The organism is Actinoplanes sp. NPDC049548 (assembly GCF_040676695.1).
Taxonomy (GTDB): domain Bacteria; phylum Actinomycetota; class Actinomycetes; order Mycobacteriales; family Micromonosporaceae; genus Actinoplanes.
This window is the reverse complement of record NZ_JBFAPM010000003.1, coordinates 342,461-455,095: the sequence shown is the minus strand read 5'-3', so window position 1 is coordinate 455,095 and position 112,635 is coordinate 342,461. Positions and strand designations below refer to the sequence as shown.

Below are 112,635 nucleotides of genomic sequence, written 5' to 3'. Positions count from 1 at the left end.
CCATGTGGGGAATCTTCGCGGCTCTCACGTCACCGCTGGTCGTCACCGGGGTCGGCCTCCTCGTTCCCGCGGCGCTGGCAGCAGTCGGCGCCATCATCGGCGCGGTCGTGTGGTTCGCGGACAAGATCTATGAGGATTCCTGCTCGCGGCGTAAGGGCTTCTGGACCCAGTCGCGTGTCTGGAAGAACCGCGGCTGGTTCAAGCGGGCGCACTGGAGCGTAAGAATGGGATGCAACTGATGACGTCGGAGCCCTCTGGGCAGCACCGGAACTCCGTCGACGTGCGGATCAGCCTGACGGACCTGGCCGCCGTGCAGTGGCCGGCCCGGCCGCTGGTCGGCGGCGGTGAGCCCGCGCCGGTTGAGGTGCCGTTGCCTCGGCTGGCATGGACGCGGGCGACGACGGTGCGGGTGCCGGTCGGGACAGGCGTCGCCGAACGGATCGCCACCGTCACGCGGCTGCAGAAGCTGTACGAATACGTCGTCATTCCGGTGATCGCGCTGCTGTTCGTCCTGGCGCTGCTGTTCCTGGTGCTGGACTGGTCGGACACGGTGTCCAACGGACGGACCGTCGGCGGGGTCCTCGGACTCGCAGCCTTCGTCCTGGTCCTGCTGGGTTACGGGCCGCGCGTCGTGGCGGCCGTGCGGAAGGCGCCTCGCGTCGCCGGGGGTGAGCTGCTGCTTCCCTCCGCCCACGAGGATGTCGCTCGTGAGGCGGTCGCCCTGAACCCGTCAGGCATCGTGCACGTTCACAGCATCTGACGACGCACCGCCGGCGCGTTTCCTAGGGAACGCGCCGGCGGTGTACTGCTCTTCAGGTTCTGGTTTCCTGAGCGACCGCCGCGCGAACCGCGGGGGCGATCTCGTTGGCCCATCGCCCCAGCGTCCCGCTGTCCGGCGTGCCGCCGCCGGGGGAGAACAGCATGAAGCCGGCGGCCCCATGCTCCAGCACCGCGCCGGTCAACTCCTCCACCCACACGGCCGCCGGTCCGCCGATCCAGCGCCCGTCGGCATTGCGCGCCGCCGGCAACGCCCGGTCGGTGATGCGGCCGGGAAGGTGGTAGATCGTACGAATGTCCCGCGGGTCGCGCCCCGCGGACGCCGCCGCCTCGTCGATGATCGGGCGGGACTCGCGGTAGCGGGTGCTGAGCCAGTCCGCCGCGTGCCCGGGGATCCAGCCGTCGGCCACGCGCCCGGTCGCCGCGAGTGACTTGGCCCCGACGGAGCCGGTCCAGACCGGGGGCGGCGGCACCGGTGCCGGTTCGAGCTCGTGCACCCGGTAGTGCTTGCCTCCGAAGGTGACCGGTGAGCCACCGCCGCAGAGCTTCCTGATGAGGGTGATCGCCTCCTCGAACGCCTCGACAGCGGCGCCGGGTGACAGTCCCGGTACGCCCATGTCAGCGATGCGGTCCCACAGGCCGCCGGCGCCCATTCCCAGCACCACGCGCCCGTCCGTGAGCGCGGACAGCGTGCTCACCGTGCGGGCCAGCATCGCGGGCGGACGGGTCGGCAGATTGGTGACGTTGGCGAAGCCGGCGATCCGCGGGTCCGGCCGAGCACGAGCCCGATCGCGGCGTAGGCGTCCAGCCGCCCTGGTCGACCGAACCGAGCGCAACGGCCTGGTCCGCCGGGAGCCCGACCTGCGCGACACCCGCGGCGTTCGGGTCGCCCTGACGCCGCGCGGGAGCGTGGTGGCCCGGAAGTTCTACGACGAGACCTGCCGGCGCATCGAGACGCTGGCCGTGGGGCTGAGCGACGCCGAGCGGGAGATGCTGGCGTCGCTGCTCGGCCGGGTCGTGCTCGACAACGAGGTGCCCGTCGTCTTCCTCGAGTCCGACTGACGGCAATCTCACAGCCAGCTCCCAGCCGGTTCCTCCTTTCCCGACAGCCGCGACATATGGCAGGTTTGTGGCAGGGTCAGGCAGGGGGGACTGAACATGGCAGGTGGTCGGGTAGGGCGGACTCTCATCCTGGCCGCCTCGCTTGCTGCCGGTTCGCTCGTCGCGCCCGCTTCCGCCCGTGCCGCCATCCCGTACGCGCCGTGCCAGCCCGACGGTGTCTCGGCGACCGACCAGGCCATCGCCGAACGCGTGCGGCCCGCGATGAACGGCCCGCGGCTCGGCCGGTCCGTCGACGGCTATCACATCTCGTGCGCCCGGGCCATCGTCGGCAACGTCCGGGCTCGCGGGCTGAACCAGCGGGCGGCCGTCATCGCCGTCACCGCCGCCATCGCCGAGAGCACGCTGCACAACTACACCGTCGCCACCGACCACGACAGTCTGGGGCTCTTCCAGCAGCGGCCGTCGCAGGGCTGGGGCCGGCCCGGCGAGCTCGTGGACCCGCGCTTCGCCACGCTCGCCTTCCTCAACGCCATGATCCGCAAGCATCCCGGTAACGGCTGGCTCGCCGGCGACATCGGACAGATCTGCCAGCGGGTGCAGGGGTCGGCCTTCCCCCTGGCGTACGCGCCGGAAGCGCACGACGCGCAGCTGATCGTGGCGGAGCTGTGGACGCAGAAGGCGACGGCGGAGCAGGCGCCGGCGAAGAAGAAGCCCACCGGGCCGTTCCAGCGTCAGCTGATGGCGGCCGCGACCGGGTTGGCCGCCACCGACGCGCGGCACGACCTGTCGATGGCCGACTGGAACGGTGACCGCCGCCCCGATCTGGTCGTGGTGCAGCGCTCCGGCACGGCGACCGGCCGCACCGAGCTGTACATCCTGGACGCCACCTCGACCCTGCCGAACGGCGCGGCGAGCTTCCAGCATCTGCTGCTGCACACCGGCACCCTCCTCGGCCCCACGGACGAGCACACCGTCTTCTCGATGGCGGACTGGAACGGCGACGGGCGCCTCGACCTGGTGGCGGTGCAGCGTGCCGGGACGGCCAGCGGCCGCACGGAGGTACGCGTGCTCGACGGCGCCGCGGGGTTCCAGCGTTACCTGCTGGAGGCCGCGACCCTGCTGGGCCCGACGGACGACCGCCATACCTTCGCCCTGGCCGACTGGAACGGCGACGGACGGCTGGATCTGGTGGTGGCGCAGCAGGCGGGCACCGCGAGCCGCAAGGCCGAGGTCCGGGTGCTGGACGGCGCATCGAGCTTCGGGCTGCAGCTCAGCGAGATCGTCACCGCGCTGGGCGTGACGGACGCCCGGCAGGACCTGGCCTTCGCGGACTGGAACGGTGACGGCCGGCTGGACCTGGTGGCCGTGCGCAAGTCCGGCACGGCGAGTCGCAAGACCGAGATCCGGGTCCTGAACGGGGGATCGCTCTTCCAGCGCAACGTGGTGCAGGCCCGGACCGCGCTCGGCGCCACCGACGACCGGTACGACACGGAGGTCGCCGACTGGAACGGTGACGGGCGGCTGGACCTGGTGGCGGTGCAGAAGGCGGGCGCGCCGAGCGGCCGTACCGAAGCCCGGGTGTTCGCCGGATAGCTTTCGCGGAGGATCCATGGCCGGGACGTCGCATCCGCTCTTCGCGCGGGTCTACGAACGGCTCAGTGTGGCCATGGACCGCGCCGGGGTCGCCGAGCACCGGCGCGCCCTCGTCGCCGGGCTGCGCGGCCGGGTCGTCGAGGTCGGGTGCGGCAACGGCCGCATGTTCGCGCACTACCCGCCGGAGGTCACCGAGGTGGTGGCGGTCGAGCCGGAACCCCGGTTGCGCGCGGCCGCGGAGGTCGCCGCCGGCTCCGCGCCGGTGCCGGTACGGGTGATCGACGGCGTTGCCGAGGCGCTGCCGCTGGGCGACGAGGAGTTCGACGCCGCCGTGGTGTCGCTGGTGCTGTGCTCCGTGCACGATCAGGCCGCCGCCCTCGCGGAGGCGGCCCGGGTGCTGCGGCCCGGTGGAAGCCTGCGGTTCTTCGAACACGTCGTCGCGGAACGGCCCGGTGCGCTGCGTCGCGTGCAGCGCCTGGTGGACGCCACGATCTGGCCGCGGCTGTTCGGCGGCTGCCACTCCGGCCGCGACACCCTCGCGGCGATCGCCGCGGCCGGGTTCACCGTCGACGACGTGCACCGTTTCCGGTTCCCGCCCTCCGGTCCGGGAAGTCCCAGCTCGCATCATGTACGGGGAAGCGCCACGCTCGCCGGCCGTGCGCCGACCAGCCACGAGCGGATGACCGGCCAACCGTGGGACGCCTCGTACGCGGACGGCCCCGCCCCCTGGGACGTCGGCCGGCCGCAGCGGGAGGTGGTCCGGCTGGCGGACGAGGGCCGCTTCGCCGGAACCGTCCTCGACGCCGGCTGCGGAACCGGCGAGAACGCCCTGTACGTGGCCGCGCGGGGCCTGCCCGTTCTGGGCGTCGACGTGGCCGAGTCGGCGCTCGCCATGGCCCGGCGCAAGGCCGAGGAACGCGGGATCGCGGCCGAGTTCGCGGTGGCCGACGCGTTGCACCTCGAGCGGCTGGGACGCACCTTCGGGACGGTCCTGGACTGCGGGCTGTTCCACACCTTCGACGGCGACGAGCGACTCCGCTACGTCGCCGGCCTCGCCGCGGTGACCGAAGCCGGCGGCACGCTGCACCTGGTGTGCTTCAGCGACGAGGGTCCCGCCACCGGCCCGCACCCCGTCAGCCGTGAGGACCTGCGGGCGGCGTTCACCGCCGGGCGCGGGTGGCGGATCACCTCCCTCGAGCCCGGCCGGGTCGAGACCCGGTTCCACGACGACGGCGCGCCGGCCTGGATCGCGACGATCGCCCGCGTTTGACGTCTCCCTCGTGGACGGCGGGAGAACCGTGGGAACGACGGACGCGGGAAAGGCGTCTCAGGCGGCATGACGACCACACGGTGGCTCCTCCCGGCGGCGGTGACGATCATGGCAATCACGGGATGCGGCGGGCAGGGCGGGGACGCGGCCCGACCTTCTGACTCCTCCGGGCTCTGGGACCGGACGTTCGTCTCGGCGGACGACGCCGGCAGGCAGCTCGTCCCGGGGACCCGCGTACGGCTGACCTTCACACCGGGAACCGTGGCGGCCGAGGCCGGCTGCAACCATCTCACCGGCAGGCTCGCCGTCGAGGGTGACCGTCTCGTCGTCACCGACGTCGGCGGCACGATGATGGCGTGCTCGCCGGAGCGGATGAACCAGGACACCTGGCTGACCACCTTCCTGCAGCAGCGCCCCCGCTGGGAACTGGACGCCGACACCCTCGTGCTGACCACCGGCGACGACCGGCTGCGGCTCGTCGACGTACGCTCCGCAGAGCCGGACCGGCCGCTCGCCGGCACCCGCTGGTCGCTGGAGTCCCTGGTCGAGGGCGAGTCAGCGTCGTCCGTCCCGCGGGGCGCCGACGTGCGGCTGACCTTCGGCGACGGCCGGGTGGAAGGCTCGACGACCTGCACCGACTTCGACGGTGCGGCGTCCGTGGGGCAGGGCACGATCTCCGTCTCCCGCCTCACCACGCGCGCGCGGAAGTGCGCTGCGGAGCTCGAAGCACTGGACGAGAAGGTCCGTGGGCGGCTCAGCGGGGAGATCTCGTTCCGCATCAGGGGCGACAAGCTGGCCCTCACCCGCGCGGACGGCCGCGGAATGGAGCTGCGCGCCGCGCCCTGAACGCCGCGAGGACCGGTGGCGCCCTGACGCGCCACCGGTCGACCGCGTCAGGACGTCACCAGAGAACACCCGGCTGCGGGATCTCGGAGCCGACGGCGAAGAGGTCGTGCCACTTCCAGCCGGTGCCGAGGAAGGTGCTTCCGGTGGAGCGGGCCACGTAGACATCGGCGGCGGATCCGCGGGTGAAGGTCGCGATATCGGTACGCCCGTCGCCGGTGAAGTCGCCGGTGCCCGGGATCTCGGAGCCGACCGCGAAGAGGTTGTGCCACTTGACGCCCGTACCGACGAACTTCGACCCGGTGGAGAGCGCGACGTAGACGTCCGCCGCCGAGCCGCGCGTGAAGGTCACGATGTCGTCGCGCCCGTCGTTGTTGAAGTCGCCCACGGACGGCAGCTCGGTGCCCACCGCGAAGAGGTCGTGCCACTTCCAGCCCGTACCGGAGAAGGAGTATCCGGTGGAGAGGGCGACGTAGACGTCGGCGGCCGAGCCGCGGGTGAAGGTGGCGATGTCGTCGCGGCCGTCGCCGTTGAAGTCACCGACGGCAGGGATCTCGGTGCCGGCGGCGAAGTAGTTGTGCCATTTGACGCCGGTTCCGACGAACTTCGACCCGGTGGAGAGGGCGACGTAGACGTCGGCCGTCGAGCCGCGGGTGAAGGTGGCGATGTCGTCGCGGCCGTCGCCGTTGAAGTCACCGACGGCAGGGATCTCGGTGCCGGCGGCGAAATAGTCATGCCATTTGACGCCGGTTCCGACGAACTTCGACCCGGTGGAGAGGGCGACGTAGACGTCGGCGGCCGAGCCGCGGGTGAAGGTGGCGATGTCGTCGCGGCCGTCGCCGTTGAAATCGCCGACCAGCGGTGTCTCGGTGCCGGCGGCGAAATAGTCATGCCATTTCCACCCGGTGCCCGAGAACCCGGAGCCGGTGGAGAGCGCGACGTACACGTCGGCGGCCGAACCGCGGGTGAAGGTCACGATGTCATCGCGCCCGTCCCCGTTGAAATCCCCGGCGACCCCGCTGAAACCGCCGCCGACCGGTGGCGCCGCCGACGCCCCGGCACCGGGAATCTGGACGATCAAGGTGACGGCGGCGATCGCCGACAGGGTGACAAGACGCGTGACCGAAAACATGGTGCTCCCCGTTTCTGTCTGAAGATTGGCCGGACAGTCGACTGTGAATTCGGCATAAAACTAACCCGGTCCTGAGCGTTCGTGACCTTTCAGTCCGGTAGCTGTCTGATCCCCATAAAAGCCACATGCCGGGCGGGTCAGGGGTACGCTTCCGCATCCGTTGAACGCCACCGGCCCGGCATACGTGTGACAAGCACGGCGACGGCTGTATCCGGTACGCATGCGTACGGATCGATCGATATGCTGTGCTGTCGCGGCGACGGGGAGGCGAAGTGGCAGACGGTATCCAGATAGACACCGAACAGGTGGGCGAGTTCGCGCAGGGCATGCGCACAGAGGCGGACAAAGGCTTCGCATTGGCGGCCGACCGCGGCGCCGACCTGCACAGCCACGGCGTGGTCTTCGGCGCCGGCATCCCGGGCGACACGGTGCTGGACGCCAAGAAGCGCTACGCGGAGGCGCTGGCGCACACGGAGGCCAACCTCCGCGCGTACAAGCAGGCCGCCATGGCTCTGGCCACCGCGGCCGAAGAGATCGCGAAGGACTTCGCCCGCGCCGACATGTCGTCCGAGGCCGCGCAGCGCCGGGTCCAGGAGATCATGAACCACGCGATCGAGGAGGCCGCCACGGCCATGGACGGAGGGCAGGCATAGTGCCGGGCACGAACTGGGATGCCTACAACCTGCCGTCCATCTGGACGATGCTGCAGCCGGAGAACGCCTGCAACGGAGCGGACCGCGTCCTGTCATGGGACTCGCTCGCGCAGGAGGTCCGGGCGCAGCACCGCCGCCTCGAGCGGGCGGCGGAGGACCTCGCGGCCGTGTGGTCCCCGGACAAGAACGCCTCCGCCGAGGTCTTCCTGCGGTATGTCAAAGGCCTCGCCGCCTCCATGAACGACACTCTGGTTCGGGCCGAGAACACCCGCGCGGGACTGCGCGGCGTCATCGAGGCGATCGCGGAAGCGCGGCAGGCGATCGCCCCCATGGTCGAGGAGCGAGAGGGCGTCGCCGACGACTGGATCCCGCGATGGGCGGACCACGCCGAGGACGAGTACGACGACAAGGCCCGCCAGGCGATGCGCACAGCCGAAGCCGCCATCGCCGACCACAGCACCCAGATCCAGCCGCCGTCCTTGTTCCAGCTGCGGGCGCACTTCGATGAACCGGGCACGGAGATCCGTGCCGATGAAACGGGCACCCACGGGTCCGGGACGAGCTCGAGCGGGTTCGGTGGTTCAGCCAGCGGCGGATCCGGCATCGACGACGTTCGGGCGACGCCCGTCGCCGTGCCGGTGCCTCACCATCCTCCGCCGGCCGTAAGCCCAGACCTGAACAGCGGTGGGACGGATCCCGGCGCATCAGTGGGCAGCGGTCCAGGGCTCGCGGGTGTTCTGCCGACGGCTCCGTCCGCCGTCGGAGCGCCCGGCGGCGGCGTGATCACTCCGCCGACGGTGCCGACGGCCGGTGTGCCCGGCGGCGGCGCTCTGCCGGGTGCCGTGATCGGTGCAGGCGGCCTTCTCGGCCTGGGGACCGGTGTCGGCGCGGGAGGAACCGCTGGAGGCTTCGGCATGATGCCGGCCGTACCGGGCGGGAAGTCGGTGTCGACCGGACGGCAGGCCGTTCCGGTGCGCACCGCTATGCCGTCCGGCACGGTGATCGGAGCAAACGGAAGCGGTGCCAAGGGTGGCGTAGGCGCCAGGAATGCGGCGGGTCGGCAGTCCCTCGCCGGCACCACGCCCACCGCTCGCGGCCGACGGGACGAAACCGAGGGCGTGTCGCTGGAGGGCAAGGCCGATCAGGCCTGGGACGTTCTCGACGGCGTCGCACCGGTCATCGAACCGGACACCCGGCCCGCACGCCATGATCCGGGTCCCGGCGTGATCGGTATGCCTCGGTGACTGTGATCGCTCGTTGCGCACGTGTCGCGCTGGCGGGTGCGGCGGTGTCGGCTCTCATCGGGTCGACAGCCGCGCCCGCTGCCGCAGATTCGGTTCGGGACCGGCAGTGGCACCTTGTTGCGTTGAAGGCGGCCGAGGCGCACGAGATCACCCGTGGTGATGGAGTCACCGTTGCCCTGATGGACAGTGGCGTGGACGCTGATCACCCCGACCTGGCCGACGCTGTCCTCCGTGGTACGGATGTCCTGGACTCGGGCGACGACGGTCGCAGTGACGTCAACGGCCACGGCACCGCGATGGCCGGCGTCATCGCGGGCCGCGGCCATGGCCGCGGTCATCAGAACGGCATTCTCGGCATCGCGCCGGGCGCGAAGATCCTTCCGGTGCGCATCACGGGAGACGCCCAAGCCAGTGGCACGGAGGTCGCGGACGCCCTGGCCTTCGCCCGCGCCCACGGGGCGCGAGTTGCCAATATGTCGTTCGGCGGTGCCGATGACTCCACGGTTCATGATGCGATCAAGGCAGCTCTTGCCGATGACATGGTGCTCGTCGCGAGTTCCGGTAACCGCGACGAGGCAGGCGGGCAGTATCCCGGCCGCTATCCAGAAGTGCTGACGGTCGGCGCGGTCGATCGCGCCGGGAAGATCGCGGACTTGTCCGTCACCGGTCCGCAGGTCGATCTCGTCGCCCCGGGCGTCGACATAGCGACTACGGGGATCACGGATTCCGGTTACTACCAAAGTAGTGGCACGAGCCACGCAGCCGCGGTCGTGAGTGGGGCGGCTGCGTTGGTCCGGGCGAAGTTTCCTGATCTCAGTGCGGCCGAGGTGGTGCACCGGCTGACCGCCACCGCCACGGACGCCGGGGCGCCGGGCCGGGACGACACTTACGGGTACGGGCGGCTCAACCTTGTCAAGGCGCTCACCGCCGACGTGCCTCCGCTCGCGGACGCACCCGCCTCGGCTCGTGCGGACGCCCCCGTGGGGGTGGCGCCGCGCAAGCCTGTGAAGCGGGTGAGTCCGCTGGTGTTCGCCGGCGGTGCCGCCGTTGTCGTGCTGCTGATCGGCGGCCTCCTCGTGGGGCTCATGCTGCGGCGGCGGCGTTAGTCCACGGCCACGTTGTCGAAGGCCGCTGCTGTGTTGAAGACGCGGACACCGGTCGTCCCTGTCGTGAAGGTCGTGTCGGTCACGGTGAGGCGCGGTGTCGTCATGTCGTCGGCGTACACCTTGATGGTGGATCCGGTGGCCTGCACCCGGAGGTGGTAGCGGGTTCCCCGGGCGACCGGCATCGGGGCCGAGGCCAGCTGGCGCCAGTTGTAGTCCGCCTTGCCGAGGATGATGCGGCCCGAGGTGGTCAGGCCCGCGTAGTAGCCGCGGTAGCTGTCCGTGCCCACCGCCGGCTGCGTGGCCCGGAAGACCACGCCGGCGTCACCGGTGCCCGACTCGATCGTGACGTCCGCGTCGTAGGTGACGTTCGCGAAGTTGGTGTCCTGCAGGGCTTTGCCGCCCGCGGACGCCGTGGCGCGGTACGTGCCGTCGGCTGCGGACCAGGTGGAGCCGTACGTCCGCCAACCGACCGCGTCGTTGTCGGCGAAGTTGTCCCTGACCTTCATGGAGACCGGCTGGATCGTGCCGTCCGCGCGGAAGCTCATGCGGTCGTAGGCGAGCTGGCGGTGGTTGGCGTCCGTCTCGCTCAGGGGGCGACGGTGGTAGACGATGTACCAGATGTCGGTGCCGGGCACGTTGATGACCGAGTTGTGGCCCGAGCCCTTCGCCACCTCGGGGTCCTGGGTCAGGATCTTCGTCGGTGCGCTGAAGGGGCCGGTGGGGGAGTCCGCCGTGGCGTACGAGACCGAGTAGTCCGGGCCGCCCCAGTAGCCTTCGGACCACATGAGGTAGTACGTACCGTTGCGTTTGAAGACCTGGGGGCCCTCGGTGTAGTTGGCCGGGGTGATCTCCTTGAAGGTGCTGCCGTCCGGGAAGCGGCCCAGGCTGGTCATGTCGCTGTTCAGCTTGGCGACGTTGGCGTGGCGCCAGCCTCCGTAGTACAGGTACGCCTGGCCGTCGTCGTCGATGAAGACGTCCTGGTCGATGGGCTGGGCGCCGTTGACGAAACGGTCCACGAGCGGGGCGCCGATGGCATCGCGGTACGGGCCCTCGGGGCGGTCGGCCACCGCGACGCCGATGCCGCCGAGCTCCGCGTCGCTCTGGATGTCGTTGGCTCCGAAGTAGAGGTAGTAGCGGCCGTTGCGCTGCACCGGGGCGGGTGCCCAGACCGCGCGATGGGCCCAGGTGACGTCGGTGGTCGTGAGGACGTTCGGGTGCCTGGTCCAGTGGATGAGGTCCGGCGAGCTGAACGCGTCCAGGTAGGTCTGTTCGTCGTACGGGCGTGACGAGGTGGGGTAGACCCAGTACTCCCCCTCGTAGACGGCGACGTCGGGGTCGGCGTACCAGCCGGCGACGAACGGGTTGCCGGCCTCGGCGGTGGAGTAGTCGGGCACCATCGGCGTGCCGGCGGCCAGGACGGCGGCGAGCATCGCGGGGAGAACGCTCATCATGGGACGCATTCGCTCATTTATGAACGTCGATTGTCAAGACCGGCCGTCCTATGCTCGGACGCATGGTTCGACGTTCGGTAACGCTGCTCTCCGTCCTTGTGCTGCTGACCGCCGGCCTCGCGCTGCCCGCCCGGGCGCAGGACCCGGTCGGCGCGCTCCTGGCGCGCATGTCGCTCGCCGAGAAGGTCGGCCAGATGTTCGTCTCCTACGTGTACGGTCGCAGCGCCGCGACTGCGTCGCCGGCCAACACCAGCCTCTACGGCGTGGCGACCCCCGCCGAGGTCGTCGCGAAGTACCACCTCGGTGGCGTCATCTACTTCACGTGGAGCGACAACCTCGCCGAGCCGGGGCAGATCGCCGAGCTGTCCAACGGGCTGCAGCGGGCCGCCGTCGCCGACTCGGGCGTCCCGCTGCAGATCAGCACCGACCAGGAGGGCGGGGTCGTCAACCGGATCGGGGCCCCGCTCGCCGTGTCGCCCGGCAACATGGCGATCGGTGCCACGTTCCGGCCGCGGGAGGCGCGGCGGGCGGCGCGGGTCAGCGGCACCGAGCTGCGGGCGCTCGGCATCAACGTGGTGGATGCGCCGGTCGTGGACGTGAACACCAATCCGCGCAACGCCGCCGACGGGCCGCGGGCCTTCGGTGACCGTACGGGTCAGGTGTCGGTCTTCGGCGCCGAAGCCGTCGCCGGGTACCGGGCCGCCGGGATCGGGGTGCAGGCCAAACACTTCCCTGGCCTGGGCGACACGACGGTCAACACCGACAACGGCGTGGCCGTCACCGACGAGACGCGGGAGCAGATCCTTGCCGCGCACGTGCCGCCGTTCCGGGCGGCGATCGCGGCCGGCGCGCAGAGCGTCATGGCCGCGCACATCGTCGCGCCGGCGCTGGACCCGAGCGGGCGGCCCGCCAGCCTCTCCCGGCCTATCGTCACCGGGCTGCTGCGCGAGCAGCTGCATTTCGACGGGGTCGTCGTCACCGATGCGCTGGACGCCGCCGCCCTCAACGACATCCCCGCCGAGCGGATCGTGCTCGACGCCGTCGACGCCGGCGTCGACCAGCTGCTCATGCCGAAGGACGTGCCCGGTGCCATCCGGACCGTGCTGGACGCGGTCGCCGCCGGTACGGTCAGCGAGGAGCGGATCGACCGGTCGGTGCGGCGGATCCTGCGGATGAAGCGGGGGCTGGGGCTGTTCGACGACCCGTACGTGCCCGCGCCCGTCGTCGGGACTCCCGAGCACCTCGACGTCATGGCGCAGATCGCCGCCGGTTCGATCACCCGGCTGCGCGACACCGCCCTGCCGCTGGAGGCCGGCCGCAACGTGCTGGTCACCGGATGGGGTGTGGGTACCACCACCAACCTGACCAACGCCCTCACCGCGCGAGGGATCACGGCGACCCGGCTGTACACCGGCTCGCCGAACGCCGACGTCATAGCCCAGGCCGTCGCCGCCGCCCGCGCCGCCGACGTGACCGTGGTGACCACGTACAACGCGTGGAGCGACGGCAACCAGCGGAACCTCGTGTCGGCGCTGCTGGCCACCGGCAAACCGATCGTCGTGGCGGCCGTGGGCGGGCCGTACGACATCGCGTACCTCCCGGAGGCGCAGACGTATCTGGCCGCGTACGGATATCAGATGCCGTCGGTGGTCGCCCTGGCCGACGTCCTCACCGGCCGGCAGGCGGCCCGGGGCCGCCTGCCGGTCACGATCCACAGCGCCGACGGACGCGAAGTGCTTTTCCGGTACGGAACGGGTAGGGGGTGATCACCAAGTCCGATCGAAGGGAGACCCCGATGAGTGTCGCGGCAGACCCGGCCACCGTCGACCAGTGCCTGCGCGCGGGCGCCGGCTTCTCGCAGGGCGACCGTGAGTGGATCGCGGAGCAGTTCGTCACGCTGGACGCCCGGCTGGCGGCCTTCCCCGCGGAGACCACCGAGCTCGAGGTCTCGGTCAAGGACCGGGAGGCCCGCGGCCAGAAGGTCACGCTGGAGTGCTGGATCGCCGGCCGCGAGAAGATCGTCACCACGTCGTCCGAGGAGGACCTGCACGCCGCCCTCCACGACGTCCGCGACGACCTGCGCCGGCGCCTGAACGACCAGAAGACCAAGCAGGAGCCGCGGCACAACCGGCACCTGCGCGCCGGGCTGACCGACCTACCGCAGGACGCGGAACCACAGGTCTGACGAGTGCGGCACCTCCGCGGAGCGGATGCGTTCCAGCTTCACGGAGGTGCCGTCCGCCCGGTCGTAGAGCCGGGTGCCGGCCCCGAGCATGATCGGGGCGACACACACCAGGATCTCGTCGAGCAGGCCGGCCGCCAGGCACTGCCGGGCCACCTCGGCGCCGAGCACGTTGACGTACAGGTCGCCGGCGGCCTCCTTGGCCAGCGCGACCGCGGTCGCCAGGTCGCCGGCGAAGGTCACGCCGGGCCACGGTACGGACGGCCGATGGTGGGTGAGCACCACCTGCGGACCCGACCACGCCCCACCGAACGCCTCACCCTCCGCGGGAGTGTCCCGGTAAGGGTCGTCGCCGCGGAACGTGCGGTTCCCCGCGAGGATCGCCCCGATCCGGGGCACCAGCTCGTCGATCAGCGGATCCGGACCGAGGTACGGCGTCATCCACGCCATGTCGCCGCCCGGGCCCGCGATGAACCCGTCGAGCGACATGGTGGCCGAGTACAGCAGCTGTGCCATACCCGAAGATTAGGGGCATGATCGACCCACGCGTCTCCGTACGCCTCGCCCGCCCCAGCCGCGACCTCGCCGCCGCCGCCCGGTTCTACACCGACGGCCTGGGATTGTCGGTGCTCTGGCAGGGGACCGGCGCCCACGACATCGTGATGCTCGGCTGGCCGCAGGCGTCCTGGCACCTGGAGCTGGTCGGCGGCGCCGGGGTGCCCGAGCCCGCTCCCACCGAGGAGGACCTGCTCGTCCTCTACCTGGACGGGCCGGTCGACCTGCAGCTGGTCCGGCGCCTGGAAGAGGCCGGCGGCCATCGGGTGGAGCAGGGCGAGTACTGGGACCGCTGGGGTGTCACGGTGGTCGATCCCGACGGCTACCGCCTGGTGCTGTCGGAACGGGCGTGGTCCAACCAGTAACCTCGGACGGCGTGCCCAGGACCTTGCGGATCACCACCCGGAACGCCACCTTCCAGCAGTGGCAGGCGCTGCTCGTCAACCGTACGAAACGGCAGCGGGCGGGGGAGTTCCTCGTGCAGGGCGTACGCCCGATCTCGCTGGCCGTCGAGCACGGGTGGGAGATCCGGGCGCTGCTCACCGCCGAAGGCCCCGGGTTGTCGCGGTGGGCCCACGACCTGCTCGACACGGCCGGGGCGCCGCGGGCGGTGCTCTCGGCCGAGCTGATGCGCGAGCTGGGCGGCAAGGACGAGGAGGCGCCCGAGCTGCTGGCCGTCGTCGGGCTGCCCGCCGACGACCTGGCCCGGGTGCCCGTACGCCCGGACCTGCTGGTCGTGGTCTTCGACCGGCCCACGACCCCCGGGAACGTCGGGACGCTGGTGCGCTCGGCGGACGCGTTCGGCGCGGCGGGTGTGGTCGTCACCGGGCATGCCGCCGACCCGTACGACCCCCGGGCCGTGCGGGCGTCCACCGGCTCGCTGTTCGCGCTGCCCGTGGTGCGGGTGCCGAGCCATCGGGAGGTGCTCGAGTGGGTGGGTGCTCTGGGCGTACCCGTGCAGGTCGTCGGCACCGACGAGCGCGGGCCGGTCGACATCGCCGAGCACGACCTGACCGGGCCGACCGTGCTCGCGGTCGGCAACGAGACCCATGGCCTGAGCGCCGCCTGGCGCGACGCCTGCGACCGGATGGTACGGATCCCCATCACCGGAGCCGCCAGCTCGCTGAACGCCGCGTCGGCGGCCACCGTGGCGTTGTACGAGGCGGCCCGGCAAAGGCGATCCAGCTGACACTTGCTCAGGGTCCGGGGTGCTGCACCCGAAAAGCATCCCGTGCGTATCTCAGATGTCAGCGTCGGCAAGCGGCTCGGCGCGTCCTTTCTCGTGCTGGTTCTCCTGATCGTGGTCGCCGCGGCCGCCGGCTGGTGGGGCATGCGCCAGCAGAGCGAATCGCAGCACCGCGTGGCGGTCCTCGAGAAGCTGCGGAGCCAGATCCAGGACGTCGAGTACTACGCCGCGGACGTGTCGGGGTGGCAGTCGCTGTGGGTGAACGACGTCGCCGCGTACGGCTTCGAGTACCTGAGCGGCGCCGACGAGTTCAACCGCCAGGGCCTGCTGGATTCCAAGGACTCGGTGTACAAGCTGCTGGCGAAGATCGACACCAGGAACCTCACCGACGGCGAGCGGGCCACGTTCGCCAAGCTGAAGCCGGCCTGGGACGACTTCTTCGCCTGGGACGACCGGATGCTCAAGTGGCTGGAGGCCGACGACAGCCAGGCCACCCTGCGCAAGGTGATGGACAGCATCAACGACGGCGACGCCGCCGACTCGTGGGGTGTGGTGCTCGACGTCACCAGTGAGCTGTACAAGTCGGTCCTCGCGCGTGCCGAGAAGTTGAGTGCCCAGGCGGCGGACGTGCGTGCGACCAGCGAGCGGGTGCTCTACGGCACGCTCGGGCTCGCCCTGATCCTGGCGGGTCTGCTGGCCGTCTGGGCGACCCGGTCGGTGGTGGGCCCGCTCGCCGTCGTGGTCGCCGCGCTGCGCCGGCTGGCCGGGCGTGACCTCACCGTCCGTACCGACCTGAGGCGCGGCGATGAGCTGGGGAAGCTCGGCGAGGCGCTGAACACCACCGCGGCGTCGCTGCGGGACACCGTTGCCTCGATCGCCGGGCACGCCGGCACGATCGCCACCGCGTCCGGTGACCTGTCGCGGATCTCCGCCCGGGTCGCCGACTCCAGCGAGCACGTCGACAACCAGGCGGCCGCGGTCGCCCGGGCGGCCGGCGACGTCTCCGGCAACGTCCGGACCCTGGAGGCGGGCAGCCGGGAGATGGGCTCCGCCATCGACGAGATCAGCCGCAACGCCGGCGAGGCGGCCCGGGTCGCCGCGGAGGCGGTCACCGTGGTCGAGCGCACCAACGTCAGCGTGGGCAAGCTGGGCGTGTCCTCCGCCGAGATCAGCGCCGTGGTGGGTCTGATCACGTCGATCGCCGAGCAGACCAACCTGCTCGCGCTCAACGCGACCATCGAGGCGGCCCGCGCCGGGGAGATGGGCAAGGGCTTCGCGGTGGTCGCCGGTGAGGTCAAGGACCTGGCCCAGGAGACGGCGAAGGCCACCGAGACGATCGGCCGCCTGGTGCAGACGATCCAGTCCGACACCGGCGACGCGGTCACCGCCATAGCGCAGATCGGCAGCGTGGTCACCCGGATCAGTGACATCCAGACGCTGATCGCCGCGGCCGTCGAGGAGCAGACCGCGACCACCGGCGAGATGGGCCGCAACGTCACCGAGGCGGCGCAGAGCAGCCGGGACATCGCGGCCAACATCGCCGGTGTGTCCACCGCGGTCGGCGAGACCACCACGGTGGTCCGGGAGGCGCAGGCCTCGGCCCAGGACCTGGCGCGGACCAGCGCGGAGCTGGAGAAGCTGGTGGCGGGCTTCACCGTCTGACTAAGCTGCGCGGCGATGGAGCTGCTCGAACGCGACAGCGCACTCGCCGACCTGGACCGGTTGCTGGCCGACACAGCCGGCGGCGGGCGGATCGCGCTCGTCGCCGGCGAGGCCGGGGCGGGCAAGTCCAGCCTCGCCGGGGCCTTCACCACCGCCGTACGGTCGCGGGCGCGGGTCCTGTGGGGAGCATGCGATCCGCTGCTGACCCCGCGGGCCCTCGGGCCGGTGCACGACATCGCACGGCAGGCCGGCGGGGCGCTGCGCGAGCGGGTGGAGGCCGGCGAGCGTGGTCCCGTCTTCGACGCCCTCCTGGACGAGCTGGACGGTCCGCTGCCGGCCCGCCGCCCGGTGGTGGTGCTGGACGACCTGCACTGGGCCGACGAGGCCACCCTGGACCTGGTCGCCTTCCTCGGCCGCCGGCTGGCGCTGTGCCGGGCGCTGCTCGTGCTCACGTACCGCGACGACGAGCTCGGGCCCGAGCACCAGCTGCGGACCGTCCTGGCCGGACTGCCCCACGGCACGGTCCGGCGGATCGCCCTGCCCCCGCTCTCGGCGGCGGCGGTCGCGGAGCTCGCCCGCCGGGCGGGCCGGCCGGCGGGCGTCGTGCACGCGGAGACCGGCGGCAACCCGCTGCTGGTGTCGGAGGTCCTGGCCGGCGCGGACGCGGGCGTTCCGCCGACCGTCCGCGACCTCGTGCTGTCCCGCCTCGGCGCGCTGTCCGCCGCCGCCCGGGACGCGGCGGGCCTCGTCGCGGTCGTGCCGTCGCACGCCGAGGCCGCCCTGCTCGCCGGCCACCCGGAGGGCGTCGACGAGTGCCTGGCCGGCGGCATTCTCACCGGCACGGCCGACGCCGTCGCCTACCGCCACGAGCTCCTGCGCCGCGCGGTCGAGGAGTCCCTGTCACCGGTACGCCGGGCCGCCCTGCACGCCGAGGTCCTGCAGCGGCTCACCGGCCGTCCGGGCGTGGACCCGGCGCGGCTGGTCCACCACGCGCACCACGCGGGAGACGCTGCGGCGGTGCTGCACTGGGCTCCCGTGGCGGCCCGGCGTGCGGCCGGGGTGGGCGCCAACCGGCAGGCCGTCGCGCACTACGAGACCGCGCTGCGGCACGCCGCCGGGGTCACCGGGGCGGAGCGGGCCGAGCTGCTGGAGGCGTACGCGACGGTCGCCCACCTGGCGGGGCTCAACGGCGAGGCGCTCGAGGCCCGGCGGGAGGCGCTCACGCTGCGGGAGGCGGCCGGGGACGCGGTCCGGGTCGGCGAGAACTGGCGGTGGGTGTCGCGGCTGGCCTGGTGGACCGGGCGTACGGCGCAGGCCCGCGCGGCCGGGATCCGGGCGGTGGAGGTGCTGGAGGCCGCCGCGCCGGGGCCGCAGCTGGCCATGGCGTACAGCAACCTGTCCCAGCTGCACATGCTGGCGGACGAGGAGCCGGCCGTGGAGTGGGGTGAGCGGGCCATCGCGCTCGCCCGCCGGCTCGGCGACCGGGACACCGAGGTGCACGCGCTGGTCAACGTCGGCTCGTGGCGGCTGCAGCGCGGTGACCCGGCGGGCGGCGAGGAGCTGGACCGGGCGCACCGCCTGGCCGTCGCCGCCGGGCTGACCGACCACGCCGCGCGGGCCCTGGTGAACCGGGCCTGCCAGGCCGTCGAGTGGCACCAGCCCGAGCTCGCCGAGGCGGCGCTGGAGCAGGCACTGGCCTTCGCCCGCGCCCACGACCTCGGCGGGTACGTGCGCCACCTGCTCGGCTACCGGGCGGCGCTGCGGCTCGCCCGCGGTGACTGGCCGGGCGCCGGGGACGACGCCGGGCAGGCGATCGCCGGGCCGGAGCAGCCGGGCCCGTTCCGCTGCCAGGCCCAGGTGACGCTCGGGCTGCTGCGGTCGCGGCAGGGCCGGCCCGGCGCGGCCGAGGTGCTGGAGGAGGCCGCGGGTGCCGCGTACGAGGCCGGGGAGCTGCAGTGGGTCGGTCCGGTGGCGGCGGCGCTGGCCGAGCACCACTGGATCGCCGGCGACCCGGAGCTCTCGGCGGCGCAGGCCCGGCGCGGCTACGCCATGGCGCGGCGGGCCGGGCACCCGTGGCTCACCGGCCGGCTGGCGTTCCGGCTGCACCGGGCCGGCGCCGGGGTCGGCGCCGACGGTGCCGCGCCGCCGTGGCGGCTGCTGCTCGAGGACGACGTGCGCGGCGCCGCTCGCGAATGGGACCGGCTCGGCTACGGCTACCACCGTGCCGAGGCCCTGGCGTGCGGGAACGACGAGGACGCCGCGGAGGCCCTGCGCATCATGGACGGTCTGGGCGCGGTGGCCGCCGCCCGGCGGGTCCGGGCGGAGCTGCGCGAGCGCGGCGCCCGGGTCCCGCGCGGGCCCCGAGCGACCACCGCCGCGGACCCCACCGGGCTCACCGCGCGGCAACGCGAGGTGCTGGATTTGCTCGCCGACGGGCTCAGCAACGCGCAGATCGCGGCGGCGCTGTCGCTGTCGGCGAAGACCGTGGACCACCACGTCTCGGCGGTGCTCGGCAAGCTCGGGGTCAGCTCCCGGGGCCAGGCCGCCGCCCTGAGCCGCCGCTCTTCGAACATGGGGAAATCTCCCCACGCCGCGGAGCCTCCCGCGCCCTAGCGTCGGCGGCATGACGAGTTCTCCCCGGCCGGCCGACATCAAGGCCCGCCAGCAGAAGACCTGGGCGAGCGGCGACTACGGCGCCGTAGCCGCCCTCATCCAACCCATCTCCGAGCTGCTCGTGCAGGCCGCGGACCTGTCCGCCGGCTCGCGGGTGCTCGACGTGGCCACGGGTACGGGCAACGCCGCGATCGCCGCCGCCCGCTGCCTGTGCGAGGTCGTCGGCGTGGACTACGTACCGGAGCTGCTCGAACGCGGCCGCGCCCGGGCCGCCGCCGAGCATCTGCCGGTCCGGTTCGTCGAGGCCGACGCCGAGGACCTGCCCTGCGACGACGGCGAATGGGACGCGGTGTTCTCCGTGGTCGGGGTGATGTTCGCGCCGGACCAGGAACGCGCCGCCGCCCAGCTGACCCGGGTGTGCCGCTCGGGCGGCACGATCGCCCTGGCCAACTGGACCCCGGACGGCTTCATCGGCGACCTCTTCCGCACGGTGGGCCGTCGCGTACCGCCCCCGCCGGGCCTGCGCGCGCCGGTCGAGTGGGGCCACGAGCCACGGCTGCGCGAACTCGTCGGCGACCGCGTGAGGGACCTGAGCGTGACCCGGCGGGAGTTCGTGTTCCGCTTCCCCACGCCGGAGGACTTCGCCGACTACTTCCGTACCCATTACGGGCCCACGCTGAAGGCCTTCGAGGCGCTCTCCGAGGACGACGGCAAGCTGCTGCACGCGGACCTGGTCGAGCTCGCTGAGCAGTACAACGTCGCGACCGACGGTACGGCGAAGATCCCGTCGGCGTACCTGGAGGTGCTGGCGATCCGCGCCTGAGCGCGCCCGGGGCGGGGTCCGGCGTCTTGACCCGAACCGGGTCTGGGCGGCGCGTCCCCGTGGTGGAATCGAAGGCATGCGGATGACGTTGGACCCCGACGCCGACGCGGCGTACGTGGAGATCGCGAGCGCCGAGCACCGGTCCGTGGAGAACATCACCGTCGACCGCCCGGACGGGATGATCGTGCTGGACTTCGACGCCGACGGTCATCTGCTCGGCGTCGAGGTGCTCGGGGCGCAGCGGCTGCTGGCACCGGACATCCTCGCGGGCGCGGACCGGCTGTAGCGGCCGATGGGCAGTGACCGCGCCACGCCCGTACTGCTGCGCCCCGTGCTCGCCGCCGCCGGCCGGATGGGGACCGGCCTGCGGCTCGCCACCGTCGCCGTCCTCGCGGCGGCCTCCGGCGCCATCGGCACCCGGGGCGGGCTCCTGACGGCCGTCGGCGGCATCGGCCTCCTGCTGGCGGTGTGGTTCGCGATCGGGGTGCACTGGCGTACCCGCCACGACGCCGAGCTCGTCGCCGGCGCGGTGAAGGCCGTCGCCGACGGGAACTTCGGCCAACGGGCGCTGCCCACCGGGCGCGACGAGCTGGGCGAGGTCGGCCGGGCGCTCGATGCCGGGCGGGGCCGGATGCTGGCCCGCAAGGAACGCCAGCGCGAGGTCCAGGCCGTCCGTGAGGAGCAGTTCCAGGTCGGCTTCCAGCACCAGAAGCAGGCCGAGCTGCGGCTGCGGGAACGGGCGCAGGCGGTCATCGACGAGTCGACCTCGGTGATCGCCGAGGAGCTGCGCGAGGTCACCGAGCAGGTCGCCGAGGTACGCCGGGCCGCCGACACGATCGACGGCGGCATCGCGGCCACCGACGCGGCGACCTCCGCGGTGGTGGACCACGCCCGCCGGGCGGAGCAGGTCATCGCCTCGCTGGAGCAGAGCCTGCGCCGGGTGGCGTCCACCGCTCAGCTGGTCCAGGGCATCGCCGGGCAGACCCGCCTGCTCGCGCTCAACGCCACCATCGAGGCGGCCCGCGCCGGTGAGCTGGGCCTGGGCTTCACGGTCGTCGCCGACGAGGTCAAGGACCTGGCCACCAGCACCGCGGACTCCACCGAGCAGATCGCGGCGACCATCGCCGAGCTCGAGAACGACACCGCGCAGATGGCCGGCACGATCGCCGAGATGGTGGCCGGGATCGGCAGCGTGGGCGAGGCCGCCACCTCGCTGCGGGCGGTCGCCGCCGACCAGGGCACGGTGGTCGGCCGGCTCACCGAGCGGATGAGCCGCACCATCGGCCGGGTCGAGGAGATGTCGGGCCTCGCCGCCCAGCTCGAACGCCGCCAGTCGGAGCGGATCAGCGCGTCCGGGACGGTCCGGCTGCAGCGGCGCGGCAGCGACCCCGTCGAGGCGGCGCTGATCGACGTGAGCAGCAGCGGCCTGGGGGTCCGGCTCACCGGCGGCGACCTGGCCGTCGGCCAGCTGGTCGAGGTCGACGGTTTCGGCCCTCCGGCCGACCCCATCCCGGTACGCGCCCGCGTCGAGAGCCTGCGCGGCGGCGCCGCACACGACGAAGCCGGACTCCAGTTCATGGTCACCGACGGCCGCACCGCGGAGCGGATCGACCGCTACCTGGACGAGCTCACCCGCGGCGGGGCGGAGCGGGTGCCGTGAACGCCCGCACGTAACGCCGCTGCCACGGCGTCTCCACGGCATGCCGGTCGTAGCCGTCGCGGACGAAGGCGACCGCCTCCGCGGGCGCCACCCCGTCGAGGATCGCGAGGCAGGCCAGCGCCGTACCGGTGCGTCCCCGGCCGCCGCCGCAGGCGACCTCCACCCGGTCGCCGGCCGCCCGCTCCCACGCCTCGTGCAGCACCACCGCGGCGGCCTCCCGGTCGGCCGGCAGGCGGAAGTCGGGCCAGCGCAGCCAGCGGCTCTCCCAGGCCACCGCCGGGGGAGGGGCGCCCAGCAGGTAGACACCGAACTGCGGCTCGGGACCCGGTGGCAGGGGCCGGCGCAGGGCACGCCCCCGGACCAGGCGACCCGACGGGAGGCTCAGCACGCCCGCGGCCGTCGGCTCCCACGTCTCACGCGTTCCCACGCGTACCAGTCTGCTCGCACCGGGGACGGCCGATCCGCTAGGCTCGGCGGCGTGCACAGCATCAACCGCGAGCGACGCCGGGTCATCACCCTCCGGTTGAGCTAGCACGTGTCCTCCACCGGCGGGTCGTCCGCCGGTGTCGCAGGAACTCCCCGTGGTACGCCGGCCGGCCCGCTGCCCCGCGTACCGTCGATGGGTTGACCATGAATCTCGAAGCACTGCTCTCCGCGCGGCTCGCGCCCGCGTTCGCCCAGGTCGCGCAGGCGGCCGTCGATCCCGCCGTGCGGCGCTCCCAGCACGCCGACTTCCAGTCCGGGGCGGCGCTGCCCCTGGCCCGCCGGCTGGACCGCTCGCCGCGCGACCTCGCCGCCGACGTGATCGCCCGGGCCGACCTGACCGGGATCGCGACCGCGGAGGTGTCCGGGCCGGGCTTCGTCAACCTGACCGTCGCCGACGAGCTGGTCACGTCCGCCGTGAACGACGTGGCCGCCGACGCCCGGCTCGGCGTCGCCCGGACCGCACAGCCGCAGACCGTCGTCGTGGACTACTCGGCGTCGAACATCGCCAAGGAGCTGACCGTCGGCCACCTGCGCTCGACCGTGATCGGCGACGCGCTCGCCCGCACCCTCGAGTGGCTCGGCCACGACGTCGTCCGCGCCAACCACGTCGGCGATTGGGGCACGGCGTTCGGCATGCTCATCGAGCACCTGGTCGACGTGGGCGCCACGGGCGTCTCCCAGGCCGCCGACCTCACCGCGTTCTACCAGGCGGCGCGAGCGGAGTTCGACGCGAGCGAGGAGTTCCGGACCCGGGCCCGGCTGCGGGTGGTGCGGTTGCAGGCCGGGGACGAGGAGACGCTGCGGCTGTGGCGCACGCTCGTCACGGAGTCGCAGAAGTACCTGCTGGAGGCGTACGAGCGGCTCGGGGTGACCCTCACCGAGGCCGACTTCGCCGGGGAGAGCAGCTACCAGGGCATGCTCGCGTCGGTCGTCGAGGAGCTCGACGCCAAGGGCCTTCTCACCGAGAGCGACGGGGCGCTGTGTGCGTTCCCGGCCGGCTTCACCGGCCGCGACGGCGCCCCGCTGCCGCTGATCGTGCGCAAGAGCGACGGCGGGTTCGGGTACGCGGCCACCGACCTCGCCGCCCTGCGCCACCGGGTCCGCGACCTGGGCGCCACCAGACTCCTGTACGTGGTCGGCGCACCCCAGCGGACCCACTTCCGGATGGTCTACGCGGTCGCCGCCGAGGCCGGCTGGCTGCCGGACGGCGTGACCGCCGAGCACGTCGCGTTCGGCTCGATCCTCGGCTCCGACGGCAAGATGTTCCGCAGCCGGACCGGCGACTCGGTGAAGCTCTCCGAGGTGCTCGACGAGGCGGTGGCCCGGGCCGCGGAGCTGGCACCGAGCCCGGAGATCGCCGCGGCTGTCGGCGTGGGCGCGATCAAGTACGCCGACCTGGCCGGCGACCGCATGTCCGACTACGTCTTCGACTGGGACCGGATGCTCGCCCTGACCGGCAACACCGGCCCCTACCTGCAGTACGCGTACGCCCGGATCCGCTCGATCCTCGACCGGGCGGGAGAGTTCCGCCCGTCGGTGCGCTTCACCCACCCGGCCGAACGGGCGCTGGCCCTGGAACTGCTCGCCTTCGAGCCGGCGGTGGAGTCGGTCGCGGCCACGCTGGAACCGCACCGGCTGGCCGGTCACCTGTACGGGCTCGCCTCGCTCTACAGCACCTTCTACGAGCAGTGCCCGGTGCTGAAGGCGCCCGACGGCGTCCGCGAGAGCCGCTTGTCGCTCTGCCTGCTCACCGGGCGCACCCTGCGGCGCGGCCTCGACCTGCTCGGCATCGCCACGCCCGCCGAGCTTTAGGAGGGCCGGCCCTCTTCCTTGACGACGCCGAGCAGGGGTGGGTTCGTGCCCGCCGGATCCCAGGTGGGACCGGTGGCCCGGGCCCACTCGAGCTTGCCGAAGCCCGGCCAGATCCGCTGGGTCAGCGCCCGGGAGGCGTGCACCCGCTCGTTGGCCCGCCGCCGGCGCTCGGCGAGGACGGCGCTCAGGAACATCCACGGCGGCACCCCGGGCGGCACCGGCTGGGCGATCTTCTCGCTCACCTCGGCGGCCAGTCCGTACGCGAACCGCCCGTTCATCGGCTGCCGGATGCCGGCCGCCCGGGCGAGGTAGTGCCGGGCGGCGAGGGCCAGGTCGTCGTCGAGGTTCGTCAGGTCCAGGCCGGCGGCCCACCCGGCGAGCTGCGGCGGCATCGAGGGCACCCAGCCCCACGGCGCCGGGGACCGCTCGTGGATCACGAACGTGCCGGCCGCCAGGTCGCCGAGGCGCCGGCCCTGCGGCGAGAACAGCATCGTGGTCAGCGCCACGGCCCAGGTGAGCGGCGGGAAGAGCAGGCCGGGCCACTCGACGGAGACCCCCACGAGGCTGCGGACCAGCGCGTGCCGTACCCGGATCGGGCCGCCGTCCTCCCGGACCACCCGCAGGCCCATCGCCCGCTTGCCGAGGCTGCGCCCGTTGCTGAGGGTCTCCAGCGCCGTCGGGTACCCGACGAAGACCAGGATCACCGAGACGGTGCCGATCGCCTGGATGAGCGCCTCGTCGACGGCGTCACCGAGCAGCGAGGACGTGAGAGCCCCGGCCAGCGAGAACACCATCACGCCCAGCACCAGCTCCACGACCATGTCGATGAGCAGCGCCAGCCCCCGCGAGCCGATCCGGGCATGCCGGACGTCGACCTCCACGGCCTCGCCGTTGACGAGCTGCTCGCCGCGTCCGCCGCCGGCCGGCACCACCACTGTCATACGCGGTAGTTAACCTGATCGCCGCCCGATACGCTGCGCCGGTGGACCTGGACGCCTATGTCAGCGAGCGCCGCGGGGAGTGGAACAGGCTCGACGCCCTGACCAACCGGCGCAAGCTGTCGGCCGCCGAAGCCGACGAGCTCGTGCTGCTCTACCAGCGCGCGGCCACGCACCTGTCGGTGGTGCGCAGCCACTCGCCTGACCCGATCCTGCTGGCATCGCTGTCCCAGCTCGTCATCGCCGCCCGCTCGGCGGTCACCGGCGGCCGGCGCTTCTCCTGGCGCCCGATGGCCCGCTTCTTCACCACGACGCTGCCGCTCGAGCTCTACCGGTCCCGCCGCTGGTGGCTGACCGTGATGGCCCTGGACGTGCTGGTCGCGGGGGTGCTGATGGCGTACTTCGCCGCCCACCCGGAAATCATCGAGACCTTCATCCCGGCGTCGGCCGTCGAGCAGTACGCCGGCGAGGACTTCGTCAACTACTACAGCGAGTACCAGGCCCAGAACTTCGCCGCCAACGTGTGGACGCACAACGCCATGATCGCCGGTCAGTGCCTGGCGTCCGGCGTCCTCATCGTGCCGGTCCTGTGGATCCTCGCCCAGAACACCTTCGACCTGGGCCTCACCGGCGCGCTCATGATGAACGCCGGCAAGGGCGGCACCTTCTTCGCGTACATCCTCCCGCACGGCTTCCTGGAGCTGACCGCCATCTTCGTGGCGGCGGGGGTGGGCCTGCGCATCGGCTGGGCCTGGATCGCGCCGGGCCCGCACCGCACCCGCGGACGGGCCCTCGCCGAACGCGCCCGCGCCGGCATGCTGGTCGCGCTCGGCCTGGTCGCGATGCTGCTGGTATCCGGCATCCTGGAGGCGTACGTGACGCCGTCGGGCTGGCCGGACCCGGTCCGGCTCGGCATCGGCTTCGCGGTCTGGCTCGCCTTCCTGGGGTACGCCCTGGGCGTGGGCGGCGCGGCCCACCGGCGCGGCGAGAGCTCGGAGCTGGCACCGGAGCACACGGTCGCCTCGGTCCCGATGGCCTAGGTCGCCGGGGTCACCACCAGCGCGCCGCGGCGGCCCATCGCCCACACCGCCAGGGCGAAGACGCTGAGGGCCATGCCGGCGACCGACACGGCCGTCCAGCCGCCGGCGGACCACAGCACGGTGGCCGCCGCGGAACCGATCGCTCCGCCGATGAAGTTGCTGGTCACGAACGCCGTGTTGAGGCGGCTGCGGGCCTCGTGCGAGACGGCGAAGACGCGCAGCTGGTTGAGGATGCCGACCGCCTGCAGGGCGACGTCGATGAGGACGACCACCACGATGACGCCGACGACGGACCGGCCGGTGAAGGCCGCGGCGACGAAGCACAGCAGGACGACCGCCCAGGAGGCGCCGGTGGCCGGCAACGACCAGCCGCGGTCGTGCAGCCGCCCCGAGCGTTGCGCGGCGATCGCACCGGCGAGCCCGGCGAGGCCGAAGAGGCCGATCACCGACACCGGGAAGTGGAACGGGGGCCCGCTGAGCAGGAACGTCAGGGCCGTCCAGAACATCGTGAAGGCGGCGAAGCCCGTGGCGCCGAGCACCAGGGTCCAGCGAACGGTGCGTTCGCGGGCCACCACGGCCGCCACCGAGGCGATCAGCGCCGGGTACGCCATGCGGGTCTTGGGCGGCAGCGGCGGGATCGCCCGGTACAGCAGGGCGGCGAACAGGACGGCGGCGGCCGCCGCGACGGCGTAGATGGCCCGCCAGCCGGCGACGTCGGCGACGAGGCCGCTGATCGTCCGGGACACCAGGATGCCGGTGAGGATGCCCGACACGACCGTGCCGACGACGTGACCGCGGTTGGTGTCGTCGGCCAGGTCGCCGGCGAGCGGCGTGAGGATCTGCCCCGAGACCGTGGTCAGGCCCAGCACGGTGATCGCCGCCAGGAGCAGGCCGATCGACGGTGCGAAGGCGCAGGCGAGGAGGGCCGCCGCCGAGCACAGCAGCATCACCGGTACGAGCAGCTTGCGGTTGAGCACGTCGCCGAGCGGTACGAGGAGCACGATGCCCGTCGCGTACCCGATCTGGGTCGCGGTGATCAGCCACCCCGCGGTGGCGGTGGAGGCCTGCAGGTCGCTCGCGATGAGCTCCAGCAGCGGCTGCGCCCAGTACAGGTTTCCGACCGCCGCGCCACCGGCTACGGCGAACAACAACGTCAGACCGCGGGTCATGACGCCCATCCTCCCGCACGGTGAGGGGTCCCGCTCAGAGCCGGCCGGCCGCCTTCAGCTCACCGACGCCGACAAGGGGAACGGGGGCCTTAGGGGTCTGGTCAAGCGGCGAGGGCGTGTTCTGTCGGTCGGAATGGGTAGGTCTCGGAGCACAGCGAACAGGCCATCGCAGCTCCTCCCTTGGGCGGGTGCGCACCGCGGAGAGAGATGCCGGAACGGCGGATGACTGGGGCGAGTCCGGCGTAAGGAGGGCCGCTGAGGTCTCACGGCAGGGTCTGGTTGTGCGCGGGCGGAACCGTAGGCGGGCCGGCCGACAGTTTGGTGAAGACCAGATCGAAGGTGAAACCAGCGGTGAAGCCCAAGGGCACGAGGAAGAACAGCAGGCGCTGAGCGTCCAGCCGCGCGAACAGGTCCGGAACGCTCACCAGTTCGCCGGCGATGTACAAGAAGACCGTCACAAGACCGGCACCCAGTCCGCGAGCGACCGCCCATCCCCACTGAGGGCCGGAACCCTGCTGACGAAGCAGCGCTCCCGCGCCGGCGGCAGCCATGGGTGTTGCGAGCACCAGGAGGAAGTCCACCACGCCCGGCGGCGGTTTGCTGCCGACGAATGCGGCGACCAGCCACGAGCCGACGAGGGCGAGAAGCGTGACACACAGCGCCAGCCTGGCAGCCAGCGTCCGGCGCCGAGCGGTGGCTCCGGCGTACACCACGCGGTCACGGCGACGTGCGATCTGTGCGAGGAGCGCGGCTACGAGGTGGTGCGCTCGTTCGTCACCCCAAGGCCGGCCCATGAGGGTGATGTCCTGCTCAGAGGCGTCGTTGGGTTGCTTGGCAAGATTGGCGCGGACCGATGCAGCGCCGCCGCCGAACGCGGCCACGGCTATCAGGGGCACTTCGTGCAGCACTGCGAAGATGCCGGCCACCCGCGACGACTGACCGCCGCCGATCACTATGACGCCGTCCGCGGTCAGGAGAGAACGATAGTAGGGCAACTCCCACTCGTTACCCGGATCCGGCTCCACGAGAACGTCGGCCGGTCCCTGCGGGAATCCGAACTCGACTTCCGCGTGCGCAGGTGGACGGACCCGTATCTCGCCATGCTGGGGCGCGGCCGCGTATCCCTGCGCTACCCAGGCTTCGACATATTTGGGTTTGCTCGAGAAAAGGACCAGGTCGCAGCCGGCATCGGCCAGCGCCCTTCCCAGCTCCGTGCACGCCTCGTGGCCGCGATCATGGTCCCGCAACGGAGGCCGGTAGTCGTCTCTCGAGACGTCGAGGCTGCCTACCACGGCGATCACGGGGGCAACCCCTTGATTGACCCTCATCACCGGGCATGGAACAGCGTATCGATCAAAAGTGCTGTCAGGAAGTTGACAAAACGCTGACGATTCCATCTCCTGCTCATCGTTCGGGTTCGTCTATTGACCCTGAGTTCTCCACTCGGGCAGGCTCGCATGTCACCAGGAAGATGGCGACGGATGGGGCATGGCGAAGTTCTTCATCAGTCACAGCGCGCGCCCAGGCACTCCCGCGCGCTCTGTGTTGGAAGCCGTCCGGGCTCGCCTCGAAGCCGACAATCATTCTGTCTTCGTCGACGATCGGATCCGGCCCGGGCGGCGCTGGCGGCCACAGATCTACGACGAGTTGGCCCAGTGTGACGCGGCAATCGTCCTGCTGGACCACAATGCGATGCGGCCCCGGTCCTTTTGGGTCCGTCGAGAGGTCTACAACCTCATGTGGCGCCACTACCTGGGTTCCGTCCACATCTACGGCGTACTGATGGACTCGGTCGACGTTCGACAGGTACGCGCCGCCGGCTACGGGGAACTGGTGGAGCTCCAGCTGCTCCGTGACGCCGGAGAGGAGCCCGCGAAGGTGGCGGAATCCATCGTCGCCGAATTCGACAAGGCCGAGGTCGTCAGTAGCGATCCGATGCGTCGGTGGCTCGACGAGATCACCGACCTGATTCGCCACGTCGGTCCGGGGAACACTCTGAACCGTTTCGCACTGGAACTCGGCGTCGGTCCGGAAGAATTCGGTCGTTTCATCGTGCCGGATTGCTATCGGTTTCTGGCGCATCAGTTGCTCGGAAGACCACAACCCGAGAGTACGTTCAGGGCCGTGGACGTCGTCAGTCACATCGCCGGCACGGCCGGATTGGCGCACCGTGCGTTGCCGGCGCTGGTCGACGGTCAGGCAGCCCGCGTACTCCTACGCCGCGACGATCCGCGAAGGGTCGTGGTCATCAACGCGGAATACGCGACGACGGCCGAGATCTTCGTGATGCGCGCCGGCTGTGCGGCTCGCACGTACCGATCGGTCCAAGTGTCCGCCGCACTCGGCGACGATCTCACCGCTGAGCTCATGGCCGAGTTCAGGAAGGCGGTGGCCATCCTGGTGCGTGCCCAGGACGACCCTCACGGTGATCGGTTCCGCCGCAAGCTCGCGGCGTACCGGACCCGCCGCATCCCCGCACTGGATGCCGGTTTCCTCATCGTGGATCCGGCTGGAGTCCCGTTGCGCGATCTGGTGCCCGCGCTCAGCGAGCTGCGCGATCTGTGTCCGTGGCTGACGGTCATCGTCCTGACCGGCGACCACAAGCTCGGCGTCGAAGAGTTGGGCGACCTCGGCCGCGGCGTGGTGGTGGCCATCGACCCGCCGCTCTCGCCGAACGACGAGGCCGACCTTGACGCTATCCGAATTGCTCTGACGGAACTGAGCAACGAAGAAAGGCGCGTACATGCCTGAGCGACTCACCGCCCAGCCATCGGCGAACTTCGGCGGCCCTGACCGGCGCGACGGCACGGCCTATTTGATGAGCGAGGAACTGGAACTCGCCGTACAGGTAGCGCTCGCCACGCGGCGGCCGCTTCTGGTTCGCGGGGATCCCGGAGCTGGGAAGTCGTCACTCGCGGCCTGTGTCGCATCGCGGCGTAACTGGCGCTACTACGAGCATGTCGTCACCTCTCGCACTCTCGCGCAGGATCTCCTCTGGACCTTCGATCACGTCCGCAGGCTCGCGGACGCCCAGATCCATGCCGCGAGGGGCGAGGACCTCGACGACTGTCGGTACATCAGCCCAGGCGTCCTGTGGTGGGCATTCGACCGGACGTCGGCGCTGCGCAGGGGCGCACCCGGCGCGACGACCGCCGTGGCGCCGGCGGAGGAGCCTCGCCCCGACATCAACACCGTCCGCGGTGCAGGCGTCGTCGTGCTCATTGACGAAATCGACAAGGCGGATCCGGACGTACCTAACGGGCTTCTGGTCGCCCTCGGTTCCCGAGAGTTCACCGTGTCGGACACGGGAACGCGGGTGTGCGGAAGCGCCGGCGCTGACAGCGTCACGGATTGCCTCATTGTGGTAACCACCAACGAAGAACGCGAGCTCCCACAGGCATTCGTGCGGCGTTGCGTCGTCATCAGTCTGCCCTCGCCGACGAGATCGCGCCTGGTCGAGATCGCGAAGGAACACCTCCACTTCGGCAATCGATCGTGGACGGCGCAGACGCGTCTGCTCGCTGAGGAGTTGGCCGGCGAGCTGGACTTCATCCGGATCTCCGCAAGGGATGCCGGACTGCGTGAACCGAGTACGGCGGAGTACCTCGACGCGCTGTACGCCTGCCTGGACTTGCAGATTACCGTCAACGACGATCGATGGCGGCACCTCCGGGAATTCGTCTTCCTCAAAGGTTCTCGTCCGGAGGAGGGACCGTGAACGAGATCTGGCTGGGTGACATGGCCCGGGCATTGGACGCCGTCGGCTCGGGTACCGCTGCCCAGCGGCGCATGGTCGCTCTCATGCTGGGCTTTCGAGGGAGATCGGCCGGCCATCGATTGCCGCCCTCCGCTCCGCTCCGAAAAGCGCCGAACACGTCTGCAACCCGCGAGCCGGTAAGCGGCCGTGCTTCGGCGAACGGGGAAGAGGATACCAGCGCCGCCGCGGACGAGGTCACCGCGAGACTGCCCGACGCGCGCTCGACCGGCGGTGTTCCGGGGGCGGAGGCGCGTTTGATCGGCTACACCTCGTTGAGGACCATTCCGGTCGGCGAGGAGACACTGCCGCGCGCGTCGGCCGCTGGTCTACTGGCGAGACCACCGCACACTCCGCTGTTCGCACGCCGATACAGCAGGGCCGTTCTCCACGGACTCCTCACCCAGTACAGTCCGGACGGCCCCATCGACCACAACGCATTGGTACGGCACGTCGCCCGTCGCCGACTCACCGATCTTCCCCGGCTATCCGTCCGCACGATGCGCTTCGGCGTCCAGGTGCTGGTCGATCAGGGAGAGGCGATGGCGCCGTTCCGCCGCGACCAGGCCGATGTGGTTCATCAGGTCCGTACATTGGTCGGCGCTACCCAGACCGAAGTGGTCTACTTCGCGGAGTCTCCGCTGCAGGGCAGGGTCAGCGAAGAACCCGCATGGACATGGCGGGAGAATCGATTGCCGCCTCCGCGTACGCGTATTCTGCTGCTTTCCACGCTGGGATCCGGCGGCGGGTGGACCTCGCCGCATGCGGTGCGTGCCGAGTGGAAGAGATTCGCCGAGCTGGCTTACCGGCGCAACTGTACGGTGGCGGTCCTGATTCCTAGACCGCGGCGGCTGTGGCCGGTATGGGCCGATGGTCTCTTCACTCTTCTGCCGTGGGACAGGAGAACGACGTCGGAACGCCCGGCGCGCTCATGACGATCGCACGGACGGCCACGAGACCACCGACGCATCTCCCGGCGCCCTCGCCGGGCGCCGTCGAACTCGCGACGCTGCTCAGCGTCGCCGTCCGCATCGAGCCGGAGCTGATTCGCGCCTGCCGTCTTAATCTGGTTCCGCGGCTGGACGTCAGTGCCGAGAGCGATCTCTGGTTCAGCCACTGGGTGGCCACGCGCGGCGGGGAATCCATAGTTCTTCGCGACGAGATAGTCATGGAGCTACGCGGGCGTCTGACCGAGCGGCTGAGGTCGGGCTCTCCTCGGGATCCCGCGAATCGGGTGTGGCAGGAGGTGTTCGGTCCGATACACGCCCACATCTCTCCTGCACTCCGGTTGGAGGAGCACTTGTCGTGGCTGGCGGTGCAACCCGAGGTCGGCGACATCGACGAAGTCTTGCAGCCGGCGCTCCGTGCGGCGCTCGGTGGTGAGCGGAGCGGTGTCGCACGGTGGTTCGCTCGGGCCTGGCGCCGGTTCCCTGAGCCGGTCCGGCGCAGTCCCGCGGCATGGCAGCTTGCTCAGGTGGCGAGGACCGAGAGCGCCGGTCTCTTCTCGCCGGAACCGATGGCTGCCGGTGAGCTCGACATGTCACATGTCGCGACGCTTCTGGCAGTCGTGAAGGATACGTCGATCGAAGTGTCCTACGACAGCGGCATCGTGCGCTTCGGGAAGGCGGCTCCGCTCGATGCGACCACGATCCCTGTTCCCGATACCGATCCGAGGCTTCTGACGGCGACATGGGTTTCCGAGGCCGGCGACATTATCGAGACAGGACCGCTGCGCGTCGGTTCTCGCAACGGTCTTGAACTCCGGGTCACTGGAGAGCCGGTGTGGCTCCAGACGGGCAGGGGGCTTCTCTACGAAATCGACTCGCAGGCCCGGGACCGCCGGTTCGTATACGGGCGTGCCTACGTGTCCGTGCCGGCACCGGCCGATCGAGATTCGGCGGCGACGCGGTTCCTGCTGCTCCTTCGTTCGCGGGGCTGCGACGCCATCATCGGTCCACCGCTCGGCGAGAACACTGAACCGCAGGCGTGGTTCCCCGAATCGAGCCGGGACGTCGATAGGTTGTTCATCCTTTCTCATCAGGGCGAGGCCTGGAACGCATATCAAGCGGTCGAGGAACTCATCGCCGGGTCCCCCTCGCGATGGAAGCACCGAGCAGTTGCGGTCGTCCTTCCCGGCCACTCACCTCATGATCTACCTTCTTTCGTCCATGGACACCAGCTCGTGGTCCGAGCGATGGAACACCTCGACGCCGGAGAAATACGCGGGCTGCTGGGGGACCTGCCGCATGCCCCTTCCGCTTCCGACGGCAGGGCGATGCGGGTCGCTCAGGCGCGTCAAGCGCCCGTCGGCGCGGCGGACCGGCAGCTGGAGAGCCTTTTCGTCGGACGTACCGATACGCTGTCCGATCTCGGCGCGGCTCTCTGGCATGCCTCTGCCGGGCGCGTAGCAGCGGTCATCGTTATAGGCGAGGACGGCATCGGCAAGACGCGCCTCCTACAGGAAGCGACGACCGCGGCGCGTGCGGCAGGCATCGTCGTGTTGTACGGCTCCTGTCAGGACATCGGCGATGCAACACCTCTCCAGCCGATCCTGCAAGCGTTGCGGTGGGTCGATTCAGACGCCGACCAGCTGATGAGAGCCGCATCCAGCGGCGAGGGCTCCGCTGCTCTGCTGGAGAGCGTGGCACGGAGCTTGCGTTCGTACGCTGCCGGGCGTCGGCTGCTGCTGGTGCTGGACGACCTGCAATGGGCCGACCGCAGCACCCGTCAACTCCTGCTCTACCTGCTCGCCGGCCTGGGAGACGTCAGCCTGTCGGTGCTGGCGGCGGTTCGTTCGGAGTCGCTGCAAGGCGCGCACCCGCTGCGCCGGGTGCTGGCCGAGCTGCGGCGGCTGCGGTCCGTACGGGTGCTGGACCTGGCCCCGCTCGACCAGTACGCGACCGCGAAGCTGGTCACCGCGATCGCCGGCGACATCGCGGCCGAGGACGCCGGCCGGGTCTTCAGGCGCAGCGGCGGTAACCCGTTCGTGGCCGAGGAGCTGGCCCGGGACCTGCGCGATGGGCGGGTGGAGCTGTCCGACACGCTGCGTGAGATCTTCCTGTCACGCGTCGACGAGCTGCCGCAGCACGCGCACGACGTGGTGCACGCGGTCGCGGCCGGCGTGGAGCCGGTCGAGCACGCCCTGCTGGCGCGGGTGCTGCCGCTGCCCGAGGCGGAGTTGATCGAGGCGGTCCGGGCCGCCGTCGCGCACCGCTTCCTGACCAGCGCGCCCGACGGCTACCGGCTGCGCCACCAGGTGGTCGCCGAGGTGATCGAGCACGAGGTGCTGCCGGCCGAGCGCGCTTCGTTGCACCGCCGGTATGCCGAGGCGATCGAGGCCGCGCCGGGCGAGACCGACCACGCCCGGCTGGCACACCACTGGCAGCAGGCCGGCGAGCCGACGCGCGCGTTGCCGTCGGTGATCGCCGCCGCACGCGCCGCCGAGCAGCTGTACGGCTTCGCCGAGGCGTACCGCTACTGGGCCCTGGCGCTCGCCCTGACCTCCGACGACAGCCCGGAGCGCACGGAGCTGCTGGGACACGCCGCCGAGTCGGCGCACCGCTGCGGCGAGCACCAGCGCGCGCTCAGCACGCTGGAACAGCTGGCCGAACGCGAGGACGGGCCCGGAATCTGCGAGATCCACCTGCGGCGGGCCCGGTATCTGGCCGCGGCGGGACGCACCGCGACCGCCGAGATGGAGTACGAGCGGGTGCTCGCCATGACAGATTCCGACATGCGACATCGCTCGTCTGCCAGCGCGCACCTCGCCGAGCTGCTGGTGCACCTGGGCCGCTACGCCGACGCGGGGGTCCGCGCGCGGGAGGCGCTCGAGCTGGCCGAACGCCACGAGGACGCGACGACCGACCTGGTCCGGGCCAGCGCCGCCCTCGGGTTCAGCCTCGCCTTCCGGGAGGATCCGGACGCCGGGCTGGCCGTGATCCGGCAGGCGGTGGAGATCGCCGAGCGCGCCGGGCACCCGGACGACATCGGCTGCGCCTACCTGCACCTCGCCGAGCTGCTCACCAACCCGCTGAACAACATCGAGGAGGGCGTGCTGGCAGCGCGGCGAGGCGCGGAGAAGCTCGCCGCGATCGGGCAGGGCCGCACGTACCAGACCCGGCTGCTCGCGATCGCGGCGAACGGGCTTTTCCGGATCGGCCAGTGGACCGAGGCCGGTCAGGTTCTCGACGACGCCATGCGGCACCGCCCGTCCGGTGCGGACGCGGTCGAAATCCTGCTCTCTAGGTCCCGGCTCTCCCTGGGGCTCGGCGATGGGGAGCAAGCGAGCCGTGATCTGGACGCGGTCACGACGATCCTTGCCGGCGGCGGGGCCCGGCACGTGCTGCCGATGCTGACACTCAAGGCAGGCCTGGCCATGTGGCAGGGCCGGCACGCCGAGGCCCGGGCGGCCGTGCAGCGCGGCCTCACCGAGACCCGCTCCGACGACCTGGTGCTGCTCGGGGTGCTGGCCTGGCACGGCCTGCGGGCCGAGGCCGAGGCGCAGGCCGGCGGGGAGGTCGCGGTCGACCGGGGCGCGGTCCGGCGCCTGCAGGCCGTGGTCAAACGGGTGGCGCGCAGTGCCGGCAACGCCGCCCCGCCGGTCCGCGCGGTCGTCGACGGCTACCTCGACCTGTGCGCCGCCGAGCTCAGCCGGATCGGGGACCGCAACGATCCCGACCTCTGGGCCCGGGCCGCACAGGCCTGGGACCGGCGCAAACAGCCGTATCCGGCGGCGTACTCACGGCTGCGGCAGGCGGAGGCGTGCTTCGCCCGGCGCACCCGGCGGGCCGCCGCCACGACCGCCATCCGGGAGGCGTACGAGACCGCCCGCGCGATGGGCGCCAAGCCGTTCGCCGCCGAGATCACCCAGGTGGCGGCGCGGGCCCGGGTCACGCTCAACGGTGACGAGGACGTGGCGGCGGCCCCGGCCCGGCAGCCGGACGGCGTTGGGCTGGAGATGCTGACCGAGCGCGAGCGTGAGGTGCTCGCCGCGGTCGCCGAGGGGCTGACCAACCGCGAGATCGGGCAGGCGCTGTTCATCAGCGAGCGTACGGTCGGTGTGCACGTCGGGCACATCTTCGACAAGCTCCAGGTGCGCACCCGCGTGCAGGCCAGCCGAGTGTATCTGCGAGCAGCTAGAGCCGACCGGCCGCCTTCAGCATGAGATAGGCGTCGGAGACCTTCGAGGCGAAGGTCTCCCGCAGCTCGTCGACCACGATCACCCCCTGCTGCGTCAGCAGCGCCCGGACCCGGTCGCGCTCGCCCAGGGCCAGCTCCGCCGCCGCGGCGAGATGGACATCCTCGGCGGTGGCGCCGGTGGACGGCAGCTCGGCCAGCCGGGCGGTCTCCGGGTCGCGGACGGCCGCCAGCACGACCCGGTGCTTGGTGGTGAGCCGGGACAGCACGGGCAGCAGGCCCTCGATGATCGGGGCCGCGTCGAGGGCCGAGAAGATCACCACCATGGCCCGCTTGTGGTCGCGGCGCAGCAGGTCGCCGGCGACGAGGCCGAAGTCCGTCTCGACCAGCGCCGGCTCGAGCGACGCCATCGAGCTGATCAGGCGGGGCAGCTTGGTGCGGTGGCCACCGCCCTCGACCTTCGCGCGTACGGCCGTGTCGACCGCCAGCAGGTCGACGCGGTCGTCGGCCTTGGACGCCAGCACCGCCAGCAGCAGGGCCGCGTCGATGGCGGCGTCCAGCCGGGGCTCGTCGCCGATGCGCGCCGCCGACGTGCGGCCCGTGTCGAGCACGCACACCACGCGCCGGTCGCGCTCGGGGCGCCACGTCCGGACCACCACATCATGGGTACGCGCGGACGCCCGCCAGTCGATCGACCGCACGTCGTCGCCGACCACGTACTCGCGCAACACGTCGAACTCGGTGCCCTGCCCCCGCCCGCGGGTCACCACCGCCCCGTCGAACACGCGCAGCTTCGCCAGCTTCTCCGGCAGCAGCCGCCGGGACGGGAAGCGCGGCAGCACCCGCAGCGTCCACGTCGGCGTCACCTGCTCGTTCCACCGCTGCGACCGCTGCCGGTACGCGAGCCCGAGCGGCCCGTACGACCGCAGCGTCACCCGCACCGCGGCCCGATCCCCGTGCCGCGTCGGCGTCAGCGTGGTGGTGACCTGCTGTTCCTCGCCGGCGAGCAGGTTGAGCCGGTGCTCGGTGCGGTCCGCGCCCGCCGACGGCACCCAGCGGTCGCGCAGCCGCAGCCACATCGGCCGCCGCGCCGTGTTGCCGACGGTCAGCGTCGTGGTCGCCGTCTCCCCGAGCCAGACCGTCTCGGCCCCGGTACGCCGCAGCGTCACGGCGGTCAGCGGGGCCGCGACGAGCGCGTCCAGCACCGCCGCGCCGACCGCCAGCCCCAGCACGGCCAGGGTCAGCAGCCACGGCGAGGGCAGCAGCGCCGGCAGCGGTACGCCGAGCGCCAGGAGCAGCGCGAAGCGCCTCGTGACCACGGTCGGCTCAGCGGGGCGCGGGCACGGCGCCGAGCACGGACCGCAGCACCGAGTCGGTGGTCACGCCGTCCAGCTCGGCCTCGGCGCGCAGCCGCACGCGGTGCCGTAGGACGGGGACCGCGAACGCCTTCACGTCGTCCGGGATCACGTACTCGCGGCCGCTGAGCCACGCGCGCGCCTTTGCCACGGCCAGCAGCGCAGTCGTGCCACGCGGGGACGCGCCCAGCTCGAGCGCGGGTGCCACGCGGGTGGCGCGGCACAGGTCGACGATGTACTCCAGCACCGGCTCGGCGACGGCGACCGCGCGTACCGCCTCGCGGCCGGCGGCCAGGTCGGCGGCGGACGCGACCGGCCCCACCCCGGCCGCCTTCAGGTCGCGCGGGTCGAAGCCGAGGTGGTGCGCCCGCAGCACGCCGAGCTCCTCCTGGCGTTCCGGCAGCGGCACGGCCAGCTTGAGCAGGAAGCGGTCGAGCTGTGCCTCCGGCAACGGGTACGTGCCCTCGTATTCGATGGGGTTCTGGGTGGCCACCACGATGAACGGCTCGGGCAGCCGGCGGGACTCGCCGTCGGTGCTGACCGTGCGCTCCTCCATGGCCTCGAGCAGGGCGGCCTGGGTCTTCGGCGGGGTGCGGTTGATCTCGTCAGCGAGCAGCAGGTTGGTGAAGATCGGGCCGGGCCGGAAGTTGAAGGCCGCGGAGCGCGCGTCGTAGATCAGCGAGCCGGTCACGTCGCCGGGCATCAGGTCGGGCGTGAACTGCACCCGCTTGGTGTCCATGTCCAGCGCCGTCGCCATGGCTCGGACGAGCAGCGTCTTGGCGACCCCGGGCACGCCCTCCAGCAGCACGTGGCCGCCGCAGAGCAGGGCGATGACCACGCCGCCGACCACCGCGTCCTGGCCGATGACCGCCTTGGCGACCTCGGCCCGCAGGCGCTGCAGCGCGTCGCGGGCCGCGAGGGCCTCCACGGGTACGGAAGACGTCACGTCACATTCCCCTCGTCCGGTGCCTGTTGCGCGTTCTGCTGCCCGGTAACGAACCGGACCAGGTCCTGCACGGCCGTCGCGGCCCGGACCAGCTCGGCGTCGCTGTCCTCGACCCCGCCGCCGAGCAGGTGCCGGACGTCGTCCTCCGGCAGCCCCGCGTACGCCGCCACCCGGGCGGCCAGCTCGTCGACGGGCGTGGTGGGCGGAAGGTCGAGGTGGTCGGCCAGCCGTGCCCGCGCCGCCGACTGTACGGTGGCCAGCGACGCGCCGCGCGCCCTCGCCCGCCGATACAGGCCACCGAGGCCACGGACCGTCTCCGCGGTGCGGACCTGGACCGGCAGCGGCTCGGCGACCGGCGCACCGAGGCGCCGGGCCGACGCCAGCGCCAGCGCGATCGCCGCCAGCACGAGCAGCGCCAGGGTCGCCCACACCGAGGGCGGGAAGGCCTGGGCGAGCGCACTCTCGCCGGCGGCGCCGCCGGTGACGGTCTCGCCGCCCTCGTCGCCGGGTTGCGGTTCGCCGGTCGGTTCCCCGCCCGGCTCGCCGTCGGGGTCGCTGTCGTCCGTCCAGCCGTCGTCGTCGCCGGAACTGTCACCGCCCGGCTGCGACCCGGTCCCGGCCGGTGGCGGCGGAGGGATCCGGGGTGCGGGCTCCCGCTCGTGCAGGTCGAGCCAGATCACCCGCGGGCTGCGCGCCAGCACACCCACGGCGAGCTCGCTGTTGCCGTGCTCGTCGGCGCGGTCGTTGCGGAACGGATCCACGGCGCCGACCAGCGTGATGTCGGCGAAGCCGCCGGCCCGGAACTCGGCCAGCCCGCCGTCGTAGCAGGTCACCGGCGCGTACTCGGCCGCGTCGTACCGCCAGCGCAGCACCGCCGCCGGGCCCGCGGCCCCGGCGAAGTCCGCCCCGCAGCCGGGACCGACCGCGGCGGCCGTCCAGCGCGGCCCGCCGACGACGACGTCCAGGCCGGCCTTGTTGAGCTCGTTCGCGCGGGGCGCCACCATGACGACCCGCACCCGCGGCGGCAGGGCGGCGAACCTTTCCAGGTACGTCGGGTGGACCAGCCCCGGAGTCGTCACGAACAGGGTCGTCTCACCGAACGTGCCGATCGCGTCCAGGGCCTCCTGGCTGGTGTGGCGCACCTCGACGGCGACGCCCTTGCGGCTCAGGCCGTCGGCGAGCAGGCGTGCGCCCTGGCCCTCGTCGCTCGTGGGGGAGAGGAAGGTGGCGTCGGTGGGATCGGGCTGCTGCACGACGTGCGCGACGCCGGTGATCGTGGCGAGGCCGAGGACGACGGCGAGCGGCGCGATCAGGCGCAGCCGGCGGGGGTTCTTCACGGCGTACCGCCCGTCATCCGGGTGCGGACCTCGCCGGTCAGGGCGCGCATGTGCTCGTCGTGATCGCGCAGGGCCGGGCGGTCGCCGTACCAGATCTCGGAGAACAGCTCGGTGGCACCGCCCAGCGGGCCCGCCATCGCCGGGCGCTGCACCGCGGCGGTCGCGGCGACCTCGGCGGCGGTCGTCCCGGGCAGCGGTGCGACGATGCCGGCCGCGGCCAGGTCGCCGACGAGGTCACGCAGCCGCTGCCGGATCGCCTCCGCGTAACGGCCCTCGGCGGCGAGCCGGTCGGCGAGCAACGTGCCGTCGGGCAGCACGACGCTGGGCTCGAAGGCCGGCGCGGCCGGAGTCTCCTCCACGGCCTTCTTCTTCGTCCTCGGCCTGCGCCTGGGCCGCTTGATCTTCGGCATCCGCAGCCGCGGCATCCGCCTGGGAACCCAGGCCGGATACCAGTACCAGAGCGAGCCGGCCACGCCCGCGAGGAGCAGCAGCAGGAACAGCAGGAGCTGCGGCGAGATCCGGTCGAAGACCGACGCCGCGAACTCGTCCCACACCCGGGTCACGGCGCGTACACCAGGGCCGCGGCCTCGTCCTGGCCGCGGCTGCGGGCCCGGCTGATGGCGATGTCCAGCCCTTCGGTACGGATCCGCGTCTCCAGCAGCAGCACCGCGTCGACGCAGGCCAGGGCGGCGTACGCCACGGTGTTCGCCAAGGCCCACGCCGCCGGGGCGATCCAGGCCAGCCCCTGCGGCCGGCCCCCGGACACGGTGGTGAACACGGCGACCCACCCGGCCCCGAGCGCCACCCGCACGGCGAACCACGTCAGGTACGCCGCCAGCCGCGTCCACCCGCCCCGCATCCCCCCGCGGACCGCCAGCCGCGCGGCCCGCCCGAACGACCCCTTCCGGTCGATCACGATGACGGCGCTGACCAGTCCGAGCAGCCCGTACACGGCGAGCCACGCCACGAACCCGGCGAACGCCGCAGCGCCACAGGCCACCCCGAACACGACGGCGGCGAGCAGCGTCGGCACCGGCCGTACCCGTTTCCAGACGTCCCGGTCCCGCAGCGGCCGCCCGAGCAGAGCCGGCCCGGCCGCGGCCGCGGCGATGGCCCCGAGCAGGCAGATGATGAACCCCTCGGTGGCGAAGCCGGCGGAGGCGAGCACCCACCACGACCCGAAGCTGCCGCGCGCCGGCCCGTAGACGGGCGCGGTGGCGGAGGCGGCGGCCCGCAACGGCATGAGCAGGGCCTGCTCGAGCACCGCCAGCACACCGGAGGTGAGCAGCAACGGCAGCGCCCGGGCCCGGAGCAGCGTCATGGCGGCGTCGAGCAGCTCACCGAGCGTCATGGGACGCAGCGGCAGATCGGGCTGCGCGGACATGGCGGCGATCCTAGGCGATCGCGGCACCCGGCGTGAGCACGGCTGGGGATTCAGCCGGCCCAGCGCGTTCCAGAGCCCGGCTGGTCGGCGCAACAGCACCGCGACGCAACGTTGCAGGGGTGAGTCAGCCTGCAATCTACGGGGTGCTCAATCGCGCTACCCGCCGTTGTGGCGCTGCGTGGGCAACATGGCAGCGCGAACTGCCTCTGCGAAGCGACGGTTGCGCACCATCTCGCCCGGCGGCACGCCCGCGGACTCCTCTTCGGCCATGATTCGATGGAAGGTCGGCAGCAGCTTCACGACGGCCCGCTCGGCTGCTCCCGGATCCCAAATGATGTCGAGCATGCGGCGACACTGCTCAGCGGCGCGCCGCGGATTGGCCGCCAGCCGATCCGGCCCCAGTACCTGCCAGCGAAGTGCCGCCATGAGGTGATAGCGCGCCGGGCGGAACGTCGTCCCGATCCGACGGGTGCGCAATAGCCATTCGATGCGGTAGTGCGTCGCCGCCGCAACGTAATACGTATCCGGCAGATGCTCCGGTCGGAACAACTCATCCCGGCGCTGGGTCGTCAGCTCCCTGTAGTGGCCGACCGCCGAGGGCGCGCCGAGAAACATCGCCGCGTATGCGCGGGTCAGTTGCGCGCGATTGATCACCCTGGTCTTCTCGACATCCTGACGGGTCGCGTATTGCTTGGATCGTCGCTCATACCACAGCCGTCGGGAAGGTTCCTGGGCGGCGAACCAGTCCTCCAGCCGTCTGTGGAAGTCCTCGCGTGAGGAGAGGTCGTCCTCACTCACCGCGGTCTGCCGGTTCGTCGCCGCGATGATGCCGGAGATGACCTCCTCGTCCTCGCTGTGCACAATGCGGACGCTGATCTGGACTTCGTCGGAAAGCTGGTCCCGTTCGTCGAACAGTACGTGACAGGTCTGGCAGCCGTTGACCACCTGGAAGTCACGGATGTGAACCTCGTCGCCAACGACTCGGAGATTGCGGGTGACGATGGTGACGCCGTTGTTGAGGACCGCGAAACGACGGCGCCCAGGTTCATCGCGGACCGTGTCACGGATCTGGGCGTTGACACCGTTGTAACCCTGAAAATCGCGCACGTTCTCGTGAAATAGTGCTTTACGAATGTGTCCGGTCGGGTCGGTCAGCACCTTGACGACCAGTTCGTGCGCGGACAGCAGGCCGAGGAGGGACTCCTCGACGCCCGGCATCCGGGGCAACGAAAGCTTCTTAGGCATGTCGAATGTCGCAGGCACGGCTTGAGTCGCCCGTTTGTACAGCTCGCAGAGCTCATCGCGGGTGACGCAACGAACCTCGACGGCGTCGAACCGGCCCGGGCGCATCAGGTTGCGTTCAGCTGACGCCGCCTTGCGACGCAGCATCTCGGCCACCTGATTGCCGTTAGTGACATATCGGACGTGCAGTCGGGGCCGGCCGCCTGAGAACTTGGCGATGTTGGCGTAGATCGCGTCGAGACAGGCGCGCAGATTGCCGACGTCGGGCGACGCGGGATATGGCAGTTCGCCGGTGCCGACTACATGCGTGAGGTTGTCCGCCAGGTCGGCGATCACCTTTGCTTCGAACTTGGGGCTGGTCTTGGCCTGCACCACGATGAAGTGCACATCCAACTGCCGGGCCTGTTCCGTGGCTGCCCGCACATCGACCGCATCGCGCAGCAGCACACCGTTGACCAGGATGCCGTACGCGTCGATGCCGTAGTCATTACCACCGCCGACCCGGAACACCTCCGGTGTGAAGTCGCTCTCGTAGAACGAACTGAGCACGCAGAAGCCGGCGAACGCCTCGAACGCTTCCTCGACCGCAAGCGCGTCGAGGTCGTGATCGGCCTGGAACTGCTTCACGAGACCTTCGACGACGATGTCCATCCGCTGCTCCTCGATCCGTCGGCGGTACGGCTTACGCCCGAGCGCGGGCCAGAACGTCCTCGGCGCTCAGCGCGCTTGCGGGGTGATACGACAGGCACATCGGTACGGACACCTTGCGGAACGGTGTCGCCTCGCCGACGGCGTAGAACTGGCCGGCCTCCAGGCGAGAGATCTCGAGCACCGAGCTGCCCTTGGCTGATGCGATTTCACGCGCCGCGGCGATCTGCACAGGACTGTTCAGGAAACCGTAGAACTGGGTCGCGGCGTTGCCGCTGATGCGGTTATGGATGCCCTTCGGCGCCTGGGTCGCGAAGATCAGGCCCAAGCCGTACTTGCGGGCCTGACTGGCCAGGGCGAGTGTGCTTTCGGTACAAGCGGTCATCGCTCCGGAGGGCACGAACGTCTGTGCCTCGTCCATCACGAACAGCCCTCCGAGTGGTCGGTCACCTGCGGGATGTTGCTTGATCCAGGCGAACAGCGCCATCTGTAGCTGGTTGACGAAGCTCTGCCTTTGCTCGTCGTTCGGCAGCCCGATGAGGCTGACGACGGATACCCGGGCACGCTTTCCTGGCGCGGGCGTAAGCAGGACGGCCGGATCGAGCGTCTCCCCGGCGCCGCCGAACATCGGGTCGTTGACCATAGCGGCTCGTAGCGTCTCGGCCATGTCCGCGGCCAGCTCGCGCGCTCGGCCGAGGGATGCTGCTCCCTCCGGCAGGTCGCTGAGCAGATCGACGAAGCCAGCCAGGTCCCTGTTGCGGGTGCGTGCGAAGTAGTCCAGGGCCTGCCGGAGAACCGCCCGCCCGCGGTCCGCCTTCGCGGTGTTTGCTGCCATCCGAGCCCGTGGCGCGAGCGCTGCGACGGCGGTGTCCAGGGCAAGACCGAACTCGTCCGGCTCGTCGAGAACCGCTGCGAAGTCCGGCAGCGGCTGGAAGCTGAGCGGTCGGCCGGACGACCGCCGCGGCGTCCACACCACCACGTCCGTGCGGTCTACATAGGTCGCGGCCAGCTCCGCGTCACCCGGCCGCCATGTTCTCGGCGGTTCCGGCCAAGCGTCACCGAGCCGGGCAAGGTCGTTGTTCGGGTCGAGCACGATGGCGGATACGCCATTCAACGCGCATTCCTCGATCAAGCGCCGGATCAAGACGGTCTTGCCCGAACCCGATCCGGCAAAGATCACCGCGTGTTTGCGAAGGGACTCGAGCGGCGTGCGTAGGGACTCGCCGGTCTCCAGCACGGTCCCCAGGTCCAGGCTCGGGCCGGCTGCGGCTGCCTGCTTCGCCTCCACCGACGACGCCGCCGGTCCGCCGGTCGAGTCGGGTTCTGGTGCCTGGTTCCGTCTGTCGTCCGGCGGTGCGCCGAAGACCCGTCCAAAGAGTACGGTGTTTCCGGCCGGACGCCGCGCCCGCAACCACTCCGGTAGGGCTGGATCGTGCTCGTCGAGCAACGTTGCGAGAGCGGCGAAGGTCCGCAGGTCGTCCGCGGATATGGTAGTCAACATCCCGCCTCGGTCGAGATAGTCCTGCTTCATACGTTGGCTCACCTTGCCGTTTGGCCATGCCTCGTTGCGAAGCAGCACGGCACGGCGCTTGGTGATTGCAGGGTCGAGGTTGACGAAGCTGAGCAGGCGCCGGAGTCGAGCCTGCACCGCCAGTGCATGGGGATGAGACAGCGCTCGAAACGACCAGTGAGCCTCATCCTCCGTTTCTTCGTCCAAGGTTTCCCGGAGCCACGCGTGCATCGACGGATTGCCGTCTTCACCCGGCTGCACGCTGTACCGACCGCGGCGGTCGCCTTGCTCGATGGTCCAAGCCTGCAGGCCCGCAACGAGAAGCCTGGACATCTCGCGGTCCTCGGTCGCGGGCGCCAGTGCCGCGTCAACCACCGCCTCGGCGCGGAGTGCGGTCAGCCGTTCGTCGAGCAAGGTCAGGCGGGCAGGTGGGGGTATCGGGGCGGGTCGGGTAGGTGACGAGTCGACCTGGAGCAGGCTGATGAGCGGTGTCGCGTTGTCCGCCGCAAGGCATGCCCGGACATGCTCGTCCACCCTTTGAAGCAGACCGCGCGGGGTGAAGGCTGGAGCGTCCTGAAACGCTTCCAGGGCCACTGGCCACGTTGGGTAGGGCGGCACGAAGTCGGCGGTTTCGAAGAATGGCTCGAATCGCGCGGTCACCAGCTGAACCGCGATCTCGGCGGACGGGATCAGGGCGAGCCGGGTCTCTTTGCGGAACCGTCCGCTCACGGACCCCAGGGCGTTCTGCTCGATCAGATCCCAGGATCCCGGTAGGCAGGCCACCACGGTCACCGTCCGGCTAAGCACCTCACGAAGTTGCATCAGACCGTCGCCGAGGTCGGCGGCCATCGCGATCGGCTCGTTGACTCCCCGGTTGGAACCGTCGTCGACAGCCGATGTGCGAGCCTGTGCGAACACCGGGTCGATCTGGTCAACGGCGAAGAGTGTCGCCCCGGTGCATGCGATGAGCAGAGAAAGTTCCTCGGCCACTCGTTGCGGCGGCTTGACGGTGACAGGCACCCCCCAGCGCTCTAATCCGGCGGAGGTCTCATCCTGTGCGGAAGTCAGCCAGTTCTCTGCGAGATCGTTAGCATTCTCTTCGGATGAGGCCAGCATGACCAGCGTACGGAGGGTGTGCCGGCACTCGCGGCCGGCCTCGGGCACGGCACGGCGAAATGCGGAGATGAACTGATCGAGCGCTTCAGGGGTCAGCGGACTTGCGCCCCGCACTCGTAGGCGTAGGTCATGGGAAATTCCCGCGATCTCGGCGAGCCGTTCCAACAGCACCTCGAGCTGCGGATGACGGTACGAGCCGGATCGGTGCAGCCCGCGCAGGAACGCGGACACCACGTTCGGCCAGAATGATTTTCCGTCGGCGATTCCCATCAGAAAGAAGTAGCCGCGTTGAAGTTGGACCTGTTCACGCGCCCATCGGATCAGGTGCGTCTTGCCGGCCCCGTGCCGTCCCTGAACGACCAGGCCGACCGGGCTGCGGCCGGTACTGGTGTCTGCGTTTTGATACGCGCGGACGACCGCTGCGCCGATATCGCCGTTCAGTCCGTCGATGTGGACGTCAAGCCGGGACCAGACGTCGTCCTGGGTCGGCGCCCAGTCCAGCCGGCGTAGTTCGGTGAGCGCACGCCGCTCGCGCGGCTCGATCATGCGGGGCCGATCGTGATCAGATGCATGTCCTCTCCACCGAGCGGGATCGCGGCCGCCTTTGCGCGGTCGCTCAGGGCCTTGCGGTTCGGATCGGGATCGAGTTGGATCGCCCGCTGCCGATTCAGTGCCAGTAGGGCTTCGTCAAGACGTCCCCGCGGGACGTCCGGCATTGCGTCGCGGAGCCGAGCAAGACTGACCAGGGCTCCCGGTTCGTCGGCCAGGTCGCCGTACGCCTGCCGGATCCGATCCTCGATGGAGAGCGGGCCTGGGTCCTCGTGGGTGAAGACGTCGGAGAGGTGGTACCCGCTCTTGACCATCAGGCCGTTGAGGTGGCGGAACGTGCCACAGAGAAGGTGCCAGGCAGCGCCCACTCCCGCTGGCGGTGCCATTGTCAACTCGTCCCTGCCGCGGACCCAACCTTGATCGGTCAACTCATGAAAGATTGCGCCACGCTGCCCCTTCTTCCAAATGATCAGCTTTTCGCGAGTCAATTGATCACGTGCGGACTTCTCGATCGTGACGTGATACAGCTTTCGAAGATCCGGATTGGAGGCTTCGGTGACGTGCAGCATCAGGGCGATCAAAGCCTGTCGGGCAGGCGTACTCAGGGCAACAGGCATGGCGATGATCTTCCGCGTCGGGAGTGCGGTCGGGGCGTGCCGCAAAGAGCATCATTGCCGTAGTGACGAATTCGTGCGAGCCCTCGACGGTCCCAAGCGCTTGCGGCCGGTGTCTGATTGCCGATACTCGCGGTGTATAGAAAAGGTTGACACGTACCGGCTGATGGGACTGCGCTCGGCGACTTGACGCGCCGCTCCCGATAGTCCTCCAGCATGGCGACTCGCCGAGCCCATGACCGCGCGAGCAAACGGGTGATGATCACTTTCGACGGCAGTGTCGTTTGCTGTGGAGAGTGCGCTTGCGATGTGTTCAGCGGTACTCAAACGCGGTTGAGCCAGGACGCGGGTTCGCGCCGCGCACGACGGCACGGTTCGCGACGTGACTGACCTGTCCGCTGCAACTCCCGGGTCGTCTGTACAGCGCAGCCGCGGTGAAAGGCTCGGCTCGACCGCCTTCCGACCTCTGTGGTTGGCGCGTATGTAGTCTGTCGTACCTGAGCGGGGCGCTGGGCGAGTCCCGTTCGGCGGCGCTGCCATGCTGGCCGACCGCTGGGGTCACGCCACTTCTCGCGGCGGTGGACCGTTGGTCCGATGGCCGAAGCCGAGATCGCATCAGTTCATTACGTTGACGCAGCCGGTCGCGCACGTCGATGCATCGGCGGTTATGGTGCGTCGATGGGTGCTCACGAGGCGCCCGGACATTCTTCTGAAAGGTTCACCAATGGCCCTTCCCGCAGGCGTCTCGCGGCGCAGTGTGCTGGCGGCCGCCGCCGTCGGTGCCGCCGCTCCCGTCGTCGCGTCCGGCGCTGCTTCCGCTGCCGGTTCCGTTGCCGCGTCCGGCGCGGCCCGGAGGTACGACCTCACCGTGCTCGGCACCTCCGACACGCACGGCAACGTCTACAACTGGGACTACTACAAGGATCTGGAGTACGACGACAGCGCGCACAACGATGTCGGGGTCGCCAAGCTCGCGGCGCTGGTGAACCAGATCCGTGCCGAGCGGCGCGGCAAGGCCACGCTGGTGCTCGACGCGGGGGACACGATCCAGGGCACGCCGCTGGCCACGTACTACGCCAAGCAGGAGCCGATCACCGAGACCGGCGAACGGCACCCGATGGCGCGGGCGATGAACGTGCTGCACTACGACGCCGTCACGCTCGGCAACCACGAGTTCAACTACGGCCTGCCGCTGCTCCACCTGTGGATCCGCCAGCTGGGCTTCCCGGCGCTCGCGGCCAACGCCGTCGACGCGAAGACCGGGCGGCCCGCCTTCACGCCGTACACGATCAAGAAGGTCTGCCTCGGCCCGGGCGTACCGACCCTGCGGGTCGGCATCCTGGGTCTCACCAACCCGGGCGTGGCGATCTGGGACCGGGCGAACGTCGAGGGCGAGCTGCTCTTCAAGGACATGATCGAGACGGCCGCGAAGTGGGTCCCGATCATGCGCGCCCGCGGCGCCGACCTCGTGCTGATCTCGGCCCACGGCGGCGACAGCGGTACGAGCAGCTACGGACCCGAGCTGCCGAACGAGAATCCGAGCGCGCTGATCGCCGAGCAGGTGCCGGGCATCGACGCGATCCTCTTCGGACACGCCCACCGGGAGGTCCCGCAGCGCTTCGTGACCAACACGCAGACGGGCGCGCAGGTGCTGCTCGCCGAGCCGTCGAAGTGGGGCCAGCGCCTCACCCGGATGGACTTCACGCTGGTCCGCGACCGCGGCCGCTGGACCATCACGGAGAAGAAGTCGGCCTCGCTGAACACCAACACCGTCCCCGAGGACCCGAAGGTGCTCGCGGCGGTGCGGTCCCAGCACGCCAAGACCGTCGCGTACGTCAACCAGGTCGTCGCCACGTCCACGGAGGAGCTGTCGGCCGCCGAGTCGCGGTACAAGGACACGCCGATCCTCGACTACATCAACAAGGTGCAGACGGACACGGTGACCGCCGCGCTGGCCGGCACCCCGTACGCCGGCCTGCCGGTCCTGTCGATCGCCGCGCCGTTCAGCCGGACCGCGATCTTCCCCAAGGGCGACGTCAAGATCAAGGATGTGGCGGGCCTCTACATCTACGACAACACCCTCGAGGCGGTCGTCCTGACCGGCGCGGAGGTACGGGCCTACCTCGAGTACTCGGCGCGCTACTTCGTCACCCTGCCGGTCGGCGCCACCCCCGACCCGGAGACGATCAGCGACCCGGCGATCCCGGACTACAACTACGACGTCTTCTCCGGCATCGACTACGACATCGACATCAGCAAGCCGGCGGGCTCCCGCATCACCCGCCTCGACATCGCCGGCGCGCCGGTCGCCCCCGACGCCCGCTTCGTCGTGGCGGTGAACAACTACCGCCGCAGCGGGGGCGGCAACTTCCCCGGCATCGTCAAGGAGCAGGTCTACAACGCCCAGCAGGAGATCAGGCAGCTCCTGATCGACTGGGCCCAGGCCAAGGGCGAGATCAACCCGGCGGACTTCTTCGTGCCGAACTGGCGTCTCGTCCGCGAAGGCGTCCCGGTCTTCCCGGCGTAGTGACGGACGTCGTGGCGCACCCGGCCCCCGCGGGGTGCGCCACGACGGTCCGAGTCATCGCTTCGGTCCGACTGCCGTCCGGCTCACGGCCCGGTCACCGCTTCGTGACGGACTTCCAGTTGCCCTTCTCGTCGGCCGAGACGAGCACCCGGCCCGTCCGCCCGCCGCTCAGCTTCAGCTCGCACAGGTACTCGCGCTTCCCGGCGCGCCACTCGCTGACCGGCCGGCAGTCCGCCTCGGTCGCGTTGACCTTCGCCTTGGCCAGCTGCCCGTCGTGCAGCACGTTGCTCTCGAGGGCCTTGATCATCGCGCTCTCCCGCCAGTTCAGGTAGGTCGGAACAGCGATCGCGCCCCCCGCCGTGATCCAGGCGAAACCACCGACCACCAACGTGACGGCGAAGGCGACCCAGTACGGCGCCACGGTGTTGCGTCCGCGCCGCGCTTGGTCGGACCGGCGAGCCGCGGAGATCGCCCCGAACACGCTGAAGAAGAACGTAAAAAGGATCACCGGCCAGACCGCCGGCCGCTGCGCCCGCGGCGCATTGCGGATCTCCTCCGGGTACGGGACCAGCAGCCCACCGATCTGAGGCACGGACCCGTACGGCGTCACGACGACGGCATCCGACTGAGCAGCCGGCTCGGCCGCCGCGGGCGCGGCGGTGCTCTGAGCCGCCCACGGAGGCGCCGTCGGGTACGCGGACGGCGGCTGCTGCTGGTGCGGAACCTGCGACGGGGTGGTCTCCACCGGATACGCGGCGGACGCGCCGTAGCCCGTGGTCGGGGCAGCGGAGGCCGGGGTGCTCTCCGTCGGATAAAGAGCCGGCGTCGCGTAGCCCCCGGGAGCGGCCGACGCCGGGTAGTGCGCCGAAGTCGGGTAGGCGGCCTCCGCCGGGTAGGCGGTCGGCGCCGGGTAGGCGGTCGGGGTGGTCTCGGCCGGGTAGGCGGTCGGCGCCGGGTAGCCCGCCGGGGTTGCCTCGACCGGGTAGCTCATCGGGTTCTGCGGGGCCGGGTAGCCCGCCGGAGCAGCGTCGACCGGGTACTGGGGCGCGGCATGATGCGAGTGCTCGGGGTGCTGGTAGCCGGCCGGCGGGTACTGCGCGTGGCCCGACGCGAACTGAGGATAGTCCGAGCCCGGGGGGCCGTACGGAATCTGCGTCGTCATTCAGGGGGCCTTTCCGGTAGCGGCTCGGGTGCAGCGCCCGTCCAGGCCCATCAATCGGCTGTCCCGCCACGGACTTGAGAACACCGCCGCCCAGGGTTGCGCGGCACGGTCACCCACCGGCGACCCGGCGACCCGGCGGGCGTGGGGTTCGAGCTGTCAGTTCGCGACGTTGTTGCCGCTGCCTGCGTCGCCGCCGTCCTCCTCGTCGGTGGGGGGTGGTTCCGGCGGGTCGCTGGTGGGCGGGGTGGTCGTGCTCGTCGGCTCCGTCGGCGGCGGTGTTGTCGTCGCCGTGGCGGTGGGCTTCGTCGGTGTGGGGGCGGTCGTCGTGGGGGTGACCGATTTGGAGGGCTTTATGGGCTGGTTCTGCGGGGCCGTTCCCCCGTTGGGGCGGTGGGTGGGGCGGGTCGTCGCGTCGTCCGTCGGCTCGAGCGGCTCGTCGGTCTCGTCTGCCGTCTGCGACTCCGTCGGGACCACCGCGGTGCCGTTGTTGCCCTTGTCGTCCTGGTTGTTGCTCTGCAGCCACAGCGCGATACTCATGCCGCCGGCCGTCAGGAGCAGGGCGATGACCGCGAGGAGCACGGCGAGCTGCCCCTTCGACTGCCGTCGCCGAGCCGGTATCGCGGCCGGCGCCGCCTCCAGCAGGTTGCGCTGCACCGGCATGGTGCGGCCGGTGGGGGCGCCAGGGCTCATCGGCCGGGTCAGCGCCGTCCCCGTCATCGACTGGGCGTTCATCCGCGCGCCGGTCACCGCGGGACCGCTCAGAGCCGTGCCGGTGACGGCCGGCCGGACCATCGCCGTACGGGTCATGCCGGTCGCGGTCTGCGTACGCCAGTCGAGCGTTCCCGCCGCGGCCAGCGCGGCCTCGGCGAACTCGGCGGCGCTGGCGAACCGGTCCGCCGGGTTCTTGGCCATCGCCCGGCTGATCAGCTCGCGCACCGCCGGCGGTGCGAGGCTGTCGGGGAGGGGGTCGGGGTCGTCCTCGAGGTGGCGCAGTGCCACCTGCAGCGCGTTGTCGCCGTCGAAGGGCGGAACACCCGCGATGCAGTGGTACGCCACCGCGCCGAGCGCGTAGATGTCCGTGGCCGGGCTGACGTTGCCCTTCGCCACCTGCTCGGGGGCCATGTAGAGGGCGGTGCCGACGATGGCGTTCAGGCCGGTCACGCTCGTCACCGCGGCGGACCGGGCCACGCCGAAGTCGACCAGGATCACCGCGCCGTTGGGCTTGACGATGAGGTTGCCCGGTTTCACGTCACGGTGGACGGTGCCGTTCTCGTGCGCGGCGTGCAGAGCGTCGGCGGCCTGCGCGACGATCGACATGGTCTCCGCGACGCCGAGCCGGCCCTGCTCCTTCAGCCGGGCGGAGAGCGGCTCCCCGTCGACGAACGCCATGACCAGGTATGCGCACTGATCCTCGTCACCGGCGTCGCCGGCGCTGTAGTCGTAGACCTCGACGACCCCGGGATGGCGGAACGCGGCCATCATCCGCGCCTCGCCGTAGAACCGGGCGGCGAACTCGGGATCGGTCAACATGGCGGTGCGCAGCACTTTGACGGCGATCGTCCGGCCGAGCACCACGTCGGTGCCCCGCCACACGTCACCCATCCCACCGGTGGCGATGCGCTCGTCCGACCGGTAGCGGTTGTCCAGGAGGCTTCCCGAACTGAGCACCAGCGGACCTATCTACTCGAGTGTCGCCACGACCGGACCAAGGGGCCCGGCACCGCGCGAGCCGCGCACAACGATACAGATTCCCCGCCCCTCGCGGCGAGGTCGGTGGGTTGCGGAAAGGGCACGCCGAACGATGCCGCCAACCAGGCGAAAGACCCGGAAAGGGACCCGAAAGACACCCACCGGATCGGGTGGGTGACCCCCCGCATCCAGCAACCCGTCCGAGGGTCGACGCGGAGTCATCGCCGCGTGAGCGGAGGCACCGTACGCCCGGCCGCCGAGTCCGCGAGCAGCTGCGCGAACCGCCGCTCCCGCGTCTCCGCGCGCTTCGCGCTCACCACCCAGTGCACCGCGGCCCGCCGGTACGAAGCCGACTGCGCGCTGAACCATCGCCACGCCTCCTCCTCCCCGCGGAACCGCGCCTTCTGCTGCTCGTCGAGCACCGCGTCGGCCGGCTGCTCGTACGAGTAGGCGGCGACCTTCCCGGGTTTTCGCGTCTCGAAGGCCTGGAGGCCGGCCGGATGCATCAACCCCGCCTCGGTGAGCTCTGCCACCTTCGCGACGTTGACGGAGCTCCACACGCTGCCCTTGCGCCGCGGCGTGAAGCGGACCTGGTAACGGTCCTCGTCGATGCGCCTGCCGATGCTGTCGATCCAGCCGAAGCACAGCGCCTGCGCGATGGCCTCGGTGTGTTTCACCGTCGGCCTGCCGGTGTGCTTCTTGTAATAGCCGACGAACAGCTCGGTCGCGTCCGCGTGGTGCTGCTCGAACCAGGCGCGCAGCTCGGCCTCGGAGGCGAAGAACACAGGTTCCATGGGATGAACCTAGGCCCCGGGTACGACAACCTCCCGAGGCGGAAAATGATCGCCGGGCGGCAAAGGGCTCCGCCCGGCGACCACAACCATCAGCCTTCGTACGTGGGCGTGACCACGATCGCGGTCTCGGCCAGCTCCAGCTGCTCGTTCTCCTCCCGGCGCTCCGCCGCTGCGCGGACCGTGGTCGCCGTGGCCCAGCCGAGTGCCAGGCCGATGAGGCTCGCCCCGACGATCAGCCCCCAGGGCAGGCCCGGCTTGCGGCCCGCGAGGGCGTTGGCGGCCAGGTTCGCCCTGGTCCAGGCCTCCTCCGTCACGGCGTTGACCCGGGCCCCGGCCTTGCCGGCCAGCTTGTGGCTCTCCCGGGAGGCCTTCCCGGCGAGCTTGTTGCTCTGCTTGGACGCCTTGCCGGCCAGCTCGGCGGCCTTCGCGCCGGCCAGACCTGCAGTGATCTTGCCTGCGTCCTTGGCGCTCTCGCCGGCGGACGCCATGGCCGAGGACAGGTAGTCCCAGGCCTCGGCGGCGGTGCGCTCGGCCCTGCTCTTGCGAGAGAACATCGTGTCGTACCTCCTGCGATCGCCGATGCCTGCCTGCGGAGGTGCCCAGGTGCGCCGGCGCGCAAACGTCTCCTGAACAGCGGTGGTCGGCCGGATGGCCGGAGCCGGCGTCTGTCGGCTGTGGACCGCCGGGCACGATAACCGCTCGACGAGGGTGGGTAGGCTTGCTCCGGTTCGCCCCGCGGCACACAGCCAGCTGCCAGGTTGGAGCGGTACTGTCCGGTGCGGTTTCACCGGACCCGATGGGGGTAGTCACCGCCGCCCCTGGCGAGGAAGCACCGCAGGTCAGCGGTCTCCTCGTGCCGAAGATAAGACGCCCGGGGTGACCCGGGCGGGTGGAGGTAGGGCGTGACGCTGTCGATAACGACGTCGACGAAGTCCACCGGTGTGGTGGAGGTCGCACCGATGGGTGAGATCGACGTGGAGAACGCGTACGAGATCAAGGACGCCGTGGCGGCACAGCTCGCGGCGGGCACGCCGGAGCGCATCGAGCTCGACATGCACGGGGTCAGTTTCATCGACTCCGTGGGCATTTCGGCCCTCGTGGCCGCTTTCCAGCTGGCCAGCGTCAGCGGGGTGAAGCTCGTCGTGACCCGTCCGAGTCGTTTCGCTCACCGCCAGTTGTGGGTCACCGGCCTGCTGGGACTCTTCGGCGCGCCTGAGCCGTGCATCGACTGCGGCGATCCGGCACACCGTTCGTTGGTGCCCGGGGCCTGAGCGCGACGTCCGCCTGACCGAGAGTGATCGTGCGTTAAGCCTGCCTGTGGCGACTTGTTCGCGTCCCGGCCACTACGGGATAGTGCTTCCGTGGCGCGACTCCCGATCGGCACCGCTCTGCTGCGGCGCTACGTCCTGACCCGCGCCATCGGCCAGGGCGGGGTCTCGACCGTCTACGCCGCGATCGACACCCGCCGCGGCCGCAAGCTGGCCGTCAAGATCCTCGCTCCCACCCTCGCCGACGACCCGGGCGCTCGCGAGGACGTCCGGCGCGAGGCCCTGATCACCGATCGGCTGCGGCACCCGGGCGTCCCCCGCGTCTTCGAGTACGGCGACGCGCCGCTGCCGGACGGCACGGTGGTGCCCTACGTGGTCCTCGAGCTCCTCGACGGCGAACCGCTGACCGACCGCCTCGCCCGTGGCCGCCTCGCCTGGCCCGAGGCCGTGCGGATCGCCGCGGCCGCCGCCGACGTGCTCGCCGTCGCCCACCGCCGCGGCGTCGTCCACCGCGACCTGACTGCCCGCAACGTCATGGTCACCGCCGACGGCATCAAGATCATCGACTTCGGCCTTGCCACCGCGGCCCTCCAGCCAGGAGACCCCTTCATGGGTACGGCGCCACACCGACCCGAGGATGTCGTGGCTGGCGGCGTCAGGACTGTTCACGGCCACCGCCCCCACCCGCGCGGCGAGGTCCCCTACTTCCGCATGACGGGCTCCAGCGGCCGGAGAGCGCTCCCGCCGCACCCGAAGACCCTGTTCGCCCGCCCCGCCGACGACGTCTACACACTGGGCGTGCTGCTCTACGAGATGCTCACCGGCCGCTCGCCCTACCCACCGGCGGTGGCCGCCACCATCGTCGCCGCCGGCCGCGTCGGTCACCTCGCCCCGACACCGGTGCTCGCCATCCCCGGCCTCCCAGGCGACCTGCGCAACCTCGTCCGAGCCTGCATGGCGAAACGCCCCGAGGACCGCCCCGGGAGCGCCGACCTCGCCGTCACCCTCTGGCACATCCTCGACACAGGGCACGCGCCGCTCACGCGAGGGGGCATGCAGGTATCGGCCGCTTCAGGCTTGTGGGGCGGGTGAGAGAGCGCTCACACGCGCTCAGAACGCCGGCGTCTGCACCACGATGTTCTCGAGGTTGATCTTCACGTCGGTGGCCTCACCCGGGGCCCGGATCGGCGTCACCACCGCGAACCCCTCCGCCAGGGCCGCCAGGTCGGTGCCCGGCTCCAGGGGTTCGTCCGCCGCCTGGACGGCCGTGCGCACGAAGCCCTCGCCGGCCTCCGCGATGCTCATCTGCACCTGGCCGAACCGGGCCAGCGTGGCACGGCGCAGCCCCCGGATGCCGTCGACGTGCAGATCCGGCACGTTCACGTTCAGCACCGTGCCCGGCGGCGTGTGGGTGAGGGTCGGCAGCAGCTTCACGGCGAGCTCCGCCGCGCTCGTCCAGTGGCGCTTCTCGTCGTCCGCCTTGTCGAGGTCCGCGATCGCCTGGCCGCCGCTGGCCGCCGTACCGTTGCTGGGGGAGAGGACGTCGAGCGAGACGGCCATGCCGTGCAGGCCGGCGTGCGAGGCCGTGAGCGTCGCACCCACCGTCCCGGAGTGCACCACCGCCGCCCCGGCGTTGGCGCCGCGATTGATGCCCGAGAGAACAAGGTTCGGAACCGCCCCGAAGGCCCCGCGCAGGGCCAGCAGCACGATGAACGCCGGGGAGGCCGCGACCGCGTAGGCCGGCACGTTCTTCACGCCGGGCAGCTCGCGCGGCTGCACGCAGATCTGCCCGTCCTTCTCGACCGCCGTCATGGCGGCGCTGGTACCACTCGCCTCGGTGAGCGGCGCCGCCACCATGACGTCGAACCCCTGGCGCGCCACCGCACGGGCCAGCCATCTGATCCCCGGAGCGTCGATGCCGTCGTCATTCGTGATCAGAATCCGAACAGCGGTCATGCCGAAACCTTCGCGTCGACGGGTGTCAGCCGTACCCGCTCGGTCAGGACCTGGACGGCGTCGATGCGGCCCGTCCCGAGACCGTGGCGGGTGACGTTGAGGGCACCGGCGGCGGCCCCCGTACGCACAGCGTCACACAGCGTTCCACCCTGTGCCAATACGGCGGCCACTCCCGCGGTCATCGAGTCACCCGCCCCGCGCGACTCGGCGGCCACCATGCGGGGCATGTCCACCTCGTAGACGACGTCCTCGATCAGGGCCAGCGCGCCCTCGTCGGCGCGGGACACGAGGGCCATCTCGGCGCCGTCGTCGCGGAGCTTGAACAGCGCCTTGGTGATGGACTCGATCGAGTCGTCCGCGATCATGCCGTCGCGCAGCAGCTCCTCGTGGCTCACCTTGACCACGTGGGGGCGGGCCTCCAGCGCGGCGGCGAGGTGGGCGGCCGAGAGGTCGATGATGACCTTGCAGCCGTTCGCACCCAGGTCGGTGGCGAGCCGGCGGTACACCTCGGCGGGCACCACGGACGGGTGGGCGGGCCCGCTCAGCACGGCGATGCCGGCGCGCAGCCCCTCGGCGAGCGCGAGGCTGTACAGCTCGTCCATCTCGTGCCGGGACAGCGGCTGGCCCGGGTCCTCCGCCAGCTCCTCGCGCTTACCGCTGCGCCGGTCGTGCACGTACCAGCCCGTACCCGACTCGCGCTTTATGGTCTTGAGCGTGATGCCGTGGAACTTGAGCAGCGGCTCCAGCACCCGCCCGACCTCGCCTCCGGCGGCCGCGCAGAGGGTGACCGGCGCGCCCAGCAGCGTGATCATGCGCGCCTGCCACACGCCCTGGCCGCCGGGGTGCACGTGGAGCTCGGCCTTGTCGTGCTGCTGCTCGATGGTCACGGTGAGCTGGGGCGCAGGCACGAACACCATGACCCCTTTGTTACCCATGCGCACAGTCTTACGCCAAAGGCCTGGAGTGCGGGCCTTATCCGCGATTTACGAGGACGGGCTATCGCGGCGCGGCGTCGGTGAGCTCGCGGACCGTGCCGATCAGGTCCGGGCGGGCGCGGAGCAGGTCCTCCAACCGGACCCGCCACTTGCCGGCCTCGACATCCACGGTGAACCGGTCGTTGTCGCTGCTCTCCACGGACGCGGTGAGCAGGCGCTGGCGGGTGTTGGCCAGCTCTCCGTACAGGTCGGTGCCGAGACGGCTGAGCACCCGGCCGGAGAAGGCGTCGTAGCCGGGCCCCGCGGCCGCCCGGACGAAGGCCCGGGCGGCGTCCCAGGCCACCCGCGGCTGATGGATGACGGACTGCGTCATGGTGTCCCTCCGCTGTTGGATAGTCACCAAGTGTAGGTAAGTGGCGGTGTCGCGGGCCGGTAGTGGCGGACTCCGTGACAGGTGTGCCCAGCGTGCGCCCTGGGGCGGCGAATCACCAGCCCACGGGCGTACAGGATCCGCTGACCGGTTCGACCTGCAGCGTGGCGTGGTCGATGTGGAAGTCCTCGTGCAGGGCCTCCCGGGCGGACGCGAGCACCGCGCCCAGCTCGGCCGCGGGCTCCAGGCTCAGGTGCGCCGACGCCACGTCCATGCCCGAGGTCAGGGTCCAGACGTGCAGGTCGTGGACGTCGCAGACGCCCGGCACCGCGGCGAGCCGGTCGCGGACCTGGGCCATGTCGAGGTGCTCGGGCGCCGCCTGGACCAGGATCCTGACCGCCGACCGGCCCAGGGCGAAGGTGCGCGGCAGGATCATCAGGGCCACCACGACCGCGACGATCGGGTCCGCGTACGACCAGCCGGTGACCGCGATGACCAGGGCCGCGACGATGACGCCGGCGGAGCCGAGCAGGTCGCCGACCACCTCCAGGTACGCCCCTCGGACGTTGAGGCTCTCCTGGGCGCCGGGTCGCAGCAGCGCGAACGCGACCAGGTTGACGACCAGGCCGCCGGCCGCTACGACCAGCATGGGAGTGGCGGGCACGGCCGACGGCTCGGCGAAGCGGCGGACCGCCTCGATGAGCACGTAGATCGCGACCCCGGTGAGCAGCGCCGCGTTCGCCAGCGCGGCGAGCACCTCGAGCCGATAGAGACCGAACGTACGCTGGGAGTCCGTGTGTGCGCGCCCGGCGGCGTGGATCGCGGCGAGGGCCATCGCGATGCCCAGCACGTCGGTGAACATGTGCCCGGCATCGGAGAGCAGCGCCAGTGAGCCGGTGACCAGCGCCGCCACGGCCTCGACGAGCATGAACGCCGCGAGCAGGCCGGCGGCCCACCACAGGCGCGACCGGTGCCGCTCGCCGGCGCGCAGCGCCTGACCACCGTGATCGTGCCCGGCTCCCATGAGCCCACCTTCCGTCGCGGGGTCACGCCCCGGCCAATATATGGTCACATCGCTATGTATGCAACTTGAACTCGATTGTCATCGCCGGGGTATGGACTCCACGACAACCGAACCCCGCCTGGAGGGATCCACCCATGTCCAGACGTACTCTCGCGATTGTTGCCCTGACCGCCCTCGCCGTCACCACCGCCGCGCCGTCCGCGCCCGCCGCGGCCCACCCGGTGGCCGGCCTCAGGCCGCACGTCATCCACCTGCCCGACGGCTTCCAGCCCGAGGGGATCGCCATCGGCAAGCTCCCGTACGCGTACTTCGGCTCCCGCGTCGACGGCGACATCTACCGCGCCAGCCTCGTCACCGGCCGAGGCCGGGTCATCAGCCAGGGGCCCGGCACCCCGTCGCTGGGCCTCAAGCTCGACCGTCACGGCCGGCTCTTCGTCGCCGGCGGCAACGGCGGCGATGCCCGCGTGATCGACGTGGCCTCGGGCAAGGTGCTGCGGTCGTACACGTTGCAGACCGTGCCCGCCTTCATCAACGACGTCGTGCTGACCGGTGGCGCCGCCTGGTACACCGACTCCACGAACCCGGTGCTGTTCCAGCTGCCGCTCGGCCGCCACGGCAGGCTGCCCGCCCGCGCGGTCCCGGTGCCCCTCACCGGCGACATGGTGTACGCCGCCGGCAACAACGCCAACGGCATCACGGCCACCCCGGACGGCCGCGGTCTCATCGTCGTGCAGTCCAACACCGGAAAGCTCTTCAGGACCACGTACGCGGGGGTCACCACCGAGATCGACCTCGGCGGCGAGTCCGTCCCGAACGGCGACGGGCTGTGGCTGCGCGGCACGACCCTCTACGTGGTGCAGAACCGGCTCAACGTGATCGCCAAGATCCAGCTGAACAAGCGGGCGACCAGGGGCACCGTCGTCAGCCGGACCACCAGCCCGGACTTCGACGTCCCGACCACCATCGCGGAGTACGGCAAGCGCTTCTACCTGCCGAACGCCCGCTTCACCACGCCGCCGACCCCGACGACGCCCTACACGGCGGTCGCGGTGCCCCGCCCCTGATAGGGCCTGATACCGATGGTGGTGAGGCGCTGGGTGGCCCGGGAGAGCGCCACGTAGAGGGTCCGCACCCCGCTGGCGTCCGTCGCGATCTCCGCCGGCTCCACGAGCACGACCGCGTCGTACTCCATGCCCTTGGCCTCGAGCGCGGTCACCACCTGCACCCGCTCGGGCAGCCCGGCCACCCACGCCGCCACCTCGTCACGCCGCGGCACCGGCGTGATCACGCCGATCGTGCCGTCGACGTCCGCCAGGTGCTTCTCCACCGCGTGCCTGGTCACCTCCGGCACGTCCGCCGCCGCGACCACCTGCTCGACGGGCTCCACGCCGGTGCTGCGCACGGCCCGGGGCAGCGGCAGGTCCGGCATGATCGTGCGGATCACCCGGGCGGCCACCGCGAAGATCTCCGACGAGTTGCGGTAGTTGGTGGTCAGCGCGTACGTGTTGCGCTTGCGGGAACCCAGGGCCCGGTCGCGCGCCCGGTCCAGCTCCGCGACATCGCCCGACCACGCCGTCTGCGCCGGGTCGCCGACGATCGTCCAGGACGCGTACGCGCCCCGCCGGCCGATCATCCGCCACTGCATCGGGGACACGTCCTGCGCCTCGTCCACCACGACGTGCGCGTAGTCGCGGTAGTCGTCGTCGCGCTGCACCGCCTGCGCACGCGCGGCGGCCTGACGGTCGGCGAACGTGCTGACCTCCTGCACGCCGTCGCGTACATGGAAGGGGTTCTTCGTCTTCTGCTGCGGCCGGCGCGGACGCCCCATCAGCTCATCCAGCTCGTCGAGCAGCGCCACGTCCGCGATCGTGGGGCCGTGCTCGGCGAGCCCGTCGAACGACCCCTGCAGCAGCCCGATCTCCTCTTTCGACAACAGCCCGTTCCCGTACGCCCGCAGCCGAGCCGGATCGGCCAGCCACCGCAGCACCCGCATCGGCGTGAACCGGGGCCACCAGGCCTTCAGGAACTCCCGGAAGTCCGTGCGGTCGGCGAGCTCGGACTCGAACTCCGCCTTCTCGGGCAGGTTGCGGATCGTCTGCCGGGCCTGCGCCCACAGCGCGTCGAAGATCCGGTCGAAGCCGTGGCCACGAACCTCGTTGCGCCGTGCCCCCCGCGGCAGCGCCTTGCGCCGGATCCGGTCCAGCTCGGCCGCGTCGAGGCGCAGCAGCGTCCCCCGGTAGAGCAGGCGCAACTCCGTCGGAGCGCCCGGGACCGCGTCGTGCGACGCCCGCTCGAGCACTCGGCGCATCCGCAGCGACCCCTTCACGGCTGCGACCGCCGTCGGATCGACCCGGGTCGCGTCGTACCCCGCGACCAGCGAACCGAGCGACCGCAGCGTCGCGGTCTCCTCACCGAGCGACGGCAGCACGGTCGCGATGTAGTCGACGAAAACCCCGGACGGCCCGACCACGAGAATCCCGCCGCCGGCGAAGCGGCTGCGATCCGAATACAACAGGTACGCCGCCCGGTGCAGCGCGACCGCGGTCTTGCCGGTGCCCGGCCCCCCGGTGACGATCGTGACCCCGGACGCGGGGGAGCGGATCGCCTCGTCCTGCTCCCGCTGAATGGTGGCGACGATGTCCCGCATGCCCCGGCCGGTCGCCTTCGACAGGCTGGCCAGCAGCGCCCCGTCACCCACGATCCGCATGTCGGCAGGCGCGGCCTCCGGGTCGAGCAGGTCGTCCTCGATCCCCGTCACCCGCTCACGAGCCGACTGGATCATCCGGCGCCGCACCACACCGAGCGGGTCGGCGGGAGTGGCCCGGTAGAACGCGGCGGCCGCCGGCGCCCGCCAGTCCACCACCAGCGACTGCGAATCCTCGTCCCGGATACCCATCCGGCCCACGTAGTGCACGGCCCCGCTCACCAGGTCGAGCCGGCCGAACACCAGCCCCTCGTACTCGGTGTCGAGCGCGTGCCGGCGGCGAGCAGCATGGAACACCATCGCGTCCCGCTCGACGAGCGCCCCGAACGTCCCGACCCCGGCGAGCTGATAACCCTCCTTCTCGGCGCGGGACGCCTCCCGGCGAAGCTCGGCGAGCCGGGCGTACACCCGGTCGACGTGCTCCTGCTCGACGGCGATCTCCTGCTGCAGGATGTGAGCGTCGCTCAAGTCGGTCATGCTCCCCGCTTGTGAACCAGCTGGCTGCCGCCCCGCGCCCAGCCGCACGAAGGGGGCAATCGAACTTACTCCCCCCGAAGGGCCCACGTCGATCGCGGCACGCCCGATCCCGCAGTGCCCGCCTCCCTGGCCGCGTTCCTGCGGCGTCTGGGCGGGCCGCGCAGCTGTGGCTTCTGGGCGCGTCTCCCCGGTTGGGGCCGCGTCCTGGAGTGCGGGTGCTCTCAGGCCGCCTGGTCGTAGCCGCGGCGGCGATCAGCCCGGTTGCGGCGCCGCCGGCGCTGCGCCTCCGCGCTCGCGGCGGCCTTGTCGACGATCGCGGTGAGAGCGGCAGTCACCTCGCGGGGCCGCTCCATCATCAGCATGTGCCCGGCACCCGGGAACACGGTCAGCTCGGTGCCCGGCAGCGCGTCGGCGATGGACTCCGCGCAGGCCGGCGGCGTGAGCCGGTCCCGGTCACCGACCAGAGCCGCCGCCGGTACGTCCCCGAGCGCGGCCAGCGTGTCGAGCCGGTGCTGGGCGCCGACCGACGCCCGGAAACCACCGATCGAGCGCAGCGACGCCCGGCCCACCGCCGACATCGTCAGCTCCAGATCGCCGGGCTCGTGGTCGTCGCCGAAGAGCAGCCAGCGCACCCCCGGCCGCAGCGCGGGCAGCACGGCCTTGTGCGGGCGCCACGCACCCAGCCGGGCCAGGACCCCGGCACCGGTCTGCTCCGCCGCCCGAACGAGCGGCGTCAGCGGCGTCGGCAACCCGTAGCACGTGTGGGTCGCGCCCTCGGCGGTGGTCGAGACGAACAGCAGGCCATGAACCCGGTCGGCGAACTCGGCCGGATACGACTCGGCGTACTCCATGATCGTCATCCCGCCCAGCGAGTGCCCGGCCAGCACGACCGGGCCGGCTGGAGCGTACGCGTCCAGCACCTCCGCCAGATCCTCGCCGAGCTGAGCAAGCGTCGCCGACCGCAACCGCGTCTTGCCCGACCGCCCGTGCCCCCGAGCGTCGTACGCGACCACCCGCGCGTCCGTACCCTCCAGCGCCCGGCTCTGGTAATGCCACGTGCGACGGTCAAGGCACCAGCCATGCAGGAAGATGACGGTCACCGGGGCGTCGGCGGGACCGGACGTCTCGACATGCAGACGTACGCCATCAGCGAGGGTGAGCTCCGAGCGCTCGGACATGGGCACCTCCGTGTATCGCACGGCCCCGTTGTACCCACGGGTAATAAGCATCACGCGCGATCACCCGAAAAGCCAGATCTTGTCGGGGATCTTGCGCCGAACGGTCGTGCCCGGCCGCCCCGGGAACGTGATGTGCCTCGCACCGCGTGTCAACGAACGGCCGCTCGTAGAGAATCAGTGCCATGACGGGACCGACACCTGCCACCTCTGCTGCGGCAACGACGGCATTGTCCGCGACGACCCTCGCTCCGGCGGATGGGGCTGCTACGGCGGCTCCGGCCGACGTCGCTCCGGCCGAGCGGATCACGCGCCCGGCGGATGCTCTCGCCGAGCTGCTCGCAGGCAACCGGCGCTTCGTCACCGGAAGCCCCGAGCACGGCCACGACGTGGCCGCCGCCGCAGCCTCCTCCGGTGGACAGCTCCCGCACGCGGTCGTCGTGGGCTGCATCGACTCCCGGGTGCCGCTGGAGGCCATCTTCGACCAGACCTTCGGCTCGATCTGCGTGATCCGCTCCGGCGGCCACGTCGTCGACCGCGCGGTCCTGGGCTCGGTCGGCTTCGCGGTCTCCGCCCTCGGCGTCCCCCTGATCATGGTCCTGGGCCACGTCCGCTGCGGCGCCGTGGACGCGACCGTCGAGGCACTGCGCGCAGGCACCCGCCCGGACGGCGACGTCGGCTACCTGGTCGACGAGATCGCCCCTGCGGTACACAGCGTGGGCCTGGACGACCCGGACGTGGCGGCCAAGGCCATGCGCGCCCACGTAGCCCTGACGGTACGCCGCATGCGCGACGTGGCCGGCGTCCCGGAGCTGCTGGCAGCGGGCACGGTGGACATTGCGGGAGCCGTGTACGACCTCGACACCGGCCGCGTCGAGCTCCTCAGCTGACGCCAAAGCCGGCTCGTCGCCGCAGCGGCTGGCGGGTCGGCCCTGATCGGCGGAGATGCGCCTGTTCGGCGCCGACGCGGCTGACGGGTCGGTCGGCGGGGAGAGGTTCAGGCTCGCCGGCTCGCTCGTGACAGACCCGCGGACGCTGCGATTGTGCCGTCGGCCCGGTGCCCCCTCGGCGTCCTCTCGAGCCCGACACGTCGTTGGCTCGCCACGCCCGGCACCTCGGTGACGCCGTCCGAACCTTCTTCCCGTCGCAGGCCCCGTCAGGCGAGGCGCGGACCAGCGGCATGGGTCAGGGGAGCACGCGGACCTGGTGGCGGGGCGATCAAGTTGTCGTGATCTTCGGAGGGTGCAAAAAGGCGCTCCCGGGCACGAAAGCCCGGGAGCGCCTCAGCTGCTGCGGAGGGGCTCAGCCCTCGAAGACGCCGGCGTCGGCGAGGCGCTTCTCCGTGGCGCCCCAGCCGTGCTGCGGGAAGGTCGCGTCGAGGGTGTTCAGCTCGGCGCGGATCTTGGCACCGTGACCCGCGGCGGCGAGGCTGCGGATCTCCTCGACGAACGCGTCCGAGTCGGTCTTCAGGTGGTTGGTCTTGCCGTTGGTCAGGTTGCGCACGTACGCGAAACGGCCGTTCGCCAGCGGGATGAGGTACTTGAACTCACCGAGCACGCTGAGGGCGCCACCCTGGCCTGCCTGGCCGGCGCGGACTGATGCGCGGGCGGTCTTCGAGGTGTTGCTCGCCACGGCGGTACTCCTTGGGAAAAGAACGGGTGTCGGCATAAATGGCCGGAGCAATCTTACACGACCTCAACGGGGCCGCACCGCGGGAGCGGGCTGGTCCGTTAGGTCAGGTGTGCCACTACGGCCATTCACATGTCGATATTGCGGTTTCTCTGGCGCACCATCCGTACCACCCGGCATCATGGAGCACGATCAACCGCGGTCGAGGTCGTAGGGGAAGACGCACCTCGGTCTCCGGGAGGTCACCGTGCCAACGTGTGGCGTCGTATACGTCCACTCGACCCCACTCGCCGTGTGCCAGCACGTCGAGTGGGCGATCGCGCGCGTCCTGACCGCGCCGGTCACCCTGCATTGGACTGCGCAACCGGTCGATCCCGGCATGCGGCGGTCGGAGTGCAGCTGGACCGGGAGGCCAGGGACTGGCGCCGAGCTGGCTGCTGCCCTCCGGCAGTGGCCGATGATCCGTTTCGAGGTCACGGAGGAGCCCAGCCCCGGCGTCGACGGGGAGCGCTTCATGCACGTACCGGGTCGCGGCCTGTTCCGCGGCACGATCGGCGCCTCCGGTGACATCCAGATCGGCGAGGACCGGCTCCGCGCGATCATGGCCTCGGCGAGAGCCCCGGAGGCTCTGTCGCACGCCCTCGAGAAGGCGCTGGGCACGGCGTGGGACGCCGAGCTGGAGCCCTACCGCTACGCCGGCGACGGCGCACCGGTCACCCTCCTCACCCGCGTCGGCTGACCCCTCAGGGAAGCCGGCCCCGCGACCGACCCGCCCGGGCGACAGGACGAACCTCCCGGCGAGGGCCGGCCGTGCGGCGAGGACGGGGGCGGCGTGCCGACGGGCCGGTCGGTTTGTCGGCGGTTGTGGCGGGCTGATCCAATGGCTTCCGTGAATAGGGCGTTTCGCGTTGCTGTGGCCGTACCCCTCGCGCTTCTTGCTGCCTGCGGCAGCGACGCGCCCACCAGTCCGGCACCGTCGGCAAGCGTCGCGCCACCCAGCGTTCCTCCTTCGCGGACCCAGCCGGCGGCGGCCCCGCCCGCCGATCCCGTCCTCCGCGCCCGGGAGACGGTCAAGACGCTGACCGACGCGGATCTGGCCGGGCAGGTGTTGATGCCCTACGCGTACGGCAACGACGCCGACAAGGTGGACGCCGCGGCGGCTGCCGGGAACCAGAAGATCGGCGGGGTGAACACGCCCGCGGAGCTGGTCGCCAAGTTCCGGCTGGGCGGTCTGATCCTGGTGGGGTTCGCGCCCGACGATCCGACCGGTGCGACCAATCCGGCGACCAATGTCGACTCGCCTCAGCAGGTGCGGGTGCTGACCGACGGGCTGCAGGCGGCTGCCGCCCGGCTGCCCGGCGGGGCTCCCCTGCTGATCGGCACCGACCAGGAGTACGGGGTGGTGACCCGGGTGCGGACCGGCGTGACCGTGCTTCCGTCCGCGATGGCGTTCGGGGCGGCGCGTAAGCCGCTGCTCACCGAGGCCGCGTGGCACGCCGCCGGTTCCGAGCTTGCCGCGATGGGGGTGAACGTCGATTTCGCGCCGGTCGCCGACACGCTCGGCTCGGCGGGGAGCTCTGTCATCGGCTCCCGCTCGTACGGTGCGGATCCGGTCGCCAACGCCGAGCAGGTGCGAGCCGCCGTGCGGGGGTTGCAGGCCGCCGGGGTTTCCGCGGCGCTCAAGCATTTTCCCGGGCATGGGCACACGACCGGCGACAGCCATGACGATCTGCCTGTGGTGCGGCAGAGCGCGGCGAAGTGGGAGAAGGAGGACCGGCCGCCGTTCGACGCGGGTGTCGAGGCCGGTGCGGGTCTGGTGATGTCCGGCCATCTGGATGTGGAGGGGCTGGACAAGGGTGTGGCGGCCACGTTCTCCCGCAAGATTATGACTGAGGTGCTGCGGGGGCGGATGAAGTTCACGGGGGTTGCCGTCACGGATGCCATGAACATGCCTCCGGCGATGAAGTGGCCGGCCGGGGAGGCGGCGGTCCGCGCCCTGAACGCGGGCAACGACCTGCTGCTCATGCCGCCCGACATCACCGCGGCGCGGGACGGCATCGTGGCGGCGCTGCAGGACGGCTCGCTGAAGCGGGAGCGGCTCGTCGAGGCCGTCACCCGGGTGCTCACCCTCAAGTTCCGCAAGGCCGGCCGCGCTCAGCCCGCCCTGTCGACGCTCGACTCGCCCGATCATCAGCGGGCGGTCGCCAAGGCGGACGCCGCCTCGATCACCGTCCTCAAGGGGGCCTGCTCCGGGCCGCTGGTCAGCGGCCCGGTCACGGTCACCGCTTCCGGCGGGCGGGAGACCGCGCGGATCGCGCTGGTCCAGGCTCTGCAACAGGCCGGCGTCACGGTCCAGGCCGCGGGGGGCACGGTCGTGCACCTCGTCGGGTACGGGGACAAGCGCACCGATCTGAGCCCCGGGGCGGCCGTGACGGTGAGCATGGACACGCCGCAGCTGTTGTCCGCGGCGACGTCCCCGGCGCTGGTGGCGACGTACTCGTCGAGCCGGTTGTCGTTGACCGCGCTGGCGGCGGTGATCGCGGGGAAGGCGAAGGCGCCTGGCCGGTCCCCGGTGCCGGTCGCGGGGCTGCCTCGCAGCGCCTGCGTCAGGTGACGGCGCGGCGGTAGCGGCCGGGTGAGTCCCCGGTCGCGCGCCGGAACGCGGTCGCGAAGGCGAACTCGTCGCCGATCGCGCCCGGCACGGCGGCGAACTCCTGCGCCCACGGCGCGTCCCAGCCGAGCAGGACGGTCCGTGGCCGTCCGCCGCGCAGCACCGTGAGCACATCCGTCAGCACGTCCACGACCGAGACTGTCGCGAAGGTTCGCGCGCTTTTCAAGGATGGGCCGGGCTCGCTGCGCTCCTTACGGTCGGTGGTCATGAGAGCTGCGCGCATTTCCTCGTACGGCGACCCGTCGGTGATCCGCATCGAGGAGCTGGATCCGCCCGTGCCCCACGCCGGTCAGGTGCTGGTGGAGGTGGCGGCGACCTCGATGCACCCGACGGAGACGGCGCTGCGGTCCGGGCTGCTCGCCGCGCTGATGCCGGTGACCCTGCCGCTGACGCTGGGCTGGGACGTGGCCGGCACGGTGGACGGCCGGCCGGTGGTCGGGATGCTGGACGCCGGCGCCGCCGCCGGGTACGCGGTCGTCCCGGCGGACCGGCTGGTGACCGCGCCGGCGGGTGTTCCGCTCGCGGACGCGGCGGCGCTGCCGTTGGCCGGGATGACGGCGTGGCAGGCGGTGGCCGAGCAGGCGCGGGTCCGGGCCGGGAAGCGGGTGCTCGTCAACGGTGCCGGTGGCGGCATCGGTTCGCCGTGCAGGTGGCGCGGCATCTGGGCGCGTACGTGATCGGCACCGCGGGCCCGCAAAGCACGGCGGCGGTCCGGGGTCTCGGTGCCGACGAGGTCGTCGACTACACGTCGGGGCCGCTGCTGCTGGACGGGCCGGTCGACGCCGTGGTGAACTGCGCCGCGATCGGTGACACGGCCGCGCGGGCCCTGCCGGCGCTGGTCCGGCCCGGCGGCCGGGTCGTCACGGTCGCCACCGCGGTGCCGCCGGCGGCGGGGGTCGCGGCCTGGCACATGGTCACGCGCAACGACCCCGCCACCCTGACGACGCTGGTCGGCCTGGTCGACGCCGGGGTGATCCGGTTGCCGATCAGCGACCGTCGCGACCTGGACGAGCTGCCCGAGCTGCACCGGCTGTCCGAGGCCGGCGCGCTGCGCGGGAAGGTGGTCGTCCGGGTGTGACGAGGGGGTGCCTCGCGGCTCACGCGGAGCCGGGACACCCCCTGCACAGCTACCGGACCGGTCAGGCCCGGGTGAAGACCAGCGCCACGTTGTGGCCCCCGAAGCCGAACGAGTTGTTCATCGCCGCGGGGATCTCCAGGTGACGGGCCTTGTGCGCCGCCACCTCGAGGTCGAGCCGGTCGTCCGGGTCGTCGAGGTTGATCGTCGGCGGCACCACGCCGTCCCGGATGGCCAGGATGGTGGCGATCGACTCGAGCGCGCCGGCGGCGCCGAGCAGGTGGCCCGACATCGACTTCGTCGAGGTGAGGATCGGGTGGTCGCCGATGGCCGCGCGGATGCCCTTGATCTCGCCCATGTCGCCGACCGGGGTCGAGGTGGCGTGCGCGTTGACGTGGACGATGTCCGTGCCGGTCAGGCCGGCGTCGCGGATCGCCCGGTTCATCGCGCGGATGCCGCCGCGGCACTCCGGGTCCGGCTGGACGATGTCGTAGCCGTCCGAGGTGATGCCGGCGCCGGCGAGGCGGGCGTACACGGTGGCGCCGCGGGCGGCGGCGTGGTCCGCGCGCTCGAGGACCAGTGCACCCGCACCCTCGCCCAGGACGAAGCCGTCGCGGCCCTTGTCCCACGGCCGGGAGGCCTTCTCCGGCTCGTCGTTGCGCGTCGACATGGCGCGCATCGAGGCGAAGCCGGCGATCGGCAGCGGGTGGACCACCGCTTCGGTGCCGCCGGCGACGACCACGTCGGCGCGCCCCGAACGGATGATGTCCAGGCCCAGGGCCATGGCCTCGGCCCCGGTGGCGCAGGCGCTGGCCATCGAGTGCACCCCGGCCTGGGCGCCGAGGTCGATGCCGACCCAGGCGGCCGGGCCGTTGGGCATGAGCATCGGCACGGTGTGCGGGCTGACCCGTCGCGGCCCGGAGGCCTCCAGGATGTCGTCCTGGTGCAGCAGGGTCTGGGCACCTCCTATACCGCTGCCGAAGCTCACGGCGAGGCGCTCGGGGTCGAGACCGGCGTCGGCCAGGCCGGAGTCGGCCCAGGCCTGGTGGGCGGCGATCAGCGCGATCGCCTCGGAACGGTCGAGCTTGCGCAGGCGGACCCGCTCCAGAACCTCCGACGGTTCCACGGCGAGCTGGGCCGCGATGCGTACGGGCAGCTGCTCGGCCCACTCCTGGGTGAGCGCACCCACCCCGGAGCGGCCGGCGAGCATGGCGTCCCAGGTGGACGCGACGTCCCCGCCGAGCGGGGTCGTCGCGCCGAGCCCGGTGACGACGACGTCTGTGGTGCTCATGTCAGTGATTCGCCTCGATGAAGGAGACGGCGTCGCCGACGGTCTTCAGGTTCTGCACCTCGTTGTCGGGGATCTTGACGCCGAACTTCTCCTCGGCGGCCACCACGACCTCGACCATGGACAGCGAGTCGACGTCCAGGTCGTCGGTGAAGGACTTGTCCTCGGCGACGTCGTCCGGGTTCACCCCGGCGACCTCCTCCAGGATCTCGGCGAGGCCGGAGGTGATCTCAGCGCGGGTAGCCATTGTTCGATGGTTCCTCTCGGTGGTGGGGAAAAACTCGTCGGGAGGGAACGTCTGCCCTTACGGGCAGCGGACGACCTGCCCGGCGTAGGTGAGGCCGCCGCCGAAGCCGAAGAGCAGGACCGGGGCGCCCGAGGGCACCTCACGGCGCTCCACGAGCTTGGACAGGGCCAGCGGCACGCTCGCCGCGGAGGTGTTGCCGGACTCGATGAGGTCCTTGGCGACGACCACGTCGGGGCCCAGACCCAGGCGCTTCACGATGCCGTCGATGATGCGGGTGTTGGCCTGGTGCGGCACGAACGCGGCCAGCTCCTCCGGCTTGACCCCGGCCCGCTCGCAGGCCTGCAGCGCGAACGGGGCCAGCGCGGTGGTGGCCCAGCGGAAGACGCTCTGCCCCTCCTGCTGGATGTACGGCCGCCAGCCCTCGATCCGCAGCACGTCGCCCTTCTCCGGGGCGGATCCCCACAGCACCGGGCCGACGCCGGGCTGCTCGCCGTCGGGCACCGCGGTGACGACGGCCGCACCGGCGGCGTCGCCGAACAGGACGGCGGTGGTGCGGTCGGTCCAGTCGGTGACGTCGGAGAGCTTCTCCGCGCCGATGACGATGGCGTTGCGGGTCGCGCCGGCGCGGATGGCGTGGTCCGCGGTGGCCAGCGCGTACGAGAAGCCGGAGCACGCGGTGTTGAGGTCGAACGCCGCGGGCGCGCTGACCCCGAGCCGGGCGGCCACCCGGGTGGCGACGTTCGGGCAGCGGTCCACCGAGGAGCAGGTGGCGACGACGACCATGTCGATGTCGGCGGCGGTCAGGCCCGAGCCGGCCAGGGCCTTCTCCGCCGCGAAGGTGGCCATGTCGGCGACCGACTCCGCGTCGGCGATGCGGCGCTCGGCGATGCCGACCCGGTCACGGATCCACGCGTCGTTGGTCTCGATGGTCGCGGCGAGATCGTCGTTGGTGACCACACGCGAGGGCTGATAGTGCCCCAGCGCGACGATGCGAGAACCCGCTGTCATGGCAATGCTCCTTCGGTAGCGGCGGCGTCCGTCACTCGCGGTGCCCGCCGTGCCGGGCGATGAGGTCGCGGGCGGCTGGGAGGTCGTCCGGTGTGTTCAAGGTGACGATCTCGGGGGCGCCGTCGCCCTTGAGCTCGCGTTTGACGAGGCCGGCCAGCGTGCCCGCGGGCGGCAGCTCGACGATCCCGGTGACGCCGAGGTCGCGCAGGGTTCCCATGGCCAGGTCCCAGCGCACCGGCGCGGTGACCTGGCGGACCAGGCGCTGCAGCATGTCGGTGCCGCTCGCGACGGCGGTGCCGTCGAGGTTCGACAGCAGGGTGCGCGCCGGGTCGGCCACGGTCACGCCGCCCGCGATCGCGCCGAGGGCCTCCTCGGCGGGGGCCATGTACGGCGTGTGGAACGCGCCGGCGACGGCCAGCGCCCGGACCCGGGCCGCGGCGGGCGGCTCGGCGGCGAACTTGGCCAGTGCGTCGAGGGCGCCGGCGGCGACGATCTGGCCGGCGCCGTTGCGGTTGGCGGGGTGCAGCCCGTGCTGCTCGATGGCGGCGACCACCGCGTCGGCCTCACCGCCGAGGACGGCGCTCATGCCGGTCGGCTCGAGGGAGCAGGCGGCGGCCATCTCCCGGCCGCGGACGCCGGCCAGGGCGACGGCGGCCTCGGCCGGGAACACCCCGGCGAGGGCCGCGGCGCCGAGCTCGCCGACGCTGTGGCCGGCGACGACGTCGACCTCGGCCAGGGGCAGGTGATCGCCGGCGAGCAGGGCGGCGGCGACGAGCAGCGGCTGGGTGCGCGCGGTGTCCTTGATCTCCTCGGGGCCGGCCTCGGTGCCCAGGTGGATCAGGTCCACGCCGGCGAGCGCGGACCACCACCGGAGCCGGTCTTCGGCGCCGGGGAGTTCCAGCCATGGTGCGAGGAAGCCGGGCTTCTGGGAGCCCTGGCCGGGCGAGAGTACGGCGAGCACGTCCTCGACTCTTCCGGATCCGGGCGCGTTCCGGGGTTGCTGCAGCAGACCAAACCCTACGATCGGCGTTGTGGGGTTCCTACAAACCCCACCCTGATACGCCCCGGTACGTGGGGTTTTAGAGGGGTTCCCGTCACCCCACCGGCGGTCCGTCGTTGCCGTGATTTAGCTCGCAGGATCGAGCCGTCCGATGGTCAGCGCCATCCGAAGGGCGAACGCGTCCCGCCCGTCCAGCGGCGACAGCCCGGTCACCTCGGCCACCCGCTTGAGGCGGTAGCGGACGGTGTTGGGGTGCACGTACAGCTCCCGGGCGGCGCTCTCCAGGACACCGCCGGCCGCGAAGAAGGCGTCCAGGGTCTCCAGCAGGCCGCCCCCCGCGCGCGACAGCGCCCCGTACGCGTCGTGCTTGAGCGCCCGGCGCGCCTCGGAGTCGCCCGCCAGTGCCCGCTCGGGCAGCAGCGCATCGGCCGCCACCGGGTTCGGGGCGCCGGGCCAGGCGGGTGCGGCGCGGAAGCCGGCAAGCGCGGCGCGGGCCGACTCGGTGGCGTGGTCCAGCGACGGTACGGCCGGACCCACCACGATCGGCCCCTCGCCGAAAGCGGCGGCGAGCTGCCCGGCGATGACGATCGGGTCCGCGGCGCCGCCCATCACCACCACCAGCCGGTCCCCGTGCACCCCGCCGATCACCTCGACCCGGGCGCGCCGGGCGGCCCGGTAGACGGTGTGCAGGACGGCCGTGTGGTCGCCGCCGGGGGAGCGCCCGACCACCACGGCCACCGGCGGGGCGTCGGCCCACCCCAGGGCGGCGGCCCGGCTGGCGAGCACGTCCGAGGAGTCGCCGCGCAGCAGGGCGTCGACCAACAGCGCCTGCAGGCGGGCGTCCCAGGCGCCGCGCGACTCGGCCGCGCGGGCGTACACCCGGGCGGCGGAGAACGCGATCTCGCGGGAGAACTTCAGGATGGCCTCGGTGAGGGCGCCCTCCTCGCCGGCGGCGGCCAGGTTGGCGACCTCCGACTCGGCGACGTCGATGGTCACCTTGATCAGCTGGACGGTCTGGGTGAGCGTGATGGAGCGGGCCAGGGCCCGGGGCGCGGCGGCGAAGACCTCGTCGGAGATCTCCTGGGTGCCGGCCGCCGTGCCGCCCGAGCGCAGCCACTCGACCAGGGAGCGCACGCCGGCCTGGGCGACGAGCATGACCCAGGACCGCTGGTCGGCGGGCAGCGCGCGGAACCACGGCAGCGTCTCGTCCATCCGAGCGACACTTGCGGAGGCCAGCGCGCCGGCGCTGCGTTCGACTCGGCGCAGGGTGGCAGCCAGCGGTGGTCGTTTCGCCGTACCCCCGGATCTGCTTTCTGCCACCCGACCAGCATGTCAGGGCCGTGCCGGGGCGCCGTAGCCGACCGAGGTTCGGGGAGTTTTGGGAATTTTGTCCGTAATAGCGGTGCGCCTTCACCGCGATTCCGGTCGGTGACCTGGCATGGTGTCGTCCTAGCACCGCGAGGACCGGCACCCCGCGAGGGTCAAGAAGGGCCGGGCGGTGCCGATCAGACGGTACCGGCGATCGGGCGGAAGGAGGCAGGAGTGACGGACCACGAGGGCGTACGCCCCGACACGGAGCACGATGCCGGGGAGGAGACCCAGGCTCCCGCATCCGACGCCGCCGCGCTCGCCGTGGTGCCGACCGGCGACGAGCCGGTGGACGACTTCCCGCACCGCGTGGGCTGCCGCTCCGAGCTGCGCGGCTGGGCCGGTGCCCATCTGCACGGCGCCGTCCGGCCCCGGCGCCGCGCGGCCGGCCGCGGGCGGCCCCCCGGCCGCTGGTGCTGAGTCCTCACCCTGAGGGGTGACTGCCGGGCGCGTCCGGCGGACCGTGCGGCCCTGCTGCCGACACGGTGGGAGGCGTGGACGACAAGAGACGGCTGATCCTCGACCAGGCCCTGGCGCTCGTCGACGAGCGCGGGCTGGCCGCCATGTCCATGCGGGCGGTGGCGGAACGCGTCGGCCTCACCTCGATGGCGCTCTACCCGTACGTCGGCGGTAAGGACGCGCTTCTCGACGGGCTGGTCGATCTGCTGCACCTCGAGCTGGGCTCGGCGTACGGCGACGACGCGGCGGACATCGACTGGCGGCATCGGCTGCGTGCCCTCGGCCGGGCGGTGCGGGCGTTGTCCCGCCGGCATCCCGGGGCGTACCCGCTGCTGCTCAACCGGCCGTCGCCGGGCAACTCCTGGCTGACCGCGGCGCTGCGCGCGACCCTGCACGACGCCGGTGTCCCGGGGGCCGAGGTGCCGCGGCTGACCCGCATGATCTGCGCGTTCCTGCTCGGCTACACCACCGGCGAGGTCACCGGCGGTCTGCCGTCCGGTTTCGCCGCCGCCTCCGAGGCGCCGTCCGAGTCCGGACCGGCGCCGGCTCCCGAGGGCGATGCCGCCGCCGACGCCGAGTTCGGCGCCGACCTCGACGACCTGGTCCGGCTCGTGGAGGTCACCATCCGGGTCGCGTGAGCGCCGTTCCGCGTCGCGCCGGGTCCTTCGTGGCCTATAAAGGTGCAAAAGGTACGCAGGAGGCGCGATGACCGACGACTACGTGGCCCAGCGGTACGTCCACCTTCGCCGCGCCGCGTTCCTCATGTGTGGTGACTGGGACCGTGCCGGAGAGCTGGCACGCGCCACGCTCGCCCGGGCGCTGACCGATCCCGACGTCGGGGATCTGGACCTGTGGGCGTACGGCGACCTGATGGCCGCGTTCAAGCCCACCCACGGCCGGCGCGAGCACGTCTTCGTGGCCCCGCCGGAGGCCGCCGCCCAGGGTGCCGCCGACGTGGACGCGGCCCTCGGCGACGTCTACACCGTGCTGGTCCTCGACGCCCTGCGCCGCCTCTCGCCGAAGTGCCGTGCCGTCGTGGTCCTGCATCACTTCTGCCATCTGTCCGTCAACGACACCGCGGACGTGCTCGGCATCGACGGCGGCAAGGTCACCGAGTACGAGGCGGAGGGTTTGACCGCCTTCGACGCGCTGATGCGGATCGCCCGCCCGGCGGTGGCCCGATGAGCGCCGCGATGACCGCCGTCCTGGAGCGGGCGTGCGAGAGCGAGCCGCCCATCGGCGACGCCGTCGAGGACATCTTCCGGCGGGCGGAACAGCTGCGCCGGCGCCGCGCGCGTACCGTCATCCTGGCCGGCCTGATCGCGGTCGTGCTCGTCATCCTGCTCGGGTACGCCCTCACCACCGTCCTGCTGCCCGGCCCCCAGCCGCGCTCGGCCGCCGCCGTGGCGGTCGCCCAGCCGCGCCCGTCAGCCGTGCTGGACCCGGTCCTGCGCGTGCTCGCGCCGGCGGTCGACGCCAAGCACTTCCGCGTCGTCCCACGCCTGCCGTCCTCGGGCCCCGGCTGGCGCCAGTACGCGGTGATGGACGAGGACGGGCGCCCGCACGGCCTGGTCGAGGTGGCCGTCTTCGACGCTCCGGTCGGGCTCTGCCTGCCGGTCCTCGCCGACGTGGACGCGTGCGCGAACCCGGACCGCACCCGGGCCGGCATCGAGTACGCCCGCTACGCCGACACCGAGGACGTGGACTGGCAGGTGCACGAGGTGATCGCCCGCCGCGTGGTGGACGGCCGCACGGTGGCCGTCCAGGCGACGGGGGAGCGTGGCACCGGCGACGCGGACAAGGGCAAGCCGCCGCTCTCCGCGCGTGAGGTGGCGCAGGTGGCGACCGACCCGCGCCTGCTGGACGCCTTCGGGCTGGGGGAGCGGTGCAACGCCCCGGCTCCCGCCTGCCCCATTCTCAAGGTTCCCGTCCGCCCCGCGGGCTGATGCGGGTCAGACCCGGCGGCGGATCAGGTAGGCGACGCCGCCCAGGCCGGCCAGGACCACCACCAGCACGGCCCCGTTGATGAGCAGCAGCCGCCGCATCTGGCTGAGCACATCGCTGCCGACCGCCAGCGGGTCGAGCTCCTCGCGGTCGACGTCCTCGCCGATGCCGCCGCCGATGCCGCCGCTGACCACGTCCGGCTTCTCCTTGAGCGGGATGCCGCTCAGCCGCAGCGACTCCGACATGGTGAGCCGGCCGTAGAACCAGCCGGCCGTCTTCTTGCCGGTGGGCTGCTTCGCCGGCCGGTAGGCGCGCGGGCCGCCGGACGCCATCGGGTAGAGGTCGTACAGCTGCGTGGCCTTGTCCTTGATCAGGACGGTCACGGTGAACTTGGGGCCGAGCTTGTCCGCCTTGGGCCGGGTGGTGGTCGGCGCGGCGCCGGAGAGCCAGTTGACCTCGCTGAGCACCCGCTGGAACAGCTCCGGCCGGTCGGCCTGCTGGATCACGATCTTGCCGCCCGTGAACTTGCCGGCGATCTGGACGGCGGTCGGCTTCGGCGGCGCCTTCGGGGCCGCGAGCGCGGAGTCCTGCCGTGGCGCGGCGAACGCCGCCGGGGCCAGCCCGGCGCTGAGCGCCACCGTCGCGGCCAGCATGCCCGTCACGGACACCAACCGCCTGATCGTTCCTCGAGCCACGTCCGGCCTCCCCCGCCTGCGTGATGGACCCTGCCCCGCTGCGCGCGTTCCCACAGCCTCCCCGGATACCGGCCCGGACGCATCTCGAGGTGGCGACCTTTGGAGCTATCCGGAATCGGTGCTGGGGAGGCATGGGCTGCTGATCAGCGCGCGAATAGTACCCAGCGGGCGCAAGCCGTGGATCACCGCGTCACCCGCGCTGCTGACAGTCGTACCGGTACGACTGTCAGCGATGGCGGACGGTGCCCAGATGCGATATGCGCCCGCCGGGACCTCCGGCGGGCGCATATCGAGATGAGAACGTGATGTCAGCCGAGCTTCGCCCGGGCCGCGGCGAGCCGGGCGAGGGTCCGCTCCCGGCCGAGGATCTCGAGCGACTCGAAGAGGGGCAGTCCGACCGTACGGCCGGTGGCCGCGACCCGGACCGGTGCCTGGGTCTTGCCGAGCTTGAGGCCCCGCTCCTCGCCGACGCGCTCCAGCGCGGCCTTCAGCGGCTCGGCCGTCCACTCGGTCAGGGCGCCGAAGGCGGCCGCCGCGGCGTCGAGGATGTCGCCGGCGCCCTCCTTCATCGCCTTGGTCCACGACTGCTCGTCGGAGACCGGCTCGTCGAGGAAGAGGAAGTCCACGTAGTCGACGATCTCGCTGAGCACCGAGATGCGGGTCTGCGCGAGCGGCGCGACGGCGGCGAAGACGGTGGAGTCGAACTTCGCCGGGTCCCACGGCGGGGCCGGGATGGTGCCGGTGCCGCCCAGCCAGGGCGCGCAGACGGCGGCGAACTCCTCGGCCGACAGCGCGCGGATGTACTCGCCGTTGAACGCCCGCAGCTTCTTGACGTCGAAGAAGGCGGGGGAGTGGTTGACGTCCTCGATGCGGAACTCCTGCACGATGGTCTCCCACGGCACGATCTCGCGGTCGCCGGTGGGTGCCCAGCCGAGCAGCATCAGGTAGTTACGCATGGCGGCGGCGAGATAGCCCTCGTCGCGGTAGGACTCGAGGGCCACCTTGTCGCGGCGCTTGGACAGCTTCTGCCGCTTCTCGTTGACGATGACCGGCACGTGCGCCCACACCGGCGGCTTTACCCCGAGCGCCTCCCACAGCAGCTGCTGCTTGGGGGTGTTCGGCAGGTGCTCCTCGGCACGGATGACGTGTGTGATGCCCATGGACATGTCATCGACGACGTTGGCGAGCAGGAAGACCGCCGAGCCGTCGCTGCGGGCGATGACGAAGTCCTCGATCAGCTTGTTCTCGAACGTCGGCTCGCCGCGGACCAGGTCGACGACCACGGTCGCGCCCTCGTCCGGCGTACGGAAGCGCAGGGCCCGGCCCTCGCCCGGGCCGAGCGCGCGGTCGCGGCAGAAGCCGTCGTAGCCGGTGTGGGTGTTGCCCGTGCGTGCCACCACGTCGTCACGGGTGCAGTCGCAGTAATACGCGCGGCCCTCGCCGTAGAGCCGGGTGGCGGCGGCGGTGTGCTCGCCCGCGTAGGTCGACTGGAAGTAGGGGCCCTCGTAGGTGCCGCGCTCGATGCCGATCCAGTCGAGTGCCGAGATGATCCCCTCGGTCCACTCCGGACGATTGCGCGCCGCGTCGGTGTCCTCGATGCGCAGGACGAAGGCGCCGCCGCTCTGCTGGGCGACGATCCAGTTCTGCAGCGCCGAGCGGGCGCCGCCGACGTGGAACATTCCGGTCGGAGAAGGGGCGAAGCGTACTCGTACAGTCACGAGCCCAGCCTACGGCGCCCGTCGAGGACGTTTCGGGCGGGCTTTTATCAAAGCTTGTATTGACGTTTATTAGTTAATCTTCTTAAGATTTGGCGGCCCAGTCCACCACGGCGCCCCCACGCCGGACGGAAAGGTCCCATCCCCATGCCCACCAGAAGAAGGCTTGCCTCCGCGGCGGCCGCCCTGTTCGTAGCGGCCGGCGGTGTCGTCACCGCCCTCGCCGTGCAGGGCACCTCCGAGGCGGCCGTGCTGCCCAACAACTTCAAGAGCGTCGGCTACATGCCCTCGTGGGCCGGCAGCGTCACCAGCATCCAGTACGGCAAGCTCACCCACATCAACTACGCCTTCGCGCTCCCCAACGCGAACGGCACGCTGCAGCCGATCGAGAACACCTCCAAGCTGTCCCAGCTCGTCTCCCTGGGCCATCAGAACAACGTCAAGGTCTCGCTGGCCATCGGCGGCTGGAACGACGGCAACGACTCGGGCTTCGAGTCGCTGGCGGCGAGCTCCGGTTCCCGGACGACGTTCGTCAACAGCGTCATGAGCGTCGTGAACCAGTACGGCCTGGACGGCATCGACATCGACTGGGAGTACCCCGACCCCGGCACCTCCGGCAACAACTACACCGCGCTGATGCAGCAGCTCGGCACCGCCCTGCACAACCAGGGCAAGCTGCTGACCGCCGCGGTGGTCTCGGAGGGCGGTACGGCCAACGGCGTCCAGCCCGCCGTCTTCGGCGTCGTCGACTGGCTCAACATCATGGCGTACGACGGCGGCAGCCCCCACGCCAACTACGACTGGTCGATCAACAGCGTCACCTTCTGGAAGGGCCGGGGCCTGCCGGCTTCGAAGGCGGTGCTGGGCGTGCCGTTCTACAGTCGCCCCGGCTACAAGACCTTCGCCCAGATCGTCGCCGCCAACCCGGCCTTCGCCAACCAGGACTGCGCCACGATCGGCGGCGTCAACGAGTGCTACAACGGCCTGCCGACGATCCGGCGCAAGACCCAGTGGGCCATGGCGAACGCCGGCGGGATCATGAACTGGGAGCTCTCGCAGGACGCGACCGGCGCCAACTCGCTGGTCAGCGCGATCTACGCGACGGCCACCGGCGGCACCACGCCGCCGACCACCCCGCCGTCGGGCCGCACCGGGCGGATCACCGGCATCGCCGGCAAGTGCGTCGACGTCGCCGCCGCCTCGTCGGCGAACGGCACCGCGGTGCAGCTCTACGACTGCAACGGCACGGCGGCGCAGACCTGGACGGTCGGCGCCGACGGCACGGTGCGGGCGCTGGGCAAGTGCATGGACGTCGCGGCGGCCGGTACGGCGAACGGCTCGCTCGTCCAGATCTACGACTGCAACGGTACGGGCGCCCAGCAGTGGCAGTCGCAGTCGAACGGCACGCTGCGCAACCCGGCGAGCGGCCGATGCCTGGACGCGTCGAACAACAGCTCGGCCAACGGCACCCGATTGCAGATTTGGGACTGCGTCGGCGGCGCGAACCAGCGCTGGGTGCTGCCGTAGTCCGAGAATTCTGGATCGGAGGGCGTCGCCGGGTGGCGGCGCCCTTCGTTCGTCTGCTACTTTACCTATCAGTTAATTAACCGGACGGTGAAGTTCGAAGGAGTGGGCGACATGGGCAAGCTGGTGGCGGTCTCGTACGTGACCCTCGACGGCGTCTTCGAGGAGCCGGCCTGGAGCGGTCCGTACTTCAACGACGAGCTCGGCAACTGGCAGGACCGCAACCTGCGCGAAGCCGAGGCGCTGCTGCTCGGCCGCAAGACCTATGAGGGCTTCAAGGCCGCCTGGCCCCAGATGGAGGCCGCGACCGGCGACTTCGGCAAGAAGATGAACTCGATGCCGAAGTACGTCGCCACGACCTCGCTCACCGAGCCGGAGTGGAACGCGACCTTCCTGCAGGGCGAGGTCGCCGACGCGGTGGCGAAGCTCAAGACCGAGCCCGGCAACCTGCTCCTCAACGGCAGCGCCGACCTGCTCAACCACCTGACCCGGCACAACCTCGTGGACGAGTACCGGATCATGGTCTACCCGGTCGTGGTCGGCGAGGGTCGCAAGCTGTGGCACGACGGCACCAAGATCGCTCTGAGGCTCACCGACACCTGGACCACCGAGACCGGTGTCGAGGTCATCACCTACGTCCCCGCCTGAGCCCATGGCGACCGACCAGCTCAGCGTCATCTTCGGCGCGCTCGCCGACCCGACTCGCCGGGCCATCCTGGCGCGTCTGGCCGAGGGCGAGGCCACGGTCAACGAGCTGGCCGCGCCCTTCGACATGACGCTCCCCGCCATCTCCAAGCACCTCAAGGTGCTGGAGCGCGCCGGTCTCATCTCCCGCGGCCGGGAGGCGCAGTGGCGCCCGTGCAAGCTCGAGGCCGAGTCGCTGCGCGAGGCCTCCGAGTGGGTGGACCGCTACCGCCGGTTCTGGGAGTCCAGCTACGACAAGCTCGACGCGCACCTCAAGCGCCTCATGAAGGGAAACACCCCGTGACCGACGAGATGACCTACCAGGAGCTCGACATCGTGCGCGTCTTCGACGCCCCGCGGCAGCTCGTGTGGGACGCGTGGACCGACCCCGACCAGATCGCGGCCTGGTGGGGCCCCGCGGGGATGCACACCCCGCGGGAGAGCGTCGAGATGGACGTCCGGCCCGGCGGCGTCTTCCGGCTCACCATGGTCATGGACGACAGCGGCGCGGAGTTCCCCTCGGACATGCGCTTCACCGAGGTCGACGAACCGGCGAAGCTCGCCTACGAGTGGGACGCCCAGCGCGGTCTCGGCGCCGGCTCCACGGTGGTGACCTTCACCGACCTGGGCGACGGCCGCACCGAGCTGACCAACCATTTCGCCGGCTGGATCACCGACACCGTGCGCGGGTTCATGGTCCAGGGCACCAACCAGCAGCTCGACAAGCTGGCGGCGTATGTCACCCGGTGACGTCAGTCGCCGGCCAGGTCGCGGCGGATCGACCACGCCGCGACCGGCAGCGCCGCAGCCGTCCACCCCAGCAGGATCAGAAGGCCCTTGCCGCTGCCTCCGGCCGCCGCCAGGAAGCTGCTGAACGGCAACGGCTCCTCGAACCGCCCGATCATGCCCTCGGCGAACACCAGCCACCCGAGGTAGCCGGCGAGCAGCCAGAGCGGCCGCCGGACGACGGTCACGTTCGCCACGCCGTACGTCGCCATCAGCGGAGCGACCGCCAGCGTCGCGACGTACCAGCGGGCCTGGCCCGCCATGAGCACCGGAATGCCGCTCACGGCGACCAGCACGACACCCAGGACGGCGGCCACCACGCACTGCACGGCCAGCACGCGAAGCCGCTGCGGCCGGCCCAGGAACAGCAGCAGCGCGGTGCGGTGCTGGTAGTGCTGCGCGGTGACCATGATGGCCATGCCGAAGGCGCCGAGCCCGGCGAGCAACGACCAGAACTCCTCGCTGAACCAGCCCGTCACGGCCGCCAGGCAGCCGAAGCCGGCCAGCGACACCCACGACGACACGACGGTCACGCTGCGGTACAGCTCGCTGCGCAGGAGGGCGGTCACCGGGCGTCCGCCACGCTCAGGAAGAGGTCCTCGAGGTGCTGGGTCTCGGCGACCAGCTCGTACACCGGCACCTGCACGTGCAGCGCGATCTCCCCGGCGTCCTCCGCCGTGAGCCCGGTGACGAACAGCGAATGGCCGTCCGTGCTGACGGTGGCTCCCTGCAGCTCGTACGCCTCCCACAGCCGATCCATGTCGCCGCCCCGCACCCGCAGCCTGGACATGCCGGTCAGCTCGGTCAGCGGACCGGCCCGCAGGATCCGGCCCTGCCCGATGATCACCACGTCGTCGACCACCAGCTCCAGCTCGCTGAGCAGGTGGCTGGAGAGCAGCACCGTCCCACCGGCGGCGGCATGCCGGCGCAGCATGTCGCGCAGCCACGCCATGCCGGACGGGTCCAGCCCGTTGGCCGGCTCGTCGAGGATCAGCACGGACGGTTCGCCGAGCAGCGCCGTCGCCACCGCCAGCCGCTGCCGCATGCCCAGCGAGTAGTCGCCGGTCCGCTTCGCCGCGGCGTCGTCGAGCCCCACGTACTCCAGCAGCTCGTCCACCCGGCTCCGGGAGGCGCCGCTGAGCATCGCCTGCGTGACCAGATGGGTGTATCCGGTCTGCCCGGGGTGGCTCAACCCCTGCTCCAGCACCGCGCCGACCTCCCGCAGCGGGTGCCGCAGGTCGCGGTAGCGCCGCCCGTTGATCGTCGCGGTGCCGCGGGTGGCCCGGCTCAGGCCGAGCAGGATCCGCAGCGTGGTGCTCTTGCCCGAGCCGTTGAGCCCCAGCAGCCCGGTCACCCGGCCCGGCACGGCGGAGAACGTCACGTCACGGACGGCATCCACCCGGCCGTACGTCTTCGTCAACTCGTGGGTCTCGATCATCGCGGCGATTGTCCCCGCCGCTGTCAACCCGGCCGACAATGACAGGAGGGATGCGCCCGAACGCGGGCGCATCCCTCAGCCGTACTGCTCGCGCGTCAGCTGTCGCCGCCGGTCTCGCCGACCGGTGCGGCGTTGACGTCGTCGATCGCGTACTTCTTCGCCGCCTCGCCCGGCACGTGCGACGGGACCTTGCCGCGCAGCGCGAGCTGCCGCAGGGTCGCCACGGTCACCGACTCCGCGTCCACGTGGAAGTGGCGGCGCAGGGCGTGCCGGGTGTCGCTCATGCCGAAGCCGTCGGTGCCCAGCGACGTGTAGTCGTTCGGCACCCAGCGGCTGATCAGGTCGGGAACCGCCCGCATCCAGTCGCTGACCGCCACCGCCGGGCCCTCCGTGCCCTCCAGCTTCTGCTGGATGTACGGTTTGCGCGGCTGGTCGCCCGGGTTGAGCAGGTTGTGCTCCTCGGCCTCGACCGCGTCGCGGCGCAGCTCGGTCCAGGAGGTCACCGACCAGACGTCCGCGCCGACGCCCCAGTCCTGGGCGAGCAGCTGCTGGGCCTTGAGCGCCCACTGCATGCCCGTGCCGGAGGCCAGCAGCTGCGCCTTCGGGCCGGTGGTCTCCGGCGCCGCGGCATAGCGGTAGATGCCCTTCAGCAGACCCTCGACATCCACGCCGGCCGGCTCTGCGGGCTGCAGGATCGGCTCGTTGTAGACGGTGAGGTAGTAGAAGACGTTCTCCTGCTGCTCGCCGTACATGCGGTGCAGGCCGTTCTCCATGATGTGCGCGATCTCGAACGCGAACGCCGGGTCGTACGCCACCACCGCGGGGTTCGTCGCCGCGATCAGCAGCGAGTGGCCGTCCTCGTGCTGCAGGCCCTCGCCGTTGAGCGTGGTGCGCCCGGCGGTGGCACCGAGCAGGAAGCCGCGGGTCATCTGGTCCGCCGCCGCCCACAGCTCGTCCGCGGTGCGCTGGAAGCCGAACATCGAGTAGAAGATGTACAGCGGGATCATCGGCTGCCCGTGCGTCGCGTACGACGTACCCGCGGCGATGAAGCTGGCGGTCGAGCCGGCCTCGTTGATGCCCTCGTGCAGGATCTGCCCGTTGGTGGCTTCCTTGTAGGACAGGAACAGCTCACGGTCGACCGACGTGTACGTCTGCCCGTGCGGCGAGTAGATCTTCCGCGTCGGGAAGAGCGAGTCCATGCCGAACGTCCGCGCCTCGTCCGGGATGATCGGCACCCACCGGGCACCGAACTCCTTGTCCTTCATGATGTCCTTGAGCAGGCGGACGAACGCCATCGTGGTGGCGACCTTCTGCTTGCCCGAACCGCGCTTGACGTCGCCGAACCTCGCCGACTCCGGAATGGCCAGCGGGATCGTCCTCGTGCGCCGCGACGGCAGGTAGCCGCCCAGCTCCCTGCGCCGCTCCTGCAGGTAGGCGATCTCGTCGGACTTCTCGCCGGGGTGGTAGTACGGCGGGAGGTAGGGGTTGTCCTCCAGCTGCTTGTCCGGGATGTCGAGGTAGAGCCGGTCCCGGAAGCCCTTGAGGTCGTCCAGGGTCAGCTTCTTCATCTGGTGCGTGGCGTTGCGCGCCTCGAAGTGCGAACCCAGCGTCCAGCCCTTGATCGTCTTGGCGAGGATCACGGTGGGCTGGCCGGTGTGCTCGCTGGCCGCCTTGTACGCCGCGTACAGCTTCTTGTAGTCGTGGCCGCCGCGCTTGAGGTTCCACACCTCGTCGTCGGACATGCCCTCGACCAGCTTCCGGGTGCGCGGGTCACGGCCGAAGAAGTTCTCCCGGACGTACGCGCCCGACTCGCCCTTGTAGGTCTGGTAGTCGCCGTCGGGCGTGACGTTCATCAGGTTGACCAGCGCGCCGTCGGTGTCGGCGGCGAGCAGCGGGTCCCACTCCCGGCCCCAGATGACCTTGATGACGTTCCAGCCGGCACCGCGGAAGAACGCCTCCAGCTCCTGGATGACCTTGCCGTTGCCGCGCACCGGGCCGTCGAGGCGCTGCAGGTTGCAGTTGATGACGAAGGTCAGGTTGTCGAGCTCCTCGCGGGCGGCCAGGCCGATCGCGCCGAGCGACTCCACCTCGTCCATCTCGCCGTCGCCGAGGAACGCCCAGACGTGCTGCTGGCTGGTGTCCTTGATCCCGCGGTTGTGCAGGTAGCGGTTGAACCGGGCCTGGTAGATCGCGTTCAGCGGGCCGAGGCCCATGCTGACGGTCGGGAACTCCCAGAAGTTCGGCATCAGCCGGGGGTGCGGGTACGACGGGAGACCGCCGTTCGGGTGCGACAGCTCCTGCCGGAAGCCGTCGAGCTGGTCGGTGCTCAGCCGGCCCTCGAGGAAGGCGCGGGCGTACATGCCCGGGGACGCGTGCCCCTGGAAGAAGATGTGGTCTCCGCCGCCGGGGTGGTCCTTGCCGCGGAAGAAGTGGTTCATGCCGACCTCGTAGAGGCTGGCGCTCGACGCGTAGGTCGAGATGTGGCCGCCCACGCCGATGTCCGGCCGCTGCGCCCGGTGCACGAGCATCGCCGCGTTCCACCGGATGTACGCCCGGATCCGCCGCTCCACGAACTCGTCACCGGGGAACCACGGCTCCTGCTCCGGCGGGATCGTGTTGATGTAGTCGGTGGAGGTCAGGGGCGGGACGCCGACCTGTCGCTCCCGGGCCCGTTCGAGCAGGCGCAGCATCACGTACCGGGCTCTCTTGGCCCCACGTTCGTCGATGACTCCGTCGAGCGACTCGACCCACTCGCTGGTTTCCTCGGGGTCGATGTCCGGAAGCTGGCTCGGCAGGCCGTCGCTGATCACCGGGCGCTTGCGTTCCGTGGCCACAGGCATTCCTCTAGGTCGGTGTCGGGCCGTGCGCCCCATCGTGTGAACCGCACGTTAATGGCTCCATCCTGCCCCCTCGCGGTGGCTGGCGTCACGCCTACCGGCCGCCTACGCGACGCTCGACACAGGTACTGACCAGTAACTTCGTCAGCCGGGCAGGAAACTGAACCGAACCTGCCGCTCGGGGTTGTCGCCGTTGGGGTCGACGAGGCACACGGACTGCCAGGTGCCCAGCGCGATCCGGCCGTCGATCACCGGCAGCGTCGCGTACGGCGGGATCCAGGCGGGCAGGACGTGATCGCGGCCGTGACCGCGCGAACCGTGCCGGTGCTGCCACTTGTCCTCGGCCGGCAGCAGCTCGTCGATCGCGGTGAGCAGGTCGTCGTCGGAGCCGGCCCCGGTCTCGATGATCGCCACCCCGGCCGTCGCGTGCGGGACGAACACGTGCAGCAGGCCGTCACCGCGGCCCTGGGTGAACTGTTCGGCCTCGCGCGTGATGTCGCGGACGACCGGCCGGTTCCCGGTCCGGACGGTGATCACGGTGGTGTCCATGACCCCGAAGTCTTACATGTAGAGGTCCATGACCAGGAAGACCGTCCCCACCGTCAGGAACCACACGGCACAGAGGCCGATCCGGCCGACCCCGGCCCACATCGCCATACGGCCAGCCCACCACGCCGCCCCCGGCGTCCGGAGCGGAATGCTTGCGCCGTCACCCTCCTCGGTGCACCCGGCGCGCGGTGGCGGGGCTCGCCACGGTCGGCAATGCTGGGTCGCGTGACCACCCCGCAGAACCTCGACGAGCGTTTCCGCGACGCCGTCGCCGCCCTGCGCCCGGGCGGGTCCCGCCGGCCCGGGGACCCCACCCGGCCCGGTGACGACCCGGTGCGCGACGGCTCCGCCCTGACCGGCGCGCACGCCGGCCGGCTCTTCGACGCCCAGCTGACCAGCCGCCACCTCGACCTCGCCGCCCGCTGGCTGCGCAGCTTCAACGAGGGCTTCTACACGATCGGATCGTCCGGCCACGAGGGAAACGCCGCGGTCGCCGCCGCGCTGCGCCCGGGCGATCCGGCGTTGCTGCACTACCGTTCCGGGGCGTTCTACTGTGTGCGCGCGACCCAGGCGCCCGCACCGGCCGACGAGGACACCGACCCGCTCGTCGAGGCCGCCCGGGACGTGCTGCGGGGCGTGGTCGCGTCGGCCGCCGAACCCATCGCGGGCGGCCGGCACAAGGTCTTCGGCCGCGCCGACCTGCAGATCATCCCGGCCACCTCGACCATCGCCTCGCACCTGCCGCGGGCGGTCGGGCTCGCGTACGGGATCGCCCGGGTCCCCGCCCTGCGCGGCGTGGAAACCCCGTGGGACGACGACGCGGTCGCGGTCGCCTCCTTCGGCGACGCCTCGGTCAACCACGCCACGGCCACCGCGGCGCTCAACACGGTCGGTTGGTTCGACCACACCGGCCAGCGCCTGCCGCTGCTGCTCGTCTGCGAGGACAACGGCTTCGGCATCAGCGTCCCGTCCCCGCCCGGCTGGGTCGCCGAGACACTCCGCGCCCGCCCCGGGCTGCGCTACTTCTCGGCCGACGGATGTGACCTGGCCGTCGCGTACGACGCCGCCCGGGAGGCCGTCGACTGGGTGCGGGCGGAGCGCCGGCCGGCCGTGCTGCACCTCGGCATGGTCCGGCTCATGGGGCACGCCGGCGCGGACGCGGAGATCGCGTACCGTCCGGCCGAGGACATCACCCGCGACCTGGACCGGGACCCGCTGGTGGGGACCGCCCGGCTGCTGGTCGAGGCCGGCTTCGCGACCCCCGACGACCTGATCACCCGGTACGACGAGCTCGGCTGGCAGGTCCGCAAGGTCGCCGAGGAGGTCCTCGGCGAGCCGAAGCTCGCCACGCCGGCCCAGATCGTGGCGCCGCTCGCCCCGCGCCGGCCGCTGCGCACCGCGAGGCACGTCACCGACGCGGCCACCCGCGCGAGCGGCGCGGGGTCGGCGGCCCGCGCCCAAACCTTCGGCGGCAAATTGCCGGAGCAGAGCGGCCCGCTCACCCTCGCCCAGACCATCAACGCCACGCTGACCGACGCGCTGCTCACCACCCCCGGTGCCGTCGTGTACGGCGAGGACGTGGCCGTCAAGGGCGGCGTCTACGGCGTCACGAAGAACCTGCGCGACCGCTTCGGCGCCGACCGCGTCTTCGACACCCTGCTCGACGAGACGTCCATCCTCGGCCTCGGGCTGGGCGGCGCGCTGGCCGGGCTGCTCCCGATCCCGGAGATCCAGTACCTCGCCTACCTGCACAACGCCGAGGACCAGCTGCGCGGCGAGGCAGCCACGATGTCCTTCTTCTCGCAGGGCGCCTTCCGCAACCCGATGGTCGTCCGGGTCGCCGGGCTCGCCTACCAGCAGAGCTTCGGGGGCCACTTCCACAACGACAACTCGGTGGCCGTGCTGCGCGACGTACCCGGGCTGGTCCTGGCCGTGCCCGCCCGCCCGGCCGACGCCGCGCCGATGCTGCGCTCCTGCCTGGCCGCGGCGGCGGTCGACGGCAACGTCAGCGTCTTCCTCGAGCCGATCGCGCTCTACCACACCCGCGACCTGTACCAGCAGGGCGACAACGAGTGGCTGGCGCCGTACGCCGCGCCGGCGGAGTGGGCCGCCGCCCACATCCCGATCGGCCGCGCCCGCACCTACCCCTTCGGCTCGGCCGAGGACCTGACGATCCTCACGTTCGGCAACGGCCTGCGCATGTCACTGCGGGTCGCCGCCCAGCTCGCCGCTGACGGGTACGGCTCCCGCGTGGTGGACCTGCGCTGGCTGAGCCCGCTACCCGTGGCCGACCTGGTCCGCGAGGCGTCCGCGACCGGCAGAGTGCTCATCGTCGACGAGACCAGGCGCTCCGGCGGCGTCGGCGAAGGCATCCTCGCGGCCCTGGTCGACGGCGGTTTCGTGGGCGCGGCCCGCAGAATCGCGTCCGCCGACTCGCTCGTTCCGCTCGGTCCGGCAGCGCAACAGGTCCTGATCGGGGAAGATGCCATCACACAGGGTGCCCACGCCCTGCTGGCGCGGTAAATTGCCACACACTCGGTGCGCCACTTGCGCGCAGCCCCCCGAGTGTGTGGACTACCCCCACAGAACGTCGAGAACAGCAAGGAGGAATTCGACAGTGAGCGCGACCGCTGGTCAGGCCGACGGCGTACGCAGCCTGGCGGACCGGTTCGGCTTCGAGCCGACAATGGTGGTCATGGAGATGGGCTACGACGACGACGTCGACGAGGATCTCCGTGACGCCCTGACCGAACGCGTGGGCGAGTTGGTCGACGAGGACACCGACGAGGTGGTCGACGCGGTGCTGCTCTGGTACCGCGACGGCGACGGTGACCTGTTCGAACTGCTCACGGATGCACTGGGCCCGCTCGCAGACAGCGGCGTGGTGTGGCTCCTGACCCCCAAGGCGGGCCGCGACGGCCACGTCGAACCGAGCGAGGTCAGCGAGAGCGCACCGACGGCCGGCCTCCAGCAGACGTCCACGGTCAACGCCGGCAAGGACTGGACCGCAGCCCGGCTGGTCTCGCCCCGCGGAGCGAAGAAGAAGTAGACCCAGAATTCTGCGGCCGACCGCCGCGCGGTCTCGCTGCCGCGCGGCCGTTTAGGGTGGCTGAATGCCGATCGACGTGGGCACCGAGGCGCCGCCCTTCACCCTCAAGGACCAGAACAACCAGGAAATCGCCCTCACGGACTTCCGCGACCGCAAGGCGGTCCTGCTGGTCTTCTACCCCCTGGCCTTCTCCGGCACGTGCCAGGGCGAGCTGGAAGAAATCAAGACCAACCTCCCCGTGTACGCCAACACCGACGTCCAGATCCTGACGGTGAGCGTCGACTCGGTCTACAGCCACAAGGTCTGGGCGGAGCGCGAGGGCTACGAGTTCCCCCTCCTGTCCGACTTCTGGCCGCACGGCGGCGTGGCGCAGGCGTACGAGGTCTTCAACGCGGACCGTGGCTACGCCAACCGCGGCACCTTCATCATCGACAAGCGGGGCGTCGTGCGGCACGCGGAGATGAACCAGCCGGGGGAGCGGCGGAACCAGACGACCTGGCGGGAGAAGCTCGCCGAGGTGGTCAAGGTAGGATGACCACTCCGGTATCCACGGAGCCGGGCGCGTAGCTCAGTGGGAGAGCACTCGCCTTACAAGCGAGGGGTCGCAGGTTCGAAACCTGCCGCGCCCACCCATCTGACCTGCACCGGAGCGGACAGCCGCAGCATTGGCCATCCGCTCCGGTATCAGGTGGTCCGCCGAAGCGGCCCAGCGTGCCTGCGATCACCCATGGATCCCATGACGGTCCCGCTACCCCGCATCTGGCGCAATGCGTTGCACCGAGCCCACCACCGACCGGAACTCTTCCACCGATTCGTCGACGGCCACCTGCCATTGCGTGCTGTCGAACGCGCATATTCTCGCGATGACCGCCTTCGGGTCCCGTGGCGACTCGGCGATGTCATTCGTCCGGAAAGCAACTATTTCACAGTCGAACGTCTGCTCGATGTCATTCCCGAATGCCTTGAGTTCCGCCCATGTCATGGACAACCCATGAGGCGCCGATAGAACTCGATCTTCGAACTCCGGCATGGGAACCCCATCGGGAGCCTGCCCGATACCGTAGAACTCGAGCAGCACCCAACCGAAGCTGTTGTCAGGAAACGTTGCCAGCACGTCAGAAATCGCCAACAACGATCCGTCGGGGAGATGGACTGGTACTCGCACACCACCGGCTGGTTCATTCCAACGGTCACGATCCGGACCGTTAGGCCCCGTTGTGGTCACGATGCTGATCCTTACGTCAGGCGCTTGCGCATCTGGAGCGACGTGAGCTCGTACCCTTCCTGCTCGTACAGGCGGCGGGCGGCGGTGTTCTGGGCGAACACGTTCAACCCGATCGACACCACCCCGCGGCCTCGGCACTCCTCTTCGGCCGCACGCATGATGGCTCGCCCGTAGCCGCTGCGGCGCAGGCCTTCGTCGACTGCGATGTCGTACACGTACGCCTCGCTACCCGTCGCCTTCGGCGCGATGTGCAGCCAGAGCACGCCGACCGACGTCTCCCCGTCGTAGGCGTGCCACAGGTGGTGCTCGGCCGTCGCCAGGCCGTCCGGCAGCAGGCGGGCGTAGTCCGCGGCCGCCTTGTCCTGCGCGTCCTGCCAGGACGTCGCGCCCGAGTCGGCGATCTGGCGGGCGTAGCCCTCCTCGGCGGTCGCGCGGAAGACCGCGAACTGCGCCTCGGTCATCGGTGTGAGTGTCACGTCTGCCACGGCAGCACCCTAAGCGAAGTCGCGGTGCTTGAGCTTGGCGCGGCGGCCGTCCGGGTGGTGCCAGACGATGCCTTCGTACTGCGGGTTTGCCCGGAGCCAGGCGCGCAGGCCGTCGAAGTCGCGGGGGACGTCGAAGACCTCCGCTTCCGCGTGCGGGACCAGCTCGTGGCCGCGTACGTTCTCCGGGTTGCCGTTGATCTTCGGCCGGATGAGCTCGTAGGTGCCGGGGCGTCGCGGCGCCGCGGTGAGGGCCTCGGTGTGGTACTTGGCGTAGGCCGACTGGGCGATCGGCTCCCAGCCGACGGTCTTGCCGGTGACCTCGTCGGTCATCACCGGACGGTAGCCCGACGGCTGGGTGCGGCCGGGGCGGACCTCGCGCCGGGCCCACCAGGTGCCGTTCTCGTCGAGCAGCACGCAGGTGCCCTCGTACTTGCGGGTCGGGGTTCCCTCGCCGTCGAGGACCCATCGGCAGGCCGGGTGGACCTGCGGCAAGGTGCGCTTGCGGTCGTCCGGGTCGCGCAGGAACAGCGTGGGAATCTTGTTCATGCGGGCATGATCCCATCACCGCGAAGCGGTTTTCCGGCTCCGCGGACGTAGCCGACGATGTCGCGCACTACCGGCTCGTACGCCTGGCGCGGCTCCTTTTCCCAGCCCGCCGCCTGCCACGTCCCCAGCCGGAAGATCGCGGCGCGGATCAGGAGCTGGTCCCACTGCGGCAGATGGGCCCATCGCAACGCCGCCTCGAAGCCGGTGCCGTGCCAGACCATCGCGTCCACCACGGCCACTGCGGACGCCCAGGCCGGCGGTCGCCAGTAGGGCGCCCAGTCGATCACCGCCGGGGGCATGCCGTCCGCGAACAGGACGTTGCCGAGCAGGTCGCCGTGGATGACCTGGGCCGGCAGGTGAACCGGCCGCCGGGCGTCCAGCAGGTCGTCGAGCAGGTCGTCGCCGGTCCGGCTGCGGGGGTCCCAGGCCAGCTTCTCCCCGTACGCCCAGGGGTCGGATCGGGTGTCCAGGAACGCGGGCCGCGGCAGGTGGGCGACCGTCTCGTGGAACGCGGAACCTGTGCGGACCACCTCGTCGACGCGGCGCTGGTCCGGGTGACCCGCCATCGCGCGGGCCGCCTCCCAGCCGTCGGCGAGCCAGTCGCCGTCCGCCGCGCGCACCGGGCGGGCGATGCGGAAGTGCGGTGACTCCGGCAACGTCGCCAGGATCTGCGCACGCCAGCGGGTCTCGTCGTCGCCTTCCGAGGGCTTCAGGACCAGGTCGCCGGCGCGCCAGGTGCCGCCCTTGCCGCCGGACAGCCGTACCGGATCCGCGGTCGCGCTGAAAGCGCGCAGCACCCCGGCCGGCGGGCGTTGATCGTCCATGGGGTCATTCAACCGGTCCCATGGTGCGGATACCGCGACTTGTCGACGCTGCCACGGCCGAACCGCCGACCAGCGCGGCGAAGGTGAGGATCGCGGGGACCGGGCCCGTCGTCTCGATCAGTACGCCGGCCAGCAGCGGCGCCGCCGCCGACACGGACGTCGCCACCACGATGATCACGCTGACCACCCGCCCCTGGAGCCGGTCCGGCGTGATCGCCGCCTGGTGACCGAAGAGCGCGGCGTTGGTGGTCGGTCCCAGGAACACCGTCAGCGCTACCGGCACCGCGGCCGCGATGCTTCCGGTGAGCAGGGCACTCGCGGACATGAGCAGTGCGGCCGTCCAGCAGATGCCACGGATCAGCAGCGGCAGCGGCATCAACCGGTGCAGGACCGGCGCGAGCAGCGCGCCGAGCAGGCCGCCGACGGCGACCACGGTGGAGACCGCCCCGATGATCGCCGGCGGTACCCGATGCGCCTGCAACGTCACGATGATCGTGAAGGTGATGCCGTGGATCGCCAGGTTGAGCGGCGCGGCGACCAGCAGCACCGACCGCAGGAACGCGTTGCCGAACACGAACCGGAACCCCTCGGCCAGCGCCGCCACATGCCCGCCCGGGCCGGAGTCCCACCGTTCCTGCAGCGGCCGCCGCACCAGCGAGACACCCGCCATCGAGGCGAGGAACGTCACCGCGTCGCCGAGGAACGGCAGCGCATGCCCCAGCCCGAACAGCAGGCCGCCCAGGGGAGGACCGGCCAGCGAGGTCCCGTACGTCCGCGCCTCGTTGCGCGCGACCGCCGCCGGCAGCTGCGCGGGCGGCACGATGGTGCGCAGCGAGGAGTACTCGGCCGTACCGAAGAAGGCATTGCCCGCGGCACCCACCATGACCACCGCGACGACCAGGGCCAGCGGAGGCCGTCCCTGCCACACCACGACACCGAGAATGAGGTACGCGACCAGCCGCACCACATCGCACGCAAGCATGATTCGCCGCCGGTCGAACCGGTCGGCGAGCACCCCGGCCGGCAACCGCGACAGCACGGTGACGACGAGCCCGGCGCTCGCCACCAGCCCGGCCTGCACGGGCGAAGAAGTCAACGTCAGAAGCAGCAACGGTACGGCCAGAGCAGAGATCGCGGTTCCGGCGTCGGACAGCGACTGACTGACCCAGAGCAGGTTGAACTCCCGGTTGCGCCACAGTGTCGCGGGCGCATCGGTCATCCATCGACTGTCGCTGCTGTCCGGAGTGCTGTACAGGGCAGGGGAGGTCCATGCACGCCAGCCTGCTCCGGTCGACCGGGCTGCACCCGCAAATGTTCTGCGGCTGTGGACAACCTGCGCCCGTTGACGTCCTGCGCTCGTGGATATCCTGCGCCTGTGGATATCCGTGCCGCCATCGCCGACGAGCGACGCCGCATCGCCGACCTGGTCGGTTCGCTCGAGCCCGGGCAGCTGAACACCCCGAGCCTGTGCGGCGAGTGGACGGTCAAAGAGGTGGCCGGGCACCTGCTGGCGGCGGTGAGCAAGCCGCCCGTACCGGTGCCCCTGCTGCTCCTCCGCAGCGGCTTCCGCTTGCACAAGGCGAACGCGCGCCTGGCGGTCCTGACCGCGGCCAGACCTGCGGCGGAGCTGGCACAGGCACTGCGCGACCACGCCGACGTAGCGTTCCAGCCGCCGATCGTCGGATACCCGGGCCAGCTCACCGACCTGCAGGTACACGGGCAGGACATGCGCCGGCCACTGGGGCTGCCGCACGGCCTGCGGCTCGACCGGCTCAAGGTGTCGCTGGAGTTCCTGACGTCGGGCCGAGCGATGGGGTTCACCTCGAAGCGGCGGCTGGCGGGTCTGCGGTTCGAGGCGTCCGACCTGCACTGGGCGTACGGGTCGGGGCCGCTGGTGACCGGACCGGCGGAGGCGCTGATGCTGGCCATGTGCGGGCGCGGAGTGGCATTGAAGGAGCTGGACGGCCCCGGCGTGCCGGTCCTCACCGGTCGTCTGTCGGCCTGATCCGCTCCCTCGCCGGTCGTCTGCCGGGGTTTGACCCGCTCCTCGCCGGTCGCCTCGGCCGGTCTACCCCTTGCCGCCGTCCCGGGGTGGGTCGACGGCCTTCCATGTGGCGCGGGCTCCATGTGGTGCGGGTGATCTCGTGGCCGCCGGGTGGCTCGACCGATCCGTGGCCGCCGGAAGTCTGACGATCTGCTGACGGCCCGCGTCCCTTTCGGGGCGTTCTGCCCGGCGGATCGCTGCTCCGCCGCCCGGAAACGCCGCGATCGGCCGACACACCCCACCGAAACTGTCAGCCCGCCGCCCTACCGTCGCGGCATGAACGACAACGAGTACACGCCGGACCTGGACCGGCGCCCCCACACCCAGCTCGACCGCCACTTCATCTCCGGTGGCAACACCTACCAGCTCACCGCATGCGGCACAGGCGACGACCGCATCCGGCTGACCCTGTCCGGCTGGAACCCCGGCGGCGAGGTGGTGAGCGAGTTCAGCGGAGGGATCTCGCCGGCCGACCTGCCCGCCGTCACGGAGGCCCTCACCTCGACGCTCACCGGCCTGGCCGCCCTCCGGTCCCGCGGCAAGCCGTCCCGCCCGCCCGCCGACAAACCCAAGCGCTACCCCAACCGAGGCGCCCGCTGGTCCCCCGAGGACGACGAACGCCTGGTGACGCGCTACCGCGAAGGCGCCACGGAACACGAGCTGATGGCGGAGTTCGGCCGCAGCCGCGGTGGCATCCTGGCCAGATTGGAGAGTCTCGGGGAGATCACCGCAGAAGAGGGGCCCGGCTTCCGAGTCAGGTTCGATCCCGTGGTTGCGGACCGCTCCCAAGGCGCCCAGCCGATGATCGAGGAGGAGTCCGCCGTGGGAGCACCGTGACCGGCAGCCCGTCGTCGGCGGTCACCCGGTGACCGCCGACGCCCCGGCTGACCGAGACCTTCGCGGGCGGCCGGCCGTGCCCTGGTGGGACCGACCATCGCCCGAGGCCGAAACCGGCACGTTCACGAGACGGACGACGTGTTTGAGGGACAGCGGCCGGGAAACGAAGCCGAGACGCCGGCCACTGTCCCGCCGATCGTGGGCGGGTGCGTCGTTGAGACTGATGTCAGGTGTCGACCGGCGTCTGGAGGGTTGGCGCGTGCACGTGGTCATCGACGGGCGGTTCGTCCTAGACGAGGCCGACCTGCAACGACGCCTGGCCGGCGCCCTCGGCTACGGCCCTTACTACCGACAAGACCTGGACGACCTGCGCGATCGGTTGTGCGCGGGCGACCCCCGTCCGCTGCAGCTGGTGTGGATCCACGCGGCCAGCCTCCGGATGGCGATCGGAGGCCCCGTCTTCGACCGCTACGTCAAGACGCTGGAGGAGATCGAAGCCGCCGACAACGGGCGCGGTTGGCCGGACCGCTTCGTCTTCCGCATCTTCGAGTAACCGGCACGCTGCGGCATACGGGTCTGCGAATGACCGGACGGTTCTGCCCTGCGGTTGGAATGATTGGACGGTTCTGCCCTGCGGATCAAATGACCTGACGGTCCTGCCCTGCGGCTAATCGGCCGACGGGACGGCATGGCTCGCGCGTCCTCGAGCGACCGGACCGCTCATCACGGTGCGGATGCAGGCCCAACTCACAGCGTGTCGAAGTCGGTGCTGGTCATCACCCGGCGGACGCCGATCGGTTGCTGCTGCGGCATGCCGTCAGGGCCGGGGACCTGGGAGATGCGGGCCGCGATCTCGATCGCCCGGGCCTCCGACTCGACGTCGACGATCTGGAACCCCGCCAGCATCCCGTCGCGCGTCGCGGGTGGGCCGTCGGAGACCACCGGTGCCGTTCCGTCCGAGGTGACGATTCTGGCGAGCTCGGGTCCGGTCAGGGTGTGCCCGTCGACGTACTCGCCGCTCGCGACGAGCTCCCTGGTGAGGGCGTCGTAGTAGTCCACGTGCGCCTTGATCTCCTCGGGCTTCCACTGCGCCATCGGGATGTCGACGGCGCCGCCGTGGTAGTCGACCGTGAGCAGGTACTTCATGGGGTCCTCCGCTTCCTGCCGCCGCCAGCTCGGTGCGGTCACCTCTGGTCGGAGCAGGCTCCCGCGATCTCGACATCGGCGACGCAGCTGGGCGTGCGGCCGGACAAGCCCGCGGCGGCCGGTCGAGCAGCGCCTGGGGTGCACCCGCGCTGCACCCCGGGGGCGGCTCAAGTACGTGCGGTGGGACCCGATCTCACTGGCACCTGCGGACGGCTCCGCGGGTGAGCGGGTCCGGCCGTACCCCCCTCGGCGGCCGGGCCCGCTCGGTTACCAGGACAGCGGGCCGGAAGGGGTGTGGCGTGACCGGTCACCTGTTCGTCGGGGGCGACCACGAGAAGATCGTCGTGTCGCCGTACCCGCTGCGGATGCGGACCGGGCGCGCCCGGCGGGACCGGCAGGGTTCGGTCACCGAGATCGTGCCGGTGGCGCCGAGTGGGCGGAGCCGGGAGACGCGGGTGCGGTTCACCTCGCAGCTGTCGCTGGTCCTTCTCGTGCTCGTCGCCGTGCTGAGCGCGCTGGGCATCGCCTGGTGGGCCGCCGCGTCGGGTGCGCTTGCGCTCGTCACGTTCGTCACCGTCCAGCAGGCCCGAGCCGCCCGGGAGGGCACCATCGCGCTGCCCCGGGACGACGACTCCTACGTTCTGCACGCCGCCGAGGAGCGGGCCGCGTACGGGAGGGCCCTGGTTGTCGCCCGGAGGGTGCGGCGGACGTGGCCCGCGCTGCGGCACATGGTTGACCCCGACGACGCGGATCGGAGCTTGACCGCCGCGCTGCGCGAGCTTGCCGCGATCATGGCTCGCCGGCAGCAGATCCGGCGGCTGCGCGAGGAGCTCGGCGCCGCTTCCCTGCACGACCTGCCCGCGGACAGCCCGGCCGTGCAGGCGCTCGCCGAGCAGCGGCTGCGCGTCGAAGGGTTGTGGCGCTCCACGGCCGCGGCGGCCAACCGGATCCTGGCCGGCATCAACGCCGCGGCGATCGCGGGGGAGAACCTGATCCGCGAGCAGCGGATCGGCCAGACGGCCCGGGACGCCGAGCTGGCGATCTCGCGGCTCGCCCTGACCGCCACGGCGCCCGCCGACTCCGCCCCGGAGCTTGCCGAACGCACCGCCGCGGTGATCGCCGCCTACCGCGAGCTGGCTGCGGACCACTGACCGACCCCAGCCCAGAGCGACCGGGCGGCGGGCCGGGGGGCCGCCGCGGACAACGCCGGAAGGCGGCCCGCGGACCTCAGCCGGCGGCCGCCCGAGCCACGTCCTCGGCGATCAGATCCATGTTCAGCATCGCGGCCGCCTGCAGCCCCGCCGCCGCCGAGCTGACCACCTGGGCCATCGGATCGGTGACGTTCCCCGCCACCCATACCCCGGGCACCGCCGTACGCCCGTTCGGCTCCGCCGCCACCGTGGTGCCGAAGTCGGTCTCCACCACCTCCAGCCCCAGTGACCGCAGCGGCCCGGCGTTGGCCACCAAGCGGGATGCCGCCACCACGGCGTCCCGGGCGACCAGCGTGCCGTCGATCAGGCGTACCCCGGTCACCCTGTCGCCGTCCGCCACCACCTCGCTGACCTTCTCGGCCACGAGCCGGATTCCGCGGGCGGCCAGCTCGCGAGCCTGGGACGCGTCCGGCTCGGGCGCGGTGTGCTGGAACAGCACCACGTCCTCGGTCCATTGCCGCCACAGCTGGGCGTGGTGCAGCGCGATCGGGGAGGTCCCGATGATGCCGATCGCCTGGCCGCGTACCTCGTAGCCATGGCAGTACGGGCAGTGCAGCACCCCGCGCCCCCACTGTTCGCGCAGGCCGGGGATGTCCGGGAGCTCGTCGGTCAGGCCGGTGGCCGCCAGTACGCGCCGCCCGTGGAACCGGCGTCCGTCGGTGAGGGTGACTTCGAGCCCATCCTCAAGAGCAGCCGCCGTGGCGACGGTGGCGTCGATGATCTGGCCGCCGTAGCGGGTGACCTCGGCCCGTCCCTGTGCGCGGAAGTCGGCGGGTGGGATGCCGTCGCGGGTGAGGTAGTTGTGGATGCCTCCCGCCCGGGCGTTGCGGGGGGCCGCCGCGTCCACCAGGAGGACCGTGCGCAGGGCCCGGCCCAGCGCCACCGCGGCGCTCATTCCGGCGGATCCGCCGCCGATCACGATCACGTCGTAGGTCATGCCGTCACGGTGGCGCGGTACCCGGCTCGGTGGCAAAGTTATTTGCCATGACGGCAAACGAGGACGTCCTGGCGGCGGTGGGGCCGCGGTTGCGCGCGCTGCGTCAGGAGCACGGCACCACCCTGGCCGGGCTGTCCGAGGTCACCGGCATCTCGGTCAGCACGCTGTCGCGGCTGGAGGCGGGGCAGCGGAGGGCGACCCTGGAGCTGTTGTTACCGCTGGCCCGGGCGTACAGGGTGCCGCTCGACGAGCTGGTCGGCGCCCCGGCCACCGGTGACCCGCGGATCTACGCGCGGCCGATCAAGCATCGCAGCGGTCAGACGATCATCCCGCTGAGCCGCCAGCCGACCGGCCTGCAGGCGTTCAAGCACCTCATTCCGGCCGGTGCGCGGCAGGAGCCGGACCCGCAGACCCATGAGGGGTACGAGTGGCTCTACGTCCTCGCCGGCAGGCTGCGGCTGGTGCTCGGCGCCCACGACCTGGTCCTGCCGCCCGGCGAGGCCGCCGAGTTCGACACGCGGGTCCCGCACTGGTTCGGCAGCGCGACCGGCGAGGCCGTGGAGGTCCTCACGATCTTCGGTCCCCAGGGGGAGCGGATGCACGTCCGCGCTCGCCCGAAGAGCGGCTAAAGGTCCTTCACGAACCAGTGGTCGGCGAAGGGGCGCGAGCTCACCGCCGCGACCTCGCGATAGCCGCACGCCGCGTAGAGCGCCCGAGCCTCGGTGAGGTCCTCGCGCGTGTCCAGGCGCAATGACCGCAGCTCCCGCCTCCGCGCCTCGTCCTCGACGGCGGCGAGCAGCTCCCGGGCCACCCCGGTTCGCCGGGCCGACGGCCGCACGTACATCTTGGTGATCTCGCCGACCGGCGGCTCGGCGAGCCGCAGCCCCACGCAGCCGACCGCGTCCTCGTCCCGGTACGCGACCAGAAGCACCGCGATGTCGTCGGCGGGCTCGTCGGCCAGCGCCTGGTCCACGAGGGAAGCGGGCATCGGTCTACCGTGGTAGCGGTCGACGATCTCGGTCATATAGGACCGGATGAGGGCTCCGGCTGTCCCGGCCGGCCGCGGGCGGATCTCCAGCATGCCGGCGAGCGTGCCAACTTTGCGGGTGCCCGGCCAACGATTTTGGAACTCAGACGGCGAGATCCGCCAGGCCGCACGGGGGACAACTTCGGAGCGTAGTCGAGTATTTACCCGTTCGGGTGACTCGCGTACCGCATGGTAGGCACATACGTTGGCTGCTGACATGCGTGCCACCGGTCGTGCCCGAACACCGTCCGCTACGAGGCCTCACGACCTGGCGGACGGTGGGTGGCGGCCGTCCGGGCACAAAGGATCATGCCGCCCGGCGGGCCGTGGACATCTGCCGGGGTACGGCCACGGTCATCCTCCGCTGTGGACGCCGTCCGAGGGCGTCGAGGGCGTCCAGGAGCATCGCCTGCACGGCGCCGGACGTGGGCAGGTGCCAGCCGGTCTGCTCCGGGGCGACCGCCCAGCGGACCGGGCCCTGCGGCGTACGGCTGGGGGCGGCCGGAATCCACGAGCCGCGGCCGTGGCGCAGCACGTCCAGGCAGGACGCCAGCTCGGGGCGCAGGCCCTCGCCGGGGAGTACCAGGAACATCCAGCGTCCGGTGGGGGTGACCAGGACCGGGCCGCGGGCGTCTCCCCGCTCGGGGCCGATCACGCCCGCGTGCAGCCGGACCGCGCCCAGGGCGCGCAGGCCGACGGGCGCCGGCACCTCGAGGGCGTCGAACCGGCCGCCCGTCGCCAGCAGCACCGTGTACGGACGCTGCCGCCACCAGCGGGTGATCAGGTCCGGGTCGGTCGCGGCGTCGTCCTCCCAGCACTCGATGGCCGGGTGGCAGCCCATGATGGGGCAACCGGGGCGGCCGCAGTCGAAGCGGTCCCCGGTCAGGTACGCCCCCGGCGTCACCGCCCAGCCGTGTGCGGCGTACCGCAGGGCCGCTCGGCGCAGGCGGAGACGATCGATCAATGCCCATGGGCCGATCGGCTGGCGGTTGCTCCACTGCATGGTCGGAATACCCCCGATTCGCCGGCCTCCGCTGCTATAGCAGGCGGAGTTGCCGTCACCAAGCGCGACACGCTTCGTTGGTTCGGTCAGATCACGCATTGCAAGTTGCATGAGAAACTACGAGCAACGGTGGGCAGGCGATCACACAACCTGTGCGACCAGCACAGACGAGTGAGGTCCAGACTGCAGGGGAAGCACCGGGTTGCTCACCGGCGGGGGTCGCCGGATGAGTGTGGGGAGGCACCGTGGACGAGCTGCCGATCGGCCGCCGAGTCGCCTACTGGCGCGGCCGTCGCAAGATGTCCCAGCAGGTCTTCGCGGACCGGTTGGGCAAGTCCAAGAGCTGGGTCGACAAGGTGGAGCGGGGGGTCCGCCGGCTCGACAAGTTCTCCGTCGTCTACGAGATCGCCGACGTGCTCGCCATCGACGTCCAGCTGCTGCTGGGCAAGGACGTCGAGCGGCGGCCGGAGACGCAGAACTGCATCGACCAGGTCGAGGTCGAGGAGATCCGCGCGGCACTGGAACGCTATGACCAGATGAGCGCGTTCTTCCATCCCGTCCCGCAGGCGCCGCCGCTGACGGAGATGCGCAAGGCGGTCAGCCACGCCTGGCTGACCTACCAGCACGCCAAGTACGGCGTGCTGGCGCGCAAGCTCCCGCAGCTGCTGCGGGACGCACAAGCGGCGGACAGCGCCCACGCCAGCGGTGACGAGGCCCGCGACGCGGCGCACCTGCTGGGGCAGGTCTACCAGATCGCCTCCTCGGCGCTGCGCAAGGTGGGCGAGCACGAGCTGTCCTGGCTCGCGGCCGACCGTTCCATCGCGGTCTCCCAGCGCGCCGGGGACCAGCTGCTCGCCGGGATGGCGAGCCACCGGGTCGGCATGGCGCTGCTCTCGCTGGGCCGGGTGCGCTCGGCGCTGGAGGTCAACGTCAACATCGCCAACCGGCTGGCGCCGACGACGCCGGACGCGGCGACCCCGGAGCGGCTCTCCGTGTACGGGCTGCTGCTGCTGACCGGTGCGATGGCGGCGGCGCGGATCGGGGACAGCGCCACCGTGCGCGACCTGGTCAGCGGCGCCGAGCAGGCGGCCGGGGCGCTCGGCGGCGACTACAACTACTACTGGACGTCCTTCGGGCCGACCAACGTGGAACTGCACCGGGCCGCGGCCGCGGTCGAGCTCGGTGACGGCGGCAAGGCGATCGAGACGCACAACCGGATCGACTGCGAGGCGTTCGCCGCCATGCTGCCCGAGCGGCGCGCCCACCACTACCTGGACATCGCCCGGGGCTACACACAGCTCGGTGACGTGGAGAAGGCCAGCGAGATGCTGCTGGAGGGCGACCGGCTCGCCCCCTCGGAGATCCGCTGCCGTCCGCTCGCCCACGAGGTCATCTCCGACGTGCTGCGGCGCACGCGGGGCACCCCGCCGGCCCCCATCGCGGAGCTGGCCGAACAGATGGGAGTCGGCGTATGAGGTGGGTTCTGCGGTGAGAACGGCCAACACGGGGCCCGGCGTGCTGTACGTGCTGGTGTGCGGCTCGCCGATCGCCCGGGACGTGGGCGTGCTCGTGGACCTCGCCCAGCGGGACGGCTGGGAGGTCTGCGTGATCACCACTCCCGACGGGCGGAAGTTCATCGACGCGGCCGCCCTGCACGCGCAGACCGGACATCCCGTACGCAGCTACTACAAGAACCCCGGTGACGACGATCTGCTGCCGCCGGCCGACGCGATGATCGTGGCGCCCGCGACGGTCAACACCGTCAACAAGTGGGCGGCCGGGATCACCGACACCCTGGTGCTCGGCCTGCTGGTCGAGGGGTACGGCTTCGGCATCCCGACCGTGGTGGTGCCGTACACGAACAAGGTCATGGCGATGCACCCGGCGCTGCACGACAGCATCGCGAAACTTCGCAACTGGGGCGTGAACGTCCTGCACGGCGACGATGTCGTCCGGCTGGGCGGTCCGGGGCAGAACGACCGTTTCCGGAGCCAGTTCCCGTGGCGCCGGGCACTGCAGGCGCTGAACACCCGGTTCGACACCGACACCCGCGTGGAGCCCAAGGCGCATTCCTAGGTCGGTAGAGTCACGGCCGTGACCGACACCGCCGTTGTCCCGCCCACCGTTCGTGAGGTCGTGGCCGCGCTCGACGCCCGCTATCCGCGGGCCTGGGCCGAGCAGTGGGACCGCGTGGGCCCGGTCCTCGGCGACTTCGACTCGCCCGTCGAGACCGTCCTGTGCGTGGTCGACTGCGTGCCGGAGACGGTCGAGGAGGCGGTGGAGGTGGGCGCCGGCCTGATCGTCGCCCACCATCCGTTGCTGCTCAAGGGCGTGTCGTCGGTCGCGCCGGACACGTACAAGGGCCGGATCGTGCATCGCCTGATCAAGGCCGACATCGCCCTGTACGTCGCGCACACGAACGCCGACGTCGCCCATCCCGGTGTCTCCGACGCCCTGGCGGCCCGGCTCGACCTGGTCATGCTGCGCCCGCTGGTGCCCGCCGCCCCGGGCAGCCCGGCCGAGGGCGAGGGCCGCGGCACCGGCCGCGTCGGGGAGCTGGCCGCGCCGATGCGGCTGAGTGACCTCGCCCGGTTCGCGGCCCACCGGCTTCCCGCGACCGCCGCGGGCGTCCGGGCCGCCGGCGACCCCGATCGGCTGATCCGTACGCTGGCCGTGTGCGGGGGAGCCGGCGACTCCTTCCTGCGGGACGCCGTGGCCGCCGGCGCCGACGCGTACCTGTGCGCCGATCTTCGTCATCACCCCGCGAGCGAGCACCTCGCCGCGGGAGGTCCGGCCCTGCTCGACGTCGCCCACTGGGCGAGCGAGCGGCCCTGGCTCGACGAGGTGGCCGGGTGGCTGCGCGCGCAGTTCGGCGTCACCGCACTCGTGTCCGATCTCGACACCGACCCCTGGACCGTGCATGCGGTCAGCTCAGACAAGGAGAACCAGCCGTGAAGGCCGCCCCCGAAGCCCAGCGCCGCCTGCTCGACCTGCAGGCCGTCGACACCGCGCTCAACCAGCTCGCGCACCGCCGCCGGTCCCTGCCCGAGCTGGCCGAGATCGAGACGGTCGCCCGGGAGATCTCCGCCCTGGAGGACGAGCGCACCCGCGCCCAGGTGGCCGTCGACGACCTGGACCGCGACATCGCCCGCTTCGAGAAGGACATCGAGCAGGTCCGCACCCGCAAGCAGCGGGACCAGGCCCGGCTCGACGCGGGCGGCGCGCTGCGCGAGATCGAGGGCCTGCAGCACGAGCTGGCGACGCTCAACCGCCGCCAGTCCGAGCTGGAGGACGCCGAGCTCGAGCTCATGGAGCAGCGCGAGACCGCCGAGCAGACGCTGAACGAGGTGAAGAAGCGGCTCGCCGAGGCGACCGAGCGCCGCACCGCCGCCGAGAGCCGGCGCGACGAGACGTACGCGGAGATCGCCAAGGAGCAGGAGTTCAAGACCCAGTCCCGGGCGCCGCTGGCCGCGGACCTCCCGCCGGACCTGGTCAAGCTCTACGACAAGATCCGCGAGGAGACGGGGCTGGGCGCGGCGCTGTTCCGCTCCGGGCGCTGCGGCGGCTGCCGGATCGAGCTGTACGGCGCCGACCTGAACCGGGTCAAGTCCGCCCCCGCGGACGAGGTGGTCCGCTGCGAGGAATGCCGCCGGATCATGGTCCGTACGGCGGAGTCGGGTCTATGAGTGATCTGCGGGTCGTCATCGAGGCGGACGGGGGCTCGCGGGGCAATCCCGGGCCGGCCGGGTACGGCGCCGTGGTCCGCGACGTCGCCTCGGGGGACGTCCTGCTGGAGCGGTACGGCGCGCTCGGCACCACGACGAACAACGTGGCCGAGTACCAGGGCCTGATCGCCGGTCTGCAGGCCGCCGCCGATCTCGGGGCCGCCCGCGTGGACGTACGGATGGACTCGAAGCTCGTGATCGAGCAGATGTCCGGCCGCTGGCAGATCAAGAACCCGGGTCTGCGCCCGCTCGCCGCGGAGGCGGCCACCCTGGTGAACCGGTTCGCGGGGGTGACCTTCGACTGGATCCCGCGCGAGCGCAACAAGCTGGCGGACGCCCTGGCCAACCGGGCGATGGACGAGGCCGCCGGCAAGCCCGTCCGGGACGTGATCGAGCCGGAGGAGAAGGCGCCGCCGAAGAACTGGGCGCCGCCCTCGCTGGACGCGGCGACCCGCCTGATCCTGGTCCGTCACGGCGAGACGTCGCTGACCAAGCAGGGCCGTTACTCCGGCCGCGGCGACGTCCCGCTCTGCGACGAGGGCGAGGCCCAGGCCATGGCCGCGGCCGGGCGGGTGGCCGGCATCAGCCGCGACGTCGCGGCGGTCGTCTCCTCACCCTTGCAGAGATGTACGCGCACAGCCGAGCTGATCGCCTCAGAGCTGGGCAACGTCACGGTCACGGTCATGCCCGAGCTGATCGAGTGCGACTTCGGCGACTGGGAGGGGCTGACCTTCGGCGAGGTGCGCGAGCGCTGGCCGGACGAGATGGACCGCTGGCTGGAGTCGACGAGCGTCGCGCCGCCGGGCGGGGAGTCCTTCCAGGCGGTGTCCAAGCGGGTGCGCGGTGCCCTGGCCACGCTGCAGTCGGCGTACCCGTCATCGGTGGTCGTCGTGGTCTCGCACGTCTCGCCGATCAAGCTGATCCTGCGCGACGCGCTCGCCGCCGGCGACGCCTTCCTGCACCGGCTCTTCCTGGACGCGGCGGGGGTGTCCACGATGGACATGTGGCCCGACGGCGGCATCGCGGTGCGCTCGGTGAACGAGACGGCGCACCTTCGATAGACGGACGTATTGATTCTCCGGTGGCGGGCGTTTAGCTTCCTCAATCAGGAAACTTTCTTTACCGCTCGCCCCTGGAGGGCTCATGCGCGCACATTCCCGTCGCTTCCTCGCCGCCGCCGCGGCCGTCCTGGTCGGCCTCACCGCCGCACCGGGCGCCGCCGAGGCGCACGGCCGGAAGCCGTATGTCAAGGTCGGGTACTTCACCCAGTGGGGGATCTACGGCCGCGACTTCCAGCTCGCCAAGGTGCAGAAGTCGGGCGCGGCCGCCCGGCTCACTCACCTCAACTACGCGTTCGGGCCGGTCACCGCGGCCGGCGTCTGCGACTCGGCCGACCCCTGGGCGGACTGGCAGACGCCGTTCTCGGCCGAGCTGAGCGTCGACGGCGTCGCCGACGTGCCGGGCCAGCCCATCGCCGGCAACCTCCACCAGCTCGCCGAGCTCAAGAAGAAGAACCCCGGCCTGCGGGTGCTGATCTCGCTCGGCGGGTGGAGCGGCTCGGCGTACTTCTCCGACGCGGCCCTCACCGACACCTCCCGCAAGAAGCTGGTCAGCTCCTGCGTGGACCTCTGGATCAAGGGCAACCTGCCCGGCCTCTCCGCGGGCGTCGCCGCCGGCATCTTCGACGGCGTCGACCTCGACTGGGAGTGGCCCGGATCGGAAGGCAACGCGGGCAATGTGATCCGGCCCGAGGACAAGGCGAACTTCACCCTGCTGACCGCCGAGTTCCGCCGGCAGCTCGACAAGCTGTCCCGCACGACCAGGAAGCACTACGACCTCACCGCGTTCCTGCCGGCCTCGCCCGCCAAGATCGCCGCAGGCTTCGAGTCCAAGATCTTCAAGTACCTCGATTTCGGTACGGTGCAGGGCTACGACTTCCACGGCTCGTGGGAGGCGCGCACGAACCAGCAGTCCGCGCTGCGCGTGCCCCGGGGCGCCCCGGACAACCCGGACTTCTCCGCTCAGGTCGCCATCGACACCTGGCGTCACCTGGGTGCGCCGAACCGCAAGCTCGTGCTCGGCATCCCGTACTACGGGCAGGGCTGGACCGGCGTGACCGGCGGCGGCACCGGGCTCTTCGCCCCGGCGGCCGGCGGCGCACCGGGCAAGTTCGCGGTCGGCACCGAGGACTACAAGACGCTCAAGACCCTGCCGGCGAAGGGGTTCACAGTCCACCGCGACTGGCGGGCCGGGCACTCGTGGCTGTTCGACGGCACCACCTTCTGGACGTACGACGACCCGGCGCAGGTGGCGCAGAAGACGGCGTACATCCGGGCGCAGGGGCTGGGCGGCGCGATGATGTGGTCGCTCGACGGTGACGACGAGAACGCCTCGCTGACCCGTACCGTCTCGGCCGGTCTCTGGTCGCCCTGGCGGCACTGACGAGCGTCTTTCTCCCAGGGTGGTGTGCCGTTCGGCGCACCACCCTGGCCGTTCGGCGCATCATGATCTCGGGCGTGACCCCGGTGCGGGACCTCTCGGTAACCTGCGGCCGAATGGCCGTGATTACTCCTCAGGGGAGGTGTCACCATGACCGAGCAGACGCGTGCGTCCCGCACCGACCGCAGCCCTTGGAACTGGCTGCTCATCGTTCCGATCGTCGTGCCGTTGCTGACCCCGTTGTTCAACCACGACAAGCCGCGGTTGTTCGGCTTCCCGGCGTTCTACTGGGTCCAGTTCGCGTTCATCATCCTCGGCGTGGCCACCACGTCGGTGGTGTACGTGATGACCCGCCGCCCGTCGGCGCGGGAGGCCCGCGATGAGTGAGCACATCACCGAGATCATCGTGTTCTCGTTGCTCTTCCTGCTGGTCAGCGGCATGGGTTTCGTCGCGGCGAAGTGGCGCGCCCCCAAGGACATGGCGCATCTCGACGAGTGGGGTCTGGGCGGGCGCAGCTTCGGCGGGTGGATCACCTGGTTCCTGGTCGGCGGTGACCTCTACACGGCGTACACGTTCGTGGCGGTGCCGGCGTTGATCTTCGGTGCGGGGGCGGCGGGATTCTTCGCGGTGCCGTACACGGTGATCATCTATCCGTTGTTCTTCCTGATCCTGATCCGGTTGTGGTCGGTGTCGCATCGGCACGGGTTCGTGACGCCGGCGGACTTCGTGCGGACCCGGTTCGACTCGCCGACGCTGGCGCTGCTGGTGGCGATCACCGGGATCGTGGCGACGATGCCGTACATCGCGTTGCAGCTGGTCGGGATCGAGGCGGTCCTCAAGACCATGGGCGTGACCGGGGACAGCGCGCTGGCGCGGCATGCGCCGATCATCGTGGCGTTCGCGATCCTGGCGGCGTACACGTATCAGTCGGGTCTGCGGGCGCCGGCGTTGATCGCGTTCGTGAAGGACACGCTGATCTACATCGTGATCCTGGTGGCGGTGCTGTATCTGCCGTACAAGCTGGGCGGCTGGGGCAGCATCTTCGACGACGCGAACGCCAAGTTCCAGGCATCGCCGAACCCCGGTGACGGGATCACGCTCAACGCCAACAACCAGATCCAGTACGTCACCCTGGCGCTGGGTTCCGCGTTGGCGCTGTTCCTGTACCCGCACTCGATCACGGGGGTGCTGGCCAGCAAGAACCGCAACGTGATCAAGCGCAACATGTCGGCGCTGCCGGCGTACAGTTTCCTGCTCGGTCTGATCGCCCTGCTCGGCTACATGGCGATCTCGGCGGGGGTGAAGCCGCTGCCCGGTAGCAAGGCGGGCAGTGTGGACAGCAACACGGTGGTCCCGCTGCTGTTCGACCAGCAGTTCCCGTCCTGGTTCGCCGGCGTCGCGTTCGCCGCGATCGGGATCGGCGCCCTGGTCCCGGCCGCGATCATGTCGATCGCGGCGGCGAACCTGTTCACCCGCAACATCTACAAGGAGTACCTGCGCAAGGACGCCACCCCGGCGCAGGAGGCCAACGTCTCGAAGATCACGTCGCTGGTGGTGAAGATCGGCGCGGTCGCCTGCATCATCTTCCTCGACCCGCAGTTCTCCATCGACCTGCAGCTGATCGGCGGAATCATCATCCTGCAGACGGCCCCGGCGGTGGCCCTGGGCCTTTACACCCGGTGGCTGCACCGCGGCGGGTTGATCGCCGGCTGGGTCGCGGGCATGGGGCTGGGCCTGTGGATGCTGTACCAGATCCCGAACGCCGCGACCGGTCGCAAGCATTTCGGCGGCTCGGCGTTCCCGTTGAAGGAGTTCGGCTTCGACACCCCGAAGACCATCTACGTCGGGTTCGTCGCCGTGGCCGTCAACCTGCTGGTCGCGGTGATCGTCACGCTGATCCTGCGGGCGATGAAAACCCCGGAAGGCGTCGACGGCACCACGGCCGACGACTACTTCGCCGACGAAGGCGACCCCCGCCTCGAGAAGGTCCGCGCCACGCCGGACACGATCGGCTCCTCGACCTGACCCGCTTCGGTGCCGCGGCCCCCTAACCGGGGTCGCGGCCCTTGATGTACGCGTCCATGTCGCGCGTGAGCCGCTCCAGCATCAGGGCCAGCTCCTTGCGCTCCTGCGACGTCCAGTTCTTCAACATCTCGTCGTAGAGCTCCCGGCGGGCCGAGCTCACCGCGTCGACCTGGGACAGCCCCCGCTCGGTGGCCGCGATCACCGTGCCCCGCCCGTCCTCGGGATCCGGGCTGCGCTCCACCAGGCCGTCGCGGTGCATCGCGCTGACCTGCCGGGTGACCGTCGAGCCGTCCAGGCTCAGCCGGTTGGCGACCGCCGAGACGTTCTGCGGCCCCGACTCCTGCAAGAGCCGCAGAATCACGTACGCGGCCCGGTCCAGCGCCCGATGCGGCCGCGGCGAACTGCGCCGGGTCGCCTCGCCCAGCCGGATCAGCATCGCGACCTGGGTCTCGATCGTGCCGAGCGCCGCCTCGTCCCTCACCATGTGCCCCCTCGTCGACCGTATTCTGCCCGCCCCCGCGTCACCGGAAGGCACGCCACAACAGCACCAATCCGATGGTCATCCCGAACCCCACGATCAGCCCCTTCAGCACGTTCGCCGGCAGCCGCCGCGCGAGCCGGGCTCCGGCGTACCCCCCGACCAACGTCGCGGGCGCCACGACCAGCACCGCCCCCCAGTGGATGGGAGCGAAAGCCGCGAAGACCCCGACGGTGACAAGCCCGACACAGGCCGACAGTACGTTCTTCAGCGCATTGATCCGGTTCAGCGTCTCATCCAGCACGAGAGCCAGCGCGGCCACATACATCACCCCGAGCGCGGCACCGAAGTACCCGCCGTACACCCCACCGATGAACACGACCACCTGCAGAGCCCACCGCCGATCGGCGCTGCTGTGCCCGACGAGAGCCCGCAACCGATCCTGAAACGCCAGCGTGGCGGCCGCCCCCAGCACCAGAAAAGGCACGACCACCTCGAACGCGCGAGCCGGCGTCCCGAGCAGCAGCGCACACCCGCCGACAGACCCCACCACACTCGTCGGCACGATCGCCGCCAGCCGCCGCCCCTGACCGCGAAGGTCGGCCCGGCTCCCCACGACACTGGAGACGTACCCGGGAAAGACCGACACGGAGTTCGTGACATTCGCGTCGACAGTCGGCAGACCGACCCCGATGAGACTCGGAAACGTGATCAGCGACCCGCCCCCGGCGACCGCATTGACGATCCCGGCCGCAACACCCGCAACGACCAGCAGAAGAACATGCCCGACATCCATGATGCGAACGAATCTACGGTGCCTCCGTCGACCGCCACCCAGAGCCTGCGAAGATCGAGCCCGCCCGCTGCCGTACCATGAACCGGCGACGGACGAGTCGGCCGGGCGGTCGCGTCGGCACCCCTCAACGGGAGCCGCCGAGGAACGTCCGGACTCCGCAGAGCAGGGTGGTTGCTAACGGCAACCCGGGGTGACCCGCGGGACAGTGCCACAGAAAACAAACCGCCGGCCCCGAGCCGGTAAGGGTGAAACGGTGGGGTAAGAGCCCACCAGCACCCCGGGTGACCGGGGTGGCTAGGTAAACCCCACCCGGAGCAAGGCCAAGCAAGGCCCGGCGTCGCAAGACACCGAGCCGGCGCAGGCGCTCGAGGGCTGCTCGCCCGAGCCTGCGGGTAGGCCGCAAGAGCCTGCCGGCAACGGCAGGCCGAGATGGATGACCGCCCAGCGGCGAGCGATCGCCGCGGACAAAATCCGGCGTACAGGCCGACTCGTCCGTCGCCCACCCGGTCATGGTGCTGCTCATGACCTCGACGGCCCCGCTACGGCCCGGACTGCCCGGGCGCGCTCTGGTGAGTGGCTCGGAGTGCCGCCGTGTGGGTGATCGACGGCTGCGGAGCTGCAGTCACGGGTGGGATGCTGAGCGTTATGCCGGAGCCTCGCAGGACGCCGCGTCGGGTGTTTCTGAGTCACACCTCGGAGTTGCGGCGGTTGCCGGTGCAGCGGTCGTTCATCGCGGCGGCCGAGGAGGCGGTGACCAGGGCCGGCGACGCGGTGGCGGACATGAGGTATTTCGCCGCGCGGGATGACAAGCCGGCAGCGGTATGCCGGCGGGCGGTGACGGACGCCGACGTGTATGTGCTGGTGGCGGGGTTCCGGTACGGGTCACCGGTACGGGATGAGCCGGAGCTGTCGTACACGGAGTTGGAGTTCGCCGCGGCGTCGGAGGCGGGGATGCCGCGGTTGGTGTTCTTGCTGTCCGAGGATGCGGAGGGTCCGGCCGGCCTGTTCCGGGATGTGCGGTTCGGCGACCGGCAGGAGGCGTTTCGGCAGCGGCTGCGCGACTCGGGGTTGACGACGGTGTCGGTGTCCTCGCCGGACGGTTTGGCGGCGGCGGTGTTGCAAGCGCTTACCGGGCTTGCCCGGCCGCGATCGGCTGACGTGCCGGTGGGCCGGGTGTGGAACGTCCCGGCCCCCACGGCGACGTTCACTGGCCGGGACACGCTGCTGGCCGGCCTGCGGGCGGGGCTGGTCGCCCGGGGGCGGGTGGCGGCGGTGCATGGCATGGGTGGGGTGGGTAAGACCACGACGGCCATCGAGTACGCGCACCGGTTCGGTAACGGCTATGACGTGGCGTGGTGGGTACGGGCGGAAGACCCGGCGCTGATTGCGGACCAGTTGGCGACGTTGGCGCAGGCGCTGGGTCTGGCCGACGCCACCGTGGCGGCGGAGGTGGCGGTGACCCGGCTGTTGGGGGCGCTGCGGGGCCGGGAGCGGTGGCTGGTGGTCTTCGACAATGCCGAGGACCCGCAGGCGCTGGCCCGGTTCCTGCCGAGCGGAGCGGGCGGGCATGTGATCGTGACCTCCCGCAACCCGGATTGGCATGATCTGGCCGCCGGGGTGGAGGTGGAGGAGTTCACCCGGGCCGAGTCGATGGCGCTGCTACAGGCCCGCGTGCCGGCGTTGTCCGGAGTGGACGCCCACCGGCTGGCGGCGGCGGTGGGAGATCTGCCGTTGGCGGTCGACCAGGCCGCCGGCTTGATGGCGGACACCGATCTGACCGTCGACGACTACCTCGAACTGCTGGCCGCTCAGTCCCGGCGGCTGCTCGGTCGGGGCGGCGAGGGCCGGTATCCGCTGTCGGTGGCGGCGGCATGGACCGTCGCGTTCGACCGGCTCGCCGCGGACGATGCGGCCGCGGCGCAGGCTTTGACGCTGCTGGCCTGGCTGGCGCCGGAACCGGTACCGATCAGCCTGCTGACCGGGCACCCGGATCTGCTGCCCGAGCCGCTGGCGGAGGTGGCCGCCGATCCGCTGAGGATGGCCGGGCTGCGCACGGTGGTGCGGCGGCGGGGCCTGGCCCGGGTCGGACCGGACAGTGTGCTGCTGCATCGGATCCCTGCCGCGCTGCTGCGAGCCCGCACCGCCGACGACGCCATCGAGGCCACTACCGGCAGTGCGGGTTGGGCTGCGATGGTGGTGCGGCTGCTGGAGGCCGCACTGCCGGGCGACCCGTGGGACAACCCGCGGGTGTGGCCGGCCTGGCGGCGGCTGCTGCCGCACGTGCTGACCGCAATCGACCCCGACCGGCAGCTGAGCGCCGCGACCGCCGAGCTGGCCACACTCTGTGATCAGGCCGCCGCCTACCAGCAGGCCCGCGGCGAGCCCCGCGAGGCGCTGTCGCTGTCGCAGCGGGCCTACGACCTGCGGCATAAGCTGCTCGGTCCCGACGACTACGACGCTCTCCTATCGGCCACCCGACTCGCCCTCGACCTGCACCAGCTCGGTGAGGTTGGTCGGGCGCGGGAGTTGGACGAGGACATCTACGCCCGCTCCCGCCGGGTGCTGGGCGAGGACCATCCCGAGACCCTCACCTCGGCCAACAACCTCGCCCTCGACTTGCACGTGCTGGGTGAGGTCGCCAGGGCGCGGGAGTTGAACGAGGACACCTACGCCCGGCGCCTGCGGGTGCTGGGCGAGGACCACCCGAACACCCTCACCTCGGCCAACAACGTCGCCCTCGACCTGCGCGAGCTGGGTGAGGTCGCCAGGGCGCGGGAGCTGAACGAGGATACCTACGCCCGCAGTGTCCGGGTGCTGGGCGAAGACCACCCGAGCACCCTGACCTCGGCCAGCAACCTCGCCGCCGACCTGCGCGCGATGGGTGAGGTCGCCAGGGCGCGGGAGTTGAACGAGGACACCTACGCCCGCCGCCGCCGGGTACTGGGCGAGGACCACCCCGATACCCTCACCTCGGCCAGCCGCTTCGCTCGC

The 112,635-nt window shown here is 71.3% G+C and carries 108 protein-coding genes, 1 tRNA gene and 1 other RNA gene (1 of these 110 running past the window's edge); 60 read left to right on the top strand and 50 right to left on the bottom strand.

What is annotated here, in order from left to right:
• Together AB0J80_RS09345 and AB0J80_RS09340 are read left to right on the top strand one after the other, a co-directional pair.
• Positions 1-239 carry the 3' end of an RHS repeat-associated core domain-containing protein gene (locus AB0J80_RS09345; RefSeq protein ID WP_364702345.1) on the top strand. Its footprint begins 5,899 nt before the window's first position, so the window shows 239 of its 6,138 coding nt (coding positions 5,900-6,138); its start codon lies beyond the left edge, outside the window; its stop codon occupies positions 237-239.
• Positions 239-760 carry a hypothetical protein gene (locus tag AB0J80_RS09340; protein ID WP_364702342.1) on the top strand — a complete coding sequence of 174 codons (522 nt, stop codon included), beginning with the start codon at positions 239-241 and terminating at the stop codon, positions 758-760. The genes AB0J80_RS09345 and AB0J80_RS09340 overlap by 1 nt, the downstream gene beginning before the upstream one ends.
• A gap of 52 nt (positions 761-812) precedes the next feature.
• On the opposite strand, the gene AB0J80_RS09335 is transcribed toward AB0J80_RS09340, so the two are convergent.
• Positions 813-1,475, bottom strand: coding sequence for an LLM class flavin-dependent oxidoreductase (locus AB0J80_RS09335; RefSeq protein ID WP_364702340.1), 663 nt, complete (start codon positions 1,473-1,475; stop codon positions 813-815).
• Between AB0J80_RS09335 and AB0J80_RS09330 the strand changes: the two genes are divergently transcribed.
• The 4 genes from AB0J80_RS09330 (at position 1,453) to AB0J80_RS09315 (ending at position 5,548) form a co-directional block, all read left to right on the top strand.
• Positions 1,453-1,839 (top strand): hypothetical protein, encoded by a 387-nt coding sequence (locus tag AB0J80_RS09330; RefSeq protein WP_364702338.1) that lies wholly within the window; start codon positions 1,453-1,455, stop codon positions 1,837-1,839. The genes AB0J80_RS09335 and AB0J80_RS09330 overlap by 23 nt on opposite strands.
• A 96-nt stretch (positions 1,840-1,935) precedes the next feature.
• Positions 1,936-3,432 (top strand): VCBS repeat-containing protein, encoded by a 1,497-nt coding sequence (locus tag AB0J80_RS09325; protein WP_364702335.1) that lies wholly within the window; start codon positions 1,936-1,938, stop codon positions 3,430-3,432.
• Between the two features lie 16 nt (positions 3,433-3,448).
• The gene (locus AB0J80_RS09320) at positions 3,449-4,702 is read left to right on the top strand and encodes a methyltransferase domain-containing protein (RefSeq protein WP_364702333.1); all 1,254 of its coding nucleotides are present in this window, start codon (positions 3,449-3,451) and stop codon (positions 4,700-4,702) included.
• A gap of 108 nt (positions 4,703-4,810) precedes the next feature.
• Entirely contained in the window at positions 4,811-5,548 is a 738-nt protein-coding gene (locus AB0J80_RS09315; protein ID WP_364702330.1) for an META domain-containing protein, read from the top strand.
• A gap of 55 nt (positions 5,549-5,603) precedes the next feature.
• On the opposite strand, the gene AB0J80_RS09310 is transcribed toward AB0J80_RS09315, so the two are convergent.
• A complete protein-coding gene (locus AB0J80_RS09310) occupies positions 5,604-6,677 on the bottom strand; it encodes a VCBS repeat-containing protein (RefSeq protein ID WP_364702328.1) in 1,074 nt (357 codons plus the stop codon).
• A 272-nt stretch (positions 6,678-6,949) separates the two neighbouring features.
• On the opposite strand from AB0J80_RS09310, the gene AB0J80_RS09305 reads away from it, so the two are divergent.
• The 3 genes from AB0J80_RS09305 (at position 6,950) to AB0J80_RS09295 (ending at position 9,680) form a co-directional block, all read left to right on the top strand.
• The gene (locus AB0J80_RS09305) at positions 6,950-7,330 is read left to right on the top strand and encodes a hypothetical protein (RefSeq protein ID WP_364702325.1); all 381 of its coding nucleotides are present in this window, start codon (positions 6,950-6,952) and stop codon (positions 7,328-7,330) included.
• On the top strand, positions 7,330-8,574 hold the full coding sequence (locus AB0J80_RS09300; RefSeq protein ID WP_364702323.1) for a hypothetical protein: 1,245 nt from the start codon (positions 7,330-7,332) through the stop codon (positions 8,572-8,574). Before AB0J80_RS09305 ends, AB0J80_RS09300 begins: the two co-directional genes overlap by 1 nt.
• A gap of 122 nt (positions 8,575-8,696) precedes the next feature.
• Positions 8,697-9,680, top strand: a complete 984-nt coding sequence (locus AB0J80_RS09295) for a S8 family serine peptidase (RefSeq protein WP_364702320.1) — start codon at positions 8,697-8,699, stop codon at positions 9,678-9,680.
• Here AB0J80_RS09295 and AB0J80_RS09290 read toward each other — a convergent pair.
• On the bottom strand, positions 9,677-11,131 hold the full coding sequence (locus tag AB0J80_RS09290; protein ID WP_364702317.1) for a glycoside hydrolase family 43 protein: 1,455 nt from the start codon (positions 11,129-11,131) through the stop codon (positions 9,677-9,679). The genes AB0J80_RS09295 and AB0J80_RS09290 overlap by 4 nt on opposite strands.
• A 62-nt stretch (positions 11,132-11,193) precedes the next feature.
• Here AB0J80_RS09290 and AB0J80_RS09285 point away from each other — a divergent pair, with 62 nt between their 5' ends.
• Together AB0J80_RS09285 and AB0J80_RS09280 are read left to right on the top strand one after the other, a co-directional pair.
• Positions 11,194-12,897, top strand: a complete 1,704-nt coding sequence (locus AB0J80_RS09285) for a glycoside hydrolase family 3 N-terminal domain-containing protein (protein ID WP_364702314.1) — start codon at positions 11,194-11,196, stop codon at positions 12,895-12,897.
• Between the two features lie 29 nt (positions 12,898-12,926).
• Complete coding sequence (locus AB0J80_RS09280) at positions 12,927-13,316, top strand: HPF/RaiA family ribosome-associated protein (RefSeq protein WP_364702312.1); 390 nt, start codon at positions 12,927-12,929, stop codon at positions 13,314-13,316.
• Here the strand turns inward: AB0J80_RS09280 and AB0J80_RS09275 are convergent.
• Complete coding sequence (locus tag AB0J80_RS09275; RefSeq protein WP_364702310.1) at positions 13,287-13,829, bottom strand: dihydrofolate reductase family protein; 543 nt, start codon at positions 13,827-13,829, stop codon at positions 13,287-13,289. The genes AB0J80_RS09280 and AB0J80_RS09275 overlap by 30 nt on opposite strands.
• Positions 13,830-13,846: 17 nt before the next feature.
• Between AB0J80_RS09275 and AB0J80_RS09270 the strand changes: the two genes are divergently transcribed.
• From AB0J80_RS09270 to AB0J80_RS09240, 7 genes are all read left to right on the top strand, one after another.
• Positions 13,847-14,233, top strand: coding sequence for a VOC family protein (locus tag AB0J80_RS09270; RefSeq protein WP_364702308.1), 387 nt, complete (start codon positions 13,847-13,849; stop codon positions 14,231-14,233).
• Between the two features lie 11 nt (positions 14,234-14,244).
• Positions 14,245-15,057, top strand: a complete 813-nt coding sequence (locus tag AB0J80_RS09265) for a TrmH family RNA methyltransferase (RefSeq protein WP_364702305.1) — start codon at positions 14,245-14,247, stop codon at positions 15,055-15,057.
• 42 nt (positions 15,058-15,099) lie between these two features.
• On the top strand, positions 15,100-16,716 hold the full coding sequence (locus AB0J80_RS09260; RefSeq protein ID WP_364702302.1) for a methyl-accepting chemotaxis protein: 1,617 nt from the start codon (positions 15,100-15,102) through the stop codon (positions 16,714-16,716).
• Between the two features lie 15 nt (positions 16,717-16,731).
• Positions 16,732-19,329: an AAA family ATPase gene (locus AB0J80_RS09255; protein WP_364702299.1), complete on the top strand. Its 2,598-nt coding sequence runs from the start codon at positions 16,732-16,734 to the stop codon at positions 19,327-19,329.
• A gap of 10 nt (positions 19,330-19,339) precedes the next feature.
• Positions 19,340-20,152 carry a methyltransferase domain-containing protein gene (locus tag AB0J80_RS09250; RefSeq protein ID WP_364702296.1) on the top strand — a complete coding sequence of 271 codons (813 nt, stop codon included), beginning with the start codon at positions 19,340-19,342 and terminating at the stop codon, positions 20,150-20,152.
• 76 nt (positions 20,153-20,228) lie between these two features.
• Positions 20,229-20,438, top strand: a complete 210-nt coding sequence (locus tag AB0J80_RS09245) for a DUF2283 domain-containing protein (protein ID WP_364702293.1) — start codon at positions 20,229-20,231, stop codon at positions 20,436-20,438.
• Positions 20,439-20,444: 6 nt separating this feature from the next.
• On the top strand, positions 20,445-21,812 hold the full coding sequence (locus tag AB0J80_RS09240; protein WP_364702290.1) for a methyl-accepting chemotaxis protein: 1,368 nt from the start codon (positions 20,445-20,447) through the stop codon (positions 21,810-21,812).
• On the opposite strand, the gene AB0J80_RS09235 is transcribed toward AB0J80_RS09240, so the two are convergent.
• Entirely contained in the window at positions 21,781-22,239 is a 459-nt protein-coding gene (locus tag AB0J80_RS09235; protein ID WP_364702287.1) for a protein phosphatase, read from the bottom strand. The two genes, AB0J80_RS09240 and AB0J80_RS09235, sit on opposite strands and share 32 nt — an antisense overlap.
• Positions 22,240-22,442: 203 nt before the next feature.
• On the opposite strand from AB0J80_RS09235, the gene argS reads away from it, so the two are divergent.
• Complete coding sequence (gene argS / locus AB0J80_RS09230; RefSeq protein WP_364702285.1) at positions 22,443-24,110, top strand: arginine--tRNA ligase; 1,668 nt, start codon at positions 22,443-22,445, stop codon at positions 24,108-24,110.
• Here argS and AB0J80_RS09225 read toward each other — a convergent pair.
• Positions 24,107-25,051, bottom strand: coding sequence for an RDD family protein (locus AB0J80_RS09225; RefSeq protein ID WP_364702283.1), 945 nt, complete (start codon positions 25,049-25,051; stop codon positions 24,107-24,109). The genes argS and AB0J80_RS09225 overlap by 4 nt on opposite strands.
• A gap of 41 nt (positions 25,052-25,092) precedes the next feature.
• Between AB0J80_RS09225 and AB0J80_RS09220 the strand changes: the two genes are divergently transcribed.
• Complete coding sequence (locus tag AB0J80_RS09220; RefSeq protein WP_364702281.1) at positions 25,093-26,088, top strand: stage II sporulation protein M; 996 nt, start codon at positions 25,093-25,095, stop codon at positions 26,086-26,088.
• Here the strand turns inward: AB0J80_RS09220 and AB0J80_RS09215 are convergent.
• Both AB0J80_RS09215 and AB0J80_RS09210 read right to left on the bottom strand, forming a co-directional pair.
• A complete protein-coding gene (locus AB0J80_RS09215) occupies positions 26,085-27,257 on the bottom strand; it encodes an MFS transporter (protein WP_364702278.1) in 1,173 nt (390 codons plus the stop codon). The two genes, AB0J80_RS09220 and AB0J80_RS09215, sit on opposite strands and share 4 nt — an antisense overlap.
• Positions 27,258-27,520: 263 nt before the next feature.
• Positions 27,521-28,558, bottom strand: a complete 1,038-nt coding sequence (locus AB0J80_RS09210) for a hypothetical protein (RefSeq protein ID WP_364702276.1) — start codon at positions 28,556-28,558, stop codon at positions 27,521-27,523.
• A gap of 187 nt (positions 28,559-28,745) precedes the next feature.
• Here AB0J80_RS09210 and AB0J80_RS09205 point away from each other — a divergent pair, with 187 nt between their 5' ends.
• The 4 genes from AB0J80_RS09205 to AB0J80_RS09190 all read left to right on the top strand — a co-directional run bounded on the left by AB0J80_RS09205 (position 28,746) and on the right by AB0J80_RS09190 (position 36,175).
• Positions 28,746-30,008 carry a toll/interleukin-1 receptor domain-containing protein gene (locus AB0J80_RS09205; RefSeq protein ID WP_364702273.1) on the top strand — a complete coding sequence of 421 codons (1,263 nt, stop codon included), beginning with the start codon at positions 28,746-28,748 and terminating at the stop codon, positions 30,006-30,008.
• Complete coding sequence (locus AB0J80_RS09200; RefSeq protein ID WP_364702270.1) at positions 30,001-30,975, top strand: MoxR family ATPase; 975 nt, start codon at positions 30,001-30,003, stop codon at positions 30,973-30,975. Before AB0J80_RS09205 ends, AB0J80_RS09200 begins: the two co-directional genes overlap by 8 nt.
• Positions 30,972-31,946 (top strand): hypothetical protein, encoded by a 975-nt coding sequence (locus AB0J80_RS09195; RefSeq protein ID WP_364702267.1) that lies wholly within the window; start codon positions 30,972-30,974, stop codon positions 31,944-31,946. Before AB0J80_RS09200 ends, AB0J80_RS09195 begins: the two co-directional genes overlap by 4 nt.
• Before the next feature lie 1,340 nt (positions 31,947-33,286).
• Positions 33,287-36,175: an AAA family ATPase gene (locus AB0J80_RS09190; protein WP_364702626.1), complete on the top strand. Its 2,889-nt coding sequence runs from the start codon at positions 33,287-33,289 to the stop codon at positions 36,173-36,175.
• Here the strand turns inward: AB0J80_RS09190 and AB0J80_RS09185 are convergent.
• The 8 genes from AB0J80_RS09185 to AB0J80_RS09150 form a co-directional block, all read right to left on the bottom strand.
• Positions 36,147-37,466, bottom strand: a complete 1,320-nt coding sequence (locus AB0J80_RS09185) for a DUF58 domain-containing protein (RefSeq protein ID WP_364702264.1) — start codon at positions 37,464-37,466, stop codon at positions 36,147-36,149. The two genes, AB0J80_RS09190 and AB0J80_RS09185, sit on opposite strands and share 29 nt — an antisense overlap.
• Before the next feature lie 7 nt (positions 37,467-37,473).
• Positions 37,474-38,448 (bottom strand): MoxR family ATPase, encoded by a 975-nt coding sequence (locus tag AB0J80_RS09180; protein ID WP_364702262.1) that lies wholly within the window; start codon positions 38,446-38,448, stop codon positions 37,474-37,476.
• Positions 38,445-39,785, bottom strand: coding sequence for a DUF4350 domain-containing protein (locus AB0J80_RS09175; protein WP_364702259.1), 1,341 nt, complete (start codon positions 39,783-39,785; stop codon positions 38,445-38,447). The genes AB0J80_RS09180 and AB0J80_RS09175 overlap by 4 nt, the downstream gene beginning before the upstream one ends.
• Positions 39,782-40,348 (bottom strand): DUF4129 domain-containing protein, encoded by a 567-nt coding sequence (locus AB0J80_RS09170; protein WP_364702256.1) that lies wholly within the window; start codon positions 40,346-40,348, stop codon positions 39,782-39,784. The genes AB0J80_RS09175 and AB0J80_RS09170 overlap by 4 nt, the downstream gene beginning before the upstream one ends.
• Positions 40,345-41,169 carry a hypothetical protein gene (locus AB0J80_RS09165; protein ID WP_364702253.1) on the bottom strand — a complete coding sequence of 275 codons (825 nt, stop codon included), beginning with the start codon at positions 41,167-41,169 and terminating at the stop codon, positions 40,345-40,347. Before AB0J80_RS09165 ends, AB0J80_RS09170 begins: the two co-directional genes overlap by 4 nt.
• A gap of 156 nt (positions 41,170-41,325) precedes the next feature.
• Positions 41,326-43,062, bottom strand: a complete 1,737-nt coding sequence (locus AB0J80_RS09160) for an AIPR family protein (protein WP_364702250.1) — start codon at positions 43,060-43,062, stop codon at positions 41,326-41,328.
• Between the two features lie 31 nt (positions 43,063-43,093).
• Positions 43,094-46,231 (bottom strand): DUF87 domain-containing protein, encoded by a 3,138-nt coding sequence (locus tag AB0J80_RS09155; protein WP_364702247.1) that lies wholly within the window; start codon positions 46,229-46,231, stop codon positions 43,094-43,096.
• Positions 46,228-46,851, bottom strand: a complete 624-nt coding sequence (locus AB0J80_RS09150; RefSeq protein WP_364702244.1) for a hypothetical protein — start codon at positions 46,849-46,851, stop codon at positions 46,228-46,230. Before AB0J80_RS09150 ends, AB0J80_RS09155 begins: the two co-directional genes overlap by 4 nt.
• 721 nt (positions 46,852-47,572) lie before the next feature.
• Here AB0J80_RS09150 and AB0J80_RS09145 point away from each other — a divergent pair.
• The gene (locus AB0J80_RS09145) at positions 47,573-49,375 is read left to right on the top strand and encodes a 5'-nucleotidase C-terminal domain-containing protein (RefSeq protein ID WP_364702241.1); all 1,803 of its coding nucleotides are present in this window, start codon (positions 47,573-47,575) and stop codon (positions 49,373-49,375) included.
• Positions 49,376-49,469: 94 nt separating this feature from the next.
• Here AB0J80_RS09145 and AB0J80_RS09140 read toward each other — a convergent pair whose 3' ends face one another.
• From AB0J80_RS09140 to AB0J80_RS09125, 4 genes are all read right to left on the bottom strand, one after another.
• Positions 49,470-50,537 (bottom strand): hypothetical protein, encoded by a 1,068-nt coding sequence (locus tag AB0J80_RS09140; RefSeq protein WP_364702238.1) that lies wholly within the window; start codon positions 50,535-50,537, stop codon positions 49,470-49,472.
• A 156-nt stretch (positions 50,538-50,693) separates the two neighbouring features.
• Positions 50,694-52,205: a serine/threonine-protein kinase gene (locus AB0J80_RS09135; protein ID WP_364702236.1), complete on the bottom strand. Its 1,512-nt coding sequence runs from the start codon at positions 52,203-52,205 to the stop codon at positions 50,694-50,696.
• A 239-nt stretch (positions 52,206-52,444) separates the two neighbouring features.
• Positions 52,445-53,020: a YdeI/OmpD-associated family protein gene (locus AB0J80_RS09130; RefSeq protein WP_364702234.1), complete on the bottom strand. Its 576-nt coding sequence runs from the start codon at positions 53,018-53,020 to the stop codon at positions 52,445-52,447.
• An 89-nt stretch (positions 53,021-53,109) separates the two neighbouring features.
• Positions 53,110-53,574, bottom strand: coding sequence for a hypothetical protein (locus AB0J80_RS09125; protein WP_364702232.1), 465 nt, complete (start codon positions 53,572-53,574; stop codon positions 53,110-53,112).
• 348 nt (positions 53,575-53,922) lie between these two features.
• Between AB0J80_RS09125 and AB0J80_RS09120 the strand changes: the two genes are divergently transcribed.
• Both AB0J80_RS09120 and AB0J80_RS09115 read left to right on the top strand, forming a co-directional pair.
• Positions 53,923-54,291, top strand: a complete 369-nt coding sequence (locus AB0J80_RS09120; protein WP_364702230.1) for an STAS domain-containing protein — start codon at positions 53,923-53,925, stop codon at positions 54,289-54,291.
• Positions 54,292-54,381: 90 nt separating this feature from the next.
• Positions 54,382-55,380 (top strand): serine/threonine-protein kinase, encoded by a 999-nt coding sequence (locus AB0J80_RS09115; RefSeq protein WP_364702227.1) that lies wholly within the window; start codon positions 54,382-54,384, stop codon positions 55,378-55,380.
• An 18-nt stretch (positions 55,381-55,398) separates the two neighbouring features.
• On the opposite strand, the gene AB0J80_RS09110 is transcribed toward AB0J80_RS09115, so the two are convergent.
• The 4 genes from AB0J80_RS09110 to AB0J80_RS09095 form a co-directional block, all read right to left on the bottom strand.
• Entirely contained in the window at positions 55,399-56,244 is an 846-nt protein-coding gene (locus tag AB0J80_RS09110) for a 5'/3'-nucleotidase SurE (protein WP_364702224.1), read from the bottom strand.
• Entirely contained in the window at positions 56,241-57,179 is a 939-nt protein-coding gene (locus tag AB0J80_RS09105; RefSeq protein WP_364702221.1) for a PfkB family carbohydrate kinase, read from the bottom strand. The genes AB0J80_RS09110 and AB0J80_RS09105 overlap by 4 nt, the downstream gene beginning before the upstream one ends.
• Before the next feature lie 61 nt (positions 57,180-57,240).
• Entirely contained in the window at positions 57,241-57,552 is a 312-nt protein-coding gene (locus AB0J80_RS09100) for a hypothetical protein (RefSeq protein ID WP_364702219.1), read from the bottom strand.
• Between the two features lie 112 nt (positions 57,553-57,664).
• Positions 57,665-58,573 (bottom strand): cation diffusion facilitator family transporter, encoded by a 909-nt coding sequence (locus AB0J80_RS09095; RefSeq protein ID WP_364702216.1) that lies wholly within the window; start codon positions 58,571-58,573, stop codon positions 57,665-57,667.
• 134 nt (positions 58,574-58,707) lie between these two features.
• Between AB0J80_RS09095 and AB0J80_RS09090 the strand changes: the two genes are divergently transcribed.
• A complete protein-coding gene (locus AB0J80_RS09090; protein WP_364702213.1) occupies positions 58,708-59,637 on the top strand; it encodes a superoxide dismutase in 930 nt (309 codons plus the stop codon).
• Here AB0J80_RS09090 and AB0J80_RS09085 read toward each other — a convergent pair.
• Both AB0J80_RS09085 and AB0J80_RS09080 read right to left on the bottom strand, forming a co-directional pair.
• On the bottom strand, positions 59,607-61,754 hold the full coding sequence (locus tag AB0J80_RS09085; RefSeq protein WP_364702210.1) for an AAA family ATPase: 2,148 nt from the start codon (positions 61,752-61,754) through the stop codon (positions 59,607-59,609). The genes AB0J80_RS09090 and AB0J80_RS09085 overlap by 31 nt on opposite strands.
• 221 nt (positions 61,755-61,975) lie before the next feature.
• Positions 61,976-62,932: an alpha/beta hydrolase gene (locus AB0J80_RS09080; protein ID WP_364702207.1), complete on the bottom strand. Its 957-nt coding sequence runs from the start codon at positions 62,930-62,932 to the stop codon at positions 61,976-61,978.
• Between the two features lie 182 nt (positions 62,933-63,114).
• Here AB0J80_RS09080 and AB0J80_RS09075 point away from each other — a divergent pair, with 182 nt between their 5' ends.
• Positions 63,115-63,819, top strand: a complete 705-nt coding sequence (locus AB0J80_RS09075) for a carbonic anhydrase (protein ID WP_364702204.1) — start codon at positions 63,115-63,117, stop codon at positions 63,817-63,819.
• A 412-nt stretch (positions 63,820-64,231) separates the two neighbouring features.
• On the opposite strand, the gene AB0J80_RS09070 is transcribed toward AB0J80_RS09075, so the two are convergent.
• Positions 64,232-64,561, bottom strand: coding sequence for a hypothetical protein (locus AB0J80_RS09070; RefSeq protein ID WP_364702201.1), 330 nt, complete (start codon positions 64,559-64,561; stop codon positions 64,232-64,234).
• 244 nt (positions 64,562-64,805) lie between these two features.
• Between AB0J80_RS09070 and AB0J80_RS09065 the strand changes: the two genes are divergently transcribed.
• Together AB0J80_RS09065 and AB0J80_RS09060 are read left to right on the top strand one after the other, a co-directional pair.
• Entirely contained in the window at positions 64,806-65,297 is a 492-nt protein-coding gene (locus tag AB0J80_RS09065; protein WP_364702198.1) for a DUF3145 domain-containing protein, read from the top strand.
• A gap of 141 nt (positions 65,298-65,438) precedes the next feature.
• Positions 65,439-67,172 (top strand): glycoside hydrolase family 3 N-terminal domain-containing protein, encoded by a 1,734-nt coding sequence (locus AB0J80_RS09060; protein ID WP_364702195.1) that lies wholly within the window; start codon positions 65,439-65,441, stop codon positions 67,170-67,172.
• Here AB0J80_RS09060 and AB0J80_RS09055 read toward each other — a convergent pair.
• Entirely contained in the window at positions 67,165-67,359 is a 195-nt protein-coding gene (locus AB0J80_RS09055) for a hypothetical protein (RefSeq protein ID WP_364702193.1), read from the bottom strand. The two genes, AB0J80_RS09060 and AB0J80_RS09055, sit on opposite strands and share 8 nt — an antisense overlap.
• A gap of 76 nt (positions 67,360-67,435) precedes the next feature.
• On the opposite strand from AB0J80_RS09055, the gene AB0J80_RS09050 reads away from it, so the two are divergent.
• Complete coding sequence (locus tag AB0J80_RS09050) at positions 67,436-67,906, top strand: hypothetical protein (RefSeq protein WP_364702190.1); 471 nt, start codon at positions 67,436-67,438, stop codon at positions 67,904-67,906.
• On the top strand, positions 67,873-68,307 hold the full coding sequence (locus tag AB0J80_RS09045; protein ID WP_364702187.1) for a zinc-binding dehydrogenase: 435 nt from the start codon (positions 67,873-67,875) through the stop codon (positions 68,305-68,307). Before AB0J80_RS09050 ends, AB0J80_RS09045 begins: the two co-directional genes overlap by 34 nt.
• Before the next feature lie 61 nt (positions 68,308-68,368).
• Here the strand turns inward: AB0J80_RS09045 and fabF are convergent, their stop codons facing one another.
• From fabF to AB0J80_RS09020, 5 genes are all read right to left on the bottom strand, one after another.
• On the bottom strand, positions 68,369-69,595 hold the full coding sequence (gene fabF / locus AB0J80_RS09040; RefSeq protein WP_364702185.1) for a beta-ketoacyl-ACP synthase II: 1,227 nt from the start codon (positions 69,593-69,595) through the stop codon (positions 68,369-68,371).
• 1 nt (position 69,596) lies between these two features.
• Entirely contained in the window at positions 69,597-69,839 is a 243-nt protein-coding gene (locus AB0J80_RS09035; RefSeq protein WP_364702182.1) for an acyl carrier protein, read from the bottom strand.
• 57 nt (positions 69,840-69,896) lie between these two features.
• Positions 69,897-70,847 (bottom strand): beta-ketoacyl-ACP synthase III, encoded by a 951-nt coding sequence (locus tag AB0J80_RS09030; RefSeq protein ID WP_364702180.1) that lies wholly within the window; start codon positions 70,845-70,847, stop codon positions 69,897-69,899.
• A gap of 31 nt (positions 70,848-70,878) precedes the next feature.
• The gene (locus AB0J80_RS09025; protein WP_364702177.1) at positions 70,879-71,808 is read right to left on the bottom strand and encodes an ACP S-malonyltransferase; all 930 of its coding nucleotides are present in this window, start codon (positions 71,806-71,808) and stop codon (positions 70,879-70,881) included.
• Positions 71,809-71,973: 165 nt separating this feature from the next.
• Positions 71,974-73,167, bottom strand: a complete 1,194-nt coding sequence (locus tag AB0J80_RS09020; RefSeq protein WP_364702174.1) for a helix-turn-helix domain-containing protein — start codon at positions 73,165-73,167, stop codon at positions 71,974-71,976.
• Positions 73,168-73,389: 222 nt separating this feature from the next.
• On the opposite strand from AB0J80_RS09020, the gene AB0J80_RS09015 reads away from it, so the two are divergent.
• The 4 genes from AB0J80_RS09015 to AB0J80_RS09000 all read left to right on the top strand — a co-directional run bounded on the left by AB0J80_RS09015 (position 73,390) and on the right by AB0J80_RS09000 (position 75,620).
• Entirely contained in the window at positions 73,390-73,635 is a 246-nt protein-coding gene (locus AB0J80_RS09015) for a hypothetical protein (RefSeq protein WP_364702642.1), read from the top strand.
• 74 nt (positions 73,636-73,709) lie between these two features.
• Complete coding sequence (locus tag AB0J80_RS09010) at positions 73,710-74,312, top strand: TetR/AcrR family transcriptional regulator (protein WP_364702171.1); 603 nt, start codon at positions 73,710-73,712, stop codon at positions 74,310-74,312.
• A 67-nt stretch (positions 74,313-74,379) separates the two neighbouring features.
• The gene (locus tag AB0J80_RS09005; RefSeq protein WP_364702168.1) at positions 74,380-74,859 is read left to right on the top strand and encodes a sigma factor-like helix-turn-helix DNA-binding protein; all 480 of its coding nucleotides are present in this window, start codon (positions 74,380-74,382) and stop codon (positions 74,857-74,859) included.
• A complete protein-coding gene (locus AB0J80_RS09000; RefSeq protein WP_364702166.1) occupies positions 74,856-75,620 on the top strand; it encodes a hypothetical protein in 765 nt (254 codons plus the stop codon). Before AB0J80_RS09005 ends, AB0J80_RS09000 begins: the two co-directional genes overlap by 4 nt.
• 6 nt (positions 75,621-75,626) lie before the next feature.
• Here the strand turns inward: AB0J80_RS09000 and AB0J80_RS08995 are convergent, their stop codons facing one another.
• Both AB0J80_RS08995 and gltX read right to left on the bottom strand, forming a co-directional pair.
• Positions 75,627-76,313, bottom strand: a complete 687-nt coding sequence (locus AB0J80_RS08995; RefSeq protein ID WP_364702164.1) for a hypothetical protein — start codon at positions 76,311-76,313, stop codon at positions 75,627-75,629.
• 308 nt (positions 76,314-76,621) lie between these two features.
• A complete protein-coding gene (gene gltX / locus AB0J80_RS08990) occupies positions 76,622-78,031 on the bottom strand; it encodes a glutamate--tRNA ligase (protein WP_364702162.1) in 1,410 nt (469 codons plus the stop codon).
• 144 nt (positions 78,032-78,175) lie between these two features.
• On the opposite strand from gltX, the gene AB0J80_RS08985 reads away from it, so the two are divergent.
• The 4 genes from AB0J80_RS08985 to AB0J80_RS08970 all read left to right on the top strand — a co-directional run bounded on the left by AB0J80_RS08985 (position 78,176) and on the right by AB0J80_RS08970 (position 80,986).
• Positions 78,176-79,555: a glycosyl hydrolase family 18 protein gene (locus AB0J80_RS08985; protein WP_364702159.1), complete on the top strand. Its 1,380-nt coding sequence runs from the start codon at positions 78,176-78,178 to the stop codon at positions 79,553-79,555.
• Positions 79,556-79,666: 111 nt separating this feature from the next.
• Complete coding sequence (locus AB0J80_RS08980) at positions 79,667-80,200, top strand: dihydrofolate reductase family protein (RefSeq protein ID WP_364702156.1); 534 nt, start codon at positions 79,667-79,669, stop codon at positions 80,198-80,200.
• Between the two features lie 4 nt (positions 80,201-80,204).
• Positions 80,205-80,540, top strand: coding sequence for a metalloregulator ArsR/SmtB family transcription factor (locus AB0J80_RS08975; protein WP_364702153.1), 336 nt, complete (start codon positions 80,205-80,207; stop codon positions 80,538-80,540).
• A complete protein-coding gene (locus AB0J80_RS08970) occupies positions 80,537-80,986 on the top strand; it encodes an SRPBCC domain-containing protein (RefSeq protein WP_364702150.1) in 450 nt (149 codons plus the stop codon). The genes AB0J80_RS08975 and AB0J80_RS08970 overlap by 4 nt, the downstream gene beginning before the upstream one ends.
• A gap of 2 nt (positions 80,987-80,988) precedes the next feature.
• Here AB0J80_RS08970 and AB0J80_RS08965 read toward each other — a convergent pair whose 3' ends face one another.
• The 4 genes from AB0J80_RS08965 to AB0J80_RS08950 all read right to left on the bottom strand — a co-directional run bounded on the left by AB0J80_RS08965 (position 80,989) and on the right by AB0J80_RS08950 (position 85,846).
• On the bottom strand, positions 80,989-81,591 hold the full coding sequence (locus tag AB0J80_RS08965; protein ID WP_364702147.1) for a hypothetical protein: 603 nt from the start codon (positions 81,589-81,591) through the stop codon (positions 80,989-80,991).
• A complete protein-coding gene (locus AB0J80_RS08960) occupies positions 81,588-82,460 on the bottom strand; it encodes an ATP-binding cassette domain-containing protein (protein ID WP_364702144.1) in 873 nt (290 codons plus the stop codon). Before AB0J80_RS08960 ends, AB0J80_RS08965 begins: the two co-directional genes overlap by 4 nt.
• A gap of 95 nt (positions 82,461-82,555) precedes the next feature.
• The gene (gene aceE / locus AB0J80_RS08955; RefSeq protein ID WP_364702141.1) at positions 82,556-85,294 is read right to left on the bottom strand and encodes a pyruvate dehydrogenase (acetyl-transferring), homodimeric type; all 2,739 of its coding nucleotides are present in this window, start codon (positions 85,292-85,294) and stop codon (positions 82,556-82,558) included.
• 147 nt (positions 85,295-85,441) lie between these two features.
• Positions 85,442-85,846, bottom strand: coding sequence for a YjbQ family protein (locus AB0J80_RS08950; RefSeq protein WP_364702138.1), 405 nt, complete (start codon positions 85,844-85,846; stop codon positions 85,442-85,444).
• A 213-nt stretch (positions 85,847-86,059) separates the two neighbouring features.
• On the opposite strand from AB0J80_RS08950, the gene AB0J80_RS08945 reads away from it, so the two are divergent.
• The 4 genes from AB0J80_RS08945 to AB0J80_RS08930 all read left to right on the top strand — a co-directional run bounded on the left by AB0J80_RS08945 (position 86,060) and on the right by AB0J80_RS08930 (position 89,524).
• Positions 86,060-88,369 carry a thiamine pyrophosphate-dependent enzyme gene (locus AB0J80_RS08945; protein WP_364702135.1) on the top strand — a complete coding sequence of 770 codons (2,310 nt, stop codon included), beginning with the start codon at positions 86,060-86,062 and terminating at the stop codon, positions 88,367-88,369.
• Positions 88,370-88,463: 94 nt separating this feature from the next.
• Positions 88,464-88,895: a DUF3052 domain-containing protein gene (locus AB0J80_RS08940; RefSeq protein WP_364685309.1), complete on the top strand. Its 432-nt coding sequence runs from the start codon at positions 88,464-88,466 to the stop codon at positions 88,893-88,895.
• A gap of 64 nt (positions 88,896-88,959) precedes the next feature.
• On the top strand, positions 88,960-89,430 hold the full coding sequence (locus AB0J80_RS08935) for a peroxiredoxin (protein WP_364702132.1): 471 nt from the start codon (positions 88,960-88,962) through the stop codon (positions 89,428-89,430).
• A 22-nt stretch (positions 89,431-89,452) separates the two neighbouring features.
• A tRNA-Val gene (locus AB0J80_RS08930) sits at positions 89,453-89,524 on the top strand.
• Positions 89,525-89,643: 119 nt separating this feature from the next.
• Here AB0J80_RS08930 and AB0J80_RS08925 read toward each other — a convergent pair.
• The 5 genes from AB0J80_RS08925 to AB0J80_RS08905 all read right to left on the bottom strand — a co-directional run bounded on the left by AB0J80_RS08925 (position 89,644) and on the right by AB0J80_RS08905 (position 93,194).
• Positions 89,644-90,024 carry a hypothetical protein gene (locus AB0J80_RS08925; RefSeq protein ID WP_364702129.1) on the bottom strand — a complete coding sequence of 127 codons (381 nt, stop codon included), beginning with the start codon at positions 90,022-90,024 and terminating at the stop codon, positions 89,644-89,646.
• Positions 90,025-90,131: 107 nt separating this feature from the next.
• Complete coding sequence (locus AB0J80_RS08920; protein ID WP_364702126.1) at positions 90,132-90,605, bottom strand: GNAT family N-acetyltransferase; 474 nt, start codon at positions 90,603-90,605, stop codon at positions 90,132-90,134.
• 9 nt (positions 90,606-90,614) lie between these two features.
• Entirely contained in the window at positions 90,615-91,151 is a 537-nt protein-coding gene (locus AB0J80_RS08915) for a DUF5565 family protein (RefSeq protein ID WP_364702123.1), read from the bottom strand.
• The gene (locus tag AB0J80_RS08910) at positions 91,148-91,975 is read right to left on the bottom strand and encodes a TIGR02569 family protein (protein WP_364702120.1); all 828 of its coding nucleotides are present in this window, start codon (positions 91,973-91,975) and stop codon (positions 91,148-91,150) included. Before AB0J80_RS08910 ends, AB0J80_RS08915 begins: the two co-directional genes overlap by 4 nt.
• 4 nt (positions 91,976-91,979) lie before the next feature.
• On the bottom strand, positions 91,980-93,194 hold the full coding sequence (locus AB0J80_RS08905) for an MFS transporter (RefSeq protein ID WP_364702118.1): 1,215 nt from the start codon (positions 93,192-93,194) through the stop codon (positions 91,980-91,982).
• Positions 93,195-93,350: 156 nt separating this feature from the next.
• Here AB0J80_RS08905 and AB0J80_RS08900 point away from each other — a divergent pair, with 156 nt between their 5' ends.
• The 3 genes from AB0J80_RS08900 (at position 93,351) to AB0J80_RS08890 (ending at position 95,409) form a co-directional block, all read left to right on the top strand.
• Positions 93,351-93,980 carry a maleylpyruvate isomerase family mycothiol-dependent enzyme gene (locus AB0J80_RS08900; RefSeq protein ID WP_364702115.1) on the top strand — a complete coding sequence of 210 codons (630 nt, stop codon included), beginning with the start codon at positions 93,351-93,353 and terminating at the stop codon, positions 93,978-93,980.
• Between the two features lie 315 nt (positions 93,981-94,295).
• Positions 94,296-94,856, top strand: a complete 561-nt coding sequence (locus tag AB0J80_RS08895; RefSeq protein ID WP_364702113.1) for a hypothetical protein — start codon at positions 94,296-94,298, stop codon at positions 94,854-94,856.
• A 259-nt stretch (positions 94,857-95,115) separates the two neighbouring features.
• Complete coding sequence (locus tag AB0J80_RS08890) at positions 95,116-95,409, top strand: barstar family protein (RefSeq protein WP_364702110.1); 294 nt, start codon at positions 95,116-95,118, stop codon at positions 95,407-95,409.
• 194 nt (positions 95,410-95,603) lie between these two features.
• Here the strand turns inward: AB0J80_RS08890 and AB0J80_RS08885 are convergent, their stop codons facing one another.
• Positions 95,604-96,002 carry a YciI family protein gene (locus AB0J80_RS08885; RefSeq protein WP_364702107.1) on the bottom strand — a complete coding sequence of 133 codons (399 nt, stop codon included), beginning with the start codon at positions 96,000-96,002 and terminating at the stop codon, positions 95,604-95,606.
• Positions 96,003-96,301: 299 nt separating this feature from the next.
• Here AB0J80_RS08885 and AB0J80_RS08880 point away from each other — a divergent pair, with 299 nt between their 5' ends.
• The gene (locus AB0J80_RS08880) at positions 96,302-97,153 is read left to right on the top strand and encodes a hypothetical protein (RefSeq protein ID WP_364702104.1); all 852 of its coding nucleotides are present in this window, start codon (positions 96,302-96,304) and stop codon (positions 97,151-97,153) included.
• Between the two features lie 76 nt (positions 97,154-97,229).
• Here the strand turns inward: AB0J80_RS08880 and AB0J80_RS08875 are convergent, their stop codons facing one another.
• On the bottom strand, positions 97,230-98,150 hold the full coding sequence (locus AB0J80_RS08875; RefSeq protein ID WP_364702101.1) for an NAD(P)/FAD-dependent oxidoreductase: 921 nt from the start codon (positions 98,148-98,150) through the stop codon (positions 97,230-97,232).
• 47 nt (positions 98,151-98,197) lie between these two features.
• On the opposite strand from AB0J80_RS08875, the gene AB0J80_RS08870 reads away from it, so the two are divergent.
• Positions 98,198-98,779: an XRE family transcriptional regulator gene (locus AB0J80_RS08870; RefSeq protein ID WP_364702099.1), complete on the top strand. Its 582-nt coding sequence runs from the start codon at positions 98,198-98,200 to the stop codon at positions 98,777-98,779.
• Here AB0J80_RS08870 and AB0J80_RS08865 read toward each other — a convergent pair.
• Positions 98,776-99,174 carry a GNAT family N-acetyltransferase gene (locus AB0J80_RS08865; RefSeq protein WP_364702623.1) on the bottom strand — a complete coding sequence of 133 codons (399 nt, stop codon included), beginning with the start codon at positions 99,172-99,174 and terminating at the stop codon, positions 98,776-98,778. The genes AB0J80_RS08870 and AB0J80_RS08865 overlap by 4 nt on opposite strands.
• A gap of 310 nt (positions 99,175-99,484) precedes the next feature.
• Positions 99,485-100,180, bottom strand: a complete 696-nt coding sequence (locus AB0J80_RS08860) for a bifunctional DNA primase/polymerase (RefSeq protein WP_364702096.1) — start codon at positions 100,178-100,180, stop codon at positions 99,485-99,487.
• Positions 100,181-100,425: 245 nt separating this feature from the next.
• Here AB0J80_RS08860 and AB0J80_RS08855 point away from each other — a divergent pair, with 245 nt between their 5' ends.
• The 8 genes from AB0J80_RS08855 to mctP all read left to right on the top strand — a co-directional run bounded on the left by AB0J80_RS08855 (position 100,426) and on the right by mctP (position 108,370).
• Positions 100,426-101,655, top strand: a complete 1,230-nt coding sequence (locus AB0J80_RS08855) for a helix-turn-helix domain-containing protein (protein ID WP_364702093.1) — start codon at positions 100,426-100,428, stop codon at positions 101,653-101,655.
• A 13-nt stretch (positions 101,656-101,668) separates the two neighbouring features.
• On the top strand, positions 101,669-102,256 hold the full coding sequence (locus AB0J80_RS08850) for a flavoprotein (RefSeq protein ID WP_364702090.1): 588 nt from the start codon (positions 101,669-101,671) through the stop codon (positions 102,254-102,256).
• Positions 102,257-102,274: 18 nt separating this feature from the next.
• Entirely contained in the window at positions 102,275-103,135 is an 861-nt protein-coding gene (locus AB0J80_RS08845; protein ID WP_364702087.1) for a Nif3-like dinuclear metal center hexameric protein, read from the top strand.
• Positions 103,132-103,866, top strand: a complete 735-nt coding sequence (locus tag AB0J80_RS08840) for a C4-type zinc ribbon domain-containing protein (RefSeq protein ID WP_364702084.1) — start codon at positions 103,132-103,134, stop codon at positions 103,864-103,866. The genes AB0J80_RS08845 and AB0J80_RS08840 overlap by 4 nt, the downstream gene beginning before the upstream one ends.
• The gene (locus tag AB0J80_RS08835; RefSeq protein ID WP_364702081.1) at positions 103,863-104,966 is read left to right on the top strand and encodes a bifunctional RNase H/acid phosphatase; all 1,104 of its coding nucleotides are present in this window, start codon (positions 103,863-103,865) and stop codon (positions 104,964-104,966) included. The genes AB0J80_RS08840 and AB0J80_RS08835 overlap by 4 nt, the downstream gene beginning before the upstream one ends.
• A gap of 82 nt (positions 104,967-105,048) precedes the next feature.
• Positions 105,049-106,347 carry a glycoside hydrolase family 18 protein gene (locus tag AB0J80_RS08830; protein ID WP_364702078.1) on the top strand — a complete coding sequence of 433 codons (1,299 nt, stop codon included), beginning with the start codon at positions 105,049-105,051 and terminating at the stop codon, positions 106,345-106,347.
• A gap of 147 nt (positions 106,348-106,494) precedes the next feature.
• A complete protein-coding gene (locus tag AB0J80_RS08825; RefSeq protein ID WP_364702075.1) occupies positions 106,495-106,731 on the top strand; it encodes a DUF3311 domain-containing protein in 237 nt (78 codons plus the stop codon).
• Positions 106,724-108,370: a monocarboxylate uptake permease MctP gene (mctP, locus tag AB0J80_RS08820; RefSeq protein ID WP_364702072.1), complete on the top strand. Its 1,647-nt coding sequence runs from the start codon at positions 106,724-106,726 to the stop codon at positions 108,368-108,370. The genes AB0J80_RS08825 and mctP overlap by 8 nt, the downstream gene beginning before the upstream one ends.
• 22 nt (positions 108,371-108,392) lie before the next feature.
• Here the strand turns inward: mctP and AB0J80_RS08815 are convergent, their stop codons facing one another.
• Entirely contained in the window at positions 108,393-108,854 is a 462-nt protein-coding gene (locus tag AB0J80_RS08815) for a MarR family transcriptional regulator (RefSeq protein ID WP_364702069.1), read from the bottom strand.
• Positions 108,855-108,891: 37 nt separating this feature from the next.
• A complete protein-coding gene (locus AB0J80_RS08810) occupies positions 108,892-109,644 on the bottom strand; it encodes a sulfite exporter TauE/SafE family protein (RefSeq protein WP_364702067.1) in 753 nt (250 codons plus the stop codon).
• Positions 109,645-109,737: 93 nt separating this feature from the next.
• On the opposite strand from AB0J80_RS08810, the gene rnpB reads away from it, so the two are divergent.
• Both rnpB and fxsT read left to right on the top strand, forming a co-directional pair.
• An RNA gene (gene rnpB / locus AB0J80_RS08805) (RNase P RNA component class A) lies at positions 109,738-110,139 on the top strand.
• A gap of 138 nt (positions 110,140-110,277) precedes the next feature.
• Positions 110,278-112,635, top strand: a 2,358-nt coding sequence (fxsT, locus tag AB0J80_RS08800; protein ID WP_364702064.1) for an FxSxx-COOH system tetratricopeptide repeat protein, incomplete at its 3' end; no start/stop codon positions are given.

What these genes read in the sequence shown, in the direction of transcription:
- AB0J80_RS08865 (WP_364702623.1), bottom strand. Translation starts at nt 99,174, where the DNA reads ATGACCGAGATCGTCGACCGCTACCACGGTAGACCGATGCCCGCTTCC.
- AB0J80_RS09315 (WP_364702330.1), top strand. Translation starts at nt 4,811, where the DNA reads ATGGCAATCACGGGATGCGGCGGGCAGGGCGGGGACGCGGCCCGACCT.
- AB0J80_RS09270 (WP_364702308.1), top strand. Translation starts at nt 13,847, where the DNA reads ATGATCGACCCACGCGTCTCCGTACGCCTCGCCCGCCCCAGCCGCGAC.
- AB0J80_RS08910 (WP_364702120.1), bottom strand. Translation starts at nt 91,975, where the DNA reads ATGGACGATCAACGCCCGCCGGCCGGGGTGCTGCGCGCTTTCAGCGCG.
- AB0J80_RS08830 (WP_364702078.1), top strand. Translation starts at nt 105,049, where the DNA reads ATGCGCGCACATTCCCGTCGCTTCCTCGCCGCCGCCGCGGCCGTCCTG.
- AB0J80_RS09130 (WP_364702234.1), bottom strand. Translation starts at nt 53,020, where the DNA reads ATGGAACCTGTGTTCTTCGCCTCCGAGGCCGAGCTGCGCGCCTGGTTC.
- AB0J80_RS08985 (WP_364702159.1), top strand. Translation starts at nt 78,176, where the DNA reads ATGCCCACCAGAAGAAGGCTTGCCTCCGCGGCGGCCGCCCTGTTCGTA.
- AB0J80_RS09100 (WP_364702219.1), bottom strand. Translation starts at nt 57,552, where the DNA reads ATGACGCAGTCCGTCATCCATCAGCCGCGGGTGGCCTGGGACGCCGCC.
- AB0J80_RS08885 (WP_364702107.1), bottom strand. Translation starts at nt 96,002, where the DNA reads ATGAAGTACCTGCTCACGGTCGACTACCACGGCGGCGCCGTCGACATC.
- AB0J80_RS08950 (WP_364702138.1), bottom strand. Translation starts at nt 85,846, where the DNA reads ATGGACACCACCGTGATCACCGTCCGGACCGGGAACCGGCCGGTCGTC.
- AB0J80_RS09240 (WP_364702290.1), top strand. Translation starts at nt 20,445, where the DNA reads ATGGGCAGTGACCGCGCCACGCCCGTACTGCTGCGCCCCGTGCTCGCC.
- AB0J80_RS09095 (WP_364702216.1), bottom strand. Translation starts at nt 58,573, where the DNA reads ATGGGAGCCGGGCACGATCACGGTGGTCAGGCGCTGCGCGCCGGCGAG.
- AB0J80_RS09225 (WP_364702283.1), bottom strand. Translation starts at nt 25,051, where the DNA reads ATGACAGTGGTGGTGCCGGCCGGCGGCGGACGCGGCGAGCAGCTCGTC.
- AB0J80_RS09145 (WP_364702241.1), top strand. Translation starts at nt 47,573, where the DNA reads ATGGCCCTTCCCGCAGGCGTCTCGCGGCGCAGTGTGCTGGCGGCCGCC.
- AB0J80_RS09190 (WP_364702626.1), top strand. Translation starts at nt 33,287, where the DNA reads ATGCGGGTCGCTCAGGCGCGTCAAGCGCCCGTCGGCGCGGCGGACCGG.
- AB0J80_RS09165 (WP_364702253.1), bottom strand. Translation starts at nt 41,169, where the DNA reads ATGTCCGCGCAGCCCGATCTGCCGCTGCGTCCCATGACGCTCGGTGAG.
- AB0J80_RS09060 (WP_364702195.1), top strand. Translation starts at nt 65,439, where the DNA reads ATGGCTTCCGTGAATAGGGCGTTTCGCGTTGCTGTGGCCGTACCCCTC.
- AB0J80_RS09105 (WP_364702221.1), bottom strand. Translation starts at nt 57,179, where the DNA reads ATGGGTAACAAAGGGGTCATGGTGTTCGTGCCTGCGCCCCAGCTCACC.
- AB0J80_RS09085 (WP_364702210.1), bottom strand. Translation starts at nt 61,754, where the DNA reads ATGACCGACTTGAGCGACGCTCACATCCTGCAGCAGGAGATCGCCGTC.
- AB0J80_RS09340 (WP_364702342.1), top strand. Translation starts at nt 239, where the DNA reads ATGACGTCGGAGCCCTCTGGGCAGCACCGGAACTCCGTCGACGTGCGG.
- AB0J80_RS08905 (WP_364702118.1), bottom strand. Translation starts at nt 93,194, where the DNA reads ATGACCGATGCGCCCGCGACACTGTGGCGCAACCGGGAGTTCAACCTG.
- AB0J80_RS09215 (WP_364702278.1), bottom strand. Translation starts at nt 27,257, where the DNA reads ATGACCCGCGGTCTGACGTTGTTGTTCGCCGTAGCCGGTGGCGCGGCG.
- mctP (WP_364702072.1), top strand. Translation starts at nt 106,724, where the DNA reads ATGAGTGAGCACATCACCGAGATCATCGTGTTCTCGTTGCTCTTCCTG.
- AB0J80_RS08835 (WP_364702081.1), top strand. Translation starts at nt 103,863, where the DNA reads ATGAGTGATCTGCGGGTCGTCATCGAGGCGGACGGGGGCTCGCGGGGC.
- AB0J80_RS08960 (WP_364702144.1), bottom strand. Translation starts at nt 82,460, where the DNA reads ATGATCGAGACCCACGAGTTGACGAAGACGTACGGCCGGGTGGATGCC.
- AB0J80_RS09150 (WP_364702244.1), bottom strand. Translation starts at nt 46,851, where the DNA reads ATGCCTGTTGCCCTGAGTACGCCTGCCCGACAGGCTTTGATCGCCCTG.
- AB0J80_RS09325 (WP_364702335.1), top strand. Translation starts at nt 1,936, where the DNA reads ATGGCAGGTGGTCGGGTAGGGCGGACTCTCATCCTGGCCGCCTCGCTT.
- AB0J80_RS09075 (WP_364702204.1), top strand. Translation starts at nt 63,115, where the DNA reads ATGACGGGACCGACACCTGCCACCTCTGCTGCGGCAACGACGGCATTG.
- AB0J80_RS09030 (WP_364702180.1), bottom strand. Translation starts at nt 70,847, where the DNA reads ATGACAGCGGGTTCTCGCATCGTCGCGCTGGGGCACTATCAGCCCTCG.
- AB0J80_RS08945 (WP_364702135.1), top strand. Translation starts at nt 86,060, where the DNA reads ATGCTGGGTCGCGTGACCACCCCGCAGAACCTCGACGAGCGTTTCCGC.
- AB0J80_RS08815 (WP_364702069.1), bottom strand. Translation starts at nt 108,854, where the DNA reads ATGGTGAGGGACGAGGCGGCGCTCGGCACGATCGAGACCCAGGTCGCG.
- AB0J80_RS09285 (WP_364702314.1), top strand. Translation starts at nt 11,194, where the DNA reads ATGGTTCGACGTTCGGTAACGCTGCTCTCCGTCCTTGTGCTGCTGACC.
- AB0J80_RS09280 (WP_364702312.1), top strand. Translation starts at nt 12,927, where the DNA reads ATGAGTGTCGCGGCAGACCCGGCCACCGTCGACCAGTGCCTGCGCGCG.
- AB0J80_RS09005 (WP_364702168.1), top strand. Translation starts at nt 74,380, where the DNA reads ATGACCGACGACTACGTGGCCCAGCGGTACGTCCACCTTCGCCGCGCC.
- AB0J80_RS08915 (WP_364702123.1), bottom strand. Translation starts at nt 91,151, where the DNA reads ATGAACAAGATTCCCACGCTGTTCCTGCGCGACCCGGACGACCGCAAG.
- AB0J80_RS08875 (WP_364702101.1), bottom strand. Translation starts at nt 98,150, where the DNA reads ATGACCTACGACGTGATCGTGATCGGCGGCGGATCCGCCGGAATGAGC.
- AB0J80_RS09275 (WP_364702310.1), bottom strand. Translation starts at nt 13,829, where the DNA reads ATGGCACAGCTGCTGTACTCGGCCACCATGTCGCTCGACGGGTTCATC.
- AB0J80_RS08870 (WP_364702099.1), top strand. Translation starts at nt 98,198, where the DNA reads ATGACGGCAAACGAGGACGTCCTGGCGGCGGTGGGGCCGCGGTTGCGC.
- AB0J80_RS09250 (WP_364702296.1), top strand. Translation starts at nt 19,340, where the DNA reads ATGACGAGTTCTCCCCGGCCGGCCGACATCAAGGCCCGCCAGCAGAAG.
- AB0J80_RS09035 (WP_364702182.1), bottom strand. Translation starts at nt 69,839, where the DNA reads ATGGCTACCCGCGCTGAGATCACCTCCGGCCTCGCCGAGATCCTGGAG.
- AB0J80_RS09090 (WP_364702213.1), top strand. Translation starts at nt 58,708, where the DNA reads ATGTCCAGACGTACTCTCGCGATTGTTGCCCTGACCGCCCTCGCCGTC.
- AB0J80_RS09205 (WP_364702273.1), top strand. Translation starts at nt 28,746, where the DNA reads ATGGCGAAGTTCTTCATCAGTCACAGCGCGCGCCCAGGCACTCCCGCG.
- AB0J80_RS09000 (WP_364702166.1), top strand. Translation starts at nt 74,856, where the DNA reads ATGAGCGCCGCGATGACCGCCGTCCTGGAGCGGGCGTGCGAGAGCGAG.
- argS (WP_364702285.1), top strand. Translation starts at nt 22,443, where the DNA reads ATGAATCTCGAAGCACTGCTCTCCGCGCGGCTCGCGCCCGCGTTCGCC.
- AB0J80_RS09160 (WP_364702250.1), bottom strand. Translation starts at nt 43,062, where the DNA reads ATGGACATCGTCGTCGAAGGTCTCGTGAAGCAGTTCCAGGCCGATCAC.
- AB0J80_RS08895 (WP_364702113.1), top strand. Translation starts at nt 94,296, where the DNA reads ATGAACGACAACGAGTACACGCCGGACCTGGACCGGCGCCCCCACACC.
- AB0J80_RS09310 (WP_364702328.1), bottom strand. Translation starts at nt 6,677, where the DNA reads ATGTTTTCGGTCACGCGTCTTGTCACCCTGTCGGCGATCGCCGCCGTC.
- AB0J80_RS09320 (WP_364702333.1), top strand. Translation starts at nt 3,449, where the DNA reads ATGGCCGGGACGTCGCATCCGCTCTTCGCGCGGGTCTACGAACGGCTC.
- AB0J80_RS09200 (WP_364702270.1), top strand. Translation starts at nt 30,001, where the DNA reads ATGCCTGAGCGACTCACCGCCCAGCCATCGGCGAACTTCGGCGGCCCT.
- AB0J80_RS09125 (WP_364702232.1), bottom strand. Translation starts at nt 53,574, where the DNA reads ATGTTCTCTCGCAAGAGCAGGGCCGAGCGCACCGCCGCCGAGGCCTGG.
- AB0J80_RS09255 (WP_364702299.1), top strand. Translation starts at nt 16,732, where the DNA reads ATGGAGCTGCTCGAACGCGACAGCGCACTCGCCGACCTGGACCGGTTG.
- AB0J80_RS09155 (WP_364702247.1), bottom strand. Translation starts at nt 46,231, where the DNA reads ATGATCGAGCCGCGCGAGCGGCGTGCGCTCACCGAACTACGCCGGCTG.
- AB0J80_RS09080 (WP_364702207.1), bottom strand. Translation starts at nt 62,932, where the DNA reads ATGTCCGAGCGCTCGGAGCTCACCCTCGCTGATGGCGTACGTCTGCAT.
- AB0J80_RS08810 (WP_364702067.1), bottom strand. Translation starts at nt 109,644, where the DNA reads ATGGATGTCGGGCATGTTCTTCTGCTGGTCGTTGCGGGTGTTGCGGCC.
- AB0J80_RS08975 (WP_364702153.1), top strand. Translation starts at nt 80,205, where the DNA reads ATGGCGACCGACCAGCTCAGCGTCATCTTCGGCGCGCTCGCCGACCCG.
- AB0J80_RS09245 (WP_364702293.1), top strand. Translation starts at nt 20,229, where the DNA reads ATGCGGATGACGTTGGACCCCGACGCCGACGCGGCGTACGTGGAGATC.
- AB0J80_RS08980 (WP_364702156.1), top strand. Translation starts at nt 79,667, where the DNA reads ATGGGCAAGCTGGTGGCGGTCTCGTACGTGACCCTCGACGGCGTCTTC.
- AB0J80_RS08825 (WP_364702075.1), top strand. Translation starts at nt 106,495, where the DNA reads ATGACCGAGCAGACGCGTGCGTCCCGCACCGACCGCAGCCCTTGGAAC.
- AB0J80_RS09140 (WP_364702238.1), bottom strand. Translation starts at nt 50,537, where the DNA reads ATGACGACGCAGATTCCGTACGGCCCCCCGGGCTCGGACTATCCTCAG.
- AB0J80_RS09290 (WP_364702317.1), bottom strand. Translation starts at nt 11,131, where the DNA reads ATGATGAGCGTTCTCCCCGCGATGCTCGCCGCCGTCCTGGCCGCCGGC.
- fabF (WP_364702185.1), bottom strand. Translation starts at nt 69,595, where the DNA reads ATGAGCACCACAGACGTCGTCGTCACCGGGCTCGGCGCGACGACCCCG.
- AB0J80_RS09050 (WP_364702190.1), top strand. Translation starts at nt 67,436, where the DNA reads ATGAGAGCTGCGCGCATTTCCTCGTACGGCGACCCGTCGGTGATCCGC.
- AB0J80_RS08935 (WP_364702132.1), top strand. Translation starts at nt 88,960, where the DNA reads ATGCCGATCGACGTGGGCACCGAGGCGCCGCCCTTCACCCTCAAGGAC.
- AB0J80_RS08860 (WP_364702096.1), bottom strand. Translation starts at nt 100,180, where the DNA reads ATGCAGTGGAGCAACCGCCAGCCGATCGGCCCATGGGCATTGATCGAT.
- AB0J80_RS09110 (WP_364702224.1), bottom strand. Translation starts at nt 56,244, where the DNA reads ATGACCGCTGTTCGGATTCTGATCACGAATGACGACGGCATCGACGCT.